Here is a 110166-nt window from a genome sequence, read left to right as displayed (position 1 = left end):
CCCCAGGCCAACGCGACCTACACCCCCGGCGACACCCTCGTCCTCTACACCGACGGCCTGATCGAACGCCGCGGTGAGGACATCGACGCCGGCCTTAACCGCCTGACCGACATGCTCGCCACCTGCACCGACTTCGGCGCGGAACACCTCGCCGACGCCCTCCTGGCTGGCCTGAACGTCACCAGCGGCGCGGGCGACGACATCGCCATGGTCGTTGTCCGCCTGGGCTCAACGACCCGACCGCCCTGACCGGGACGGTATTGAGACCGAACCAACGTGTGGCAGCTCCTGCTGCCGCCAGGGCGAGAAATCTGTGACCTCGGCGATCGCCTCCGGCGACGGCCTTGAAGCAGCGGCAGATCACGTCGCCGGGGGCGGATCGGTAGGCAAGTCGTCCGCGTGCTCGCCCGTGACCAGATAGACCACACCCCGGGCCACCGACACCGCATGGTCGGCGAACCGCTCGTAGTAGCGGCCGACCAGAGTGACGTCCACGGCCGTCTCCACCCCGTGGCTCCACCGCTCGTCCATCAGATGCTGGAAGATCATGCGGTGCTCGTCCATGCGGTCGTCGTCCTGCTCGAGCTGCAGCGCCGCCTCGACGTCCTGGGTGAGGATCACCTCGGCGGCCTGTGCCATCAGGCGCTGTGCGAGCTGCCCATCTCCAAGATGGTGCGGCGCAGATCGCGCGGCGCGGCCCGCTGCGGGTAGCGCGTACGGGTCAGCTCGGCCACATGCCGGGCCAGGTCACCCGAGCGTTCCAGGTCCGCGCTCATGCGCAGCGAGGTGACCACGATCCGCAGGTCGGTGGCGACCGGCTGCTGCCGAGCCAGCATCGCGACCGCCCGACTCTCCAGGCCGCGCTGGAGGTCATCCACCGTCGCGTCGGTGGAGATCACGCTTTCGGCGAGCTGCAGATCGCCGTCCAGCGCAGCAGTCGTGACCAGGCCGATCGCGGAGCCGACCAGGTTTCGCCATTTCCACCAGGCCGTCACTGATCGCATTCGAGGGCAGCGAGGAGATCGCTAAGGCTCGTGACCCGGCCCGATCGCTTCTCGCGGATGTGCACGCGACGCACGGGCTGCCGGTTACGCCTCCCGCTGCCCCGGTGCGGGCCGCGCTCTCGGTGGCCTGGCGGCTGCGACTGGTGCCCGCTTCGCTGGACCTGTTCGACGCCGTCCTGCGATTCCCGCTGATGGACTGTTCGCGCGCGTGGGCGAACTGGTGGCCGCGGCACACGGCCCCGGAAGCGGTCCAGGAGTTCCTGGCCAGCGTGAACATGCGTGTTGGACACGGCGCCTCTCGCCGCCAAAACCGGTGCGGTGCCCGTTGGAGGCCCGAGATGCCGCGCTGAAGATGTGCCCGCGCTGACGGTCAGGACGAAAGAAAAGGGGTGTCACCAGTAGTGCCGACGGCCACCCACGGCGTGACCGAGCAGGCCCAGAACCCACAGGATGAGGCCGATGGCCACAAGGATGATCCCGATGGTCCACAGGATGCCGATTCCGGTGAGCAGTCCGATGATCAGCAGGATGATCCCGAGGATGATCATTTCAACCTCCGAAGGAGGCACGCGCGCGGAACGCACGTGGGAGGCAGGCAGGTGAACGCGTCACCGGCCCAGGGACTTCTTGAGCTCTTGCTTGTTCATCGAGGAGCGGCCCTGGATGTTGCGGCGTTGCGCCTCAGCGTAGAGCTGGTCGTACGTCGGGCCCTCGGACCCGCTGTGGGATCGGCGACCGCCGCGCTCGGACGACGACATGTCCTGCACGGACGACTTGCTGGCCGTCTTGGACTCACCGGAGCGGGCGCGTTCCTTGTTCACCGTTCGCGACGCGATCTCCTTCGCGCGCTTGGTGCTTTCGCCACGCTCTTCGGCGCTTTCCTTGATGTGCTCGTACTGACGTTCTCGCTTCGGGCTCGAACCGCGAGGCATGACGACTCCCTTCTTCGGATCGTCCTTCGTGCTTGTCCTTTCGCACAGATCGTTCTCGGGCTGGGCGCCGGTCGAGGCCTGGACTGCTTTCGCCAATGGTCGTGAGGGGAGCATCGGCCTCGACCACCCAAGACGGGCTTGCTCTCGATCCGCGCGACGCCCCTCACATGTTCTTGCGAACTCGGCCCTTTATCTGCTGCCCTTTCCCCTTGATTTCCTCGGCCGTCCCGCGCACTGTCTGGCCTGCCTCACCGGCCGCCTGCCGGGTCTTTCCCGCGATGCGGTCTCCCACGCCTTTGCCGCGCAGTTCCTCATCACCGGTGGCGCGTCCGGCCGCTTCCTCGACCTTGCCTTTCGTTTCCTGAGCCTTGCCCCGGATCTTCTTTCCCTGGTCAGACATCTGGATCAACTCCTTGTCAGATCTCCCGGCATCCGATTACCTCAGCCGGTACGCCCCAAACCAACGGATGCCGACTTCCGGCACGTGCGAAGACACCGGTCACCCATCCCGCTCTATCGACTACTCACCGTCGGGGATTCAGCCGGAATTTTTTCTTCCTGGATTTCTGTGCACCCGGCGAACACGGGTACTCGGCACGCGATCGGGCCAGTGGCAGGTGCTGTGGCCGAGGCTGATGATGGAAGTAGAGGAAGAGGGTGAACGATCACGAGCGACCGTGAGCGGGAAGAGGCACCTCCCTCGTCGCGGAAGGCGAAGGCGACTCCGGAGCGGGCGTCGGCGACAGAGGCCATGCGGGGTGCGGCCCGGCAGCTGGCCGAGCTGCTGGGGCGGGTTCCCGAGTCCGTTTCCGCGCTGAAACCGACTGATGACGGTTGGGAGGCCGAGGTCGAGGTCGTGGAGCTGGAGCGCGTCCCCGACACGAGCAGCGTGATGGCCAGCTACAAGGTCGTCCTGGACCCCGCGGGCCAGCTAGTGGCGTATGAGCGAACAGGCCGCTACACCCGCGCGCAGGTCGACAGAAACAGACAGGGCCGCTGACGGCGGCTCACCGCCGCGTGAGGGGAAAGAGATCGTGAGTGTGGTGCCACAGGGTGAAGGTGGCGCTCTTGCCACGCCGGCCGGTGGCGGCACGGGCACCCTGTACGACGTGCTGGAACTCGTCCTCGACCGGGGCCTGGTCATCGACGTGTTCGCACGGGTGTCCCTCGTGGGCATCGAAATCCTGAAGGTCGACGCACGCGTCGTCGTTGCCAGCGTGGACTCGTATCTGCGCTTCGCCGAGGCCTGCAACCGGCTGGATCTGGAGTCGGGCCGCAAGGCCCCCGCCCAGCTGACGGACGTCGTCCAGAGCGTCGAGGAAGGAGGCGCTCATGGGAAGGCCAAGGGGGCGCTGACCGGCGCCGTCGATGCTTTCGCCGAATCGCTCCATAAGGGGCGTGGGGACGACAGCGACCGCAGGCGTGAGAAGGAGCACGAGCACGCCGAACGCGGCTCGAGCCGCCGTCCCTCAAAGGACCGGGAGGAGTGAGCGAGCCGATGTCCGCGTACGTGTATGCGATCACCAAGTCCGGGCATCCGCTGGACCTGGACGGTGTCAACGGCGTAGGCGAAACACCCGCCGAGCTGCACTCTGTGTGCAGTGACGAGCTGTGCGCTGTCGTCAGTGAGACCCCGGAGGACCTTTCGGTCACACGCCGGGACCTGGACGCGCATCTCGGGGTCCAGGAGCACCTGTGGGCCGCGGGCACCATCCTGCCGTTGAGTTTCGGGTTCGTCGCTCCGGACGAGGACGCCGTGAGGGCCGTGCTGGAGCAGCGGGCCCAAGAGCTCTCCCAGCGCCTCGATGAGCTCACGGGGCGGGCGGAGTTCAACGTCAAGGGCATCCAGAGCGAGGAGGCGGTCCTGCGCGCCATCCTCGAGGAGAACGAACAGGCCCGCGCACTCAACGAGGCGACCCGCGAGGGCAGCGGGACACAGGAGGACCGGCTGGCGCTCGGCCAACTCGTGGCACAGGAGGTGCAGAGCCGGCAGGAGGCACTCGCCGCCGAGGTCGTCGCCGCCCTGCGGCCTCTGGCAGTGGCCGAACGGCTGGCCGAGCCGTCCCAGCAGTACTTCGTGAACGTGTCCTTCCTGGTGGACGGCAAACAGTCGGAGGAGTTCACCCAGGCTGCGCGGGAGTTGGCAGAGCCCTACGGGGAGGACATCGAACTGCGGGTACGGGGACCGCTGCCGCCGTACAGCTTCACCTGAGCCCGTTTCGACTGACCGGTGCGGATGACAGCACGAGTCACAAGGAGGCGGAATGGCAGGACTGGTCACTGAGATTCTGGCACTTCCGTTGGCTCCCCTACGGGGTGTCGGCTGGGTGCTGGACAAGGTAGCTCGTGCGGCTGAGGAGGAGTTCTACGACCCTGCTCCCGTACAGGAAGAGCTCGTGAAGCTGGAGCGCGCGCGGACAGAAGGCCGTATCGACGACGAGGAGTTCGCACGGCGCGAGGAGGAACTGCTGCACCGCATGGAGGAAATCAGCGCCTACCAACTGCAGCGCAGCAGGCGAAGCGGGCTGTGAGCCGTGCATGGAAGAAGACGGAATTATGAACAACGCCAAGATCGGCGCGGCTGTCCTCGGCGGTTATGTGCTGGGCCGGACGAAGAAGGCAAAGCTCGCCCTGAGTCTGGGCGCGCTGCTGGCCGGATCGCGGATCAAGCCAGGACAGGTCGCCAAGGTCCTCCAGGAGTCCCCCTTCCTCAGCAACGTCAGCAAGCAAGTGCGCAGCGAGCTGGCAGGCGCCGGTAAGGAAGCCGCCACCACTGTGCTCTCGGCGAAGGCCGACAGCCTGGCCGACGCCCTGCACGAGCGCACCGCGGGACTGCACGAAAAGGCGCACCCGGACGGCGAGCGGGACCAAGACGAAGCGAACGAAGAAGAAGAGAACGCACAAGAGGCGCGCCAGGACAAGGGATCTCCGGACGAGGGGGCCCGGGACTCGGAGCATGAGGGCAAGGGGCGCGGGAGCCAGGGGCGTGAGAAGAGTGCGCAGCACCGCGGGTCGGATCAGAAAGACGAGCCGCGCAGGAAGAGGACGACAGCCGGCCGGAGCCGTTCGACGAGCGGCTCGGCATGATTGAGGAGGCCGGATGATGGCTGAAGGCAAGTCGGGAGGTGCCGGCACCCTGAGCAAGGTCCGCGAGCGGGCGCGGCAGGACCCTGGCGCGAATCGGCTGAAGGAAGAGCTGGAAAGCTATGTCGAGGCCCGCCTTCAGCTGATGCTCGAAGGCGTGGGCCACCGCCTGGGCGAAGGGGCACGCAAACTGAGTGAGACCCATCTCGGCCCCGGCCTGCTGACCAGCGCCGTCGCCAAGGGTGGCAAGAAGCTCCTCGCGGGCGCGCCGTCGGGTGAGGCGTTGACTGCAACGGCGTCCCACGCCAAGGACACGCTGTTGGACAAGGCCAAGGACGTCACCGGGAAGCGGCACGAGAAGCACCCCGACGGCGCCGGTAGGGGTCTGACCATCATCGAGGACATCGACGTGGGCGTGCCCGTACGCGAGGCCTACAACCAGTGGACGCAGTTTACGGAGTTCGAGCGATTCGCCAAGGGCGTCAAGCATGTGGAGCAGGAGGACGACATCACGACCCACTGGGAGGTGCAGATCGCCAAGGCGAGCCGCCGCTGGCGGGGCATCATTACGGAACAGGTGCCCGACGAGCGGATCGCCTGGACCACTGAAGGCGACAAGGCCACGACCAAGGGTGTCGTCACCTTCCACCCGCTCACGAGCGACCTCACCAAGGTGCTGCTGGTCCTGGAGTACTTCCCCAAGGGCGTGGTCGAGCGGGTCGGTGGCCTGATGCGGGCGCAGGGGCGGCGCACCCGGCTCGATCTGAAGCTCTACCGCACCTTCGTCATGATGCGCGGCGAGGCCACCGGCGCCTGGCGCGGGGAGATCCAGGAGGGGGAAGTGGTCCGCGGTGCGGAGGAGGCCGAGGAGGGCCGCGCGGACGAGGAAGAGGAGGCGGAGGCGGAAACCGAGGGTGAGGAGCCCGAGGTACGCGACGAGGAGTACGAAGAGGAAGAGGAACCCGAGGAGGGCAAGGACGAGTACGAGGAGGAAGACGAGGAGCCCGAGGAGGAAGAGGAGCCCGAGGACGAGTACGAGGAGGACGAGGAGGAAGAGCGAGCGGCCGACGCCCGCTACGACGAGGGGGAGGAAGAAGCCTCCAGGACGCGTCGGCGCCGCACATAGATCCGGGAAGCGAGGTTGAGTGTGCCGTGACCCAGTCCGAGCCCCCAGTCCCCAGGTCCTCGCGGGTCTTGTATCCGTACGGTCAAGAGAGCGGCGGCTCAAACCTGGCCGACATCCTTGAACGCGTCCTGGACAAGGGCATCGTGATTGTCGGTGACATCAAGATCAACCTGCTCGACATCGAGCTGCTCACCATCAAGCTCCGGCTGCTGGTGGCGTCCGTCGACAAGGCGAGGGAGATCGGCATCGACTGGTGGGAGCGCGATCCCGCCCTGTCGTCCCGTGCCGACGGCCGGCACAGTCTCCAAGAGCAGAACCAGCGACTGCGCGCCGAGGTGGAGGAGTTGCGCAGCCAGCTTGCCGAGTCCCCGCGGGAGCTGGCCGGAAGCCAGTCCAGCGGCCCGCGAGGTTCACGCGATGCCGAGCGGGTCCGGCGAGAACCACGGGAGTCGCACGCCGAACCAAGCCGTAAGCCCCGCAAGGTTCGAAACGTCGAGGAGGCCCGGGGCAACGAAGACCGGAGCTGAGGCCGGTGGACGAGCAGCTGTGCTACGTGTACGCGGTGTTGGGATCGCCATCCGCCGCACTGGAGCGGGCGGCGCTGGCCGACGTTCGTGGGGTGGCGCACGCGCCTGTCACCCTGGTTCATTCCGGCGCGGTGGCCGCCGGGGTCAGCGCGGTGCCTCGGGACGAGTTCTCGGAGGCGGCCCTGAAGGTGAACCTGGAGGACCTGCGGTGGCTGGAGGCGACGGCCCGGGCGCACAACCTGGTCATCGAAACCCTGACCGAGCACACCACAGTCCTGCCGTTGCGGCTGGCCACTGTGTATGTCGACGAGCACCGTGTGCGAGAGATGCTGAGGGAGCATGAGTCGGATTTCACCGCGCTCCTCGACCGGCTCACCGACCACATGGAGTGGGGCGTGAAGGTGTACGCCGAGGTGCCTCGGCAGCCCCCGCCCGTGCCCTCGGACGCCAGCGGCCCGGCGGATGAGACGGATCCCGGACGCGCATACCTGCGCAGCCGACGGCATCAGCGGCAGGCTCGTGAGGACGTGTGGCGGCTCGCCGAGGAGGCCGTGCAGCGGACGGAGTACCAAGCCCGCGGCCTGGCGGTGCAGCACACCCGGCACCGGCCGCAGCAGGGGGGCCTGGCGCAGGTGCCGGGCGAGAACGTGGCCAATGACGCCTACCTGGTGCCCCGCCGTCTGGCGGATGAGTTCCGCAGCCGGATGCTGCATGCCGCCGATGGTCTGCCGGGAGTCCGTGTGGAGGTCACGGGCCCCTGGGCACCGTATTCCTTCGCCGTTCCCCTCGCGACCGACGAACGCCAGAAGGGAGCCAGGCAGCGGTGAGCGAGTACGGCGCGTACGACGATCGCCCGGTCGTTCAGCCGCAAGTCGCGCTGATCGATCTGCTGGACCGGCTACTGAGCGGCGGTGTGGTCCTCACTGGCGATCTTGTACTGTCCATCGCCGACATCGACCTGGTGAGGATCTCGCTGCGTGCCGTGATCGTCTCCATCCGCGAGCAGCTGGACGACCAGTGGGCGACGATGTATCCGCCGAGGAGCGGGGGGCGGTCGGCGTGACAAGCCCGGATGAGGGCCCGCCCGCTGACCGGCTGCGGGAGGTGGCCGAGGCCGCGAGTAGAGCGTTCTCACTGCTGCCCGCCCGGCCTGACGACGTCTCCGCGCCGACATCCAGCCTGGGCCAGACCGCCGCACGGCGACTGCGCGCCGATCCGGACACGGTGGAGCGGGACCTGGTCAAACTGGTCCTGACCATCGTCGAGCTGCTGCGCCAGCTGATGGAGCGACAGGCCCTGCACCGGGTCGACGAGGGTGACCTCACCGAGGAACAGGAAGAACGGCTCGGTCTGACCCTGATGCTGCTCCACGACCGGATGTCCGAACTGTGCGACCACTACGGCCTCACCCTGGCCGACCTCAACATCGACCTGGGACCACTGGGGACACTGCTCCCCCCGTGAGGGCGCAGCCGACAGTGTGGGCGCCGATTCCTACTTTTGGTTCCGCTGACGGGTGGCGGACTGGCCTGGAGTCTGGTGGTGACCGCGACCCGCGACTGGTGGTGGGGCAGACCACTGCGCGGCCACAGTGTCGGCCTACTGCGGTTGGCCACCTGGCAGGCCGCCCGGTCGGAGATCTGCTCGCCCCGCGACCATCGGTGAAGGTCCCGCGAGATCTTGGACAGTATGGTCCCAGCCTGGGCCAGGGAGACCGACGAACACGCGTGAGGCTCATGCCCGTTCGTGGTGATACGTAACGGGATAACGGTGTGGCCCGGGGACCGTGGGTGACGTGGGGTGGGGAAGCGGATGGTGCGGCTGCAGATCGAGTGTGTCGGCGTCGACGGCGGTTCGACGACCCGGTCGCTGTTCCAGTGGTTGCGGGAGGACCCGGATGCGCGCCGCGTGCTGACCGTAGCGTTGCATGCGGACACGCGTCCCGAGAGCATGGGTGCTCTTGACGTCTGGTGATCCGCTCCCGGCGCATCGCCCGGCCGAGCAGCCCCGTGTCGGTCTGCGGCCGGTAGACCCCCGGCGGGATCCAGCACCGGAACCGGGGCCAGACGGTGAGGAGATCGACTGTCATTGTGGTGCCTCGGGTGAGTCTGATGCATCCACGCCCGGACACGACTCGGGCCGTACCACCCGAGTACCCCCGGGTAGCGGCGGTAACGGGCAGGTACACACTGTCGGGCGGGGACACCCTGTCGTCCATCATGTCGATGTCGTCCGTCATGCCAGAGGACTCCGCGACAGCGAGGCGAGCAGGTGGGCAGGGTCGTCGAAGACGGCGTCGGCGCCCGCCTCCGTCAGGTCCGCACGGGGGATGCCCTCGCAGAGCAGGGCCACGCACCGCACGCCCGCACGGCTGCCCGCCCGCATGTCCCACACAGTGTCGCCCACGAGCACGGCACGCTGCGCCGGTACGCCTGCCAGCTCCAGCGCCCGTTCGACGGGCTCGGCGGCCGGTTTGCCCTCGGCGACGTCGTCGGCGCTCGCGGTCGCCGTGATGGCGTCGTCCGCGTCGATCGCGCGTCTCAGCGCGGACAGTTCCTCGCCACTGGCCGATGTCGCCAGGACCACCGTCCAGCCGTCGTCGGCCAGCCGCCGCAGCAGACGTCCCGCGCCCGGCAGCGCGGACAGACGCTCGAAGTACTGGGCGTAGAGGACCTTGTGTGCGGTGCTGAGCTCCTCCGTCTCCTCAGGAGCCAACGTCTTTTCCGGGCCGAGCAGATGGGCGACGAGATCTTGGGATCCGAGGCCGATCGCCCGGTGGATCACGTGCGTCGGCACCAGGTGCCCCGCCCGGCGGAACGCCTCCCACCAGGTGACGACGTGGAGATGGTTGGTGTCGACGAGGGTTCCGTCCACGTCGAACACGGCTGCCCGGCTCGTCCCGGTGTGCGGCGGGCCCTTATTCGTGGACATGGCGGGACTCCTTCGTGTACCTGGGTGGTGCCTGGGTGGTCTATATGGCCCGGACAGTCCATGTGACCCGGGCCATCAGATGTCACGCCTATCCAGCGGCCGTACGGCGGGACCCTGGAGGATACGGCCGTCCGGGGCGAAGCGGGAGCCGTGGCACGGGCACTCCCACGCCTGCTCCGCGCGGTTGAAGGCGACGACGCAGCCGAGGTGGGTGCACACAGCCGAGACCGCCTGGAGCCGGCCGCCGTCGTCCCGATGAACGGCGCACTGGCGTCCGTCCAGGCGCACGACGGCACCGTCTCCCGGTGCGAGGTCGTCGGGCGAGGGCGCCGTGACGTGCGGCAGCCGGTCGCCGACGAAGTGCCGGGCCACATGCGCCTGATGTCTGAGAAACGACGCCCCTTCGCGGACCACGGAAGCCAGACGGCGCGGGTCGTACAGAACCGCCCAGTCGACCGGGCGGCCCTCGACGAGGTCGCTGATCAGCAGGCCTGCCATGATCCCGCCGCTCAGGCCCCAGCCGCCGAAACCGGTGGCCACATATGTGTGGCGGCTGCCGGGGCGGAGCGGCCCGATGAGGGGCACCGAGTCGGTGGAGTCGTTGTCCTGTGTGGCCCACCGGTGGGTGAACCTCAGCCCCTTGAAGCGGTTGTCGGCCCAGGCGGTCAGCCGGTCGAACCGTTCCTCGACGTCCGCGGTGCCGGGGGCGAAGTGCTCTCCGGTGACGATCAGCAGACGTCTGCCCTCGTCGTACGGTGCGCTGCGGACGGACCGCGTGGTCTGCTCGGGCGTGATGTACATGTCGCGCGGGGCCCAGGCCGCTTCGATGGTCGCCGCCACGACCAGTTCGCGGCGCGGGGAGAGCCGGGTGGAGAGCAGGGCCCGGTCGAAGACCGGGTAGTGCGTGGCGACCACGACCTCGCCGGCCCGTACCGACACACCCCTGTTGGTCGACAGCACGCAGGGTTCGCCTTCGGTCAGCCCGGTGACGCGCGTCCCCTCGTACACGGCGCCGCCACGACGGCCCAGGTCGTCCGCCAGGGCGAGCAGGTATTTGCAGGGATGGAACTGCGCCTGGCCGGTCACCGGGACCGCACCGGCGACCGGGTAGGGCAGTTCCGTCTCGGTGACGAACTGGGCCGGCAGACCCGCCTCGCGCGCCGCCTCGGCCTCGGCCCGCAACTGCGCGACGCCCTGAGGTTTCTCGGCGTAGGTGCAGGCTGCCGCCTCCTCCCACTCACAGTCGATGCCGAGGTCGGTGACAATTTCGGCGGCACGGCGGATGCCGGCCGACTGCGAGCGGGCGTACAACCGCGCGCCCTCGCGGCCGCGGGTGCGCCGGAGGTGGGGTCGTACACGAGCGTGTGCAGGACGGTCAGCATGGCGGTCGTGTGGCCGGTGACCCCGGCGGCGATCCGGTCGGCCTCGAGCACGGCCACCTCGCGACCGCGCCGAGCCAGCTCCCAGGCGGTACTGAGGCCGGCGATGCCACCGCCGACCACCGCGACATCCACGGTGATGTCCCCGGACGGCGGGGGAGCGGGTTCGCGGGCCGGTGCGGTCTGCAGCCAGTACGATCCCTGGACTGCTCGCTCAGCGTTCATGTGCGCCGAGTTCCCGCGATCCCGAGGTGATACGCGCGAGGGTACCGGCAGGCGGCAGCGTGCTGGATGCGGTCTTCGCACCGCCCTTACCGGGTACTCGGTGCCTCGCAGGAGGCCCCCGCGCCCTGCGCGATCGGCCTCGGCGACGAGCTGACGAGGAGGAACCCATGAGTACGGTCAAGGAAGCGGTCGAGGTCGAGGTTCCGCTCCGTGTCGCGTACGGCCAGTGGACGCAGTTCGAGGACTTCCCCAACTTCATGGAAGGCGTCGAGGAGGTCAGGCAGCTCGACGACCGGCACAACCACTGGATCACCAGTATCGGTGGGGTGCGGCGCGAGTTCGACACGGAGATCGTCGACCAACTGCCGGACGACCGGATCACCTGGCGGTCCATCGCCGGGGAGACCCAGCAGCGTGGATCGGTCCGGTTCCAGCGGCTGGACGACATGCACACGCGCGTGGAACTCACGATGGACGTCGAGCCGTCCGGCCCAGCCGAGAAGGGCGCGGACGCGCTGGGCATGATCGACCGGCGGGTCAAGGGTGACCTGCGCCGCTTCAAGGACTACGTCGAGAGAGGTGGCGGCGCCGGCGGTGGCTGGCGCGGCCGTATCCGGCCCGGGGACCCCGGCACAACCCTCTGACGAGACGCACCGGCCGGCCGGACCGGGGAGGCGAAAGGGCCCGGCGACCAGGCCAACGGCCACGGCGCCGGGCCGCCCGGGCCCGTGGCCCGCTTACTGCGTGATTGATCGGGCGGACGGTTCCGCTGACCGCCGGGGTGGGTATGGACACGGGCCTGGGGCTCGCCCTGTCGGGGCTGCCGGCGGGTCCCCTTTGCCGGCGCGCGGAGTCGGTGGTTGCGCGCTGTCCCGGGTGGGTTGCACGGCTGCGGCTGGGAACTCGTCGTCCTGAGCGAACTTCCGGCAGCGAAGGGGTGTCCCTGGATATCCAACCCTCAGCAACTCGAGCAGCGCCGCAGCCACAAAGACGGCGCCATACCACAAGGCGGCGGAGTGCCTCCGAGGCAGCGGGCCGATCACTTCTGAGGCCGATCAGTCTCAGCCGGAGGGACACTCTGCGGGCCTGCGCCGACCTGTGAGCAGGGCGTCGCAAGGACCAGCTGTACGAGGAGGCCAAGAAGCGCACCATGCACGGCTGCTCCTCGATGACCAAGGAGCAGCTCGAGAACGCCCTTGGCCGGTGACGGACGATGCCGGGGCGGACACCGCAGTGTCGGTCTCCGCGGCGCCCCGGCCAGGGAGTGCAATCCGCGGCATGCTCGGCAACCGAACGTCGGCGCACCGGTCTTGTGGGCGGAGGTGGCGGCCGCGAGTAGCCCCGGATGTGCTGAACCAACACCGATGTGCTGAACCAACACCATGGTCAAGGCGCTGTTCCGCAGCTGCTCACCAGCCTGTGAGACCTGAGACCTCGTCGGGGTGGGTCATTCGTCGGCGACCACCCGGATCGTGTCCAGTTGGCTGTCGGCCGTGTCGGGCAGATTCATCCCGGCCGCGACGCCGGTGGTCAGATAGCGCAGGACCGGTTCGGTCAGGCGTTCTCCGGGGAGCACGGCGGGGATGCCGGGTGGGTAGGGCGTGACCATCTCGCCGGCCATCCGCCCCGCGGCGCTGTCCGCGGGCACGTCCTCGTGCACGTCGAAGTAGGCGTCGCGGGGCAGACGGACCAGTTCCATGCGCAGTTCGGCCGGGGACGGCACGTAGACGCGTGGCGCGTCCCGCAACTCCTCGGCGTGCTCGGCGAGATCGCGCAGGCCGGTGAGGAGTCGGTCGACGGTCCGGTCGTCGTCGGCGTGGGTAAGCTGGGCGCTGATCCGCCGGTGGTCGAACAGATGCAGGTCGATGTGGTGATGCTCGCGCAGCCAGTCGGCGGCCCGGTAGCCCGTGGTCCCCAGCGCCTCGATGTCCATCACGACCAGCAGGGGATCGAAGTCGGCAGCGAGTCCCGGCCCGCAGAAGTCGTCCGCGTCGTTGACGTGGAAGCCGTCGATCCCCTCGATCGCACAACGGGTGCGCTCGGCCAGCCGCAGGGCGTGGTCGATGAGGTCGTGGCCGTGCTGGACCATCTGTCGGCGCCAGGCGTCGATCCCGGCGTAGAGCAGGACGCTGGGACTGGTCGTGCCCAACAGGTCGGCGCGGGAGGCGAGTTCGGCGGGGTCGATGAGGTCGCCCTGGAGATGGAAGACGGAGCCCTGTTCGAGTCCGCTGCCCATCTTGTGGATGCTGGTCACACAGACATCGGCGCCGGCGTCCATCGCCCAGGACGGCAACTCGTCGGGGAAGGGCAGGTGGGCTCCCCATGCCTCGTCGACGAGCACGGGTTTGTCCCGGCGGTGGCAGACCTCGGCGACGCCGCGCAGTTCGGCGGCCGTGCCGTACGGGGTCGGGCTGGTGACGAGCGCGCCATCGGCCTCGGGATGCTCGGTGAAGGCCTTCTCGTAGGCGGCGACGCACGGAGGGTGGGCGAGGTGACGTTCCGCGTCCCACTCCGGTTCGACCCACAGCGGCTCGACGCCGGACAGGATGAGCCCGGCGACCACCGACTTGTGCGCGTCCCTCCCGACGACCAGGCTGTGACCGGGCCTGGTTACCGTCAGCATGGCGGCCTACACGGACAGCGAGCTGCCGCAGGTGGAGAAGAACGTGTGCTCCGCGTGCACCGCGTCGGCCATCAGCTCCTCGGCCCGCTGCAGCACCCGGCCCCGTGACAGCCGGTCGTCCAGTCCCGCGCTGGCCAAGACGTCACCCAGGTACACGGCGTCACCGAGGACCGCCCGCGCCCGTGGATCCGCGCCGCGTGCCTGTTTGTGCCCGGGCGGGCTGAAACCCAGCTCGTCGGCGTCGTGGTAGCGGACCAAGGCGTCCAGGACGGGCGCCTCATCGTGGTTGAGAGCCATGCCTACCGAATTCCCACGTAGGCGGTGACCATGCGATCACGGCCTCCGGCTGCGCCCTCACCGGCGGGGTACCCGGCCGTCGTGCACCGGGGGCGAACGAAGGGACGAGGACAACACCCGTGGATCCGGCGCAGGACGAGAGCGGCAGCACGATCACATGCGCTCACAGATCGCCGCGGCGGCGGGCGTCCTCGAGGAAGGCGAGCGCGGTCTCGGTCACGGTCAGTGTGTGTCCGGCCTTGAGCCGTGCGGCGGTCGGATCGGACGCGGTCCTGGAGGACCGGCGCCCGCGCAACTCGGGCCACTCGGAGGCGAGTTGCACGCCGTACAGGGTGGGGAACCACACCCGGGTCCGTCCGGCCTGAGGCAGGGTGATGCGGTCGACCAGCCCCTCGGCACGCAGCCTGGCCAGCCGCCGGGCCTGCTCGATGCGCACCGAGGGAGCGATCACCTGGTGCATCGACTCGCGGGTGGTCATCCGGTACTGCGTCAGCACGCCCAGGGCCAGCCGGTCCCCGCTGCCCACGTCCACGCCGATCATCACGGATCTGCTCGCTTCCCGTCCGGTGCTGCGCCGTCCTGCACGGCACCGTGCGTACCGGTCACAGCAGCAGCCGGCCCCGACCAGAACACCGACCACGAAGGCCCGACCACGGTCACGAAGCGGCAACACCTCCGTGGACAAGGCCCAGTTCCCTGCCGACAAGCCCGGCCGACAACCGTCCGCCCCCAAGGCGCAGACCCTCAGCCTGGACGACGAGGACGCTGAACTTCTCCGGTACGCGGGTGCCCTGTGTCCGGTTCCCCGTGGCACAAAGAGATCAAGGAATGGAAGGAATGGGGTGTGGACACCGAGGTCCCGCTCGGGGACCGGAGGGCGGACTGCACACTACGCTGCCGTAAGCGGGCGGAAGTCCAGGCCCGGCAGCTCGCCCCTGCTGAAGTCGCCGGCAGGGAAGCCCACACGGACCTGTGGATTCTCGACCGCCGAGCCGCTCATGCAAGAGACCGCCTCCTGGTGTGGGACGACCCGGAGTTCGGCAGGCTGTTCCGCTGGAACCGCGCCTGGCAGGGCTTCGCGGTGGCCGAACGGCCTGTCTGAGCTGACGGACATGGCAGCCCCGTGGCAGGATCATCCGCACCACCCAGCCAATCGCACACACGACGAGCACCAGAGCGATCACAGTGGCCCGGGCAGCAGGCCGTGAGGCGCCAGTGGATTCTTCCCCGGCATGATCGCCGTCATGCTGGTGCTCGCCTCATCGTGGCGACGGCCCGTGAACTCGCCGAGCAGCAGGGCTGGGACGCGGTCACCACGCGCCGGCTCGCCGAGCGCATCGAATACAGCCAGCCCGTCCTCTACAGCCACTTCCGCGGCAAACGCGAGATCATCGGCGCCGTCGCCCTTCAGGGCGCCACCGAGATGGCCGCGGCGGCGCGGGCCGCGACCGCCGCCGCGGACGGCCCGCGCAAGCAGGTCGCCGCCCTCGCCCGCACCTACCTCGACTTCGCAGCACGCAACCCGGCGGTCTACGACGTCCTCTTCCAACTCGATGGCGGCCTGGCGTACGCACAAGAGGACGCCCCGGAACCTCTCAAGGACGGGCCTTGAAGAAAATTGCTGAGCCGCACGTCAGGGGCTTGTCGCAACGGGGCCCTGGAACGCCTCTCCTCAGTTTTGGGAACGCGTGGGGCGTCTTCGCAGGTCGGTCAGGATGCGCAGTGTGACTGCGGCCTGGTGGCTGTCGGCCCTGCGTCTCCGGGCACTGTCGAGAGAGGCACGGCCTGGCTCATCCGTTCGAGCTTCGCAGTAGGAATCGGCGGTCGGTGACGGCACCGTGCGGGCGCCTGCCCCGATGTGGTCGCGGGTCACAGCGATAGATGGCCAATGCAGGGCTACTCGGCCACTAGCGAACCCGAGCACCCCTCTGTGCCGAAGCACGGTTGTTGTCACCAGGGCGAGGTGTTATCACCACGATCGACGGTGCGACCGCTTGCAGAGGTCGCTCTGGAGCGATTTAGCAGCTCAGTGTGACTGTGCCCTTCATCTGGCGGGATTCGGCACCTGAGGCGCTCACCCTGCAGGGCTTTGACCTGCGGTAACGCGACAGCTCGGCTCCGATCGGGTCCGATGCGCGATGACTGGGACAGGGACGGGCCGGGATCGACGACGCCCCGGCGCCATGCCGCTGCCGTCCACGGGGGCGTAGCTTGTGAGACATGGGAGCCTGACGCTCACGGGTCTCCGTCCGGGACACCGAGAAGGAGCTGACCGTCATGGCAACGATCAGGGCGCCGGACCAGCCGATCCGTGTCGAGGTAACGCTCGACGAGCCGCTTTCCCGCTGGCTGTGGCTGGTGAAGTGGGCCGTCCTCTTCCCGCACCATCTCGTGCTCCTGGCCCTCTGGATCGCCTTCCTCCTGGCGAGCGCGATCGCATTCTTCGCGGCCCTGTTCACCGGCCGCTATCCGCGCGCTGTTTGCCTTCACCTCCGGCGTGGTCCGTTGGACGTGGCGAGTCGCCTACTACTCGTACGCAGCGCTTGCCACGGACCGCTATCCGCCCTTCACACTCGGCACCGCCCCCGGCTACCCGACCCGGCTGCACATCCCCTACCCGGAACGGCTGCCACGGGGCCCGGCGCTGGTGAAGCGGTGGCTGCGCGCGACCCCGCAATACTTCCTGATCGCGATCAGCCTCTTCAGCTTCCGGATCTGCTCGTGGCTCGGCGGGATCCCCGCCCTCCTGGCGGAGGTCGCCCTCGTGCTCCTGATACTCACCGGTCCCGCTGGTGTCCTGATGGTGACCGGTCGTTACCCGCAGCGGCAGTTCGACTGGATCATCAGGTTCGACCGCTGGGTGCTGCAGGTCTTCGCCTACGCGTTCCTGCTGACCACGGCGTACCCGCCCTTGTGGATGGAGAGAGCCCGCGCGGCGCCGTCGCCGAGGACCCGCCGCCGCGGGCCGGACGCTCTTCGCCGTGCGCACTGAGCGCCGGGGAGCGCGGACGTTCGCACACTCAGCCTGCGCGTCCGAACACTGCGGGTGTGCCCAGCTCTTGCCGATCTTGGTGATCGTGTCGTCCTTGGCGTACGGGCGGGTGCACGCTCAGGTCCCGGGGTATCACGCGGAGATCGTCCGCAGACCGCCCGAGAAGTAGGTCGATGACAGGCTTGCGAGCCTCGTCGAGATACCGGTCGACCTATGACACCTGGGGGCGGGGGTATCGCGGTGGCGAAGGAACGTCGCCGCTGCGGTATGGCCAATGCCTCATCGGAGGAACCGGATCTGCGGGTAGCGGGGTGAGGGGCGCTGGAGCAGGTGGTTGTCGAAGTGGCGGAGATGAAGGTCGAAGAATGCTCGTACGTAGTCGCGTTGGGCGTGGATGGCGTGGTGCGGGTCGAGGGTGCCGATTGCTTGCGTCACCTGGCTGGGCTTCAGCCCGAGGGCGGGCGCGGCCTGGGGTAGCAGTGTTTCCAGGTCGGTGAACGAGGTGTGGGTGGAGCCGATGAGGGCCAGTTCGCGTTTCCAGCCGTGGTGGCTGGCCCAGAACTGATCCCAGCTGGGATCTTCCGGGCCTGGGCCGGGGTCGCTGCCGAAGAGAAGGAAGGGCCGGTCGGTGCCGCCGGTGAGGGGTGGCAGGAGGCTGCCGTCCAGGTCGACGCCGGCCCGCGGGGCAGCCGGGCGACGAGGCCGGCCCGCGGTAGACCAGGGCTAGTACTGCAACGGTGTTTGCCGTGACTGATGGCTAGGTAGGTCGTTGGTGTGGTTGTGGGTGGGGACCTTGCTGATGTCAGGCTGTGGGCGCGTGAACTGGACGCAGTGCATGAGCGGTTCGTGCACCGTTTCAGCAGGTCGGAGCCGCGGGAGTCGTCACTTGCCTATATACGGGGCCTGATCGCACCCCTGCAGCGGAAGAACGGCTGGACCCTGGCCGAAGAAGCCGGCCATGCGGGCCCGGACCGCATCCACCGGATGCTGAACCGGATCGAGTGGGACGCCGATGAGGTGCTCGACGACGTGCGCTAGTACGTGATCGACAACCTCGGCGACCCCGAAGCCGTCCTGGTCGTGGACGACACGGGCTTTTTGAAGAAGGGGACGCGGTCGGCCGGGGTGCAGCGGCAGTACTCCGGCACCGCCGGGCGGACGGAGAACTGCCAGGTCGGCGTCTTCCTCGCCTATGCAACCGACCGTGGGCGGACACTGATCGACCGGCGTCTGTATCTGCCCACCTCCTGGACCGATGACTGCGAAAGGTGCCGCTGGGCCGGCATCGACGACGAGGTCGCCTTCGAGACCAAGGTGGCCATGGCCAAGGCGATGGTCCGCCGCGCCATCGCGGACAAGATCCCGTTTCGCCGGCTGACCGCGGATGCCGCCTACGGCTTCTCCAAGGGCTGGCGATCCGAGCTGGAACGGGCGGATGTCTTCCACGTCATGGCCACCACCCGCCACGACACCGTGGTCACCCGCTGGGCGATCGACCACCCCGTCCACGACCTGTTCAACGGCCTTGCCCGGCAGAAATGGAAGCGCCGTTCCTGCGGCAACGGGGCCCACGGCCTGCGCATCTACGACTGGGCCCGCGTCGAGGTGCGGCCTTGGCACCGCCCCGACCGCCGCCACTGGGTGATCGCCCGCCCTCAGGAGATCTCCTACTACATCGCCTACTGCCCCGCCGAGACCACGCTTGACGACCTGATCCGCATCGCGGGCAGCCGATGGGCCATCGAGGAATGCTTCCAGAGCGCGAAGCAGGAATGCGGCCTGGACGACTACCAGGTCCGCCGTTACCCCGGCTGGCACCGCCACATGACCCTGGCCATGGCCGCCCACGCCTGCCTGACCGTCTTGCGAGCCCGCGAGCCGGATGCCGGGAAAGCAGAAACGGATCCTCCCAGCTCGTCCACCTCAGCCTCGCCGAGATACGACGGCTGATCACCCGCCTCACCGACCGCCGACCCACACCCGTCGAGCACATCCTGCACTGGTCGACCTGGCGCCGACGACGACAACACCAGGCCAGCATCAGCCACTACAAGCGGCGCGGGCACAGCCCCTGACCTGGCCATCAGTCACGACAAGCACCGTTGCAGTACTAGGGTGCGGCGCCCGGCGGTGATCTCGGAAGGTGTGCCGGCGTGTGTCATGGCTGCGCCGCCGTCGGCAGTCGGCGTGTACGACCGGTGCGGGCCGCACGGTGGATCGACCCGTGGAGTCCTTCTGCCGGGAGCCCGCGCCAGCTCGTTCCCGGCGTCAGCCGCTCGCCCTTCATGACCAGGGACAGCGCCCCGAGCCGGACTCCGGCACCCACCACGGTGTCGTAGAGCACGATCGTCCGCGGGCCGATGCTCGCGCCGGGGCCGACTCTCACGCTCGACATCTTCATCACCCGGTCCTCGAAGAGGTGGGTCTGCAGTGAGACGTGCTGGCCGATTGCGGCGTCGTCGCCCACCTCGACCAGGTCGAACTCGGTGAGGTACATGGTGCCGAGCCAGGTGCGCCGTCCGATGCGGGCGCCGAAGCTGCGGAGCACCGGCGGCAGGAACGGCGTTCCCACCAGGGCACCGACGCCCGCCGGGACCGCGGCCGCCTCGAAGAGACCGGTGACGAACTCCGTGCGGCGCACGAACAGCTTCCACAGGGGCTCCACGCGCGGCCGGTACCTTCCGGCCACCACCCACTTGACCAGCACGCAGTATCCGATAACGGCCAGTTCCGCGCCCCCGGCCAGGAGCGGCGCCACCGGGAGCGTCACTGGCGGCCCTGCGCAGCGGGCGGTGCCGGTCAGGGCGAGCAGGTAGAAGAGGGCCGCGGTGGCGAGCACCGAGGCGGGCATGGTGGCGCGGAAGAACTCGATGGTCAGGCGGCCGAGCACGGCCTTGCGGGTCGGCCGGAACGTCAGTTCCTCGGGATAGTGGCCGCTGTCCTGGCGGACCGGCAGCCGCAGCGCGGGCGACCCGAGCCAGGTGCTGCCGGACGGCACCCGGTCGGCGGACGGTACGGTGCCGAAACCGATCAGGGAGCCCGGGCCGAGCCGTGTTCCGGCAGGAACGAGCGCCGCGTTGCCGACGAACGCGCGTGCGCCGACCTCGGTTCGCGCCAGCTCCATGCGGTCGGCGGCGAAGGTGGCGACGCCGACGCCGGCCATGTCGGCGACGAAGCTGCCGTCGCCGAGGGTGAGCAGGTCGGGGTCGATGTGTGCCGCGGTGGAGACCTCGGCGTTGCGCCCGACACGGGCGCCGAGCAGCCGCAGCCAGGGCACGGTGTAGAGCGTGGCATACAGCGAGTTGGTGAGCGTCAGGCTGTGCTGCAGCAGCTTGTCGGCGATCCACTTGCGTACGCCCAGTGCCGAGCGGGTCGGGTGGACCCCCAGCGGCGTCCTCGGCAAAACGGCTCGTCGGCCCATGAGGACGATCAGGCAGGCCGTGACGACGAAGACCGGGCCGGACAGGGCGGTGGCAGCCAGACCGGCGGCGAAGCCGCCGTGCAACCAGGCCCACCAGACCAGGGCGACGTCCGGCAGGCCCGCGGCGATGACCGCGGCCTCGAGCAGGACCAGGCCGCACAGGACGGCGGCCAGATGCCGCACCTGCCAGCGGTCGCTGCCGGTCCGGGTGCGCAGCGTCGTCTCGACGAACGGGGAGAGCGCCTCGACGGGGCGGGCCGGTGATCCAGCGCGGCGCGCTCCGGCAGGGACCGCATCGTCCGAGCCCACAACGGACTGCTCGCCGAGTGCCGACCCAGGGCCCAGGACCGCGCCCGGCTCGCAGACGGCGTTCGCGCCGACGTACGCCCTCTCGCCGATGGTGATCGGGGCGACCGTGACCCATCCGTCGGCGACCTGCCAGCAGCGCAGGGTGGCGCCGTAGCCGATGGTGGCGTCGGCATCGACGCGCAGCAGCATGGGCAGACCGACGACGCTGGTCGCGATGGTGGTGCGGGGGCCGATATGCGCGCCGAGGAGCCGCAGGTAGGGACCCATCAAGGGCGAACCGCTGAGGACCGGCAGGGGGCTGATGCCGAGCACCAGCACGTCCAGCGTCCACAGCCGCAGATAGGTAGCTCCCCACAGCGGATACCGGCCGGGCCGGATGCCAGCGGCCAGAGGCCGTGCGACGGCGAGAGGCACGAGCCAGCGGACGGCGATGTACCCGGCCAGCAAGGCGATCGTCGGCCCTATGGCGCCCGAGCCCGCCATCTGGCCGCGGTGCAGTGCGTAGCAGAGGGCCACCGGCCCGGTGAGCAGCAGGAGCAGCACGTAGAAGGCCGCCGCCTGGGCCAGCCCGGCGCGCGCGATCCGCGAGCGATTGTGCCGCAGGGGCGCCGGGCGCGGGTGCTCCGGCGAGCGGGGACGGTCCTTGGCGGCGCGCAGGCATGCTGCGAAGGCGCGCACCGTCGGGTTCTCGTACAGGTCACGCAGGGTGGGGCCGCTCCCGCCGTCCCCGCCGCGAAGCAGCGACACGGCACGGGCGGAGAGCAGGGAGTGACCGCCGAGGTCGGTGAAGAAGTCCGCCTCCGCCGACAGTTCCTCGGGGACGATGCCCAATGTCCGCGCCCAGGCATTGCGCACCCGCTCTTCCGGCTCACCGCGGACCGGCGCCACCCGGGAAGCGCCGGCCAAGCGGCGGCCGGTCGGTGCGGGCAGCCGCGTGCGGTCAACCTTGCCGCTCGGCATGACCGGCAGCCGGTCCAGGAAGTCCAGCGTCGTGGGCACCATATAGGCGGGCAGTGCGCGGCACAGGCGCTCGTGCAGCCGGGCGGCGAGAACGTCCTCGACCGTCGTGTCGTCATCGGCGCGCACGATGTAGGCGGCGAGCAGCCGGTCGTTGTCACCCCCGCCGCGCGGGGTCACCAGGGCGGTGGCGGCCTGGGCCACAGCTGGATCCTCCAGCAGCACGTCGTCGATCTCGTCAAGCGACACCCGGTAGCCGCGGATCTTCACCTCCGCGTCGGCCCGGCCGAGGTACTCGATCTCCCCCTCGTCGGTCACCCTGCCGAGATCGCCCGTTCGGTACAGGCGATCGCCGGGCGCCAGGGGGTGCTCAATGAAGCGCTCAGAGGTAAGGTCCGGCCGGCCCACGTAACCGCGGGCGAGGCCGGGCCCGCCCAGGCAGATCTCACCGACCGTGCCGGGGGGCACGGGACGGCGCCGCTCATCGAGGAGGACGGCCCAGTACGTCGGCAGCGGCCGGCCGATCGTCACCGGCCGGCCCGGCAGGAGTTCCTGGCAGGTCGCCGTGCGGCGGACGACCCGCAGGAAGTTGCAGATGCTCGCCTGGGCGATCTCCACCCCTTTTGGCCGGCCACTGAATCCCGATGTGTACATGACGTACGCAAGCGGGTCATCCGTGTCCCGGTCCGCGGCGGACGGCCGCGAGGACGGCACCCGGGCGAGGTCCGCGGCCCACGTGCCGGTCTCGATCACCCGGCACGCTCGGTGCGGCCCCGCCCAGGTCGCGCCCGCGGCCAGGCGCGAGGTGGTGAGCACCACGTCGGCGCCCGCGTCGCTCAGGATGAACGCGACCCGGTCGGGCGGCGCCCCGGGATCGATCGGGACGAACGCCGCGCCGGTCTTGCAGACACCGAGCAGAGACACATACATGTCCACGGACCTGGGCAGCAGCAGAGCCACGCGCCTGCCCGGCCCGATGCCGATACGGCGCAGGCAGTGAGCGACCCGGTTGGCTCGGGCGTCGAGGTCGGCGTAAGTCAGTCGTTGTGCTTTGCATTCGAGCGCCACGGCCGACGCAGAGCGGTCGCAGGCCTCTTCGAAGAAGCGGTTAAGTTGCCGGCGGTGCCCACGGTCCCCGGGGCGGCGCACTCCCGGGCCGGGACGACGGGCGCGGCGGCGGTGTGGGAGGCCATGGACTCCCCTTCGTCGGGTGGGAAAGGTGCTCGGTCTCGGTCGTCCCCGGTGACTCCTCCAGCCTGTGATGCGCGCCCTGAGAAGACGCTGAGAAGCCGACCCGTACGCGGCCGAGCCGGATGCCCCGGGCAACCCGACCACCGGCGCTGTCACGCGTTAGGCGCGCGATGACGGCCGGTCCACGCGATGGCTCGGGTCCCAGCGGACCGCCGCTGACACGAGGGCCCAACTGGTGTCCCGATCCAGCGCGGGCGAGGTGCGGTAGGCACGGCGTAAGTCTCCAGCAGGCCGGCGCTCGGCGACTCGGCACGGTAGACGTAGCGCGCGAGCCCGATGGCTGGCATGTACACCGGCCACGGTTCACCGGTCACGCGCAGGCGAGCAGGTCGCAGAGGACGCGGGTCTTCTGCTGTGACTTGGAGGCTCCGCCAGCCATCACACCTACCCGACAGGCGCGGCCGACAGTGTCGGTGAGGGCGACTTGGCGTGCCGGCCGTTGTCGGTGTGCAGGTACTCGTCGCGGGAGAACACCATCGCACGCTGCCCCGGGTCCCAGACCCAGGTGGTGCGGTACTCGTAGCCGGAGATGTTGGCCGGCGAGCGCACGATCAGCGACCGGCCGGCCAGCTCCACACCGATGATTGCGTCGTTGTCGGCCAGCACCTGCACCAGCTGGTGCTTCTCCACGGTGTAGACCCGTACTGCCGTCTGGTTGGTCGGGTAGAGCCGGAAGCCCAGCGTCATGTCATCCCGGCCGCCGCCCGTGAAGTCTCGGTAGTACGGCGTCAGCAGCGGGCAACGGACCCCCTCGCCGCCGGGCCGGCAGTCCTTCAGCCGGTCCACGGTCGCGTGATACGGCCCCTTCGACCCGTAGTCGTCCGGACGCGCCTTGACCTCGGCCTCCACCACGGCCACCGGGTCCACCTTGCGGATGTTGCCGCCGGGGACCGTGATCCCCTTGACGACCTCCCTGGTTGCCGGGGAGTAGGAATAGGCGGGGCTGGACGCCGGGCGCAGATCGGGCCAGAGCCTGGCCGGGCTGACGGCGGGCGCCGTCGCCCCGGCGCCCCGCAACCCACCGGCATCCCCGCACGCTACGGCTGTCGGCGACAGCAGGGCGACGGCGGCCGCGGCGAGGGTGCTGCGCACGGGACGGCGGACTGGCACGGTACTCCCGGGGCGTCGCAGTCGGTGGGGCCCGTACACCATATGCGTAGACGAAGAATTTTATGCGTACGTCCTTTTTGCGCCTCTCTTTGTGCTCACAGTCAGAGTGGTGATCACCGGCAGACGGCCCTCCTGAAGTCCCGTTCCGCATCAACGTGTGACTGCGGATCCGGCGTGTCGGCGAACCAGCGCGGGCGGCATTCGCGCCGGGCCGAGCGATGCGCAGCGGGAGGTCCGGTGACAGCGCGCTGGGTACCTGAACCGCAAGGCGTAGCCCGGCGCCAGGGCCTGACCTCTCAGCCGACAAATCCAGGTGCGAAACGAGCCGGGCGGCAGATAGCTTCTCCCGAATGACAGTCATGCTGAACGATTCCGTGCGGGCGCTGCTTGATGCGCCCGTTCCCGCCGTCCTGGCCACCGTCAACCCGGACGGAAGCCCGCAGACGTCGGTGGTCTGGGTCGGCCGCGACGAAGATGACCTGCTCGTCTCCACCGCTGCCGGCCGTCGCAAGGAGCGCAACCTGCGCCGCGACCCCCGCGCCAGCCTGACCGTCTACGATCCGGCCGACCCGCTGCGCTACGCCGAGATACGCGGCCTCGCCACAATCACCGAGGACACTGGCCGGTCTCTGGCGGTCGCCCTCGCCGAACAGTACGAAGGCCCCGGCGCCGGCCAGGAGTACCTCGACCTCCCGGCAGAGGTTCTCCGTGTTGTCGTCCGTATCAGCCCGACCAAGCTGGCCGGAACCGCGATCGCCTGACCGATCATCACCAGACCGCCGCTGCGATAGCTGAGACCTGGGTCTTCACGGGGACACGAAGACACACGGCACTGTCGGTGCCCCGCACAAGCGTGAGGACACCGACAGCGCCGACCGCCCCATGCAGGCCCGGCAGGGGCCCCGGACGCGGCCAGCAGATCCGTGGCAGGCGCCACGATCCGTTGTGGGAGGTCCGGCGGCAGCACGCCCGCGGGCACCCGAACCGCAAGGCGTAGTCTCGGCCCGCGTGACCTGCTTCTCGCGCGAGCTCAGAGCTGTCCACTCTCGTGAACATTTCGCCGTTCGACCCACGCTTCCAGGGCGGCCGACAGGCTCCCCAGCCGTCAGACAGCGTGGAGTGACCATGCCGCGGAGCATCCAAAGCCACGGGTGCGCGTTGAGCCGTTTCGGTCCGCACCGCCTCAACTCGCGATCACCCGCAGGTGGTTCTCTCGCGAGTATGCGTTGACCCAGCGCCGTACACGCCCGCACAACACTTATCGCGACCCGTACATGCCTGGCGCCCGCGTATACCTGTCAGACACGTGTTCCACGGGCGACTTATTGGACTTGCCTGACCACCAATTCGCACTCGGGGTAAGGCCTGCGGTGGTTCCCAGGCCGCGCTGCCGCGCGTCGTCGGCAGGTGCGCTGCCAGGCCGGGGGCGACCGTGGGGATCAGCGCACCGCTCACCCCGACCCGGTCAGGGACCGCCGTCTCTCTCCCCCGCAGTGCGAGGCTGGGGCGGGACACCTCACTGTGGCTCCCCGGCTTCCGTACCGCCCCTGTGCACGGGGACGAGAAGGGTGAAGGTGGCCGGTGCGCTGCTGGTCAAGGAGAGCCGCCCGCCGATCGAGGCGGCCAGGTCGCGGGCCAGGGCAAGGCCGATGCCGGTGCCTGTCCCGCTGCCGGTGTGTCCGCGCTCGAACAGCCCGGTCGTGTCGCCGCGTGTCTCGCCCTCGTCGGCGACGTCAAAGGCCAGGGCGTCGTCGAGGTCGCGCACCGTGACACGTACGGTGCCGTGTCCGTGGGTGCGGGCGTTGTCCAGCAGGACGTCGAGGATCTCGGTCACGGGGCCGCCGGGGACTGCGACGTCTCCCGGCACGTCACCGCTGACGTGCTCCAGGCGTCTGCCCTCGTCGGCGAAGACACCGTGCCAGCGTTCATCCGATGCCCTCAGCAGGTCTTCCATCGCCAGGTCGGCCGGAGCTGGCCGCAGCAGACTCCGGGAGCGGGACAGGCGCAGCACCGCTTCCACGGTGTCGTGGAGTCGGCGTGTGGTCATCAGCGCCTCCTCGACAACGGGGCGCAGCCGGGCGTCGTCGCGCTGTTCCAGGCCCGCCTCCAGGGTGAGCTGCAGCCCGGTCAGGGGTGTGCGCAACTGGTGGGAGGCGTTGGAGGTGAAGTCCCTCTCGTGACGCAGAAGCTCGGAGAGACTGTGCAGCATCTCGTTGTGGGTGCGGGCCACCTGGTCGATCTCGGGGATGCTGCTGGGGGCGGCCCGGGCATTCAGGTCGCCTTCGGTGACGGCGCGGCAGTGGCGCGAGAGGTCCTCCAGCGGTGTGGCCAGTACCCGGGCCTGGCGGCGGGCCACGAGGACGGCGAGGGTCACCGCGACGACGGTCACGCCCAGTAGGACGGCCCACGCGGTCAGCACCCGATCGCGTACGGCGTCGGCGGGCGAGGACGCCCGGACCACGCCGATCACCCGCTCGGCGTGGGAGACCGGTACGGCGGCGACCAGATCGCTGCCCGAGCGTCCCCGGATCACCTGCCCGGCCCCGGCACGGCGGACCGGTGCGTCCCCCGTGCCGGGGCCGTTGCCCGCCCGCAGCCGCTGCTGCGGGTCGTACAGGCCGATGCGTCCCCCGGCGGGCGCGTGGGGCAGTTCCACCGGGTCGCCGGCCGCGTAGTCCGGGCTCACCCGTACCGCGGCGGCCAGGGCCGCGCGTTCCAGGGTGTCGCGCTGTCCGGCGTACAGGGAGGACCTGATGGCCAGGGCCAGGGGGACGGCGAGCAGCACCACGGCGACCAACGCGGTGATCAGGGCGACTCGCACCACGCGCTGTCTCATGCCCTTCATGATGCGACTTGCCCCGCCCCTACAGAGACACGTGCTCCGTGTTCCGGTGGACGTCCGGTGACGGCACTCAGCGTCCTCTCCGCAGGCGGTTGTCAGGCTGGCGGTCCGAACGCTCCGAGCACCACTATCCGCACACTTCAGGGGAGCCCCTGACCTCTGAGAGGGCGACCAGGACCGTGGCCACGGCGCGCCCGTGGAGCCGGTGGCCGATCTCGTAGATGCCGTCTGCGGCCAGTGCCGCCGCGCACGTGGCGTTCAGGAGCGCCGCTGCCCCCGGACTTGAGCGCAGGATGCGGCTGAGCACCATGATGAGTACCGGGTACAGCGGAAGAACGCCCAGTCCGTCTGCAGCCGGCCCGTTGCGGACATGTGGATGTGGGTGCCGTAGCCGTGCTCGGCGATGCGCAGATACCAGACGTCAACCGTGGTCGTGAGGCTTTTGCCGTCGTCCAACCCTCGGCGAGCAGGGCGATAACCGGCCACTTCCTAGCGTGGGTGCCATGACCGTCCAGTCGGGCCTTGCAGACACTTGCTGAGCCTCAGGTCAGGGGACTGTCGCTATGGGTCCCGGAATGTCCCTATGCCAACTGACCGGCCAAAGGGTGCGACAGGAGAAGCGGTTCCTGGGAGCGGGGTGCTCGTGATGCCCTCCAGAACAGGATCGTGGCGCATGACGGCGGCAGCAGCCGCAGCCACGCTGGGCGCGTTCACAGCCGCGCCAGGCCTGCCATCACCGACCGCCGTTGCGCTGTCCTACGGGGCCGCTCGGTCCGGCGCCGGCGCAGCGGCTCCGGTCGTCGACTGCCGGGTCACCAAGTGCGTGGCGCTGACCTTTGACGACGGACCGACCCAGTACACGGCGGCCGTGCTCGACACACTCGAGCGTCAGCACAGCGTGGCCACGTTTTTCCTGATCGGACCGCATGCTCTTCAGTACCGGAGCGATGTACTGAGACAGCAGCGGGACGGCGACGCGATCGGCGACCACACGGTCACCCACCCGTACCTCACCCGCCTCCCGCCCGCCCGGATCGACTACGAGCTGACGACCGCGGCGGAGCAGATCGCCTCCGTCACGGGGCACCGGCCGACTCTGTTCAGGCCGCCCTTCGGAGCGTGGAACGCCAAGGTGCGTGCGGCAGCCGGTGCGGAAGGACTGTCGGTGGTGATGTGGAGCGTCAGCTCCACAGACTGGAAGTACCACAACGCCCACCTCATCGAGCAGCGCGTGCTGGCCCGTGTGCGCCCCGGCTCGATCATCGTCCTGCACGACCGGTACGCGACCACCCCACCAGCCGCCCCCCACATCATCCACGCGCTGAAGACCCGCGGCTACCTCCTGGTCACCGTCCCCGAGATGTTCGCCACGACCGGTGGCCTGCACCCGGGCGTGGTCTACCACCATGGACCGCAGCCGCGCCCTCCGTAGGGCGGCACTGCACTCGCTCTGCCGCGTTGCGGACACACCGGCCACAACGCCCCGGCCCTTACTGGTCGTTGAGCAGGCGCGGGCACGTGACCGGGAGTTGCCTCGTGCTGCGTGGGCTGGCACAGGGCGGTGATGCTCCAGGCCACACCGGGCGGGACCGCATCACCTGGTCGGTGCACGGATGTAGTCCTCCAGGCGTGCCACGGCGAATCCCTGTTCCTCGATCTGCCTGAGCAGACGGGCGAACATCTCTGTCATGGTGGCGCCTTGGAGCTGCTTGGGTCCGCGGAAATGGACGAGAATGATGTCGCCCGCGTGCAGCTTCTTGTCCGGGCGTTGGTACTGGAGGGTGGTGAGCCGTACGTTCTCCCGCCACCAGACGATCGCCCGGGGCCCGCACTCGCGCACCGCGATCTCGGTGTCCTTGTTGTACCTACCGTAGGGCGGACGGAACAGCAGCGGCGCAGTTCCGTAGTGCTCGATGAGGCTTTTCTGGGCCCCGCAGACCTCGTCCTTCTGGCGGGCCAGCGAGAGGTGACTCATCACCGGGTGATGCAGGGTGTGGTTCTGAATGTGGTCACCCAACGTCTGCAGCGGTTTGAAGTACGCGTAGTCCGACTTGATGTCGTCGTCCATCAAGAACATCGTGATGGGTGTCTTCAAGTCACGCATCATGCTGATGAACGCAGGGTCCTTTTCCATTCCGTCGTCGATGGTGATGAAAACGACCCGCTGCGACGTCGATACCTGTGCGAACACCGGGACCTCACCGGTGGCGGAGAGCGCGATGGGCTTGTCCGCCGGAGGTTTCGGCGCCGCGGGCATCGGGGTCAGCCCCCACCTGTGCCAGGCAGTGGCGCTCGGCGCGGTGCTGGAAGCGCCGCTGGGAGAGGGCTCAAGGAGGGTGCCGGTCGGCGGGGCGATCCCGTCGTGGCCTGCACAACCTCCGACTGCCAGGACTGCCATGACCGCGATGGCTGCTGTCAGCGGTCCGCAGAAGCTGCCGGGCCGACGATGCCGCTTCACCGCACTGTTCTCCGAATTGCCGTGCCATGGTTCGCTCTGCTGAGAACGGTACCTTCGGCAGGAGTGGAACCCGGTGGCACGGCGCGCTGCATATCCGCGGACCGAACCGGCTCGCCTCGGCCGTCCGGGCGTCGTGTCGCTGCTGCTGCTCGCCTCGCAGGTGTACCGCGCTCGACGGAGCACCAGCGCGAAGGACGCCCGCGGATGATGCTCGCCCACGACGGCTCGGCCTCCAGCGGAGGACCTCGGTGCGCACTCCACGCACGACATCCTCCGCTTGGGGCCGGCGTCGGTGACCTCGTTGCCGGATGCCCGGCGATGGTGCCGTGGCAGCGTCCGGAATGCCCGGCCCTGCGGTTGCGACCGCTGCTGTTCGCCGCATGAACGACCACCGGGACGCCGCCGGTCTGGGGGGGGGAGCGTGTCGGCCTCCGGGCGTGGACAGCGTTCGGTGCTGGCGGTGGTGGGCCTGACGAACACGGATGTCCACCGGCGAACCAGCCGGTCGCGTCCGGGAGGGCCGATCGCCTGCTCCGATTGACCGCCGAGGTCGGCAGCGTCCCGCTCACCGGCTTGGGCCAGCTAGTAGGTGGACGCCTGCACGCCCAGCGGATGGACCAGGTGGTGGCTCCTGACCCCGGCCAGGGCATCGACGGACGAGGAACCGACAGCACCCTGCGGTGATATCGCCGGCGCGGAAGAGGAACGCGTACGGCCTGTCGGCGACGGACAGTTCGCTGACGTAGCAGCGCAGCGGGCTGATGCCCGTGTGGAAGAAAGCTTCCAGCACGAACGAGCTGTAGGCGAGCGCGCCGATCATCCCGAACACGGTGCCGAGCCTGAAGGCGTAGATCCTGATGTGAGGTCCTGTTGTGGTTCCATGGCTCACCCGCCCACGTCCTGGGGTGGGGGTGCGAGCAGCGGCACGGGCACCGGGAGGTGGCCGGCGAGCCAGTCGAACGCGGCTGGGCACGCTCTGGACCACACGGTGAAGTTGTGTCCGCCCGCCGGGGACTCACCTGTGGTGACGGGAACGCGGCCCCGGGCAGCGGCCTGCAGATGCTCGATGGCGCGCTGCGCCTGGGGGTCGGCCCGTCCCGCCACGACGTACAGGGGCACGTCGATGTGCCGGTGTGCGGCCTGCCACTGCGGGTTGTTCCACTGCCGTACGCCGCGCCTGCCCCGGTACAGGTTCCCGGTGGAGGCGTCGGTGACCGGGGTGAAGTATCCGGACAGAGCAGCGGCGGCCGCGTACCGTGCCGGGTGGTGGAAGGCGACGTTGGCGGCACAGAACCCGCCGGTGGAGTACCCCATTGCCGCCCAGCTCCGGGGCGCGGTAGAGACCCGGTAGCGTGCGGCGAGCTGCGCTGGTACGTCCACCGCCAGATAGGTTTCGTTGCGTCGGCCGCCCACCGCGTCCACGCACTCGCCGTCGTGCCCCGGATCGCTGTCCGTCGGCATGACGACGATCACCGGCGGTATGCAGCGCGCGGCGATCTCCCGGTCCAGCACGGCGGTCAGGTCCAGATGATGCTGCCAGGTGCCGGGCCCGCCCGGGTACCCGTGGAACAGCTCGATCACCGGGAAGCGGCTGCGGGCCGCAGCTGGTGACGCGTAGACGGCAGGGAGGTAGACCAACGCGTCGCGCGAGATGCCGGAGACGGAACCGGCCAGCCGAACGTGCTCGATGCGTCCGTGCGCCGGCGCCGCGGGCGGCCCGCCGATGCCGGCGGAGCAAGGCGTCGCGGTGACGGGCGGCAGCCGGCCGAGGAGGTCGTCGAACGAGGTGTAGAAACCGAACTCGCGGTTGACGACATCCGCCGTCACCACGGCGCCCGCCACCATCAGCAGCAACAGGCACCCCAGCCGCAGCACCGGGGCCCAGCCCTTCGGCCAGCGGTTCCACATCATCATCGTCACGGTGATCAACGCGATCGAGAGCGCGCACAGCAGCGCCAGGAACGGCCAGCCGGTGAGCGCCATCAGCCCAGCCGTGCGGAACGGCCCAGCCCTGGTCATATGTCCGCCGCGGCCGGATGCCGGACCGCGTTCAGCCTCGGCGTGGCATCGGGACGGGCCCGTCCCGATGCCATGGTGGCCGGGCACCTGTCACTACGGTCGACGACGGGCCGGGGCTCATTCGTCTGCAGGCGGGTAGGGCCCGCTCCAGCGGCGCCCGCCGAGTCCAGGAACAGCTGGCTCCTCACGGGGGCGCCCCCTTTCCGACCGCAGGGCCTCGCGGGTGGAGCCCGTGCGCTTGTGGGCGCGAGCGGATGGCCTGGCCATCGATGATGGCCGGCTTCTCATCGGCGCGGACCGCTCGGACCGCCGCAACCTGTATCGATACTCCAGTGTGCCTCGGGCAGGGGCGGGAGACGTGCGGTCGTCCTCCAGCGTACGGAGCGCCTCCTTCACTGGCGCCGGCCTGTCTGCCCAGGTCAGCGGCGCAGAAGGCGACTGCCGAACCTGCTGTCGGCCAACCCGATCAAGGGCAGCCGCACCTCCTTCGACGTCCTGCGGATCGTCAAGCCCTGCTCGGCGTCCATCGTTGTCGGGCAAGCTGTGGCGACGCGTATCGCATGCGGGTGGGAACCCGCGTTCGGACAGGTCGTGGTGCATCCGACTCTGCTCTGGCGACACAAAATCCCCCGTCCCACCGGGCGCTTCCGGCCAACGGCTGCAGCATCGCTGTGAGATCCGCACTGGCAAATGCGTGGATGCCGTGCCGCGCTTCTGGTCTTGGCAGGGCCGCGACCTGGCTATCGCGCTGCGCGAGCACCGCCTCCTGCGGCACGCCGAGCTTCGGCGCGTAGGCGTGGTGGTCCACCGTCTCGTCGCGCGGGAGGCGGGCCAGCGGTCCGCCGGGCGCTTCCGTAGCTCGTGGTGCATCTGGTGGCAGTCGCAGGTCAGCGCCCTTGCATCAGCGGAAGATGCCCGTGTGTCCCAGCGAGTAGCGGCCCGGCTGCGGATAGACGGCGAGGCCGTGCGGGCCGCTGCCCACCCTGATGCGGGCGAGTTGTTCGCCGGTGGTGGTGTCGATGGCGTAGACCTCGGAGTTGTAGCGGCCGGACAGCCACAGGACCTTGCCGTCCGCGGAGACGCCGCCCATGTCGGGGCTGCCGCCGTGGGGCAGGCGCCACTTCTTGGTCAGTCGGTCCTGCTTGAAGTCGAAGACGGAGATGGTGCCCTCGCCCCGGTTGGAGATGTACATCTCGCGGGAGTCACGGCTGATGTAGAGGCCGTGCGCGCCCTTTCCGGTGGGCAGGAGGGACGGGGTGGAGAAGGTGCCGCCGTCCAGGACCCACAGGCCGTCGGCCACCATGTCGGCGATGTAGAACTTCCTGCCGTCCGGAGAGATCTTCACGTCCTGCGGCATGGCGCCGTGGAAGGGCAGTTTCTGCCGGCCGATCACCGCCATCTTCTCGGTGTCGACCTTGAGCAGTTCGCCGCTGAACTCGCAGGAGACGATGAAGTAGCGGCCGTCCATGGAGAAGTCGGCATGGTTGACGCCGTGGCAGCTGACCGGGACAGCCTTGACAGTCTTCATGGTGTGGGCGTCGCGGAAGACCAGTTGCCGGTCGTTGGAGGCCATGACGACCGCGTACTTGCTGTCCGGTGTGAAGTACAGGTTGTACGGGTCATGCACGGCGACCGGTTTGCCCGCCTCGCCGGTGGCTGGGTCGATGGGGGTGAGCGAGTTGCCCAGGTCGTTGTTGACCCACAGTGTCTTCAGGTCCCAGGACGGCACGACGTGCTGCGGCTGCCTGCCGACCCGGATGGTCTCGATGACCTTGTACGTCTTCGGGTCGATGACCGACACGGTGTCGGAGTTGGTGTTGGGGACGTACACGCGGGACGGGAAGTCCTTGACCGCCGGCGAGAGCTGGTTCGGGCGGTCGGCCGCGTAGAGGTCGTTCCGGTCGAGCACCGGCGGCATGCCCCGCAGGGCCCGGCTCTCCTGCTGCTGAGCGGGGTTGAGGGGGGCCTTGGAGGCGAGGGCCTCGTCCTTGTGGGGGATCGCGCTGCTGCAGCCGGCGAGCGCGGCGAGGGTGGCGCCGGTGATCAGCAGGCGGGCAATGGTCGTGGGATGCATCAGCTCGGCAGCTCTCTGATGGTCACCGGGCGCACACCGCGTCGGTCGCCATCAGCGTCTTGCTGTGCGTGGCGCTCTGCGTCGGCATCGGCGCGTTGCCGGCGGCGAAGGCTCCCGCAGATCCCGCCGATACCAGCGCGGCTGACCGGGCGCCTGCGGCGAGCGCACAGACACAGCGGCTGCGGAGAGTGGCACGCATCGATGGGCTCCCGTGGGTCGACGAATTTCCCCCTGCGGCGCGTACGCCCCACAAGGCCGATCGTGTCCCTCCAGATTTGCCCAGGATCGTGCGCGTCGCGACTCGGAAGTTGTCGGGAACCGGCACAGAGGGGGACAGGGCGGCGAGGGAGCACGAGGCCACCAGGATGGCGGTCAGGGCCACCCGCACCACACGCTGTTCGTGCCCTCATCACGCGGGCCGCCACCAGCCGGGACGGGACGAGGCACCGGGCTTTTGCCGTCGTCTAACCCTCGGCGAGCGTGACGTTAACCCGCCGCTTCCTAACGTGAGTGCCATGACCGCCCGGCCCGGGACTTTCTGGAGGGCAGTAGTGATGGCAGCACACGCACGGACGTCCGCGGCCGTCGGACTGGCGCTCGTCGCGGCGGTGACCGCGGGCTGTTCCGGCTCCGGCTCGCACTCCGGTTCCGGTTCGACGACGTCGACGCCGCCGGCTTCCTCCACGAGCGGCGGAAACCCGCAGAACAACGCAGCACCGACCGAGTCGAACCCGCCCGGTGACATCCCGGACAATCAGGCGTACGTCGCCTACCAGCCGACCGGCGGGTCCTTCACCGGCTTCACAGTGAAGGTGCCCGAGGGCTGGGCTCGCAGCGAGAAGGGCGGCGTCACCACGTTCACGGACAAGCTGAACACCGTGAGGATCACGGCGGTCCCCGCGTCCACCGCACCCACGGTCTCCTCGGTCACCAACACGGTCGTACCGCAGCTGCGTGCCGAGGTCCCGAAGTTCGCGGCACCGAAGGTGTCGGAGGTGTCCCGGCGCGCCGGCCGCGTCGTCCTGCTGACCTATCAGGGTGACTCGGCGAAGGACCCGGTCACGGGCAAGGTGGTGCGCGACGCGTTCGAGCGGTACGCCTTCTACAAGTCGGGCCACGAGGTGGATCTGACCCTGTCCGGCCCGGTCAACGCCGACAACGTCGACCCATGGCGCACCATCAGCGACTCCTTCACCTGGCGGTGAGCCCCATGGCGTCCGAGCCGGTGCTGGCCGCCCGTGAGCTGTACCGCTTCTACCGGGCCGGCGAGGAGGAGACACTCGCGCTGCGCGGGGTGTCGCTGCGGGTCGGGCGGGGCGAGACGGTGGCGGTCGTGGGACCGTCGGGATCCGGCAAGTCGACCCTGCTGGCCTGTCTGGCGGGGTTGGACGAGCCCTCCGGCGGCGAGGTCCGCGTGGACGGGGTACGCATCAGCCACCGGCCCGAGACCGAGCGGGCACGGCTGCGCGCCCGGCACATCGGCGTGCTGCTGCAGACCCGCAATCTCCTGCCCCATTTGAGCGTGCGGGACAACGTCCGCCTGCCGCAGCGCGCCGCCGGCCGTAAACCCGTCACCTCGGCCAGGGAGCTGCTGGCCCAGGTGGGCCTCGGCGAACGGGCGCATGCGCTGCCCCGGCAGCTGTCCGGTGGCGAGCTGGCCCGGGCGGGGCTGGCCGTGGCGCTGGCCAACGCGCCCGCCGTCCTGCTGGCCGACGAACCGACCGGCGAACTCGACGGAGAGACCGAGCGGGTGGTCCTCGCCATGCTGCGGGAGCGGGCCGCACAGGGGTGCGCGGTGCTGATCGTGACGCACAGCGCCGAAGTCGTCCGCAGCGCGGACCGGGTGATCGCACTCGAGGACGGCAGGGCCACCGACACGTCTGCTCCGGCGGGCTCTCCCGTGTCGTAGGAGGCGCCTGATGTCACTGGATGAGGTGCTTGTGGCCTGTGCCGAAGCGGCTATCACCTTCGGCAGGGGCACACAGGCGGTCGTGGCCGTACACGGTGCCAACCTCGAGATCGGGTCCGGCGACCGGCTCGCCGTCGTCGGCCCCTCCGGGTCGGGCAAGAGTTCGCTGCTGCACCTGCTGGCCGGGCTCGAACAGCCCACCAGCGGCACCGTGCGGCGGGCCGCCTCCCTGGGGCCGTACGACATCGGCCTGGTCTTCCAGGGCGACAGCCTGATCCCGGCCCTGAACGTAGTGGAGAACGCGGCCCTGCCGCTGATCCTCGCCGGCCGGCCGGAGCAAGAGGCCCGGCAGGCGGCTCTCGCGGCGCTCGCCCTGGTGGACGCTGCCGACCTGGCGGACCGGCTGCCCGAGGAGATCTCCGGCGGACAGGCCCAGCGCGCGGCAGCCGCCCGGGTCCTGGCCCAAGGCCCGCGGCTGATTCTCGCCGACGAGCCCACCGGGCGCCTCGACCACGCCAGCGGCACCCGCGTCCTGGACGCGCTGCTGGCGGCGGCCGACCGTACGGGCGCGGCCCTCGTGGTCACCACCCACGACCCGGCCGTCGCTGCCCGGCTCACCGTCCAGCGCAGCATGCGCGACGGCCGCCTGCTCGAACCCGAGGAGACGTCATGATCACCGCATGGGCGCGCGGACTGACCCAGCACCGGGCAGGGCGGCTGCTGGCCGCACTGACCGGGATCGCCCTCGCGGTCGCTCTCATCGCCGCCCTCGGCTCCTTCCTCACCGCGTCGAAAGCGACCATGACCCAGCGCGCCGTGCGCTCGGTCGCCGTGGACTGGCAGGTCCAACTCCAGCCGGGCGCCGATACGAACACGGTGCTGTCACTCATCCGCAAGACGCCCGCCACCCGCGCCGCCCTGCCGGTCGGCTTCGCCCACACCTCCGGCTTCACCGCCCAGGTCCAGGGCAGCACCCAGACCACCGGTCCCGGTATGGCGCTCGGCCTGCCCGACGGCTACCGCAGCCAATTCCCCGGCGAGATCCGCACCCTCTCCGGCTCCTCCGACGGCGTCCTGCTGGCCCAGCAGACCGCGTCCAACCTGCACGCCACCCCCGGCGACACGATCAGCGTCCGCCTCCCCGGCGCCGGCATACGCCAGTTGAAGATCGACGGTGTGATCGACCTGCCCCAGGCCGACTCGCTCTTCCAGACGGTCGGCGCCCCCGCCCAGTCCCAGCCGACCGCGCCCCCGGACAACGTCGTCCTTGTGCCCGCCGCGCAGTTCGCCTCCCTCACCCGGGGCGCCACCGGCGTCACCGCCCAGATCCACGTCGCCCGCGACGACAGCCGGCTGCCCTCCGACCCGGCCGCCGCGTTCACCACCATCACCCGCGCCGCGCACAACCTCGAAGCCCGCTCCTCCGGTGCCGCGCTCGTCGGCAACAACGTCGGCGCCGCCCTCGACTCCGCCCGCCAGGACGCCCTGTACGCCCAGATCCTCTTCCTCTTCCTCGGCGTCCCCGGCGCGGTCCTGGCCGCCGCCCTGACCGCAGCGGTCGCCTCCGCCGGCGGTGAACGGCGCCGGCAGGAGCAGGGCCTGCTGCGGCTGCGCGGCCTGCGCCCCCGCCAGATCACCGCCCTCGCCGGGCTGGAAGCGGCCCTGATCGCCGTCGCCGGCGGCCTGGCCGGCGTAGGCATCGCCGCGCTGACCGGCCGCCTCGCCTTCGGCGCCACCTCCTTCGGAGCGGGCGCGGGTACCTGGGCCCTCTGGTACGCCCTCGCCTTCGTCCTCGGCGCCGCCGTGGCCGCAGGAGCCGTCCTCGTCCCGGCCCTGCGTGACTTGCGTACGGTGACCGTCACCGAGACCCGCAAGGAGTCCGGCGCCCGCAGCACGAGGAACCCGTGGTGGATGCGGTACGGCCTGGACTTCGTCCTGCTGATCGGCTCCTGGCTGGTCTTCCGCGCCTCCTCCGGTAACCAGTACGCCCTCGTCCTCGCTCCCGAGGGTGTCCCCAGCATCTCGGTGTCGTACTGGGCCTTCCTCGGCCCGGCCCTGCTGTGGATCGGCGCCGCCCTGCTGCTGTGGCGCCTCACCCTCCTCGCCCTCACCCACGGCCGGCCCGTCCTGGCCCGGCTGGCCCGCCCCCTGACCGCCTCACTCGCCGGGACCACGGCCGCCGTCCTCTCCCGACGCCGACGTCCACTCGCCCGCTCGGTGGTCCTCCTCGCCCTCGCCGTGTCCTTCGCCACCTCGACCGCCGTGTTCAACTCCACCTACAAACAGCAGGCCGAGGTCGACGCCCGGCTGACCAACGGCGCCGACGTCACCGTCACCCAACCACCCGGCGCCCCCATCCCGCCCAGCGCCGCCAGCACCCTCAAGATCGGCGGCGTGCGGCACGTCGAGCCGCTCCAGCACCGCTTCGCCTACGTCGGCTCCGACCTGCAGGACCTCTACGGCGTCCGCCCCGACACCATCACGCAAGCCACCTCGCTGCAGGACGCCTACTTCTCCGGCGGCACCGCAGCCCAGCTGCTGCACCAGCTCGCCCAGCGACCCGACAACCTGCTGGTCAGCGCCGAGACGGTCAACGACTTCCAGCTCGCCCCCGGCGACACGGTCAACCTGCGCATCCAGGACGCCCGCACCAAGGCCCTGCGCACGGTCCCCTTCCACTACGCGGGCATCGTCAAGGAATTCCCCACCGCGCCCAAGGACAGCTTCTTCGTCGCCAACGCCTCCTACATCGCCAAGGCCACCGGCAGCGACGCCGTCGGCGCTTTCCTCCTCGACACCGGAGGGACCCATCAGAAGCAGATCGCCGCACAGCTGCGCCACCAGCTCGGCACCAGCGCCACCGTCACCGACCTCACCCATACCCGCGGCACCGTCGGCACCAGCCTCACCTCCGTCGACCTGGCCGGCCTGACCCGCATCGAACTCGCCTTCGCGGTCCTGCTGGCCGCCGGAGCCGGAGGACTGGTCCTCGCCCTCGGCCTCGCCGAACGCCGCCGCACCTTCGCCATCGCCACCGTCCTCGGCGCGAAGAACCATCAGCTGCGCGGCATGGTCCTCACCGAAGCCCTCCTGCTGATCACCGGCGGGCTGGCCGGGGGAGCACTCATCGGCTGGGCCCTGTCCGAAATGCTGGTCAAGGTACTGACCGGCGTCTTCGACCCACCCCCCGCGAGCCTCGCGGTCCCCGGCTCCTACCTGGCCCTCACCGCGGCCGCCGCGCTGGCAGCCGTCCTGGCCGCAGCCCTGAACGGCATCCGGCGCGCCAAACGCCCCGCGGTGGAGGAGCTACGAGACCTGTGACCGCCCCACGACCGCCGACCGAGCCGGCCACGACGCCTGCTCCTAGTCTGTCGGGCATGCGCCCACCCGCCGTGCCGGACCACGACCGCCCCCGAGTCCTCGTCGTCGAGGACGACGACACCATCGGCCGCCACCTGGAAACCGGCCTGCGCAGCAACGGCTACACATCCCACTGGACCCGCACCGGCGAGGGCGCCCTCGCCGAAACCGCCCGCACACCCTACGACGCACTGCTCCTGGACCTCGGGCTGCCCGACACGGACGGCATCGACATCGCCCGCACCCTGCGGGCCCGCCTCCCCGACCTGCTGATCATCATCCTCACCGCACGCACCGACGACATCGACGTCATCGCCGGCCTGGACGCCGGAGCCGACGACTACCTCGTCAAACCCTTCAGCCTGACCGTCCTGCTCGCCCGCCTCCGCGCCCACCTGCGCCGCCGCACCCCCACCACGCCCGCGGTCCCGCTCCGGCTCGGCGACCTCGTCGTGGACACCGCAGCCCGCCGCTGCACCCTGCACGGCATGGACATCCCCCTGCGCCCGAAAGAGTTCGAACTGCTCGCCCTCCTCGGCCGCCATACAGGACAAGCCGTCTCCCGTGAGACCTTGATGGCCGAGGTCTGGGACGAGAACTGGTTCGGATCCACCAAAACCCTCGACGTCACCATGGCCAGCCTGCGCCGCTGCCTCACCGAAGCCACCGAAACAGCCTCTCGTCCGGCCCGTCTGCCGCGTATCACCACGCTCAGGGGACACGGCTACCGACTGGAGTGCTGACATACCCAGCCCACGGCAGCCTCGGCGGCTCAACGACACGTGGGCACACCACATCGTTGCTCAACCGAACTCGCACGAATCTACCTTCGCCCTCATCGACAGTGCATAATCAGCCACACGAGCGGCCCGTCGCACCCCCGTCTGCGGGCCGCCTCGCTGAACCTCGCGATCAAGACCGTCGCCCACCCGAAGACACCTCCGGGTTCGTCCTGCACTCGGCCGCTGGCTCGTCGAACGCTCGCAAGCGGCGCCACCCGACTGCCTGGATCGTGAACGCCCGTCGGTACGCAAAAGACGATGCCGGCACGGCCCCGGGCCCTGCAGGCCGGCTGGCTGAAATCAATCGCGACCGGCTCCGGTTCACGCTCGCGACGGAAGCCCTCAACCCCGGCACCTGGCGCCCGCTGGTGCTCCTCGGTCAGCTGCGTGAGCTGAGCCCCATCACCGGACGAACTCCTGCGTGATCGTCTTTGAAGTCCCCGGCGGTGAGCTCGTTGACGAGCTGAACCGCCAGGCCGCCGAGGCCGGCATCACCAACGCCTCGATCGTCTCCCTGATCGAGGCCGCCGACTCCTTCACCGTCTCGGCCATGCCCGAGGACGATTGCTCCTCGCGCCCCGCTCCGGCTGCGTTCCGCCGCCTGCTGGGCGAAGACAGGGAGCATGCCACTCCTAGGCCACCCCGCCGTCCACGACGCCCGCTCCCCGCGGCGCGAATCCCCGTCCACTGTTCCTCGACCCCGTTCTCGTACGCTAGCGCACGAAGCGTCTCGGCCCGACCGGGCGGCCGTTGCTCAGTGCGATATGCGCGACCACCCGCTTACCCGGCTCGCGGTAAGCCTCGAAGCTCAGACAGACAGCCGTGACGATCGCCAGGTCGTGCTGCCCCAAACGCAGCAGGCATCTCTGGTTGACGTCGGCGTGTCCTGCCTGTCGTGGCGCCGTTGAAGATGCGACACGGCGCACGCGTGTCCGTGGCCCCTGATTGTGCACCGGAGTAGGTCAGGGGCCGCGCGAAGGTGGGAGCCGCTGGGCCTAGGTGAAGATGATCACTCAAGCGGTGTCACCCAACCTATGAGACCCGCAGTGCCCCTCCGCCAACTTGAAACCGCAGACCAAAGGGTTCCTGTGACCGGCTCTTGGGGTGCTCGCGCTGGTCGTGGGCAGCAGTCTGCGGAGAGATCGTCTGTCAGCGGTTGACTTCGAGGTTCGTCAGGACGTGCAAGGCGCGCAGGTGGGCCGAGACGTGTGGTTGGCGGGCGGCGTTGTGGGTCCGGCCGCGCCGGGCGGCGGCTATCCAGGATGTCCGGCTGGTCGTCGGCCAGCTGCTTCAGCGCGGCCTCGATCCGGTCGTCGGTGCGCTGGAGGGTGAGCCGGGACAGGTCCAGCGAGGAGACCCAGATCTCGACGTCCTCCTCGCGACGCCCGTGCTCGCCCACCCAGACGCGCAGCTGCTCGCGGACGCTGTCGTCGTCCGGCCGGGCGGGGATGTTGCGGGGCAGAGCACGGCAGGCCGTGGCGTGGCTGTTGGCGCTCTCCGCCGCAGCCTTGAGGCCGAGCCAGGGGTAGTAGCGCTCGCTGCTGGAGACGTTGGTGTAGTGGCAGCCCAGGCAGGCGACGGCATGGTGGTGGCGCAGGGAGGCGGTGTAGACGAGGACGACTGCTTGGGCCTGGTTGTAGTAGCGCTGGACGACGGTGACGCCCTCGGGCGTCCAGGTCTCGCCGGTCTCCGGCCACGGCGTCTGCGCCGGCTGCGGGGCCGGCGGTTCGACGGGTGCGGGACGGTTACGGAAGAGCAGCGTGAGAGCCATGGCGTTTCTCCTTCAGGATTTGGTTGTCAGGCAGTCAGTTCGTGGCCGGCCGGGACCGTGGACGGCGTGTAGGTGTCTGGGCTGGGCTCGTAGCCCTTGCCGCAGGGGTCGCAGCAGCCCTGGGTGCGCAGCGGTACTGGCTCACAGCACTGGTTCTGTGACTGCTGTATTCCGGTGGTGATGGCCAGGCGCTGTGATCCACCAGTGCTTTGCCGCTTTGGTGGCAACCGACGAGATGCTGCCGTCCGGGGTGACGAGCCAGGAGCGCGGGTCCGGTGCCAGTAGGAAGGGGGATATTCAGTTGAAGCGGCAGACCGGGGCGGGCCAGGATCCCATCACGTGCCGGACACCACACCCACCAGTCCCCGTCCCGTCGCTCTCGTCACCGGTGCTGGCGGACGCACCGTCAACATCGGCGCTGCCGTGACCCGTCGCCTGGCCGAGACCGGCTGGGACGTCGCGTTTACTTACTGGCGCCCCTACGACAACGACAAGCCGTGGGAGCCCGAGCCAGATGCGCCCACCGCGCTCGGTCGCGAGTTGGAGGGACTGGGCGCCCGGTACACCGCTGTGGAGGCAGACCTTGCGGATCCGGCCGTCCCAGCGACGGTCTTCGACGCCGTAGAGAACGACCTCGGGCCTGTCAGGGCCCTGGTTATGTGCCACTGCGAACAGCGCGACCTGGACCTCCTCACCACAACAGTGGAGAATTTCGACCGGCACTTCGCCGTGAACGCCCGGGCCCCGTGGCTGCTCATCCGCGAATTCGGGCAGCGCTTTCCGGGGACGGCCGACGACACTGTTCCCGGGCGCATCATCGCCTTCACCAGCGACCACGTCGTCGGCAACCTCCCCTACGGCGCCAGCAAGGGCGCCCTGGACCGCATCACCCTCGCCGCCGCCCACGAGTTCGCCGACCTTGGCGTCCGCGCCAACGTCATCAACCCCGGCCCCATCGACACCGGATGGATGACAGACGAGATCCGCGCTTCCGGCAGCAAGCAGACACCCGCCGGACGCCTCGCCGGCCCCGAGGAGCCCGCCAACCTCGTCGCCTTCCTCTGCTCCCCACAGGGCCAGTGGATCAACGGCCAGCACCTCTTCAGCAACGGCGGCTTCCGCACCGCGCTCTGAGACAGCGCTCGGTTCCTCCCCCTCAGGCGAAGTGCCCTCCGACGAGAACCCGCTGGGGTGTGGTGGCCCTACGCGGGGATGCCGCGCGGGTTCGTGTGGGACAAGATGGGGCCTCCGACCTGGAGGGGGCGTTGGGGTGGGTTACGACCTGCAAGCAGTGATCGCTGACGGGGAGAGGCTGCGTGCCGTGGCGCGGGGCTTGCCTGCTGCTCGGCTGGCGTCGATCGGACAGGGCCTCTCGCTAATGCCGATGACGGACGTCCTGTTCGCTTCCGTCGCGGACGGCAGCGGTGTAGGCGCGTTGGGGTTCTGGAGGTTGCCGGGTGCGTTCGAGAAGACTCTCGCTGCCTGGTCAGCCGGTGGGCCGGTGGCCTACGTGGAAGCTGAGTACTTCGGTGGCGTGGGCGAGCAGCGGGCTGCCGTGTGGGAGAGCAGCACCATCGTGCTGGGACCGCTCCACGAGGGGGAGGGCCAGCCCCTTCCGCCTGCTGGCAGCCCGATCTCTCAAGCGCTGCGGCGTCTGGGCGTAGTGGCAAACGCTGGCCAGGACGAGTTCTCGACTGTCGGGTTGGGCCGGCATCGAAGCGGCGAGGCATGGATTGCCTGACACGCGACTTCGGGATTCCCGCGCTCCCGGGCAGGTTCCCGGCCCCGCTCGTGGAATATGCCCGTAAGTGCGACAACCTCGCGCGCTCGCAGAACCGTCCGACGCAGGGCGCTGACCTGCGCACTTACTGCGGGGTGAACCGTCGTACGTCTCGGGGAACCCGCGTGAACTCCAGTTGGCAGGAGCGCGTTGCTGCGCGGCACCCGGTTCACCTCGCGGCGGCGCTTCTTCCTCGGGCGCGGCATCACCTGCTCCAGTCGCCGGGCAGCCGGTCGGGGCGGTGCGGGTAGCGGGGGCCGGGGCGCTGCGGGCGGGGCCGGCCGATCCGGCGGCGCGGGCGGGGGAGGTGGCTGCCGCGCAGGTAGCCGATCAGGAGCCCGGTGATGCCGAAGGCTTTGTGGCGATTGACCTTCCACCAGGTGGGGGCCGGGGGTGCGGTGAGGACGCCTATGACGGTCGGGGCTTTCGCCAAAACGGGATCTCCTTCTCACTCGTGTGGGGTGCGTTCGGCCGGGCAGCCTGTGAGGTCCTCGCCCATCCCGCAGGGCGGGGCGGGCGAGGGCCAGGCAGGGCGTCAGGTGGAGCGTGGGGTCAGCGCTGGAGCGGGTGGATGTTGTCGGGTTCGGTCGTCAAGGTCGTCACCGGCCGGGGTGGGAGCGGGGAGGGTGGCGTGGAGGTGGAGCGTGGGGTTGAACTGGGGCTGAAACTGCGGCGGGTAGTTGTGGACGATGGGCCGCAGGGTCAGGCCGCGCAGGGCGATGATGCTGGCCAGCGCCCACATGACGGCGGCCAGCCCGGTGGCGGCGGCGCGGCCTCCGGCGGGGGAGGCGGACCAGACCATGGCGAGGGTGGTACAGCCGAACAGCGCCCATGCGATGCGGGCACCGGCGTTGCCGAGGAAGCCGCCGATCAGTCCGAGCAGTCCGGCCGCCTGCCAGAAGGCATACAGGGCGGCGGGGGCAACGGAGAGGTGGGCGGCCTGGCCGGCGAGGAAGGCGCGGACCGGGTGGTCGACGGTTCCCCACAGGCCGCTGCCGTCACCGGCGTCCACGGCCGGGACATGGGACAGGCCCTTGAGGGCGGCGCCGGCGATGTCGCCCGCGGCGTTCACTATCATGATGACGACGCTGATCCCGGCGACCAGTGCGGCGGCTTTGATCCAGTTGGCGATCTCGTGCCAGCTGGCGTTGCGAACCTGGAAGATTTCCTCCCACCGCCGGTAGAGGAAGCCGCCCTGCTGCCAGGACTTCTTCCACGCGGCGCGCACTCGCGTGATCCGCGGCGTGTCCTTGTGGGTGGGCGGCAGTTCGGGCAGCGGGGCCTTGGCCGGGTTCGGTCGGTGCTGGCCGTTGATCGGCTTGTCGTTGGCGTGCATGGTTGTGGTTGCTCCTTCGCGGAAGTCGGATGAGGGGGTTGGTGGTCCAGCCGGGTGGCCTGCCCCGTACTCGACTCCCGGCCCATGCGGGCGGGGCGGGGTTCGAGTGCGAGGCGGGGTGTCCGGGTCAGCGGGAGATGTCGTTGCGGGTGCGGGCGAACATGCCGCGCGTGCTGGAGTCGTTGTGGAACTCGGTGTGCTGCGTGATCGAGCCCGTGTAGACGTTCTTCGTGCTGCCGGCCGTCGCCTTGGCGATGGCCGCGCCGCCCGCGGTGAGCACCATCGCCGCACCGGCGAACGGGGCGATCACGATGACCGCGAAGCGTTCGAGGCCGGGGACGCTGACGAGGGCCAGCCCCCTGAACATGAGCCAGGCCGCGCAGCCCAAGGCCGACGCCGTGGTCGGTGCCGAATCGCGCGGCTTCGACGGCGGTAAGAAGATCAACGGGCGCAAGCGCCACCTGGTGGTCGACTGTCTCAGGCTGTTGCTGGCCGTACTGGTGACCGCCGCCTCGACCACCGACCGCGACGCCGCGCACGCCATGCTGCCGCCGCTGCGCGCCCGGTACCTCCGCTTGAAGTTGATCTGGGCCGACAACTCCTACAGCGGGGCGCTGGTGGAATGGGCCGGTGCCGCACTACGGCTGGTGCTGCAGGTGGTCAAGCGCGCGGAGAACACGGTGGGCTTCGCGGTGCTACCGCGCCGCTGGGTGGTGGAGCGGACCAACGGATGGCTGCTGCGCACCCGTGGCCTGGCGCGCAACTACGAGCGCACCACCCCGGCCGCGGAAGCGATGATCTACTGGTCGATGACCGCGCTCATGCCCCGCCGCCTGGCCGCACGGCGCTGAACCGACCGTCCGGCTCCTTGACCAGCCAGCCCCGCTCGGCCACCCGCCGGGCCTTGGCTCGCACCCCCTCCACCCCGGCAGCCGATGTCTCCCAGCCCAAGTGGGCGGCGATCTGCCGGCAGTTCAGCGGCCCGGTCCCCTCCCGCACCGCCGCCTCCAGGGCCCCGATGATCCGCGGTAGTCCGGGGCGAGGACGGTCGGCTCAAGGCCCGGCCGCCAATCGGGGACGATCGTGCCGGGCGCCACGGCCGCGGTCCGACCCCTGCTGTCCGGCGGCGGACCGTCCACCTCGCGGGCCTCGGCCAGCGCCGCCGCGAACTCCTCCCGAGCGATCACCGCGCGCTCGCAGGCCCACTCGGCCTCGGCGAGCGCGGCCGCAGCACGCTCCGCCTCCTCGCGGCACTTCTCCAGACGCTGACGCGCGGACAGCTCCCGCTCCTCCAGCAGCCCCATGGGCGACGGCATCCAGCCCTCCGACGGTGCGATGACACGACACCGCCATCCCTGCCGCCCACCCGCCGAGAACATGCTTGACCTGCGAAAACAAAACCATCACGCTCGGATTGATAACGGCTTCTGAGAGCGGGGCCCTCGGCGCTCGGGTCAGAGCGTGACCAGACTCCGTTCGATCATGCTGCCGCCGGCAGCCGCGACGGCATCCTCACTGGGACGCGGGTGCCAGCGCAGGATTCGTCGTGCCTTGTCGGTCGAGAAGCGGCGTGCGTAGCCCAACTGGTCCTTGACCGAGCGCAAGCTGGGGTTGGTGGCGGCTCCAGCGCGCACGGCGTCGTCGGGGATGATATCGGTGGGCACCCGAGCCGCGTGCTGGCCGAACTGGGCCCTGAGGATGTCGGCGGTCTCGCCCATGCTCAGGGCGGGGTCGGCGGCCAGGAGGAACCGCTCGCCCGCCGCGCCGGGCGCGGTCATCGCGGTGACGTGCGCGGCGGCGATGTCGCGGACGTCGACGACGGGGAAGTAGATGTTGAGCAGGCCGGGCACTTGGCCGGTCAGCAGTCGTTGGACCAGTTGGTTGGCGCCGGTGACCTTCGGGCCCAGCACCGGCCCCATCACCGCGACGGGAAGCAGCGTGGTCAGCTCCAGGCCGCCGCCCTCGGTGGTGATGAAGTCCCACGCCGCCCGCTCCGCCAGCGTCTTGCTGCGTCCGTAGGCGTCGGTGCCCGGCCCGTCCAGGACCGTCCAGTCCTCTTCAGTGAACACATGGTCGCTGTGCGGGTGACCCCACGCAACCGCGTGGAACGCCGAGGTGAGCACCACCCTGGTCACACCGCTGTCGCGAGCCGCCCGCAGCACGCGCAGCGCACCCTCGCGGGCGGGGCCGATGACCTGCTGCTCGTCCTCGACGTGGCCCGGCATGACCGGGGAGGCGACGTGGATGACGTAGTCGACCTCCTTGAGTGCCTGGGGCCAGCCCTCGTCGCGGGTCAGATCGGCGGCGACGAACTCGAGGTCGTCACCGGCCGTCATTCCGGCCTGCGTCAGGGACGCGCGAACGGCGGCTTCCCGGTCCAGCGACCGGACGGTGGCTCGCACCAGGTGGCCCTGGGCGAGGAGCTCAAGGATCACGTGCCCGCCGATCAGACCCGAGCCCCCGGTCACCAGCACACGCTGCTTGGACATGATCATCTACTCCTGTCGTGGGGGTGTATGAAGCTGGGCACCGGCCGTCCCGACCGGGTGCTCGACACATCCCCAGCCTGCGGCCACAGAGCGAGACGAGGCAGCCCCCCCCGCTGACACTGGTAGCGCGGGGACCAGGCACCCGGCCCGCTTCCTGCTTAAGCTGGCGGGTATGAGCGAGGAGCCGAATCTTCTGGGTGAGTACCTCCGTGCCCGGCGCGAGCTGGTCACCCCCGAGCAGGTCGGCATCCCGGTCATCGGGCGGCGCCGCGTTCCGGGCCTGCGCCGCGAGGAAGTGGCGATGCTCTCGGGCATCAGTGCCGAGTACTACCTGCGCCTGGAGCAGGGCCGCGACCGCAATCCCTCGGTCCAGGTGCTTCAGTCCATCGCCCGGGTCCTGCAGCTCGATGACGACGCCTACCTGCTCACCCTCGCCGCCGACAAGCCAAAGCGCACTCGTCGGCGTCCGCAGCGTGAGATCGTCCCGCCCAGCGTCGCGCGGCTGGTGCACACCCTTGGCCTGCCGGCGTTCGTGGAGGGCCGCTACCTCGACGTGCTCGCCGCCAACCAGTGGACCACAGCGTTCTCACCACGCCTGGTACCGGGCCGCAACCGCCTCAAGGACGTCTTCCTGGATCAGGCCGAGGCGGCCATGTTCCCCGAGTGGGAGCGCACGACGGCCGGCCTGGTGGCGAGCTTCCGCAACTCGGTGGGGACCGATGCCGACGACCCGCGCGTGGTCGAGCTGGTCGGGGAGCTTTCGGTCGCCAGTCCGCGGTTCCGCCAGCTGTGGGCCCGACACGACGTGGCAACCCGGCGCACCGCAGTTTCCCTCACGTTCGAGCATCCCCAGGTAGGGCCGATCACCCTTGACCGCGAGAAGCTCCTCCTCAACGGGACCAACGCGATGATGCTCGTCATCTACCACCCGCAGCCCGGATCCGACAGCGCCGAAAAGCTCAGCCTGCTGGCTTCCGCATCGCTGCCACCGGCATCGGCCCCAGATCTACCCTCCTTCGATGCAGCCCGGGGGCGGCGGACGTAACGGCCGCGCACCCGGTCGGACGACTGCCCCACCAGCACCACCTCGGAAGACTCCGTTCGCGCGTGCCGACTCCGTCGTGTCACAACTCGCCGTCCTCCTCGTGGGCCAACGGCTGGCGCAGCGGCCGACGTCCGTCTTCGGCCGGGCCGAAGAACACCTAGCGGCCGAGCCCAGGAAGTTGATGCGGTCGAACTGCAGCGGTGAGAGCCTGCGCGTCGATCAGCACGCCCACCTCGACGCGCTGCTGCGCGACCTCGTCCTGCCGCTGCAGCCCATCCTCGCCACCGAAGTGCGCGACGTCGCCACCGGTTGGATCGACCAACTCGCCGACCCGGGCGTCGAAGGGAAAGCCGCCAAGCCGCTGGCCGGCCGCCCCCACCCTCGCGGCACCGGAAGCTGGTGACAGTTACCTCGTCCAAGTGACAACTATCGCGATCAATCACACTAACAGTGCGGGTCAGGGTGTGTGGCCAATGGTGATGCTCAGAGTGGCCAACTAGCGCGCTCAGTCACACGGGCGCATGCCACGGACGTCAGCCGGGCCGCTTTCCGGCCTGCGGGCCCTCGCTACCGGGGGCTGCCCGCTGGAGCTCCAGGACCTGCATCTCAAGATCGGTGACTCGTTTGTCGGCGAAGCGCAGGTTTGAACGGGCTCCTTCGAGTCGCTCCTGCAGCAGTCGGTGGTCCCGGGTGAGCTGCTGGACACGGTGCTTGAGGTTCGTGTTCTCGGTGACCAGGACGTCGACGGATTCACCGGGTGCGGTCTGACTGACCTCCGGCTGTGCCCACAAGTAGCCTGGTGGGCAATGGAGTTCGACCTGAGGGAGGACACATGCCGGATCCGGCTACGGATCTCGCCGTTTCCGCCGCGACAGTTCTCGTCACCAGCATGGCGACAGACGCGTGGGCGGCGTGCAAGAACCTGTTCGTGCGCTGGCTGCGACGCCATCAGGGGGACGAGGCCGAGGTGCTGGTGGCGCAGTTGGAGCGGGGTGCGAACCAGGTCGCCCGGGCGGCCGACCAGGACCGGGCACGGGCGCAGCTGGCCGGTTCCTGGCAGCTGGAGCTGGCCGACCTGCTCGACGCGCATCCGGAGCTGGAAGGCGAACTGCGGCAGATCCTCGCGGAGATCGGAACGCAGGAGCGGGCCGCGGCCTGGTACCAGACCAATGTCGCTCGCGACCAGGGGACGGTGTTCGCGGCGCAGGGGGGAAACGTGATTCACCACTCCGTCACTCATGTGCCCCCAGCGGCCGCGAACCCCGACGCCGAGCGTGGTACGCCGACGGACGGCCGCCCGTGACTGTGCCAGGGCCCGGATTCGAACCCGTACCCGGCCCCGTCCTCGGACCCGGTGCTCCCGCCTCGGCATGGCAGGAAGTGCGTGCGGAAAGCGGCTACGCCTATGGGGCGCTGGGCGCCGACATCCACGTGTTCGGCAACGGCACTCCGGTGTACCTGCTGTTCACGTATCAGGCGGTCACCAGCCTCGAGTCGCAGTGGCTTTGCGCTCAGCCCAGCCGCATGCTGGACGCCCGCGCGGAGATCGTCGCGTTCACCGGCCGGAAAGCGGAGCTGGCCGACCTGACGGCCTGGCGGGACCAGCCCTCCAGACTCGCCGTCCGCTGGCTGCACGGGCCGGGTGGTCAGGGCAAGACCCGCCTGGCCGCCAGGCTCGCGGCCGATTCCCAGGCCGCCGGCTGGAAGGTCGTCAAAGCCGTGCACGGCACGGACACCGCGCCGGGACCTGCGGGGAGCCAGGATCTGCGGCTGGACGGCCACCAGGGCCTGCTGGTGCTGGTCGACTACGCCGACCGGTGGCCCGCCTCCCATCTGAGCTGGCTGTTCCACAACAGGCTGCTGCACGGGAAGGTCCCGACCCGGGTCCTGCTGATCGGCAGGACTGTGCAGGGATGGCCCGCCCTTCGAGGACAGCTCGACCGCCTGCGCGTGAACGCCCACACCTCGGACCAGCTCCTGCCGTCCCTTCCGGCCTCCGGCGACGACAGGGCACACATGTTCACCACCGCCCTCGCCTGCTTCCGCGCGCACTACGAGGGAGTCGGCGACATCGCCTCTGCCGGTCCGCCGGATTCCCTCGACAGCGAGGACTTCGGGCTGACGCTGGCCGTGCAGATGGCCGCCCTCGTCACCGTCGACGCGGCGGCACACGGCCGCAGGGCCCCCACGGACATGACGGGACTGGTCGCCTACCTCCTCGACCGCGAGCACGAGAACTGGCGGCAGCTCCACGAGAACGCGGCTCACGGCCTGCCGCACCGTACCCCCGACCACGTCATGTCCCGGCTGGTGTTCACCGCCGTCCTGACCGGCGCCCTTCCCCGTGCAGCCGGCGAGACGCTGCTACGGAGGCTGTTCCCCGGGTCCGACACCGGCCGGTTGCTCGCCGACCACGCCCTGTGCTACCCGCCCACCGACCCCGCCGGTTCCCAGGTGCTCGAACCGCTCCTGCCGGACCGTCTTGCCGAGGACTTCCTCGGGCTGAGCCTGCCCGGCAGTCCTGTCACCGCCTACGGGATCGACGAATGGTGTGCCCGGAGTGTGGCGGCCCTGTTCTCACGCGGGGACGCCGAGTCCGCCCTCGGAAGAGAGGCCCCGCAGGTGCCCGGTTGGACGCCACGCGCGGTGACGTTCCTCGCGGAAGCCGCCGGCCGCTGGCCGCACGTGGGCCACCGGCACCTGTTCCCCGCCCTGCGCGCGGATCCCGATCTCGCGCTCGAGGCGGGCAGCGCGGCGCTGGCCTCGCTGGCCGCCGTCCCGGAGCTCGACTTCGAGCTGGTCGACCGCATTGACCGCCGTTTCCAGTCGGTCACAGGCAACACCCGCCACTACGAGATCGACTTCGGCTACGCCGAACTGCACGAGCGGGCCGCGCGGCACAAGCTGACGGCGACCCTCGACACCTCCGAGCAGGCCCGCACCTGGCACCGCCTTTCGATCCGTCTGGCCTTCGCCTCCCGGCACCACGACGCGCTGCAGGCGGCGTCCAAGGCGGTGCAACTCAGCGAGACCATCGTCGCCGGAGAGCCGGACGGCGACGACTGGCACAACCACTCGGCGAGCCTGATGCAACTGAGCAGGGCGCTCGTCAACGTCGGCAGCACCGAGGAGGCCGTGGAGCCCTCGGCGACCGCCGTGAAGATCCTCAGGACGCTGGTCCGCGGCGACGAGGACCGGTACAAGCCCGCCTTCGCCGCGGCTCTGTCGTGGCAGGCCACGATGTTCGAGCGGACTGGCGACAAGGAAGCGGCGCTGGATTACGCGGAAATGGCGGCGAGCTGCTACAACGACCTCGTCTCCGGGCGCCCGGCCAGGCAGGCGATACCGCACCTGCACAATTTCACCGACGCCTTGTGCCAGGTCGGGAACTACTACAGCGAAGACGACCGGCCCGACGAGGCGCTGAAGGTCCTCACCGTCGCGCTGGACCTGGCCAGGACCATGGCGGAGGCGACCCCGCAGGTCGACCTGCCGCTGGTTCCCCCCGTTCTGTCCGGGCTCTCGCACGCGCTCGCCAGGCTCGGCCGGCCCGACGAGGCACTGCCGTACGCCCGCGAGGCCGTCGCCCTCACCAAGCGCATGCACGAGTTCGATCCGTACGAGTTCGGCGGCGGACTGCTCGAGCGCCTGGAATGGCTCGGCAGCCTGCTCGCCGAGGCCGGACGCGTGGACGAGGCCGTGGACACGTGGAGAGAGGCGGTCGATCTCCACAGGGCGTTGTTCTCCCTGGGCCGGGCGGTCGACGTCGCGCATGTGGCAAGCGTCCTGGAGGACATGGCGCAGTCGCTCGCGGAGTCAGGACGCCATGAGGAAGCACTGGAGCCCGCGAAGGACGCCGTCCTGGACTACCGTCTGCTGACGGACGCCAACCCCTCGGCGTTCGGTGAGTACCTGTCGGCCGCCGTGCACAACCTGGCCCTCTACCACTCCCAGGCGGGGCAGGTGGAGGAGGCCGTTGTGCGCATGGAGGAAGCGGCCGGCTTCCACCGACTGGTGGCTGAGCGGACCGGCCGGAGCGCGGCCGTCGACCGGCTCGCCTCCGCCTTGCGTGTCCTGTCCGAGGACTACGAGAAACTCGGGCGCACCGACGACATGCTGCGCAGCGGGACGGAATGCCTGCGCGTCCTTGAGGCACTCGCCGCGGACGACCCGGAGGAGTACCTGCTGCGCCGCTGCTCGTTGCAGCTGTCCTTCGCCGCACAGTGCCTGCGCGCGGGCCGTGAACTGGGGGCCGCGCTCGCGGCCGCGAATGCCGCGGCGGAGACATACGAGACGCTGCTCAGGCACGACAGCGACTACGGGCCTGCCCTCAGCCGCGCCCTGACCGTCCTCGCCGACGTCCATGACGCCATGGGCAACCCGAAGGAGTCCCGCGCGTGCCGCCAGCGCCGGGACACCGCCGACCGGGGGAAGAAGCGCCGCTGGCGGCGATGAGTCATGTCGGTGGTGCCCCCTGCCGTGGCGGCATGGGTTACGACGTACACATCACCAGGCGTACGCGGTGGTGGGCCGATGAGGGCGAGCACATCACCACAGGTGACTGGGCGGCGGTGGTCGCGACCCCGACCTCGACATGGTCCAGGTGGCGCGCGCCTCCAGGACGCGGTGCTGAAGTACCGCCACCCCTGGCTCGCGCAGATGGTCACCCATCTGGAACGGGTCGCGCCGGGCGCCGCCAGCGACGGTCCCCTGACGGTCACCAGCACCGCCACCACCACCGGAACCAGGCTGACGCAGAGTGTGCAGCAGACCCGTTTCATTCCGCACCGCCTGCCGGGCGTTGGGGGTGTCGGAGTCGTGGTTTTACAAGTGGCGCGGCCGCCCGCCTACCGCGCGGGAGACGCGGCGGCAGCACCTGGCGGAGGACATCGAGGAGATCTTCCGCGGCTCCGGGGGCACTTACGGCTCGCCGAAGGTGTTCATCGAGCTGATCCGCCGGGGCTGGCGGGTGTCGGTGAACACCGTCGCGAAGCTGATGGCCGAGCTCGGGCCGGCCGGACGGAAGGTTCGCCGGCGACGGTCACTGACCAGGCCGGGCAGGCGGCCCGCGGCCCCGGACTTCGTACGCCGGGACTTCACCGCCGAGGAGCCCGACCTCGTCTGGGCAGGCGACATGACCGAGATCGACACCGGCGAGGGCAAGCTCTACCTCGCCACCGTGATCGACCTGTTCTCCCGACGGCTGCTCGGCTACTGCGATGGGCGCCCGGCACGACGCCGAGCTGGTGGTGGCCTCACTCAACATGGCCGCGGCCACCAGGGCGGCGATGTCCGCGGCGTGATCATGCACACCGACAGCGGCAGCGAATACTGCTCCCGGAAGTTCAAGCCGGCCTGCCGCAAGATGGGCATCGTGCAGTCGATGGGCAGAGTCGGATCTTGCTTCGATAACGCCGTGAGTGAGGCGTTCAACAGCGTCCTCAAGGTCGAGTACGTCCACAGGCACACCTTCCGCACCCGCACCGAGGCCCGCATCAAGATCGCCACCTGGATCACCGACTTCTACAACACCAGGCGGCTACACAGCGTATGCAGGTTCAAGAGCCCGATCGACTACGAACGCGAGTACCGAGCCACCCTCGCAGAGGGACTGGCCACATAGATCGTCTCCACGCTGCGAGGGGATTGACATGGCCGGAGGCCCCCGTGACCAGAATCATTTCTCTCTATTCCTTTCGTTCCAGGGCCCGATACCGGGAGTCCTGATACCGGCAGAAGGCCGTCATGCAGAGTGCGGCGAGCAAAAGCCCCAGCGGGATGAGGATCGCGGTGTGGTCGCGGCCGGTGATCAGCACGCCGGCCAGTACGGCGCTCGCACCGGCGATGAGACTGTTGACGGCGGCGATCATGCTCGCAGTCGTGAACAGGCCCACCAATGGGCTGCGTTTGAGCGCGAGCGAGGCGAGGGCCTCGCTGCTCTCGTCGCCATCGGTCTGTCCCCACTGGGTGAAGTAGCGGGCTGTGGCGGGGTCCAGCCCGCGGTAGTACTCGCGGATGCGGGCGATTCCCGCGAGGTACTGGAGGTTCTGGACACCGGTGTCGACGAGCCGGACCGTGGTGAAGACCCCCGTGATCAGCAGCGCTGGGAGCACGATCGCCATGAACGGCACGAAGATGTGCGGCGACTGCGCGGCGAACCCCATTGCCACCAGCGAGCTGGACAGCGCCGACAGGTAGAGCGAGGCCCGGCCGGTCGCCTCGCTGACCGTGGTGGACGCCGCCGACTGGAGCACGAAGTGCTCGGTCACGAGAGCCGACATGAAGTCCGCGTGCCTCGAGTCCACGGGCTTTGACTGCACGGGCTTCGACTCTGCGTGTCCGGGGTCGCCGCCGGTGCTCATCGGACCTCCTTGAGGCTGGCCGTCCCGGCCGCATCGATCGTCACTTCACCGGGCCGCGATGTGAGGTAGCGGGTCGCCCAGGTGGCGGGCAGCGCCGCAGCGCAGATCACCAGGGCGGTCACGACGGTGGCGGAGGCCCCGTGCCCCGCCTCCGCCCGGCCGCCGGCGAACGCGCCCACCGCGATCCCGGCATTCACCGCCGACGCTCCGAGCGTGGCGGCGAGGTCGGCGCCCGGCCCGGCGAGGCTTACGACGCGCAGCTGCAAGGAAGGCACGAGCCCGAACCCGACCAGACCCCAGACGGCCAGCGCCACGGCCGCGAGGACCGGTATCGAACCACCGAGATACAACACGCCCAGGGCGAGGATCAGCGTCACGTTCGCCACCAAAAGCACAGCATCGGGGCCCCGGTCGGCGAGCCTGCCGCCGCCGAAGGTACCTAGGGCGCTAGCGATGCCGTACGCCAGCAGGAACACGCTCACCATCGACCCGGAGATGCCAGTGACCTTCTCCAGGTAGGTGGCGAGATAGGTGAAGGCGGTGAACTGGCCGCCCAGCAGCAGCAGTCCGACACCGAGCATGGCCAGCACGCGCGGCGCGAAGGCCGAGCGGGCCTGGGTACTGAAGCCAGCCGCTCTTGCCTCCCCGACCGGCGGGACCAGAAACAGCGTCGCGACGAAGGCCACGACCCCGAGCGCGACGATGCCGACGAAAGCAGCCTGCCAGCCCAGTTCCCGGCCGATCACGGTGCCCAGCGGTACTCCCAGCACGGTGGAGACCGCGATACCGCCGAAGACCATCGACATCGCGCGCCCCCGGTGCTCGGGCGGAACCAGCCGCGCGGCCACCACGGACGCGACACCGATGAACAGGCCGTGCAGGGAGCCGGTCACGACCCGGGCGAGGACGAAGAGCCCGAAGCCCGTCGCCACGATCACCAGCGCGTTGCCCGCGACATAGGCCGCCAGGGCCAGCAGCAGCATCCGGCGCCGACTGAATCGCAGGGTCGCAATGGTGAGGAGGGGCCCGCCGAGCGAGATCCCCAGTGCGTACGCAGTGACCAGCAGGCCCGCGGTGCCGACCCCTACCCGCAGATCCGTGGCGACCAGGTCCAGGATCCCCACGATCACCAGTTCGGCCGTCCCGATCACGAACGCGCCCAGGGCCAAGGCCCCCAGCGCCAGGTGCTGTTTCGCTCTCACACTCACACGTCCCCGCTTCTGTCCTCGTTCCGTGCCCGGCATACCGCTGCGATGCCGTGCGGGTCGATGGCGGCGATCGGCACCCCGGCGAAGGGGGCGCGGACGATGTCACCCGACCGGAGTTGGGACCGCCACCCGGAGGTGTTGGACATGAAGCCGCTGGGCCGTAGAACTGTCCAGCCAAGCCCGGACCCGCCAACCGCTGCCTCGGAGTTCAGGTGCATCGCTACGACCGCATTGTCGGGACGGCCGGCGACCACCGACCTCGACGACAGCACAACGACATGACCCATGCCCGCGGCCTTCGCCTGGCTCAGCACCCCGGCCATGTCCTCGAATCCACCCAACAGGAACACGCCGTCGACATCAGCCAGGACTTCGGTGAGTGTCTCAGGCGAGTTGAGATCGCCTTCCACGACCTCGACCCCGTGCCGCGGCGCCGTCTTCCGCAGGTCGCGGACATGCGCCCGCACCGGCCGTCCCCGCTCGACGAATTGATCGACCAGCTCTCCGCCGACGTGGCCAGAGGCTCCCGTGACCAGAATCATTTCCTGCTGGTCCTTTCGCTCCATGGCGCGATGCCGGTGCAGCGTGACATTTCGTTACGACGCCCCCACCTACCAGGCCGACAACGAGATCAACACGTCCGCCGCTGTCATTGAGGTCGACTCAATTCAAGGGACTCAGCGGCGCTCCAGGAGGCTGGCGGTCCCGCACCCGCCGCCCCGCGATCACGCCCGTTACGAGCCCGCTCAGTTGGTGAAGGACGCGGTGACGCTAGCCGAGGAGGCGCCGCCGCTGGGGGGTGACCCAGGTGGTCCAAGCGCCGGTGGAGTATTCGCCGTCGCGTTCGATCAGCTGGTTGCTGCTGGTGACGGCGAAGAGGTGGTTGACGTGGTTTGCGGTGGCGCTGGCGGTGCGGGTGAGGTTGCCGCCGCCCATATTGGTTCAGTTGGTCCAGGTGCTGGCGTCGAAGTTCCCTTCGGCGTTGTACCAGTTGCCGTCGGTGCCGATGGCGCCGAGGTGCACGGTGTCGCCGTTCGCGGCTGCTGTGCCGTCGGTGCCGGTGAAGCCGCTGGCCGGGGTTGCCCAGGAGCTCCAGTTGCCGGTGCGGTAGTTGGCGTCGAGTTCCTGGAGCTGGTTGTTGCCGTCGAGCGCGAAGATATGGTTCACGTTGTCGGCCGTCGTGGCGCTGGCGAGCCGCTTCCAGGTGCCGCCACCGTGGTCGGTCCAGCCGTTCCAGTGACCGGCCGCGTAGTCGCCGTCGGAGTTGTACAGGTGTCCGTCGGTCCCGACGATGACCAGGTGCACGGTCTGGCCGCACCCGGAGGAGGCGGTGATCGTGGTGGCCGTCGGGCTGTTCTCGGGCTGGAACCAGCCGGACCACTGGCCCGTGGAGTAGTCGCCGTCCTTCTCGTAGACCCGGTTGTCGCTGCCGATCGCGAAGATGTGGTTCACCGAGCCGGTCGCAGCGCTGGTCACCTCCTTGATCCCGGTGGCCCCCAGGTCGCTCCACGTGCTCCACCGCTTGGCGGCGTAGTCGCCCTCAGCGTTGTGCAGCCCACCGTCAGGCGTGCGGTTCACCAGGCGCACCGTGTCCGGCGGCGTCGGCCAGCTCGTGGACGCAGGGCCGCCAGTGAACCAGTGATCGGTGTAGGCCTGGTCCAGTGCGGTGGAGAAGTTCTGCGCCATCAGCGCGTAACCGCTGTCGTTCGGGTGCAGCCCGTCGTTCATCTGCGCACTGGTCAGCGCGGGCCCCTCGACGAAGCTGAAGCGGTTGCCGGCTTGCTGTTCGCTCGCCTGCAACTGTCGGAGCTTGTTGTTGTACGTGGTGATCTCGCCCGACATATCGCTCTGCGCCGGCCAGCCGGGTGTGTTCGGGAGGAGGCCCTGCATGATGACGGTGACCCCCGGCCGGTCGGCGAAGATCCGGTTGACGAGCGCCGTCGCCCGGTCGCCGGCCCCGGCAGAGAGGTTGTCGTTGAGATCGTTGATGCCGATGTGCAGCAGCACGACGTCCGGAGGCCATGCAGCGTTTGAAGACATCACGTTCCATCTCCAGCTCGCGGATGCGCTTGTTCTTCTCGCTCATCTCCCGACGCAGCCGCTCCAGCTCAGCACGTTCACCATCGCGCAGCCGGCCGCCCGAGGCGGGCATCGCCGACCTTGTGGCCGGTCAGCGCCAGCGCAGGTCAGGGTGAGCTCCGGCGGCTGGGACACGTCAGCTGTGGGTGGGAAGCACCTCGTAGCAGTTGCCCAGGGGGACTCCGTACTTGGTGGTGATGTTGCCGTTCGTGGAGATCGCAACCTGCAGTGCTTGCCAGAGCTTGTCGCCGGTGTCCTGCCCAACCACGCCGTCCGGGTAAAGGCCGGAGTCATGCTGGAACTGCTTCACCTGCGCGAGAGTGTCGGGTCCGAACGAGCCGTCGACGTTGGATACGTAAGCGCTGCTCCAGCTGGCCCAGTTGATGCCAACCTGCACACAGTAGACCTGGAATCCGTTCTGCCACTCACTAATGTAGGAGGCGCCGGTGGCGGCATTCGCGGTACCGGTTGCGGCAGTAAGCGCGGCCCCGCACATGGCGGCGACGGCAAGAACAGCGGTGAGACGCTTGCGGACAATCATGATGACTCCCTCGTAGACCCCTTGGGCCGTGGCGGCCCCAGGGCGTCGGTTGAAATGGAATGGGGGAAGGGTGGCGCCGTGCGTGCAGCGTTGTCGGCGAGTACGAGAGCGGGTGATGCTCAGCGACGAGAGTGCCGGCTCTCACCTGGGATCGAGGTCATCACCACTGGCAGGAGCCGGAGATCGGCGTGGTGCCGACGTAGATCACGCCCTGCGAGTTGATGTCGACGCTCGATCCGCTGCCCCACTGGGTGTTGCTGGCCCACACGGGAGTTCCTGAGTCGGTGTAGACGACGAAGTTCCCGTCGTACTGGTAGTCGGCGTGAGTCCCGCCGGAGCCGTAGGTGCCGGACGCCCAGCACGCCTTCCAGGGACCGCTGTCTTGGCTGTCGGATGCGATGTACTCCACCAGGTTGCCGTCCCACTGCATCTTCAAGAACATCAGGTGGCCGCTGCTGTCGAGACGGTGGATGTCCAGTGGCCGGAGCAGGGAGTCCCCCCGGTTGAGGTAGGAGTCCCCTGCGGCGGCCGAGGCGCCGCTGTTGATTGCGAACATCAGCGCCGCGATGGCTGCGGCCACACCGGCGATCTTGGTTATGTTGGTTGGGCGCATGGGTGTCCCCCTGAAGGTGATGGGCGAATGTAGGCGTGCCGGACGACACGCCGAGACGTTCTGCTTCCCCGGAAGGGGGAGACCCTGGACGGCTACCGCGCAGCCGCCGTCCCGGGGGTTTCCCCATCCCTTTGGGGCTCCGCTGAGCAGCTTCACGGTGTCATTCAGGAGCACTGGTTGTTGATCGGCGTGGTGCCGACGTACACCACGCCCCACCCATTGATGTCGACGGTCGATCCGGCTTTCCACTGGGTGTTGCTCGCCCACACGGGGGTGTTGTCGGGGGTGTAGACGACGAAGTTCCCGTCCTGCTGGTAGATGGCGTGATCCGCCCCGGAGCCAGCCGTGCCGGACGCCCAGCACACCCGCCAGGGGCCGCCTCCCATGGCGTCAGACGAGAGGTACTCCACCAGGTTCCCGTCCGACTGCATTTCCAAGAAAACGTAGTTGCCGCTGTTGACGGTGACCGTACGCCCGATGTAACTGTCCGCGTAGAGGGTGTCCCCTTTACCGAGGGACTCGCCGTAGTCGGCACCCCCGCTGCCCGGCGGGCTGCTGCTCGCGTGCGCCGTGCCCGGCGGAAGTACCGCTGCGGCGGCCAGCGCGGCCACTCCGACGATCTTGGCTATACGCGTTGTGCGCATGAGTGTCCTTCCGAAGGTGGGTAGGCGTGCCGTCCGGCACGCCTAGGTGTTCCGCTTGCTTGGATTGGGAGGCCCCCGGACGGCTGCCGCTCAGCCGCCGTCCGGGGGCCTCCCCATCACATGTGGCTGAGCGGCTTCACGGTGTCGTTCAGACGCACACGTCGGTGAGGGGCGTGGTGCCGACGTACACCTTGCCGAACGGGTTGATGTTGACGGTCGATCCGGGCTTCCACTGGGTGTTGCTCGCCCACACGGGGGTGTTGTCGGGGGTGTAGACGACGAAGTTCCCGTCCTGCTGGTATGTGGCGTGATCCGCCCCGGAGCCGTAGGTGCCGGACGCCCAGCACACCCGCCAGGGGAGGGTGCCCGAGTCGTCGTCCGAGGCGTACTCCACGAGGTTCCCGTCGGACTGCATGACCAGCTTCATGTAGTGGCCGTTGTAGGCCTCTATTTGCCAGATGTAGCTGTCCGCGTAGAGGGTGTCCCCCTTGCTGAGGGAGTTGCCGTAGTCGGCACCCCCGCTGCCCGGCGGGTTGCTGACTGCGTCTGCTGAGGCCGACGGCAGTACCAGCGCGGCGGCCGCCAGACCGATGGTGACCCGTGCGGCACACCTGATTCGAGCGTTCAAGATTCCCCCAACTGCAGTTCGAGAATGATGACCTGACTGGACGTTCAGCCATATCGCCGATGGTTGGTGTCAAGGTGGTGCGCGGTGAGGTGACCCCACGCGGCTGGCCGGCCCCTGACGCATCGAGCTTCTCGGAGATCGGCAACCACGCAGTAACATGCGGGCAACGGCCCATTCCCATAGGGGCTCGGGCCGTTCACGCCTAAGCTTGTTTTTCATGGTTTGTGAGCTTTGAGTTGATTACGTTCAGCGATGCTTTCAGGGCGTCTGGTCGATTTGCCCACGTCGTAACGGGTGGCGGTTCGCTGGTTCTTCGAGCCAAGTGGGCGTCCTGGGCCGGGGGTTGAGGGTTTGGGTGCACGGGCCGGACTGTGCAGGTGAGGGCGGAGGTTCCTGAACCCCCGGCGGACGCCGGCCGGGGTGAGCCGGGCGGGCTCGGCCCGCTTCTCCCAGGGGCGGCGGAGATCGGCGGCGGCCTCGCGGGTGAGCCGGAGCTGGGTATGCGCCGCGATCACGAGCCACGTCCACCGGTCCGCGGCCTCGGGAGTACGGAGCCTGGGACGGGTCCAGCCGAGCGTCCGCTTTACGAAACGGAAAGTATGTTCAAGATCGAAGCGCCTCAAGAACGCTTGCCACCGCAGGTCGACGTCCTCGCTGGTCATGCCGGTGGCACGCGCGGCGATGAAGTCGCTGTGGCCGGCGAAAGCCACCGGCGGCCATGAGTTGTTTATGGGCATTGTGATCTCCTAGCGCTCAGGACTCGAGACCTGGGATTCCGCAGACGGCGCCAGGCCGCCGCCATCGCATGTCGGCCCTCGGCTGAAGGCGGCTGCCCCTCAGCTGAAGGCGGCTGCGTGGACTGTGGCCCATTCGGCGAAGCTGCGGGGCGGGCGGCCGGTGAGGTCTTCCACGGTTGGCAGGATCGGCGTGTCGTCGAACTCGCCCTCGACGAAGAACCGGAAGAAGGCGTCGACGAACTCCGATGGTGTGGTCCGACTCATCTCGGTTCTCGCTTCGTCGTCGGGCTGGGCCTCCAGACGCAACGGCCGGCGCAGGACCTGGGCCAGGATCGCCAACTGGTCGGCGGGGCGCAGAGCCACAGGGCCGCTGAGCGCATGGCTGAGACCGTAGTGTGCCTGCCGGCCCAGCACCGCTGCCGCGACGGCGGCGATGTCGCGCGGATCGATGGCGGCGATCGGAACATCGGCGAAAGGCACGCGCACGACGTCACCGGCCTGCAGTTGTGCCCGCCACTGCAGGGTATTGGACATGAAGCCGCTGGGCCGCAACACGGTCCAGCCCAGGCCGGATTCATGGACCGCCGCCTCGGACGTCCTGTGCATCCGGACAACGGCGTTGTCGGGCTTGCCGCCGACCACCGAGCGCGAGGACAGCAGGACGACGTGGGCCACCCCCGCTTTCCGGGCTTGGGCCAGCACGCCGGGCATGTCGGCGAATCCGCCCAGCAGGAACAGCGCTTCGACTCCGGCGAACACGCCGGCCAGCGTCTCCGGGCGGTTCAGATCGCCGCTCACGTATTCGACACCCCGGCTCGACCGGATCGTTTCGACATCGCGAATAAGTGCTCGCACCGGCCGTTTCCCATTGGCGAGCAGTTTTACCAACTCGCTTCCGACGTGTCCGGAAGCTCCTGTCACAAGGATCATCATGGTTCCCTAGAGATGTTCTGGAAGCGGCGGCGCCGGAGGGGCGCCGCCGGGGGGCCACGGAGCGCTGTCACAAAGTTTTGAGAAGATGCGCCGCGGCGGCTTTCACGGCGAACGTCACGTTCGGCTCCTGGTCGTAGATGTCGAACTGCGTGCCGGTCGTCCACACAAACTGCCGCGGGCCGGTCAGCCCGGCATGGAATCGACGCGCCCCGTCGGGGATGGCTGCGTCCTCGCTGTGCACCAGCAGCGTCGGAACCTCGATCTTCGGCGCGAGCGCGACGGAGTCGAAAGTCAACCAGCTGGGCCAGGCCATGAGCGCGAACCGGTTGCCCCACTCGGGGATGCCGCCTCGCTGGGGGTTGAGGTAGAAGTCGATGTCGAACGGCATCGCAGCCCGCGGGTCGGTGCTGCTGACCACAGGCACGTACTCGACTTGCCCGGTTCGTTCGTAGATCTCCCGCGCCTCACGCCCGATGGCCAGTTTCTCCTGGACGCCCGCCTCGCCGCCGTACACCTCGGCACAGATTGCCGCATCATGCAGCCACGGTGCGACGAGTGCGAGCGAACGGATCCGCGAGTCGGCGGCGGCGCTCGCGCTCATGTACATGGCGGCGGCGCAGATCCCGAGCGCTCCGATCCGCTCGCGGTCCACCGATCCATGGCCGACCAGGAAGGTCAGCGCACTGCGGATGTCGGCGATCTTCTTCTCGGGTATCTCGGTCTCGCGTGGCTCGCCTTCGGATTCCCCGTAGCCGGTGAAGTCGAAAGACAGGGCTGCGAGGCCGTGCTCGGCCAGCCGGCGAGCGTAGCGGTCGGCCATCTGCTCCTTGACGCTGGTCCAGGTGCCGGCCACCACGACGCCCGGCAGTGGCCCGGCGTCGCTGTCGGGCAGGAAGAGCTTGCCGCGCAGCCTCGCGCCCTCGCTGTCGAACTCAACGGTCTCGACGTGGACGTTCATCGGTACTCCTAGCGGGTTGTTCGTTACTGCGGAGCCGCCGCTGCCAGTGTCAGCAGGTCCTTGTTCCCGTCAGCCCAGACCGCGGTCATGACCACACCGGCGATCAGCCACGGTCCGTTGCGGCGTACCAGGTCGAAGCGGTAGGTCCCGCCGAGGGTCCACAACGGCGCGCCGAACGGGTTCGCCAGCAGATGCGTCGCCTGGAACGACGCCGTGCACACGGCGGCGTCCCCGTCCACCGTGACGAGATGGTTGGTGGTCAGATGCTGGGTCGCGTCCAGCGCCCCCAGCAGCTCCGACCAGCCGCCGACGATCTGGTCGGGGGTCAGCTCGACGGCCCCGCCACCGTTCAGGCTCGTGTAGTCGAGCCTCACTTTCTCCGCGAAGACCCCGCGGAGCTCCGTCCATTCGCGGCGATCGGTGTGCCACGCCATCCGCGTGCACACCTCGATGACCGCCAGCCGGTCTTCTGCCGGGCTTTGCTCGGGCTTGTTCAACGTTCTCGTCCTGTTCGACGTAAGAGGTCGTTCATTCAGGCTTGACGGGTTGGCAACACGATGATCTGGCGTAGGTTGACGTGCCTGGGCTGGGCGACGGCGAAGGCGACCACTTCCGCGATCTCCTCGGCGGTCAGCGGGCCGATGAGGTCGAACATCTGGTCGAGCTGGCCGGACAGTTCGGCGTTGTCGATGTGGCTGCCCAGTTCGGTGTCCGTCAGTCCGGGTTCGATGTTGGTCACCCGGACGTTCCTGGGCCCGAACTCGGTGCGCAGGTTCGCCGACAGCTGGGTGAGCGCGGCCTTGGTCGCGCCGTAGACGGCGTAGTTGGGGAAGGTCACGTGGGCGCCGATCGAGGAGATGTTCACCAGGTCCGCAGCCCGCCCCGCGTCCGCGGCGGCCAGCAGGTCAGGGGTGAATTCCTTGGTCAGGCGCAGGACACCGGTGACGTTGGTGTCGATCATGCGGGTCCATTCGTCCGCACGGCCGTCATCGATCGGGTTGGGCAACATCGTGCCGGCGGCGTTCACCACCAGGTCCACCGGGCCGAAATCGTCCCGGATCAGCGCCGCGGCCGCAGCGACCGACTCCGTGCTGGTCACATCGGTCGGCACAGCGAGTGCGACTCCACCGTCCTTCTCGATCTCATCGGCGAGGTCGACGAGGCGCTCGGCACGGCGGGCCAGCAGTGCGACCCGGGCGCCTCGGGCGGCCAGCAGCCGCGCAGTGGCGGCTCCCATTCCGCTGGCGGCGCCGGTGACGATCGCTGTGCGACCGGCGAGGGGAAGTGCGTCCGCAGTGTTCATTTCAAGCCTTGGGGTTCGTGAGCTCATCGGGTGGGCTCGATCTTGAGTCGGCTATGGACGACAGGCATGTCGGTCGACATTGAGCGTCGCCGTGTCATCAGGCGACGCTCTCGGCGATCTCCCTGCCAAGGTCGCACCGGGTGCTGGCAATTCCCTGACAAGAGTTGCCAGCGCCGTCCTCATGCGGTGATCGGTGCCTGGGGATCGAGCCCGAGACGTTGCGTGCATCCCGGATCAGCGTGTCACCGCCTCGATTTTCAGCAGCTCTTCGACGAGGGCTCGGAGGTCTGCGGCCTTGGCGGACGCAAATCGCAGTCAGCGCACCGGCCCAGGAGCGATTACCGCCCAGAGGACGCGGGCGGCTGGCGCAACACCCCCTCAGGGGACGGAAACGAGAGATCGTCGACGGGACACCAGGCGCGAGCAACTCGCAATCTGGTGACACCGTCACGAACCTTCCGGGCAGAAACGCCCGGAATGCTGAGAGTCGTTGAGACCCGAAGCAACGGGCATGGCGTCCGTCAAAGTGCCGAGGGTAGTCGTACTGCCTCGATCTCGGCGTCGTTCAGCAGCGCTTCTATGAGCGCTCGGGGCTCGGCGACTTTGGTGGCCCACAGGTCGTAGTCGGTGCACAGGCCCCAGGACCGGTCTTCGGCCCAGAGGTTGGACCGGCTGAAGCCGACCGTGGCGTTGTCGTACAGGATCTCGGCATCGGCGAGGTGACCCGCACGAACATGGAGGTTGTAGAAGTCGTTGGCCCCGAGGATCAGCGGGTTGTAGTAGGCCAGGCATGGAGTGTCCGAACCTGCGGAACTGGCTCGGCGAGGATGCCTATCAGTCGGTTCCAGGTCTCACGGTCCAGGCTTCCCTCAGCAGGCGGAGAGATGTCGAGTGGCCAGCTGCCGTCCTTCCCGGCCGACGGGAACCAGTGGAAGGAGGGCAGCAGCCCGTCGGGCACGACGGGGTCGCCGGTTCGCCGGGCGAGTTCCGCCCAGGGCAGCCGTGTGAACGATCACGTACGTGACAGTCGACAGGCAGCCGCCGCCAGCCGCGGCCAGGGTGCTCGGCGCGACCCACGCCGCCTCTCGTGGCGATGCTCCCGGCTTCGAAGTCGATCCCAGCAATATGGGACGGAATGCTGCTATCTGTCAGACGCGCCTGGTGATACTCGTGCCACGACATCCAGGTGGCCCCACGCTCGTGCTCATACATGGCATTGAGTACCCAGGCCGCGTGAGGTTCGCAGGCGGCATGAACCCCGTGACGCCGTCACCGCACAGCTCCAGCAGCCAGTTGGTCGTACCGGATGGTGCGAGCGGCCACCGGGCGGACAGCCGGTCCGATTCTTCGGGCATTCGGTCAGGACCCCGCCAGCGAGTTCTTGACCCGCGGGCCACCGAACGGGATCGGCGTGCCGTCGTCCTGCAACGCCGACACCGCTCCTCCACGGCCAACCCGTGGTCCCGTGGCGAGCGCAGCGACGAACTCGTCGGCGCTCATCGAGTGGCCGATCAGCGCGGCACGCTGGAACCCGGCTTCGCCCAGTGCAGCCCGCACCTCGTCGCTGACTCGGATCGTGTCGGGGCCGCCGCGACCGGGCGCGGAGTGCAGCGCGCCAACGGCGCCAAGGATCGTTGCCGCGTGCTCGGCGTCGCCGACGGCCAGGCTCAGCGCGGCGCGGGCGACGCCCGCGCTCATCAGCAATGGCAGGTTCCACACGTCGCGCAGCTGCTCCACGGTTATCGCCAACTGGGCCTCCGCCTCCGCCAGCCCTCCCACCTGGATCAGCGCGAAGGTGTAGGACAGCTGTCCCCAGGCCTCGCCGACGGACCTGACCACACGCGGACGCGTCGGCCGTGGCACGTTCGCGGGCCTGCGTACCATGCCGTGGGCGATCGCCGGGTAGATACCCGGGGCGGAGGGCTTGTCGTCGGCTTCTCCGGCCTCCGCACCGACCCGCAACGCTTCCTCATACAGCGGGATGCTGGAGACCGGGTCGCCCTGGAGCCGGACGACGTCGGCCTCAGCGATCTGCAGTCCGGCCAGCACCGCCGGCGGCAGGCCGGGTGATACATGCGACCGGGCGCGGGCGAGTGCCTCGGCGGCGCCATCGCTGTTGCCGCTCCAGTAGTGCAGGTGCGCGATCCAGGCGAAGATGGCGACGGCCTCATCCGCCCCGGCCCATGGGGGGATCGGCTCGGCGGCTTCGGCGATCAGCGGCGCTGCATCGGCCGTGCGGTCCGTCCGCACCAGCGCCGTTGCGAGGGCCAACAGGGCCCGGCTCAGACCGCGCTTGTCGCCGATGCGCCTGAATCTCGTGACCGCCGCCTCCAGGTCGGCCGCGCACTGGTCGTATCGGCCTTCGTTGAGCAACGCACCACCGCGCAGGAGGAAGGCATGGGCTTCCAGCCAGGGATCGGGGAACGAGAGACCGTGGCTGAACGGCTCGACGGCGCCCTGCTCGTACTCGCGCAACGCCGTGATCAATGTGAACAGGGGATGCGGCGGCCGTTCCTCGAGGAGCGCTTGTCGGTAGAGTCCTGTGAATGTGCCGGACCGGTCCATCACCTCGGCCCACTCCTGGGGGTCCAGGTACTCCTGGACGTCCGCAGCGTAAGCGCACGCCAGGTATGCCGATGTGAGACCGGGCGGCGGGCCGTCGGGCGCGGCTGCCAATACTCTGCGACGCCAGCTCGCAAGCTCCGCGTGGTGGCCTCGCTGGAGGAGATACCAGACCCAGCTGCCGAACAGCCGGAGTGCGCTTTCGGCGTCGCCGGACTCCAATGCCCAGGTCAGCGCGTGGGTGCAGTTGTCGTGCTCGGCGTCGAGCCGCAGGATCCACTCGGCTTGGGCGGCGGTGTGCAGCGCCGGCTCGGCTTGCTCGACCATCGCTGCGTAGTAGTCGAGGTGCCTGCGCCGGACCTCCGCGCCTTCACCGGCCGCCGTCAGTTCCTCGTCGGCGAACGCGCGGATCGTCTCCAGCATCCGGTAGCGGCCGTCGGCCATTTCGACCAGCGACTTCTCCACCAGGGACGCGAGCGTCGCCAACACGTCGCCGTCGCACACGTGCCTGACACCCTCGGCGGTGGCACCCCTGGCGAACACCGCGAACCGGCGTGCCATCTCGCGCTCGGCAGCGGTCAGCTGGTCCCAGCTCCAGGCGACCACCGCACGGAGGGTCTGGTGTCGCGGCAGAGCGGTTCTGCTACCGGAGGTGAGCAGTCGGAATCGGTCGTCGAGCCCCGCGGCCAGCACATCCGGCGACAGCGCTCGCATCCGAACGGCGGCCAGCTCCAGCGCCAGGGGCAACCCGTCCAGGCGGCGGCAGATCGAGCTGACCGCCGCGCAGTTGCCGGGTTCCAGCTCGAAGCCCGGGAGCACCGCCCTGACGCGATCGATGAAGAGCCGCACCGCCGGCGACGCCGATGCCTCGGCGACACCCGCTCCGGGCTCGGGCAGCGCCAGTCCGGGCACCGGGTACAGCACGTCGCCCGGCACACCGAGCGGCTCCCGGCTGGTGGCCAGGACGCGGATGCCCGGGCAGCGTTGCAGGATCTCGGCGACCAGCGGCGCGACGCCGGACAGCAGATGCTCGCAGTTGTCGATGATCAGGAGCATTGCGCGGCCGGTGAGCGCGTGGAGGAGGCGCGGTAGGCGATCGGCCTCGGTCCTGTTCGAGCGTGCATCATCCACGATGCCGAGGGCGGCCGATACCGCATAGCCGACGAGTTCGGGTTGCGCGACGGCGGCGAGTTCCACCAGGCGACATCCGTCGCGGAAGCGGTCGGCCGTCAGAGCGGCGGTCTCCATCGCCAGCCGTGACTTCCCAGATCCTCCCGGCCCCGTCAAGGTGACCAACCTGGCGGTGGTGAGCAGCGATCCCAGCCCGGCGAGTTCCGCCTCCCGGCCGACGAAGCTGGTCAGCCGGTGGGGCAAGCCGGTCGCTACGGCGGTCGCTACGGTCCGTTGCGGCGAATCCGCCGCCATCGGTTCCTGAAGGATCTCGGTGTACACCTGGAGCGTCCGGTCGCTCGGATCGATGCCCAGCTCCTCGGCGAGCCGGGCCCGGGTGTTCCGGAACAGGGCAAGTGCCTCGGGACGCCGCCCGGCCGCAGCCAGGGCGGTCATCGCCCGTGCCACCAGCGGCTCGCGCAGAGGATGCGCCGATACCTCGGCCAGCAGGTCCCGAACCAGCTCCGTCGCCCGCCCGAGTGCGGCATACGCGTCGGCACGGGCCTCGACGGCTGCCAGCCGCCCTTCCTCCCAGCGCACTGCGGCCGCCCGGAGCTCTGGCACGTCGGCCAGGCCGGCCACGGCGCGGCCGGCCCAGAGCCCGAGAGCCGCTTCGAGCCCGGCGGCGGCCGCGGACCAGTCCCCGGCTGAGGACGCGCGGTATGCCTCGTCGACCAGGCGGTCGAAACGGTGGGCGTCCACGCGATCCGGGTCGACGACCAGCACATAGCCCGACGGCCGCAGTTCGACCACCTTCTCCGGCGCCAAGGCGGCACGAAGGCGTTTCACCACGGTCTGAAGGGCGTTGGCCGCGTGGGCCGGCGGACGCTCAACCCAGATCCCGTCGATGAGCCGCTCCGCCGAGACGGCCCGGCCCGCCTCCAGGGCCAACAGCGCCAACAAGGTCCTGATCTGCGGGCCGCCGAGCGGGATGGGGGAGCCGTCATCCTTGGTGGCCGATACCGGGCCCAGTAGTACAACGCGCACGGATGCCCCCTGGTCAGAGAATCATCCTTCAGCCCGGCGGGTTGATCAGTCAAACGCGATCGGGCGTGATCACAGATAGTGCCAGCGGGAGGCAAGCCTGCCGACGAAGTGGAGAACCGGGCCTATCGCGAGCGTGAGGACCGTCACCTGCAGGAACACAAGTTCCAGACGCCCAGTCCTCGCCCACCGGACCAGCAAGAGCAACGCGGCGGTCACACCCGCCACCGGAACGACGCCACAGGCGAAGACGACCAGCACGACGCCGCCGAGATTCGTGTGCGTGTGTGGCCCGACAAGTGCCAGACCCAGCGAACCGAGGATTGCCAGCAGGGCGGCCGCACAGCCGACCGCTACCTCGATCACAGCGACCAGCAGCAGTGTCGCGATCCGGCGTTCTGCCGAATGCTGGGTCAGTGTATGCGGCTTCGTCACGGCAGCCAGCATCGCCAGGTCGGGCACTGTTGTCATGGGCATTCGTACTTAGCCAGGAACTGTGCCCGCATCGACGTCGTGCCGCAGACGGTTTGCTCCGCGAAGGTTGCCCCGGCCGGTGGGTGGGCCGCTCCCCTCCGAGCGGCCCGCCTCGGATCACGCTCAGGCGGTGTAGTCCTTGAGCTTGATGTGATTCGCGGCGCTCGTGGTCATCCGGTTCAGCAGTCGGCCCATGGGGCCGGTCGTCAGGAGCTTGTACGTGGTGCCGCGCCGCTTGAGCTTCTTCGCGGTGGCCGGGGCGAAGAATGGCCCGGCGCCGGCCGCGACCCGCTGGCACGCCTTGGCGTAGCCGCGGATCTGGGTCTGGTATGCGGCGTACGCGCCCCGGTAGTGGCCGTCGACTTCGGCCAGCTCGCCGACGAGCACGTAAGCGGCGACCATCGCCATGCCCGCGCCCATCCCGCCGGTGGTCGCCCCGTAGCCGGCGTCGCCGAGCAGCGCCACCCGGGCCTTGACGTACTCGGGCATCTGCACCATGCCGATGGCGTCGAAATAGAACTGGTCGGCGTCGGCAAGCCCCGGCATGAGCCCCGATGCCCTCCAGCCCATACCGGCGAACGCCTTTGCCACAAGTTCCTTCTGTGTGGCGATGTCATGCCGGTGATAGTCCAGGGCGTCGGACGCGAAGACGCACATGACGTTGAGCTGGCCTTCTGTCGTGCCGTAGACGAGCATGCCCCGTCGGGGTTCGCTGTACAGCACCGACTGCGCGCCGAGCCCGACGCGGTCGGCGGTCGCGAACAGCGACACGTAGTAGCCCGACTGCTTTACGAACTGCTCCTCCGCGCCCCAGACCAGCCGCCGCACATTGGAGTGCAGGCCGTCCGCCCCGAGAACCAAGTCGAAGGCCCCCGTCCGGCCGCTGTCGAGGGTCACCTCCACGCCGGAGTGCACCTGGTGGAGCGAGGCAATCGAGTCGCCGAAGACGTATTCGGCCTGATCGCGGGTCCGGTCGTACAACAGTTGCGACAGATCGCCGCGCGCGATCTCGATCTCGCCTCCGGTGAACGAGGCCGGCAGCCGCAGCTGCTCCTCCCCGTCGGATCCCAGCACGATCAGCGGTCTGGCATCGGTTCGCCGGCGCTCGACCTCCTCCAGGAGCCCCATCTTCCGGAGCATGGTCATGTGCGCAGCCCCGCGGAAGTCAACAGCCTGCCCGCCTTCACGCAACCGTTCAGCGCGCTCCACCACCGTGACCTCGAACCCATACCGGCTCAGCCAATAAGCGGCCGCCGGCCCGGCGATGCTCGCCCCCGACACCAGCACCCTCTTGCTCTTCACGTCTCCCCCTCGCCTCTGATGATCTTGCCGGCCGAAGGTAACGCCGCGCGCTGGCAATTCGCTGGCAATCGCGTGTCCAGACCCGTTGATCACGCTTCCACAGCCGACCTGCCCGATTTGCGTATCCGGCAGACCGGGACCCACTACCGGAGGTTGACGGGCCTTCGTCGCGCTACGGCCTCCGACGCGCTACCGCCGGGTGAGCAATTCGATGAACTCGATCGCGCTCAGCCTGCGGCGCTGCTTCACAGCCCGCACGTACCTTTGAGGGCCGAGCGCGGCCTGCACATCTGCGCGGAGGCGAGCTGCGTCCGGGCCTTCGTGTCCTTGTCTGCAGGGCAGCTCGGCGCTGCCCTCGACGATCGCCACAGCCCGTTCGGCATCGCCCTCGGCTACCGAGGCCGTCGCGAACCCGATCCCCACCGACGGCAGGAAAGGTAGATTCCCCGGCTTGCGCACTGATTCCAGGGCGATGTGGACGTTCGCGCCTCCTCGCGCAGCCGGGCCGCCTCCGCGCGGACCTTCTTCTCCCGGGCCTCCAGCAGGCCGAGCACCGACGGCATCAGCCACCTCCACGAACATGACGCGAGCCGACGAACGCCCGAACTCTCCCGCCACCAGCCGAAGATCATGCCCGACCAGCAGAAACCCACCGATCACATTCGGAATGCGGATGGCTTCTGATACCACGCCTGGGCGGTCAGGACAGGCGAGGGAGACCCGCTCCAGGAGCAGGGCGGCGTCGACCGCCTTCGTGTCGGCCGGTCGCAGGATGGCCGCGCAGATCGTGCGCGAGTCGATATCGACCGCAATGTCGGCCCTACACACTGGGTCGCGGTGCTCCCGTGGTCGGCTGGTGGCACGGTCGCTGCGGCTGCGAGGCGCTGAGGGTCGCGGGCCCGCTGCGGGCTCGTCCCCCTTGGGGGCGGCCGCTAAGTTTTCTCGCGGATTCCCGCCGAGGGTGTCGAAATCGCCGGGCGTGCTTCTACCTACCCGTGACAGCCCCTGCCCGGGGGCGGGCACGACGAACGAGGAGCAGAACCATGAAGTACATGCTGCTGATGCAGTTCAGCGAGAAGAGCGTCGACTTCCCCAAGCTCGACGAGTGGAGGCCCGAGGAGATCCAAGCCCACATCCAGTTCATGCGGGAGACCAATGCCGGCCTCGCCGCCGCTGGTGAGCTGGTCGACGCCCAAGGCCTGGCCATGCCGGAGACCGCCCGGATCGTGCGCTCCCACAGCGGCGGCGCGCCGGTCGTCACCGAGGGCCCGTTCCCGGAGTCCAAGGAGTGGGTGGCCGGCTGGTGGATCGTGGACTGTGACACCGAGCAGCGGGCGATCGAGATCGCCGCCGCCGTCTCCGCCGCTCCCGGCCCGGGCGGGCGGCCGCTCAACATGCCGATCGAGGTGCGCCAGGTCATGGCGGCCCCGCCCACCGAGCTGTGAGCATGCCCTGATGACGAGCTTCGAACCAGCCGTCGACGACCTGCTGCGCACCCTCGCGCCGCAGGTCGTCGGCGTGCTGACCCGCCGCTGGGGGGATTTCGCCTCGGCCGAGGACGCCGTCCAGGAGGCCCTGCTGGACGCCGCCGCCCAGTGGCCGGCCGAGGGTGTGCCGCGCAACCCGCGCGGCTGGCTGGTTCAGGTCGCCAGTCGTCGGATGACCGAGCAGGTCCGCAGTGACCAGGCCCGCCGTCGGCGCGAGGAGTTGCTGGCCAGGCAGGTCCCGGCCGACCGGCGGTCCATACCGGGAGCCGACGCTGGAGACGAAGGTGCGCACGACGGCACCCTCACGCTGCTGTTCCTGTGCTGCCACCCCGTGCTGTCGCCGGCCTCGGCGATCGCGCTCACCCTTCGCTCGGTCGGCGGGCTGACCACGGGCGAGATCGCCGCGGCGTTCCTCGTCCCCAAGGCGACCATGGGCCAGCGGATCAGCCGGGCCAAGCAGCGGATCAAGAACTCCGGGGTACCGTTCCGGATGCCGGACGACGCCGAGTGGCCGGACCGGCTGGGCGCGGTGCTGCACGTCCTCTACCTGATCTTCAACGAGGGCTACGCCAGCAGCACCGGCCCCGAGCTGCGGCGCGTCGAACTCTCCCGGGAGGCGATCCGCCTGGCCCGGGCCGTCCACGCGCTGCTGCCGGACAACGCCGAGGTGGCCGGCCTGCTCGCGCTGATGCTGCTCACCGAGGCGCGCGGGCCCGCCCGCACCGGCCCGGACGGTGAACTCGTCCCGCTCGCCGAGCAGGACCGCAGCCGCTGGGACACGGCCGCGATCGCCGAGGGCGTCGCGTTGATCACCGCCGCCCTGCCGCGCGGCCCGGTCGGCCCGTACCAGGTGCAAGCCGCGATCGCGGCCGTCCACGACGAGGCGCCGACCGCCGCCGAGACCGACTGGCCGCAGATCCTCGCCCTGTACGGGGTGCTTGCCCGCATCTCCGACAATCCGCTGATCACCCTGAACCGGGCGGTCGCCACCGCCATGGTGGACGGCCCCGCAGCCGGCCTCACCCTGCTCGCCGACCCACCGCCCACGCTCGCAGGCCACCACCGGCTGTACGCGGTCCGCGCCCATCTGCACGAGCTCGCCGGGGACCAGGACGCTGCCGTCGCCGACTACCGCACCGCCGCCCGCCGCACCGCCAGCCTCCCGGAGCGGCACCACCTCAGCCTGCGCGCCGCCCGACTGGCCGCGCGAGCGGGAATGTGAGCTACCGGTCAAAGCTCGGTGAGGCAGGACAGCTCCTGACGTCAGCGGGACCAGGTCACCTGAGATCGCAAGCGAATCGGACCAGGTCACTTGAGACAGGGACCAGATCTCTGGAGGCGGGACACCTTCGTCGGCGAGCTGGGCTGTGCGGCTGCTGTCCTGTCGCATTGAAGCTGTCGGATTCCCACTCGTTCTCATTCGTGCTGGCGCTTTCTCGTCGCATCGTGTGCTGAGCGGTGGCGTTTGCTTCGTTCACCCCCTATCGGCGCTTCTGCCTCAATCACGCCTCTGCGCCCGCGACAGGACAGCTGCTGAGCGAGTCGATCTCTGTTTGGCGACGGTGCGGATGCCGTTGCAGAGCGGGCGCATAGGATCGCCAGCATGGCACTGCGACCTGTCATGGTGAACGTAAAGGCTCTTGATCCCTCGGCAGTCGGCAGGTTCTGGGCGGAGGCGCTCGGCTGGAGTGCTTACAGCCCCGGCGTGACCACCTATGTCGGACCCGCCGGCGGCCTCGTCTGGCCGGACCCGGTCTTCGTCGGCATCGACGTCGTCCCCGTCCCGGAACCCAGGACATCGGCAAAGAACCGTGTACACCTCGATCTCGCCACCACCTCCGCGGCCCATCAGGCGGAACTGGTCGCGCGCCTGAAGTCTCTCGGCGCGACGCCCGCCGACGTGGGCCAGGGCGAGGTGCCGTGGACGGTCCTCGCCGACCCCGAGGGCAACGAGTTCTGCGTGCTGGAACCTCGCGAGATCTACCGGGACACCGGGCCGATCGCCGCGGTGGTGATCGACTGCACGGATCCGCGGGCCATGGCCCGGTTCTGGGACAAGGCGATGGACTGGACCCTGCACGAGGTGAGCGACGATCAGGCGGTGCTGCGCTCCGCCAAGGGTGCTGGCCCGTATCTGGAATTCCTCCGCACGCCCGACGTGAAGACCGCGCCGGACCGCTTCCATCTCGACCTGCTGCCGTACCCCGGTGACGACAAAGCAGCGGAGGTGGCCCGGCTGCGGGCCCTCGGCGCCACTGACCTCGACCTCGGCCAGGGCGACGTCCCGTGGACGTGCCTGGCCGACCCGGAGGGCCACGAGTTCTGCGTCCTCGCCCCGTCCTGACGCGGAGCCTTAGCGACACCCCGACGCGTGAGTCTTGTGTGCTCATGGGCCATGACCCCGGGTAGGTCGGGCTGCGGTGTATCGGTCCAATTGGTTCTGTTCACGAGATTCCGACAGCGGTTGTTCGCCGCGATGGGAGGCGCCCTGCATCCGGCGTGTTCGATGTTCGCGAGAAGCGACAGCGCCGGGACCAGCCGTCCGCACCGCGGGTGCCCGAGCTCCTGCGGCGCGCACGCTCGGGCTACTTGGCGTTGCCTTCGGCGAGGGTGTGGGCGACGAGTGCGTTGGCGTGGCCGTGGCCGAGTCCGTGCTCGGTCTTGAGCCAGTTGACGAGCTCCATGTGCTTGGTCAGGGGCGAGGTGCGGATGAGGTTCTTCCATTCCGCGATCGGGCGGCCGTACTTCTTCTCGATCGAGGGGAAGTAGCTGGCAGGGCCCTTCACCGGTGCGGTCATCTCGCAGTCTCCTGTCGGTCGGTGTGTTGTGGTTTTGGTGTGTCGCTGTGCGGGCGGCGAAGCGAGGACCGCTTCTGCCGCGTGGTGAGGGCCGGATGGGCCGAAGACCGATTCCGCCACCTGGCACATGTGTCGACAACCTGCCTGCTGCCGCAGAGGTAGGAGCCTTTCGGCGGCAAGTCACTGCCATGGTTCCGGCTACGCCTCGTCGGCGGGCCCGTAGACGACGTGCAGCACGCCGGTCTTGAAGACGTCAGAGGTGATCAGCTTCAACGGGATCGGGTCGGCCATGTCGTCGAACAGGCGCTGCCCGCGGCCGACCGCGATCGGGTGGACCAGCAGGTGAAGCTCGTCGATCAGACCTGCGGCCAGCAACTGGCGGACCACGGAGACCGAGCCGGACATCCCGATGGGGCCGCCCGGCTCCGCCTTCAGCTTGGTAACGGCCTCGACCAGGTCGCCCTGGAGCTGCTCGGAGTTGCGCCAGGTGAACTCCAGCGGGGAGTTGGAGACCACGATCTTGCGGGCGTCGCCGAGTGCCTTGGCCATCTCGGCGTCGTCCTCACCGGCAGCCTCTCGGGCCGGCCACGCGCCAGCGAAGGTGTCGTAGGTGACGCGGCCCAGCAGGACGGTGTCCGCCGCGCCGAGCTGGGCGGTCACGGCCGCGCCCATCTCGTCGTTGAAGTAAGGGAAGTGCCACTTCTCCGGGCTCTCCACGACGCCGTCAGCGGCGATGAACAGGCCGGCGCTGATCTTCCTCATGAGGTGCTCCCTGCAAGCTCGGGTATCGGTTGCTTCACTCGGTCAGACGGAGCACCCCAGCGGAACTCATCGCTGCCCGGTCGAGATTTCCAAGATTCTTTTCAGGCCGCCCGGACGCCCGGGCGTCGCACCGATGAGTCGAAGGCTCCCGGGCGGCCTGAGTCGATATGAAGACCGTGGTGTTCGACGTGGGCCAGCTTCGCCCCGGCGCCAAGCCGTTTCTCTGCGACCAGTTGACCGCGCACCTCTCCCGGTCAGTCGGTTCTCTTTGGCCGAGGCCGCTGCTGGATAACCAGCGATATCGATGGCACGTCAGGCGGGAGCGCCCATTCGGTGACGTGCAGGCCCGCCAGCTCGATCATACCGGCCCGCGCCGCTCTTGGAGGTGAGGGATCCCGTCGCGAGCAGGTGGTGCAGGCGGCTGACGCTGAGCACGCACCACTCTGCCGCATCAGGATCGCCCGCCTCCTCCGGGCTCTTGACCAGCGCCTCGTGAATCCCCGACCAGTAGCTCGACAGGTTTCCATGACTGAAGGCGCGCAGAGCGGCGTCATCGGTCCACACCTCGGACTCGCTGAGGACCGGGCCCCGGACCGTCATGCCGTGACGGACGAGCTCGTGCCAGGTGACCGGGTTGATGCCGAACCGCCCGGCCTCCTGGAAGTCCCCGGCCTGGGTGAAGGGCAGATCCGGGCACGGCTCCGGCGGCTTGGCCAGGTCGTCCCGCATCGCATGGAAGCCATCGAAGAACGGGCGGGGATGCTCCTGCCGAACGGTCTCATACGCTCCGGCGAGCGCCTCCAGCGCAGCGCGATCCGGTCGCTCGGTCAGCACGGCCACGAAGTCGATGTCACTGCGCTCGGGGAAGAACTCGCCGAAGCCAAGCGAGCCACACATACAAGCCCTCGACCAGCCCCGGCGCGGATGCGTCGATCGCGGCCAAGAACGCGGACGTTGTCTGGCGGACTTCCGGCGGCAGAGACAGGCCGACCAACCTAGCCAGCAGCATCGTTCACGAACAAGACCTAGATCACCTTCCCAGCTCCTGATGAGTCGCGGAACGTGATCGGCACCTTCGCCGAGCTGGTGCGCGGGACGGGGAACCCGCGGGCAGCCGACGTCGGGTGCGGGCCGGGACATCTGACGGCCATGCTGCACAACCTGGGGCTGGACGCCTTCGGGCTCGACCTCTCCCCGGGCATGGTCGACCACGCCCGGCGGGCCCATCCGGCGCTGCGGTTCGAGGAGGCGCGGATGGAGGCCCTGCCGGTCGAGGACGGGACTCTCGGCGGCGTGCTGGCCCACTACTCGATGATCCATACCCCGCCTGGGGAATTGCCCGCGCTGCTCGCCGAGCAGGTACGTGCCCTGGCACCAGGGGGCCTGCTCCTGGTCTCGTTCTTCGCGACCGAGGCACCGGAGCCGGTCCGTCGACCACAAGGTGACGCCCGCCTATAGCTGGCCGGTGGACCGGTTTGCCGAGTTGCTGGCCGGGGCCGGGCTCGTCACGTTCGCCCGGCTGTTCCACGACCCGGCCTCCGAACGGGGCTTCCTCGACGCCCACTTGCTGGCCCGCCTGCCCTAGTTGTGGTTGTGATCATGGTTCGCGCCTGCCCGTCGTTCCGGGCGATGCGGGGTTTGCCGGGATCCGCGTAGTCGTGCGCGGTGCACTTGACGGCTGCCACCTGGTCGGCGCCGGGGACCTCGCGGATGACCGCGCGGACGGCGGCGATGATCTGGGTGACGGTGTCCTGGGTGGCGACCGCGTCGTCCAAAACGGTGGAGTCCAGCGCTCGCCGGTGCTTGCCCTTGAGTACGCCGGTGGCCTTCACGACCTCCCGCACCGCCTCGAACACCCGGTTCGGCCGAGCGGAACGGGAAAGGCGGCGGCGGAAGTAGGCCAGCAACGACGGATCGAACGCCATGTCGTGCAGACCGAGCCCGCAGGCGGCCTTCCATCGCAGGTCACACCGCAGTTCCTGGACCGTCTCGAAGTCCGACAGCCCGTGCAGGGCCTGCAGCGTGACCGCCGAGGCCAGGATCTGCGGCGGCATGCTCGGGCGCCCGTTCGCCGACGGGTACATGTCCGCGAACATCTCCGCCGGGAACAGCGCACCACGGTGCTCGGCCAGGAACGCGAACACACTCCCGGCCGGGATCAACTCCCGGCAGGTTTCCCACACGTCCGGCCCGACCGTATCCCCGGCCCATTCCCCCATCACCACGAAACGAGTCTGGCCCCGCCGCTCACGCGGCGGGGCCAGAACCCCAAGATCTTCATGAGCCTTCTAGGTCGGCGGCCGGCGCGTTCATCTGCTTCTCAGCGCGCCGCGTCGCCGCCGGCCTTGAGGCACTGGAGCGAGCGGGTGAACGGCGTGGCGAGTTCGCCCAGCGGCTCGAAGAAGCGGCGGTCGCACTCCTCCACCACGCCGACCGTCCGGTTGGCCAGGTCGCGGCCCGCCGGGGTCACTTGGAGGGCGCGGGCGCGCTTGTCCGTCGGGTGGGGGAGGCGTTCGACCAGGCCTCCCGCTTCCAGGGTGCGCAGCACCTGCGAGGTCATCATCGGGTCGGTCGCAGTGTGGTCGGCCAACTGCTTCTGCGTGATCGGGCCGTCGCTGCCGAGCCAGGTGAGGGCGGCCAGCAGGACGAACTGGACGTGGGTGAGGCCGTGCGGCTTGAGGGCTGCCCGCTGGGCGGCCTGCCAGCGGTTGGTGATCTGCCAGAGCAGCAATCCCGGGCTCTCCTCGGCGTCGTCGAAGGATGTGGCCAGTTCACGTCCGGTCATACGCGAAGAGTCCTTCCTGGGGCACGGTGGACATCGTCGACCCGGTCGACATCGCCTTACCGCTCATGGCCGCTCGAATGAGGGTGAAGTCGCCCTCGCTCAGCTCGATCAGACCACGGCGCAGCTGGTAGCCCCAGTTCGGGTCGGCCGTGAGGTCCAGGGAATGGCGCAGGTCGGCAATTGGTGTGTCGGTGGTGGCGTGGTAATGCATGCGACGCCGCCAGGGCTTGAAGTCGCCCTCGTCGGCCTGCCAGATCGTCTCGTCGGCGACCTCGGCGAGTGCCGTGAATGCCCGGAGCGGGTCGCTGTCGCGCAGGCGGGTGCGCGGCGAGTAGTAGACCAGCCAGTCCCCGGTGCTGAGTCGCGCAAGTGGGGGCCTCTTGCCGTGTCCGAGCTGGGCGATGCCCAGCCGCCTGCCGCGTTCGACGTGCTCGCGGCAGACGACTCCGAGCCAGTACTTCACGCCGCGACCTCGGCCTTCGCCTCGGCGGCGGCCTTGAGTCCGTTGAGGTCGCGCGGGACGGTGGTGGCGATCCCCTTGCCGAGGATCTTGTTCCACATCCACGTCATCGGGCCGGTCAGACTCGCGGTCACCCGGACGACCGTCGCGCCGGTCTCGTCGACGTCCACCTGGTGGCGGAAGGTCAGCTTGGCGCCGGGCAGCTGCGACACGTCGGTGAACTCGCGCTCGGTCAGCACGGTGATGACGAACTTGGTCTTGGGGCCGCCCTTCGGCTTGAGCACTCCAGTGGTCCCCTGTGCGAACGGCCCGTCGAGGCGGACCCATTCAGTGTCGGCGCTCCACTCGGGCCAAGCGGCCGTGTCGGCCCAGTGGGCGAAGAAGGCGGCGGGGGCGACGGAGGAGGAGATCTGGGCGGTTCCGAGAGTCATCATGCAAGTAGTATGCGCGCTTAGTATTTACGGGTCAAGCCTCCCCTCGGGTTTGTCGCGAGCGCGGTCCGGAGCCGCTGGTGATCCGGCGCGAACAAGATCAACGCCCCTGGCGCTGCAGTGGGGAGCTATGGCGCAGGGTGATCGTGCTGGTGTGGGGCCGGCTGAACACCCACGTCTCCCATGCCATGCGTGCCGATCGCCGAGCGCGAGTGGCTGGCGGTGTTCCTGCTGTCCGCCTACTCACCCGACCTCAACCCGGTCGAGGGGGTATGGGTGCACGTCAAACGCAGCCTGGCCAACCTCGCCGTCGTCGCCCTCGACCGCCTGGAAACGCTCGTCCGTAACCGGCTCAAACGCCTCCAGTACCGGCCCGACACCCTCGACGGCTTCATCACCGGGACCGGACTCGCCCTCGACATCCCAACGTCACCCTGACGAGCCGAAGTCAGTAAACGGGCCACTCCACCCGCTCTCTGATCACCCGGCGGAGTCACGGGCGCGACCCCGAGATCGGTAGCGCCGGGCACGGAGTGGCCCCCTCGTCGGGCCGGTCGGCGAAACATGTGCGCCATGTGACGTCCACCACATGTTCGACGGTTCGACAAGCAGTTCATGGCATTTCCTGCAGCTTCTTGACGCTGCGCCCGAACGGTATCCGCGCTGATCGCACAGTGTGCCTGAACGGTAACTTACCGGCAGGTCTATTTCTGTGCGTACGCATGTGATCACTTAGGGTCAGATATTGATCGGGCTGCCGCTGTGCGTTTTTGGGGCCCTGATCCGAAATGCTGCGGCCGAGGACACACCGCGGTGTTCTCCAGCGCCATCAGCCCGGCCACCAGGGCGAGTTGACGCTGCGTTGGCAGGAAGGACAAGAGGTCCCCGTGTCGTGGACGCAGGTCCTGGACGCGGTCCGGCTGGGACCCGCCGACGACGCCGCGGCCGCCACCGCCGACCAGCTGCGGGCCGTGGTCGAGCGCCTGGTCACGGCGGGTCAGTGGCAGGACGGCGACCGGAACATCCTGGTCGTGATGGACGCGGGCTATGACGTGATGCGCCTGGCCTGGGTGCTGCGCGATCTGCCCGTCGAACTGGTCGGACGGCTGCGTTCCGACCGCGTCCTGCGGCAGCCGAAGCCGCCGCGCGTCTACGACCCCAAGGGCGGCCGGCCGCCGAAGCACGGGCCGGAGTTCCGCCTGGCGAAGCCGGAGACCTGGCCCGAACCGGCGGTGGTGACCCTCAACGACACGCCCCGCTACGGCAAGGCCGAGGCCCGCGCCTGGGACCGGGTCCATCCCCGGCTCACCCACCGCTCGGCCTGAATCGACCTGGACGGCGAACTCCCCCTGGTCGAGGGAACGTTGGTCCGCCTCAAGGTCGATCACCTGCCCGGTGACCGGGATCCGCCACCGGTCTGGCTGTGGTCCTCCGCGACCGACGCAGGCCCGGACGATGTCGACTTCGTCTGGTCCTGCTACCTGCGCAGATTCGACCTGGAACACACATTCCGCCTGTTCAAGCAGTCCCTGGGCTGGACCCGCCCCCGGCTACGCGACCCGCAGGCGGCCGACCGGTGGACCTGGCTTGTCATCGCAGCCCACACCCAGCTCCGCCTCGCGCTGCCGTTGGCAGCCGACCGGCGCAAGCCCTGGGAGAAGACCACCCGCCCCGGCAGCGCGCTTACCCCGACCCGGGTCCGGCGCGGGTTCAGGAACATCCGCCCTCACCTCGGCAGTCCGGCCCGTGCACCCAAACCCACCCGGCCGGGGCCAGGACGACCACCCGGCTCCAAGAACCGCAACCCCGCCACCCGCTACGACGTGGGCAAGATCGTCAAACGACCCGAGACACTCGTCGCTCTGCGTAATGGCCGACGATAAGGAACAAGGTGAGTGCCTGTTTTCGAACCTGTTGCGGCAGGTCCAGCCATGTGACGCGGCACAAGGCGCAGCACTCACGGTGCCGACTGGGGCCTGGTCGGCCCCAGCCAAGCGGCATCGATCAACCCAGTGATGCAGTTGCCGCGCGCAGGTCCTCCAGGGCTGCCAGTGCGTGTGGCGCGAGCCCTTCTGTGTCATCGCGATCGCTTTCGGACCACCGGGCGTAGCCCTGCTTGAACGCGAGGACTCCCAGCTCACCCGCGAGTTGTGCAGTCGGGTCGGGGACACCGCGGGCGATGAGCGCGGCTGTCATGGCGGCCGCGAGACCGACGCTCTTGAGGGCGTCGCGCTCCTGAAGTTCGGTGCTGGCTGCCACGGCTGCTTTGAGTCGGGGGTCGAGTTCGCGGTTCGTCGGCCCCATGGCGCTGGAGGCGCGTTCGAGACCGGCCGCCACCGCCTGAAGCGGGCTGGCGCTCGCAGGCGCCTCGGTGATGCCGTCGGCGAGCAGCCTGCTGAGCGTCTCCTGGCCGGCGACTAGCAGCTCGCGCTTGTCGGAAAAGTGCCGGAAGAAGGTGCTCTTCGTGACGCCGGCTCGTTCGGCGATCTGCGTCACCGTGGTGGCGTCGTACCCCTGCTCTGTGAACAGGTCGACGGCCGCAACGACGAGTCGCTGGGTCGCCCCCGGTTGCCATCTAGCCGTGAGACCAGGATAAGTGATGGGACCCCTGTCCCGTCACCGTGTATGGGCAGTGATGGGACAACAGTCCCATCACTTTCAGGGGGAGCTCATGCACGTCTTCATCACCGGCGGTACCGGCACCATCGGCTCCGCCGTCGTCGCCGAACTACTCGGCAACGGCCACACCGTTCTCGCACTGGCTCGCTCGGACGGCTCCGCGCAGGCCCTGGATAGCGCGGGCGCCAAAGTACTGCGAGGAGATCTGGCGGACCTCGACGTCCTGCGGTCCGGCGCTGCGCAGTGCGACGGAGTGATCAGTCTGGCGTTCGGACGCGACTACAGCAGTCCGGATGCGCTCGCGCAGGCCATCGCCGAGGAGAGCGCCGCTCTCGCCGCGCTGGGGCAGGAACTTATCGGGAGCGACCGCCCGATCGTCACGGTCTCAGGTACGCCCTGGGTGCCGGGACGCGCCTCCACCGAGGCCGATCCGCTGCCGACCAATGGACCGGTGGGCGGTCGAGGCCGTTCGGTCACAGCACTGCTGGATCTCGCCTCGCGTGGTCTGCGCAGCATGGCTGTCCGCATGCCGCGCACGGTCCACAACGAGGGGCGGGGCGGATTCGCCGGAGTGTTGGTCGATGCAGCGCGCCGTACTGGGGTGTGCGGCTACCCGGGCGACGGCACCCAGCGTTGGCCGGCGGTGCACGCGCTCGACGCAGCGGTCCTGTTCCGTCTGGTCCTTGAGTTGGCACCGGCGGGAACGTCCTGGCACGCCGTCGGCGACGAGGGCGATGCGGTGCGGGACATTGCGACAGTCATCGGCCAGCGCCTGGGCCTGCCGGTCGAGGAGGTTCCGCAGGAAAACTTCGGCCCGTTCGGCCCGATCTTCGCCGTGGACCAGCCGGCGTCCAGCGCCCACACCCGCGATGCCCTCGGGTGGCAGCCGACGCACTCCAGCCTCCTCAAGGACCTGGAAAACATTCAGCCCTGACGCACGCCCGTTGTCTTCTGTGTCCACTGGCTCGTGCGCGGGTTCTTGCGGGTCAGACGCCGGGTCATCACGGTGATGAGTGCCCAGTTCAGGTGGGCTTCGGAGTGCTGGGGAAGGCGTTCGTAGTCGCGTGCGTTGCAGCGGGCGTTCATGCACCAGGCGAACGTGCGCTCGACTTTCCAACAGCGGGGCAACACGGCGAAGCCCTTGACCCGGATTCGACACCTACATGATCATCGAAACCGTGCCTGCATCGGCATACGAGCCCGCACCAACGTGACATGACAGCCTATCGCCGGGCGGTCCCGCCCAACCCGCGACCTCGCAAAGTCCCTGGCCCTGGGTTAATGCGGCGCGACCGCGAGTGCCTCGGCCAGGGTCACGGGCCCGCGGCCGATCAGGCGGCGCAAGTCGCCGGAATCGGTGTACATCTCGCCGCGGCTCATGCCGAGGTCAGCGTCAGCGAGGACCTCCGCCAGCTCGGCGGGTAGGCCTGCGGCGGCCAGTACCTGGGCGAACTCGGTCACCGGGAGGTCAGCGTAGGCAACCTGTTTCCCGGCCGCAGCGGAGATCGCGGCGGCGAGCTCGGTCAGCGTGAAGGATTCGTCGCCGCCGAGCTCATACACGGCGCCGGTGTGGCCTTCGGCGGTGAGGACGACCGCTGCGGCCTCGGCGTAGTCGGCGCGGGACGCGGCGCTGATCCTCCCCTCGCCCGCGGCGCCGGCGACGGCGCCGTTCTGCAGGATCTGCGGCAGTTGGCTGGTGTAGTTCTCCAAGTACCAGCCGTTGCGCAGCAGCACGCTGGGGATTCCGCGGTCCCGCAGGTACTCCTCGGTCTCGCCGTGCGTGGCGCCGATGATGGTGGTGGCCGTGTCCGCGTGCGTCGTGCTCGTGTACGCCACCAGCGACACGCCCGCGGCCACCGCGGCGTCTATCACGCGGCGGTGGTTGGCGACCCGTTCGTCCACGGGGACCGAGGCCGAGATCAGCAGCAGTCTGTCCGCCCCCGCGAAGGCCTCGGCCAGGCTGTCGGTGTCCGCGAAGTCGGCGCGGCGTGCCGTGACGCCGCAGTCGGCCAGGTCCTTGATCCCGGCGATGTTCCGGCCGGTCGCGATGATGTCCGCGGCCGGGATCCCACGGCGCAGCAGCGCCTCGACGGTGAGCCTGCCCAGCTGGCCGGTGGCTCCGGTGACGACGATCGACATGATGGTCATTCCTTCCTTCCGCGCGTGCCTCGCGCGCCTGTCGCGGTCCCTCCGCGGCGGGATGGAATTCAGGTTGGGCCTGTACACTCTCTAATGGGAAGTAGCAACTTTTTGGTAGGGTACTTACCCCTGCGAAAGCATTGAGGTGAGACGTATGGCGGCTGTCGAGAACGTGACCGGGCCCATACCGTCATTCGATCCGTACGAGCGCGGCTGCCCGTCGCGGGACCTGCTCGACCAGATCGGCAGCAAGTGGGCGGTCCTCGTGCTGGGCGAGCTCGGCCGGAACGGGGCCTCCCGGTTCAGCCAGCTTCGGCAGGCGCTGGCGGGCGTGAGCGAGAAGATGCTCACCCAGACGCTGCGCACCCTCGAACGCGACGGGCTGGTCAGCCGGACCGTCTACCCGGAGGTGCCGCCGCACGTGGAGTATGAACTGACTGCCCTCGGCCAGACGCTGCGGGAACCGCTGAAGGCGCTCACGGAGTGGTCGGTGCGGCACATCGAGGAAGTCATCACCGCCCGCGGGGAGTACGACGACCGCGCTGAGCGCACCCGGTGAGAGGTTGCACATATAGGCAGGGAGGGCGCTCTGGCAGGAAGGCAGGCAACAGGTCCCGGCGATCACGGAGTTGTGGCACTCCGTGACTGCCAGGGAGACCTGTACCTGTCCTGCCGTCGCGGCTGGCCGAACCGTTCTGGGAGCTATTCGCAGCCCTGCCGTTCGAAGGTCCGGCCTGTGATCCGGATCACCCTGTGCTGTTCGGCGATTTGTCACTTCAGTTCAACGTAGAGAAGGCGCGCGGCCGCTGTTTGTCGGCCCCCTCTCCTGCCGGTGAACGTTTCATCGATGTCCTGGCGCTATGCCTGGCTGGCGGCGGTGATCTGGGTGGGGGTGGCGCCGAGCCACCAGGTGGGGTTGGCGGTGCCGTCGGTGGTGCGGCCGTCGCTGTGGACGTAGTGGCGCACGTCGCGGCCGGGCTCGGCGAACTCGCCGTTCAGGGCGCGTTCGACCCACTCGGCGCCGAAGCGGAAGACCTCGGCGGCGGTGCCGCCCAGCGGGTGGAACTCGTTCTCGTAGACGCGCATCTCCTTGGGTGCGCGCACGCGCTCGTAGTTGGCCAAGGCCTGCTCCAGCACGGTGAGTTCGTCGAACTCGCCGATGGCGTAGATGACCGGGCAGGTGATCTCCTGGACCAGGTCGCCCAGCGGCATGCGGGCGACCAGCTCGGTGTCGAAGGCGTCCTCGTCGGTGTAGCCGGCCATGAACATGTAGTTGTTCTTGAAGGTGGGCTGGGCGCGTTCGAAGATAGTGGTGAAGTCGCCGGTGACGGCCTCGAAGGCGGCCAGCGCGGCCAGGCGCGGGTCGGTGGCGGCGGCGCGCGAGCCCCAGTAGCCGCTCATGGAGATGCCGAACATGGCGATCCGGGCCGCGTCGACCTCCGGGAGCGAGGCCAGGTGGTCGATGTAGCGGCTGATGGCGCGCTCGTAGTTGGTGAGGTCGACGGTCAGCCCGTTGGCCCGGCTCTCGCCCTGGCCCGGGCCCTCGATGGACAGGGCCACGATGCCGCGCGAGGTGTAGTACCGCTCGGCCGCGTAGATGTAGTCCTCCTTGATCATGTCCATCCCGGGGCCGAGGATCGCCGCGGGGGCATTGCGGACCTCGCCGGCGGGCAGGTGGAGGAGGGCGAAGATCTGCTTGCCCTCGAAGTCGAGGACGACGCGGCGCACCCGGTTGTCGCGCAGTGCGCCCAGGCGCTCGACGCAGTGGTTGGCGTGCTCGCGGAAGGCGAGCTTGCGCGGGTCGGTGGCGTCGAAGATCGAGTACTGCGCGCGGCCCCACATCACCGAGGCGCGCACGTAGAGGTCGGCGGCGGTCTGGGCGAAGCCGCCGCGCTCGTGGTGGGCGGCGCGCTCCTCGGCCTGCCCGGCGATGGTGGCCCAGGCCTTGGGCAGCATCACGCCGCTCTGGACCAGGTCGAAGACCTTGTCGAAGTCGGTGTGGTCGTGGCCCAGCTGCTCCAGGGTGCCCTTGGCCTGGGGGTGCAGGGCGTCGAAGCCGCCCTGGGCGAGGGCGATGTCCAGGGCCCAGCTCTGGCCGGTCGAACGAACAGTCATGACAGGTGTCCTCAGGTGAAGGGGAGTGGTAGACGTCCCGCTCGGGCAACGCCTAAGTACTTATCTAGTAAGTACTTAGGCTAAGCTGATTGTCAACCCGCCCACCGATCAGCGACACGGAGACCCACCGATGCCCGACACCACCCGCGATGCGGCCCTCGATCAACTCGCCCGCGCCGCCTACAGCCTCAGCGCCGCCGACTCCCGCCTGCGCGGACGCGCCACCCGCACCCCCGGCGCACTCTCCCTCACCCACGCCCGCGCCCTGCGAGTGCTGGCCGAGGCGGGCCCGCTGCCGATCGGCCGGCTCGCCGCCGCCACCGAAACCACCGGCGCCGCCACCACCCAACTGGTCAACGGCCTCGCGGCCGCCGGCTACGTCACCCGCGAACGCCCCGCAGACGACAAGCGATCGGTACTGGTCGCTCTCACCGACGCAGGCCGAAGCCGCCACCACGAACGCCAGGCCGCCCTGACCCAGGCACTCGACGCCGCACTCGCACACCACGACACCACTGCCCTGGACACCGCGACCGGCGTCCTACGGCAGCTCGCCGCCATCTACGACCAGCTCTGAAGCCCGCCCGGAGCCAGCCGTCGATCCCGACCAGGCACCGGCCGACAAGCCCGCTCCCGCCAGATGGGTTGCAGGCCGCGCACGCGCAGGCGTGCGGTCATGGTCGGCGGTTGAGGCGTTCGTCCCATCGGTGGGTTGTCCAGGCGCGTCGGATCAGGCTGCGGACGGTGATGACCGTGTCGGCGAGGTCGAAAAAGGCATCGATCACTGTGGTGCGGCGTTCGTAGCAGCGGCCGAGTCGCTGGAAGGCATTCTGCCAGGTGTCAATCCCCTCGTAGCGTGGAGACGATCTATGCGGCCAGTCCCTCGACGAGGGCGGCTCGGTAGTCACGTTCGTAGTCGATCGGGCTCTTGAACCCGCACACGCTGTGTAGCCGCCTGGCGTTGTAGAAGTCGGTGATCCAGGTGGCGATCTTGATGCGGGCCTCGGTGCGGGTGCGGAAGGTGTGCCGGTGGACGTACTCGACCTTCAGCACGCTGTTGAACGCCTCGCTCACGGCATTGTCGAAACATGACCCAACTCGGCCCATGGACTGGATCACGCCGAGTTTGCGGCACACCCGCTTGAACCGCCGCGAGCAGTACTCGCTGCCCCTGTCCGTGTGCATGATCACGCCGCGTACCTCGCCGCCGCGGGTGGCCGCCGCCATGTTCAGGGACGCGACGACCAGGTCGGCGCCGTGCCGCTGGGCCATCGCGTAGCCGAGCAGGCGGCGGGAGAACAGGTCGATGACCGTCGCCAAGTACAACTTGCCCTCGCCCGTGTCGATCTCGGTGAGATCGCCGCACCAGACGAGGTCGGGCTCCTCGGCGGTGAAGTCCCGGCGCACGAAGTCCGCGGCGGCCAGCCGCTTGCCCGGCCTGGTCAGCGACCGGCGCCGCCGGATCTTCCGTCCGGCCAGCCCGAGCTCGGACATGACCTTGGCGACCCTGTTCACCGACACCCGCCAGCCACGGCGCAACAGCTCGATGAACACCTTCGGTGAGCCGTAGGTGCCCCCGGACCGCTGGAAGATCTCCTCGATCTCCTCCGCCAGGTGCTGACGGCGCACCTCCCGCGCGGTCGGTTCACGATCGCGCCACTTGTAGAACCAGGACTCGGACACGCCCAGTGCCCGGCAGCCGATGCGGTGCGGAATCTTCTGCTCGGCCTTGCAGCTGCTGATCACCCTGACCGCCACGGCCGGGTCCGCCTCAGCTACTTCACCCACAAGGCCACGAATCGCTTGCACACATCACGCTCCATCTCCAGCTCCCGGATGCGCTTGTCCTTCTCCCTGGCCTCGGCCCGCAGCCGCTCCAGCTCGGCCCGCTCGCCCTCCCGCAACCGGCCACCCGAGCCTGCCCCCGCCGACGACTGGACCGGCGTGTCCGACGACGGCGAGCCGTTGCGCTTGGCCCGCGATACCCAGCTGTGCAGCGTCTCCGGATGCACGCCGAGTTCCTCGGCCACCTCCGGGATCGGCTTCCCGGTCTCCGTCGCGATCCGTACCGCCCCCTCGCGGAACTCCGCGTTATAGATGCGCCTCCTGGATCCCACGACCATCAACTATCCCTCCGGTCACGGGTCTCCACGCTACGAGGGGATGTTCACGCAGGCATCGTCCTCGGCCTGGAAGTGAGCCGCCTGGCGCGCAACAACACCGACTGGCACAGGTTGCTCGAAATCTGCGCGATGTCCGGGACCCTGATCCTGGACGAGGGACGGCCTCTTCGATCCCTGCGATTTCAATGACCGCTTGCTGCTGGGTCTCAAAGGGAGTCTCTCGGAGGCGGAGTTGCACTGAGGTCCGACTCGCTGTGCGCTCTTCGGCCGGGTCGGCCGCCTGTCCGGGACGCGGATGGAGATCCTCGCGTGTGCACTGCTACTACCAGCAGTGTCTGGCGGACCGTCCCGTAGCCGGCTGACAGGTGTGACTCGATCTGCGGGCACGTCGGCTCGTGCGCGGCAACGATAGTTGTGGGCGTGGGACGTTGGCCGAGCAGATACCGGACCTGACGCGTCGACACGCACGCCGAACGAAGGCCCTCACCGCCCAGCTCACGGACATCGCCCTGTTTCTGGGCGGCCGTGCCGGAGCCAGTCTGTGCGGACGCCTGGCCGTCACCACCGGCAAGGACACGCTGCTCCGGCTCCTTCGCGCGCCGCCCGTCCCGGCGGCGGAGTCTGTCCCGTGTCTGGGCGTCGACGAGTTCGCCGTGCGCCGCGGTCGTACCTACGCGACGATCCTCGTCGACATGAACACCCATCGTCCCGCCGATGTCCTCACAGACCGCACTGCGCACACCTTCGCCGCCTGGCTGCGCGAACACCCCGAGGTGAGGGTTGCCCGCCGCGACCGTACCGCTTCCTTCCGGGACGGCGCCCACGCTGGTGCGCCACAGGCCCGGCAAGTTGCCGATGCCTGGCACCTGCTGCACAACCTCGCCGAGGCCGTCGAGCGAGAAAAGCCGCCCAACCCGGCGAAGCAGTGCGCCGACGCATCGGACCTGAGCATTGCAGGCGCGCCGTGGCCCGCCGTAGCTGCCGGCGCCCTCGGGGCAGGCGCGGCGCGGCAACGGAACGGCGGCCTTGGCCATGGCGATGCAGCGCGGATCCTTTGCGTAGGAAGCCATCCGCGCCTCGTAGACGCGAGCGCGGGTGCTCCGATCCGTCGTACTGCGGGGCACCGACTCGAAGTGGGCCGCTTTGGGCCGCGTCGCCACGTGGGTGCCTGCCGGTCAGGCGGGTTCGGGAAGGTCGACGACGCAGAGCGTGGTCTCGCCGTTGACGAGGTTGAGGGCGGCTTCGGCGCGGGCCGCGAGAGCGAGCGGTTCCAGCTCTCCGGGACCCCGCGCCGTGGCGGAAGCGGTGTCGGTCTCGACGTGCCGTGCGTACGGTCCTGCGGAACGTTCACATGGAGGGTGATCCCCTGAGTACCGGCCCAGCCACCTGCTACCACCCTGCTACCATGCGGGTGTGACTTCCACGAAGAGGCAGACGCAAGTCAGACTGGACAAGGACGTGCTGGAGGCCGGCAAGGCGGCCGCGCGCGCCCGCAGACTGGACTTCAACAAGTACGTGGAACGGCTCATCATCGAGGACACGACGGGCGCCCGCGCCGCTGGTATGACGGCCGCCCAGCGGCTCATCGATGAGCACGGCGCGTTCCTCGACGATCTGGAGCAGCAACTCGACGCACCCTACGACCAGCGGCAGCCGGGCGCCGCCGCGTGATCCTGCACGTCGACGAATCCTGGATCCTCGAAGTGGCGGAGCGGGCCGGACGCCGAGACCCGGCCGCCGACGACTACGGCGTGCCCATCGCCGCTGTCACCCGTCATCGCGGCGAACTCCTCGACACACCTGTCTACGACGGTGCCTACGCCCGCGCCGCCGCCCTGGTACACACGCTGGGCCGCTGCCGCTGGCTGGAGCGCTCCAATCTCACCGTCGCCTGTGCCGTCGCGGTCATGTACCTCGAGGCCAGCAACATCCCGGTCAACCCCACCCGCGAACAGCTCACCGCACTCGCCCACGAGCTGAACAATCCACGCTGCACCGCCGCCCGAATCGCCTCCTTCCTGCGCACCTGGAAACCCTGAGCAAAGGCTCCATCCGGTGGAGACCTTTCTGATCACCGCGGCGGCCACCCTGTGGGGCTGCGGCGCGGGCGCATTCATACCCCGTCCCGCGTACCGGCTCTCCGCGCCCGCCGACGCCCCCGGCGGTCAGCATGCCCAGCCGGCCATCCCCTCACCGGCACCTGCCGGGGATGGCTCGGACATGCCCGCTGTGCCGAGGGCGCGTTCGGCCCGAGCACCCTGCGCATCGCCGCAGTCACGGGCGTGGTCTGCGCTCTGCTGGCAGCCGCCACCGGACCCCGCCCCGATCTGATCGTCTGGCTGCTGCTCACCCCGCCTGCCGTGCTGCTCGCCACCGTCGACCACATGTGCACCGACTGCCCGACGTACTCACCCTGCCGGTCGCCGCAGCCGCCCTCGTCCTCCTCAGCGGTGCCGCGCTGTTGCCCGGTGCCGGCGGCAGCTGGACGTCCGCGTTGCTCGGCTTCCTCCTCCTGGCAGTCGGCTACTTCGCTCTCTTCCTGATCAGCACCGGTTTCGGCTTCGGCGACGTGAAGCTCGCCCTGCTCCTGGGTGCGGTCCTTGGCTGGTACGGCTGGCCCATCGTGCTGGTCGGCACGTTCGCCGGATACCTGCTCGGTGCGATGTACGGTGTCGGCCTCATCCTCGCGGGCCGGGCCGGCCAGGACACCCGGATCCCGTTCGGGCCAAGCTTGCTCGCCGGGGCGCTCGTCGGTGTGCTCCTCGGCTCCCGTCTCCGCTGAAACGAGACACCCGCACACCTGGTCAGCCGCCGCTGCGCACGAGCTTGACCAGCAGTTCGGCATCCCTCAGGTCCGGGAGGACCACCTCCGCTCCGGCGTCGCGGAGGGCGGCTTCATCGCTTCGGCCAGTGGCTACGGCGATCACGCGCACTTCGTTGACGTGCTGGACCGTATCGCCGCAGTGCTGGGAGTACCCCTGGCGGCTCTGCTGTCCGAGGATTCGATTGAGGAACCCGCGATCCCCGTCAGCGTGGCACCAGCTGTCGCTCGGGCCCTGCTGGGCCACACCCGGTCACGCCTGCCTGCGCCGACGGATCCGGCGCAGTTGCGCGAGAGTGTCGAGCGGGCATGGCGGTCCTGGCAGGCCTCGAATGACCGGTTCACGCAGGCGGCCTGCGTACTGCCGGACCTGATCACGGGCGTGGAGGAGCATCGAGATGCTGGCCGGCCAGGCAACCGAAGGACTGCGTGTGGCCGATCAGGTCGACATCAGCGGACTGCCCGGCCGGGAGCGGCAGTTCACCTTCGGACTTGAGGTGGCCCGCTGCTACGACTTGCGCCGCGACGACGCCGCCGTCCTGGTGCACCTGCTCAGCCTGGAGGAGCTCGCACCCGAGGACCTCTCCCGCAGTCCGCTGGCCCGAGACATGGTTCAGGACCTGCGGCAGCGGGTGCGCCCCACCTTCCGCCGCAAGGTCGACGTCCTGGCTGAGCGGTTCCAGTTCGTCTCAGCCGCCTCAGTCTGATCCATCGAGCCCGACTCGCCGCATGCGTGCGCTCCCCGCCACGTGACGTCGTGGTGGCGCCACGGACGCCTCGGGCGCACCGCGGTGTTGCAGTGTGCCGGCGTAGAGAACTCACGGTTCTGCGAACTCTCGGTTCACCCAACTCGCTTTGGCCGGCCGTACCTTCACCCGGACCGCGCGTGAAGGGGGAGGCCGTATGGGCGGTGACGGGACGGCTTTCGGGCAGGGCGCGCCTGTGAGCGACGAGGGGCGCGTCGACGTCATCAGGGTCTGCCAGTTCCTCGCGCTGCAGGCTCTGGAGAGGCTCACTGCCGGTGTTGACGGTCACGTAATTCGGCTCTGTCGGCGATCTTGTGACGGACCCCGTTCATGGGCTGTGAAAGATGCGTCTGCGGAGCAGGTCGAGTTTGGCCCGGCCGAACCCTATGCGTTTGAGGAGCTTGACTCTGCAGACATGGCCTTCAACCTGGCCAGAGCTCCATGGGTTGCTGAGGCCGGCAGTGACGGCGTCGAGGTCGCGGCGTAGGCCGTTGACCAGGGAGTGCAGGGCGGGAAGTTCGTCCTGCGTGACCCGGTCCATCCAGGCTGGGAGCTGATCACCACGGAGATCACGCATCATGTCGGCGAAGTCGCGGACGTGGTGCGACGGCGTCGAGGTGCGGGGAGGCGGTTCGGATCTCTCTGAGTTCTGCCGCGTCGGCGTCGGCGAGGTGTCCGGGGTCCGTCATGATCCAGCGCACCACTCGGCGGGGCTTCGGTGCCGGCCTCGGTTCGGGACGCGGCACCGAAGGGTGCTTTGGCCTGGGCTATGGGGCTTCTTGAAGGGGCGGAAGTAGCGGCGCACGCTCTGGACGTCGCCGGTGAAACCCTGCTCGAGCAGTTCGCGGTGGAGCTGGGTAATGTCGTGGCAGCCCTCGTTCCACCACTGGTGCAGGCAGGGCTTGTGCGGGTCCAGGATCGAGGTGCGGTTGACGGCCTTGACCAGGAGCTCGTCCAGGCTCTGGCACGGGCGAAGCGCCGCACTGTCGAGTGGGCCAGCCGCAATTCGCGGCGGATCGCGGCCAGCGACAGCCTTGCAGCCAGCCGTCGTTGTACCGCTTCGTACCGCTCCGTCGTGCGGACGACCAGCCGCCGCTGTTGCCCCGGGACATCGAGCGTGCCGTCGGGCGGGTCGAACGGCTCGGCTTCGACTGGCGGCGCCGTGGTGGCCAGGGGCTTCGCGGCCGACTCCTCGGCGGCCGGGGGCGTGGCGAACACGGCCCGGATGCATGGGTAGTGAGTACCGACGGTCTTCTCCACGGCCTCGGCGAGGTTCCGCCACTAATGCCAGACGTCCGCGACCTGCTGTGCCTGTGGAGCGCCGGAACGCGCGCCCTCGGCATAGGCGCCGGCCCTGTCGCGGCAGATGACCGCCACCTCTGGATGGCCGCGTAGCCAGTCGGCCAGCGGATCGGCGTCCCGGCCGGGAAGGACGTCGAGCGGACGGCGGGCCTCCAGGTCGACCAGGAGGGTGGCATAGGTATTGCCCTTGAGCAGGGCGAAGTCGTCGACACCCAGGACCCGCACGCCCTCGTCAGGTGGGTCGGGTATCGCGCGCAGAAGGTTGAGGAGCGTGTCCTTGGCGACCCGGATCTTCAACGCGGCGGCCAAGCTGGCCCCGGGGCGTCCGGGCAGGAAGAGCGCGATGGAGGTGAGCGCGTCGCGCAGCAGCGGGGTGTATCGGGCATGCGGTCTGGTCAACCCCGGAATCTGCTCGGTGAACGTTACTGACGCGCAAGCCGAGTTGAGACGCTTGAACCGGCGCACATTCAGCTTGATCACGACGGCCGCGCCGCCGAGCGGCGCGTCGGACAACCGGCGGACCGTGGCGGCCGTGCACCTTTCACGACGGCATCCGGCACCCCGTACATCTCGCTGGCAACGACGGGCAAGACGCACGTAACGTGACTGTCTCGGCCGTACGCCTGGCCGACTCCACCACCACATCAGCTAAATGCGGCAGCAACCGTCCCAAACCCCCTGAACCGCACGGTATATGCCCAGCTCGGCCGCGAGGCATCACAAGAATCGCCGACAGGGCCGAATTCCGTGACCGCCGACACCCGGGCGCTGTCACCGTGGACCCGTTTCCATCATCACCTGGCGACCGGCAGCTACCGAGATTCCGCGCATGATGTCGCCGGCAGGGAAGGGCCTGCGAGCTGGGGGCGTTCCCGGTCGCCCGGCGGCATCACGCGAAGATCATGCAAGAGTCCGCGCAGATAGGCGTGGTGGGGCACCCCAGGGACCAGCCGGGCACAGGCCCTGGTGATCACGGAGCCGTGGTGTTCTGTGATCACCAGGAGATCTGCGCTTGCGCAGGCATCATGAACCTGCCCCTGTCGCGCATAGACTGCCGACATGCCGACCACGGGTCCGATGGCTGATTCGCTGGAGCGCCGATGGCCGTCCACGTCGGCGGAGGACGAACTGCGCCTGCAGTGGGAGTTCCTCTTGTTCCTACGGACCACAGTCGTCAACAAGATCGCTGGCCTGGGCACCGTCCAGGCGGCCGCTACCCCGCTTCCGACATCCCCATTCATGAGCCTGGCTGGCGTGGTCAAGCACCTCACAGCGGTAGAGCGCTTTTGGCTCTCGATCGTCGGCGGCGGATCCGACCTGCCGCCGCTGTGGGAGGCACAAGACGTCAACGCGGAGTGGAAACTGCACGAGAGCGACACCCCGTCCGGCATCGTCGCCGCCTACAGGGCAGAGTGGTCCCGGTCGGAGCGGGCACTCGCCCACAAGTCCGCCGACGACCGCGCGGCGCGGAGCGTCGGCGGCGACGAGTACACCGTGCGATGGCTACTCAGCCACGTCATCCAGGAGACAGCCCGTCATGTCGGCCACATGGACCTGCTCCGCGAGATGGCTGACGGCACGCGCGGCGAATGAGTGAGGCTCATGGACGCCGGTGCGGGCGGTGGTTACAGCGATGGGCCGTCCAGGACCGCCGGATCAGACTGCGCACGATGATCACAGCGTCGGCGAGATCGAAGAAGCCGTCCACGACGGTGGCCCGTCGTTCATAACAGCGTGCGAGGCGGTGAAAGGCATTCTGCGAGGCGTGGGTGCGTTCGACATGCCATCGCCGGGTGGCCTGACCGGTGTCGTGCGGGCGATGCAGCCATGCAGCATCCGCCTCGCCGAGCAGGGCATGCGACGTGGCAGAGTCATAACCGGCGTCGTGTGCACAGTGATCTCGTCGGGCAGCCTCCCAAGTACAACCAAAGTACCATGAGTTGGAGCCAGAAACGGCGAGTCGTGGCAGTTGGCACCGGCCAGGACGCGACCAAGGGGGAGTCGTAGCCATCGGTCATGCCTGAACGTTTCATGCCCGGATTACCCAGGACGACGCCGACTTCATCGCTCATCGCTCGGGCAGGGGTCGCGGTAGGGGATGCCGGGGGCGTACTTGTGCCACTGCCCCTCGGGCATGGACTGCCCGGTGTAGGAGCAGACCCGGTCGGCGAGACCGGCAAGGTCGGTGCTGTAGAAGGCGACCCCGTGCCTGCGGGCGACGGCGAGTGTGCTGCCCGACGGAAGGAAGTCCACATCCTCGATGCTGCTGTCCTCTGGGGACGGGATGGTTGCCTTGAGGACCGGCCGGGTGGGGTCGTGGATGTCCCACAGCTGGATCCCGTCGTGCGAGTTCCAGTCGGCCATGAGGTGGTTGCGCGGGTCGAACACGATGCCCTGGGTCTTCTGGAGGGTGCGCACGGTGGTGCCGGTGCGCGGGTGCCGGGGGTCACTGATGTCCCAGAGACGCACAGTGCCGTCACCGTTGCCGGTGGCGGCTAGCAGTCGGCTGTCGTCGCTCATCTCCACCGCCGTGCCGATGACCCCCGGGAGGCTGGTCGACACGCGCACCCTGCCAGCGGTGACCTGGAACAGGCGGACGGTGTTGCCGCCGTAGGTCGCGGACTGCTGCGGGATCGAAACGGCCATCACGTTGCCCTGGGCGACCAGGCTCTCCTGGTTCGCGTCGGCGAGTTGTGTGGTGCCGCCGCGGACCGGATGCCTGGGGTCGCTGGTGTCCCACCACTCGATTCCCTTGGGTGTGGCGACAAAGGCTGTACGGCCGTCGTGCAGGATGCCGCTCCAGTCGTCGGAGGCGGGAAGGCGGAGGGAGCCGGCCTCGGCCGCGTGACGTGCGTCGGTGATGTGCCACAGGTGCACGCGGCCGTCGCTGCCGGGGACCGTGACCAGATCACCCGCCCTGTCCGCGAAGACGCCCGTACTGATGATCAGGCTCCCGCGGGTGGGGAAGTTCGCCGTGCCCAGGGATGCGCCCCGTACGGGGTGGTGCGGATCGTGCAGATCCCACAGCTGGACCCTGCCGTCCTGCGCGACGCTCAGCAGCGTGTTGTCCGGGCCGATGAAGTGTGCCTGCTCCACGGTGTCGGACAGCTTGATCGTGGCGACACGGTGCGGGGCGGAGGTGTCCCAGATGCCGATGGTCGAGGCGGGAGAGGAGAAAGAAGAAGAGGTGGAGACAGGCCCCGCCATGAGGTGTCCGCTGCGGCTGAAGTCCCATCCGGAGGGCAGATACGGAACATTGACGTCGTCGACCTGAGGCAGAGCGGCGCGCCACGACCGCACCACGCCGTCGGGGCCTCCGCTCAGGAGGGCGCCTCCGCGCAGGTAGGCCAGGGCCAGGGTGCCGAAACCGGTCGGGGTGCACGTGGGCGTCGCCGAGTCTGTGAGCCTTGCTGGGGAGAGGTTGAGCAGACACAGCTGCCCGTTGTTGTGGAAGCTGCCCAGGCCGCTGACCGCCAGCCTGGTCCCGTCCGGGCTGAAGGCCATGGCCATCAGGTTCGTCAGATCCGAGCCGCTGAAGGCGAATTCGTCGATCTTGACCGACCGGGGCTTGGACGGGTTGTCAGTTCTCCAGAGACCGAAGTCGCTGTCCCCGACCGCGGACAGCATTGTGCCTTCGGGGTTGAAGGCCACAGAGGCGTATCCCTTGGCGATCGTGGCCGTGGAGGCCGGGGCGGATGGGCGGGAGAGGTTCCACAGCCGGGTCTTGCCGCCCAGGATGGTGGTGGCGAGCAGATTGCCGCGCGGGGAGAAGGCCACTGCGGCCAGCGCGTCGGACTTTCGGCTGGTCGGGGTCGGCAGTTCGGCGACGAGACGGGGGTGCGCGGGTTCGGCGATCGACCAAACGAGTGTGGTGCCGAACGGAGATGCCGCGGCCAGCAGCGTCCCGTCCGGGTTGATGGCCATCGACATGATCTTGAGATGGCCGTGCGGGGCGTCGGCGGATCGGGGCAGGCGCCCGACGACGCTGGGCTTGCGGGGGTCGGCCAGGCTCCACAGACACAGGTCACGGGCGGTGGGGCAGACAGCCGCCAGCAGCCTGCCGCGCGGCGCGAGAGCTATCCCGGCCGCTCCAGCGGTGTGGAGCGTCGCCTTCAGGACAGGCACAGAGGGGGTGGCCAGGTCCCAGATGCGCACGGAGCCGTCGGTGCTGGACGCCGCGGCCAGGTCGCCGTCCCGTTGGGTCGCGATCCGCAGGACCTGGTGACCGGTGTCGCCGACGACGCTGTCCAATGGCGCGGCGAGCGCGGTGTAGAGCTGGGTGGTGGCGTCCTGGGTGGGTGCGGAGCGGTAGGCGGCGACGGCGAGTTGGGCGGCCAGGCCCGGATCGGTGGCACTGAGCGCGCTCGCGTCGGCGGCCAGGTCGGTGGAGCGGATCAGGGCAGCCTGGTGCGCGGCCTGCCGGTGCTCGCGCACGGAGATGAAGCTCACCACGGAGGCCAGCAGGGCCAGGACACAGACCGTGGCGGTCACCGTACGGCGGGTGCGCCGAGCGCGCCGCGCCGCGTGCTGCTGTCTGTCCCGGTGTTCCAGGCTGCGGTCCAGGAAGTCGTGTGTGACCGGGCCGAGGACGCCGCCCGTGCCGTCGTTCGCCTGCTGCCTGCTCGCCGCGTGGGCGGCCGTGTCCAGGCGAGGCCCACGGTACAGATCCGTCTCCTGCCGTCCGGCCTGGTCCCAGGCGCGGGCGGCGTCGGAGAGCTGCTGGAGGGTGAGCAGGGCGGCCCGGTCCTCCTCGATCCACGCGCGCAGCCGCGGCCAGGCGTACAGCAGCGCCTCGTGGGCGATTTCGATGCTGTCCGCGTCCACGGTGACCAGGCGGGCCTCACCCAGCACTCGTAGTACTCGCCGGGCCGTGTCGATGTGGTCTGGGGCGGCAAGGTCGCCCAGGAGCAGTCTGCGGCGGGTGTCCTCCATGCCCTCGCCGAGGCGCACCAACCGCAGTAGCAGGCCGCGCACATGGGGCCGGTCCCCGGGGGCCAGGGCTTTGTACGCCTCTTCCGCGGTGAGGGCGATCGCTTTATCGATTCCGCCGGTCGCCCGGTACCCGGACAGGGTGAGCAGGGTGCCCGACTTCTGCTGCCAGGTGACCAGCAGAGCGTGCGAGAGCAGCGGCAGTACGGCGGTGTGCTCACCGGCGCGGTGCACACGGGCGTCCTGGAGCAGCGTGTCGGCCAGCCCATCCTCCAGGAACAGCCCGGCGGCCTTGGCCGGCCGTTCGATCACCTCCCGCAACTGTTCAGGGTGCAGGGGGCCGACGACCACCTGACGGCCCTCCAGGGCCCTGACCAGTTTCGGGTAGCGCGTGCAGGCCTCGTAGAAGTCGGCTCGGATAGCGATGACGACGGTGGCCGAGCCGCCGGCGAGGGCCGCGAGGCCGGTGACGAACCGTGCCCGCTCATCCTCCGTCGCGTCCGCGGTGAAGAGTTCCTCGAACTGGTCGATCAGCAGCATGGCCCGGTCGTGGTCGGCGAGTGCGGCGGAGCACTGCGCGAGCTGGGTCGTCGGGGTGGCGGTGCCGGGCTTCATGGTGGCGACCGTCCACCCTTCGGCGCGCGCCTCCAGCGCCGGGATCACCCCGGCGCGCAGCAGAGAGGTCTTTCCGCTGCCGGACGCCCCCACCACAGCGATCAGACCGCCGCCGAGGACAAGGCGGGTGACGTCCGCGACCGCCTCGTCCCGTCCGAAGAAATACCGGGCGTCCTCGGCCCCGAAGGACCGCAGACCCCGGAAGGGGCACGGTGCAGCGGCCGCGTCGGCATCCGAGGCGGGAGGCTCCTCGGTAGGCGGCGCCGGGCGGCGGGGGCGATAGGCGGAGTTGCCGGCCAGGACCATCTCCCCGGCCTGGTCGCTGCTGTGCCGACGCGGCCTCGGGGCGTCTTCCTCGGGCAGCACCCGGTTGAGGTAGCGGTAGGCGTGATCCAGTGTCAGTTGCTCGGGCCCGGTGGGATCACCGTTGCGCAGCAGTCGGATCAGGGCACCGGTGAACGCTGTGTAGGTCTCGCCGGGGCGGGCCAGCCCGTGCTCCTCGCGCGCAGTGGAGGCCAGCAGGAAGCCGCCGCGCACGAGAGTCTGCTCGAAGACCGCGTCCAGCGCGGGCGGCCCCAGCAGTCCCTCGGCCCGGCCGGAGAAGCAGCAGTCCAGGATGACCGCGACGGTACGAGCTCTGCTGCGCTGGACCGCCTGACGCAGCGCCTGGTATGCCAGCGCCTTGTACGAGAGGCCGTCCACCAGGTCGTCGGTGGCGCATGTCGCCAGGTGCAGCGCGTTGTCGGACCCCACCAGACCATGGCCGACGAAGTGCACCAGCAAGGCGTCCGACGCCTCTGCCGCCGCCTGGTCGACCGCCTCCCCGAACTCCAGCGGGCTGGACGGATCCACCAGGACACGCAGGTTCTCGTCCGGCACGCCGCCCTGCTGCTGCAGAGCGGAGGCCAGCGCCGTCAGCGACCGCTCCACCGCGGGAACGGAGGGTAGCGGCGATCCGGGCGGGTGGGAGCCGGTCCCCACGAGCAGGACGCGAGATTCCGGCCGGGCCAGCGCGCCCAGGTCTGCCCCGACGGACGCGTCGTCGACGTCACTCACCGTCGGCACCCTCGCCCGGTTCCCGCCCGTCACCGTCGGGCCACGCTGCCGACACCAACTGGTCGACCTGGGCGCGCAGTTGGTCGGCGTCCATGTTCCGGACCTGGTCCGCGCGTACTTCGAGCTCGAACCCGTTACGCCCCGAGACGCGTACCGTTACGCTCCCGGTACGACGCCTCAGCCAGGCCACGATCACGCTGGCCACAGCTGTCGCGACTCCGCTGGAGGTCAGGCCCACGACCAGCTGCTGGAGTTCTCCGCCGAGGGCCCCGTCGGGGACGGGTCCGACCTCACGTCGCACTCGCCCGCGCAGGGCATCCTCTTCGTCCAGCCAGGCAGCCAGGTCGGCGGCCTCCGTCGCGCCGCCGCTGACGGATAACGTAACGGTGTCCAGCACCACGTCGCTTTCCTTCCCCCGTCCTCGGCCCTCGCCGGAGACCGAAGTGTCCACACGCTCTCCCGGCAGGCGGTGATTCTTCCAGCCCGTGTGCCCGCTGCGGGGAAGGATCACACAAACGCCACACAGCGCACGGGAGTTGGCCTTCTTCCAGTGTCAGCTCGCATCATCGAGATGTGGAAACCGGCACCATTGATGATCTTTGCGTGATGTCGCTTGGCGACCGGGAACGCCCCCAGCTTGCTGAGTCTCACTTTGATGTCGGACGGAGATCTCATCCCGATGTCCTGTGTTCCTTTTTTCGCTGCAGTCCCTTTCACCTGCCCATTTACTGCTCTTCGACAGAATCAAGAGCGGCAGTCGGCGAGAAGTTGACGTGATGTGAGGTGGGAAGCTGCAGGACATTTAGGTGAGAATCCCAATAGCGGGCCCCGCTTGACCTGCAGGTTTTCCAGTTGGAGGTGCGGTAGGCGGCGTGGGGTTCGGTGACCAGTGCTGAGCGCTGCGGGTCCTGCGAGGAAGGGGACCAGATGAAGAGAGTGTCGGCTCGTTGCTGGGTGGCTCCTGCTGCGGGCGGGCATTTGTAGGATGGCTTTAAGGGCTTGCAGATCATCAAGGTGTTGCTTCCCGTCCCAAGGCTCGTTGATGTGGTATGCGCATCCCGGACGAAATCAGTACGCAACTCGCTGTGAAGTTCATGGTGTTGTTCCCGCATCTGGATGAGCGGCAGCGAAGGCTGCTGATGGCCGCAGAGGCCCGTGTCCTGGGACACGGTGGTGTTCGGGCCGTCGCGCGGGCGGCCTCGGTGAGTGAGACCACGGTCCGCAAGGGCGTATTCGAGTTGGAGGCCGGTGAGGAGCCTCTGGGGCGGGTGCGGCGGCCGGGCGGGGGCCGCAAGAGGGTCGCAGATCTCGATCCGGGGCTGCGGCCGGCACTGCTGGCGCTGGTCGAGCCGGACGAGCGCGGTGATCCGATGTCGCCGCTTCGGTGGACGGTGAAGTCGACCCGCACGCTGGCGCGGGAGCTGGCTCGGACTGGGCACAAAGTCAGTGCGGACACCGTCGCGGACCTGCTGCGGGAGGAAGGCTTCAGTCTGCAGGCCAACGCCAAGACCATCGAGGGAAGCCAGCATCCGGACCGGGATGCGCAGTTCCGCTATCTCAACGAGCAGGCCCGCGATCACCGGGATGCCGGCCAACCGGTGATCAGCGTGGACACCAAGAAGAAGAAGGAGCTCGTCGGCGAGTTCAAGAACAACGGCCGCCAGTGGCGGCCTGCGGCTGATCCGGTGCCTGTGAACGTCCATGACTTCGCCGACCCGCAGCTGGGCAAGGCCGTCCCGTACGGGATCTACGATCTCGCGGCGGACACGGGCTGGGTCAACGTGGGCACCGATCACGACACCGCCGCGTTCGCAGTGGAATCGATCCGCCGCTGGTGGTCGGGCCAGGGCCGGGCCGCCTACCCGCAGGCGACACGGCTGCTCATCACCGCCGACGCGGGCGGCTCGAACGGCTACCGCACCCGGGCCTGGAAGCTCGAACTCGCCCGGTTCGCAGCCGAAACAGGACTGACGATCACCGTTTGCCACCTGCCGCCGGGCACATCGAAGTGGAACAAGATCGAGCACCGGCTCTTCTCGCACATCACCATGAACTGGCGCGGCCGCCCGCTGACCAGCCACGAAGTCATCGTCCAGTCCATCGCCGCGACCACCACCCGCACCGGACTGCGCGTCATGGCCGAGCTGGACACCAACATCTACCCAACCGGTGTCCAGATCGGCGACGCGGAGATGGCGGCCCTGCCACTGACCCGACACGCCTTCCACGGCGACTGGAACTATGCCGTGCATCCCCTGCCGTGCCCTGCCGTCCCAGCGCCCCGGGCTCCGCAGAAGCCAGCCCCTGAGTGGGACCATGCTCTACTGTCCGACCCCGCCCTGACCGGCATGTCCCGGCAGCAACTGAGCGATCTCACTGACATTTTGGCCGTCGATGGCGACGCCAGGCGCGGACGCCCGCCCCGACTCGCCTTCCCCGACCAGGTCCTGGCGACCGTCCTTCACCTGCGGGTCGCCCTGGCCGCGGAACCCCTCGCCGTGCTGTTCGACAGCAGTCGCACCGCCATGCACCGCACCCTGCTGAAGATCAGGACACTGCTCAAGGCACACAGCGTCGTCATCCCGCCGGCACCTACCCCGCCCTCCGCCCTCACAGCCCTCCAGGCCCGGGTGCGAGCCCTGAGCGGCGACCCAGGCAGCATGATCAAGACAACGTGTTAATGATCTGCAAGCCCTAACTGATCGTTTCAGAATGAGTTGAGCTACGGGCCTTGTGCTTGCTGATCTTGGTCGGCAGGCTGTCCGGAGTGCGTGCTGATCTTGTTCCCGACGATCTGTGGGAGCGGGTGGCCCCGCTCCTGCCACCTGCTCCCGAGCGGCGCCGTCGCTATCCAGGGCGACTGCGTGTTCCCGACCGGACGGCGCTGGCTGGCGTCATGTACGTGCTGCGCACCGGTGTTGCCTGGCGCGATGTCCCCGCGGAGACGGTGGGCTGCTCCGGAGTGACGGCCTGGCGTCGGCTGCGGGACTGGACCGAGGCCGGTGTATGGCCCCGCCTGCACGCCGCCTTGCTCAGCGGGTTGCGCCGCGCCGAGCTCTTGGACCTGGACGACAGCGCCGTGGACGGCTCGCACGTCCGGGCCTTGAAAGGGGGGATCACGTCGGTGCCTCGCCCGTCGACCGGGCCCGCCCCGGCTCCAAGCACCACCTGATCGTCGACCGGCACGGAACCCCGCTCGCCGTCACGCTCCCCGGCGGCAACCGGCACGACGTCACCCAGCCCCTGCCACTGCTGGACGCGGTCCCGCCGATACGAGGTGTGCGGGGCCGCCCCCGCCGCAGGCCCCGGCGGCTGTACGCCGACCGGGGCTACGACTTCGACAAGTACCGCCGCTTGCTGTGGAAGCGCGGCATCAAGCCCGTGATCGCCCGACGCGGCACAGCCCACGGCTCCGGACTGGGCAAGGTCCGCTGGGTGGTCGAGCGCGCCTTCGCCTGGCTCCATCAGTTCAAGCGACTCCGCATCCGCTACGAAAGACGCGCCGACATCCACCAGGGCCTGCTCGAACTGGCTTGCAGCCTCATATGCCTCCGCCGCCTACGAACCTCATTCTGAAACGATCAGTAAAGCCGCCTCACCGTGCGTGTCCGGGCGGAGCTCAAGTTCGGCCGAGTCGTCTTTGCGGGTTCAGGGTCATCCCTGCGTGTGCAGGGCGAGCCGTCCAGCAGCATGGCGGGCACCCGGGCGAGGGAGTCATCCCTGCGTATGCGGGACTGAGGCATGCATAAGGTCAACCAGTGGTACCCCAGTGAGTGCTGTGCATCGTGAAGTCGCAGGTCACGGGTCTGGTGTGAGTGACGATTCGGGTACTCGTGCCGGTCGGCGGCTGATGACTATGCCGTAGATCATCGGGCATGCGGTGAGAAGCGGCGCTCGGCGCGGCGGCACACCACAGACCGTGCTGCGGTGCGCCGCGGGAGGGGGCGTGCGGGTGCCGGCCGCTCACGCGGGCTCAGGAACCCGGCGCCGGGAAGCGACGACCATGAGGCCGCCGATGACGGCGAGGCTCATCAGGACGGTGGCGAAGACGGTCGCGCCGTTGGTCAGCCCGACGACGTCGCTGAGATAGCCGGCCGAGACCGGCAGGACGCCCGCCGGTACGTAACCGCCCACGTTGAGGGCCGCGTTGGCCTCGGCGAGCCGCTGTGCCGGGACGGCGGAGTTGAGCAGGGAGAGCCCGCCGAGCTGTCCCATGCCCTGGCCGGCGCCGGCCAGCAGCGCGGAGGCGATCAGGACCGGGACCGACGAGCTGCGCACGGCGGTGACGAGTGTGACCATGCTGAGCGTGGTGCTGGCCGCTCCGGCGGTAAGGATGGTGCGCCGGGGCAGCTTCTGGACCGCGAACTGCACGACGGTGGCGGCCAGGAACATCACGAACGCCATGACTCCGGCAACGATCCGGCTCGTGGTCCCGAGCAGTCCGGCCAGCAGCGACGGACCGAGCGAGAGCACGAACGACGTCGCGGTGATGCCGGGCGCAAACACGGCGATGCCGAGGGTGAGTTGCGCGCCGTTGCCGTGTGGTACGCCGGGCACGCGGATCCAGGCGCCCTTGGCGGGGGCGGCGGGGCGCCGTACGGGCATGCGCAGCACAGCGAGGAGCGCGGTGGCGAGCAGCGCCATCTCGACGATGAAGACGGTGACGGTCGGGGCAGGCAGGGTCTCGGACAGGATGCCCGCGAGGAGCGGGCCGAGGCCAGCCCCGAAGACCATGGCGCAGGAGGCGAGCAGGGCCGCGAGCCGCTTGCGGCGCGGTCCGGCCACGTCCGTCACGGCGGCCATGCCCGCGGAGACGACCGCGCCGACGGCGATGCCGGTGAACAGCCGGGCCACGATCAGCGCGGCCACGGTGGAGGCAGTCGCGAAGACGAGGCAGGCGGCCAGGGCGAGTGCCAGGGCAGGCAGCAGGACCGTTCTGCGGCCGAGCCGGTCGGACACGACGCCGGAGACGAGCAGCGACCCGAGCAGGCCGACGATGTAGAAGGCGAAGACCACGGTCAGGGTCCCCTTGGAGAACCCGATCTCGCGCTGCCACAGCACATACAGCGGAGTGGCCGCGTTGGACAGGATGAAGACCGCCGTCACCGGCCAGGCGGCCAGCCAGACCCACCAGGTGGGAGCGGGGGAGGTGCCCGCCTCCGACGGCTGGCCCACCCCGGAACCCCGCTCGTCCACCGCCTTCACGGGCACCGTTCGACTCTCCGACATGACAGATTCCTCCAGCGAGTACACAGTACGAGTTTTCTCGAACATAGCATGCAGTACGATCGGAGTCGTACATAGGATTCGGGTCATGAGGAGCTACCTATGCCTTCGACCGCGCGTGCGGTGTTTGTGCGGGTGCCGGATATCAAGGTGCTGCCGGAGCCCGCGGAGCTGCCCGAGCCGCTGCCCGAGCCCGCGGTGGAGGACCTGCGCCTTGAGACGGTGCTGGGGGCCCTGAGTGACCCGCTGCGCCTGCGCATCGTGCGCAAACTCCTCCTGGAGTCTGAGCAGTTCGACCACACATGCGGCTGGTTCGGCCTGAACCGCCCCAAGTCCTCCCTGACCCACCACTTCAAGGCCCTGCGCGAGGCGGGTATCACCCGGCAACGCCAGTACGGCCTGGAACGCCGCAGCCACGTCCGCGTCGACGACCTCAACGCCCGCTTCCCCGGCCTCCTGGACCTGATCGCGGCCTGGACGCCGGACGAGCCCTGACACGACGGTCTTCCGGCGGACTACCGGCCGTTCTCCCCGGGGCACCGCGCTGAGCGCGGTGCCTGATGAGAACTGCACGTCACGTGGCCTGGTGTGCGTAGGCGTCGGGGGGCTCCGGCAGGTCCGGGGGGCGCTCCACCGACAAGGTCGTCCGTCAGTGGGAGACTTCCCGGTTCGTTAGCACCAGCAGAGCCCGTACCAGCGCGGTCGCCCACCTTGTATCCGTGCGGATCTTGCTGAGGACGCGCCAGTTCTTCAGATGCGCGAAGCCGTGCTCGACCGGGGCCCGTACCGCGGCCAGAGCCTTGTTGGACAGCTTCTGGCCCCTGGTCAGGGGCCGGTTGCGGGAGGCCTTGTAGCCGGTGATCACCGCCGGGTCGGCGTCCGGACTGCTGTCGTCGAGTCCGACGAACCCCAGATCGGCGATGGTGCCGAGGCCAGCCGCCCGCAGGTGAGCGGTGAGTTTGTCGTGGCGGCACGCGGTGATCTCCGAGGTGCGCCCTGGCCGGACCGCGCTCACCCAGACCAGGCGGCCCTTGTCGTCAGTGAGCGCGATGACGAGCAGGCCGTGGCACTTGTTCAGCCGGAGTAGTTCTTCCGGTTCTCGGTCCCGGTGCGGCGGCGGGTGCGGATCAAGGAGCCGTCCAGCAGGACCACCCCGCCACCCGATCGGGCGATCTTCTTCAGCGCGCGGTCCAGGCGTGGGGCACGGGCGGCCAGCAGGCCGACGACTTCCCGCACCCACCGGGTGACCGTGGTGCGATGGATGCCGTTGCCACCGGCCAGGTCGCCGGGCTGCTGGTCACAGCGCAGCACCGCCAGCACAATGCCGGCGATCTTCCCGGCGGACAGGGCCCGCCACCGCGATCCGATCTTCTTCAGATGGCCGCGGATCGGGTCGGCGAGCCAGTTCAAGGTGGCGCTCGACAGCGGCAGGCGGGCGGTGTAGACAAGACCGTCGGGGCCCTCGGCCTAAGGGTTGTTTTTCTTCACACCAAACTCAACTGCTGCCGGGCCCTCCAGTTGCTACTCCAGCTGTAGATCGTGATCTTCATGTCCGGGATGCGGCTTGACGCCGGTTATGGCTGGTTCGGGATCGAAACAGCAACCTCGGCCGTAGGACCGTCCTGTTTGGCGCCTCCGATTTCAGGGACACGTTTTTCGCTAGGAAGCGTTGCGGTGCTGAGGCGGCGGCGATGTGCTCGCTGTCGGCAGGTCGCTCCGCAGTAGCGGGCCGGGCGGCCAGTGGACCGGGCCTCGATCCGGGTCCCGCATTCCCTTCGCCCCGACGCCGCGTCAGCAAGAACTGCTGGACCTGGCCGCGCAGACGGGCTGGAAGGCGGCCAAGACCCTGGCCGCCCGCTTCGACCGCGAGCAGGGCGCCCTGTGGTGGGCCGACCGCCAGTGGATCGCCCACCTCAAGACCGCCCAGGACGACTTCTTCCACACCCTGCTGGGCGAGGAGTTTCGCGACCGCGCCACCGGCCACACCGACGTGAACGCCAAAGCGCACATGTTCGTCAACCACTACTCCATGAGCACCGGCATGATCACCTCCGTCGTCGGCTTCGGCGCCAAGTTCGCGGGCGCCTACCGCGACCACGACGGCGACCTGCTCGCTGGCGAGCGCACCTACCGCATCGACCTGCCCGCGGACCCGCCGGCCCGGCTCTTCTGGTCCCTCACCGTCTACGACGCCGAGACCGCCGCCCAGGTCGATGCCCCGGGCCAGACCTACTCCTCCCTCAACGGCATGGACGACATCGCCCTGAACCCCGACGAGTCGATCACCCTCCACATCGGCCCCGAACGCCCGGCAGGCGCCGAGAACTGGATCCGCACCGTCCCCGGCCGCGGCTGGTTCGCCGTCATCCGCTGGTACGGACCCGAACAGGCGTTCTTCGACCGCCGATACAAGCCCGGCGACTTCATCAAAACCCGCCAGTAATGGCTGCCCGGCCTCGGATCAATGGAACCGTGGTTATCGGTGAGATGGATCATGGTGGGCGCCTCTACCGCGGGTGATGGTTCGGCTCACTGATCGGGCGTCAGCCCGGCTACCCTCCGGCCGTGCCGGTCGAGTTCTTAACTGATGAGCAGGCCGAGGCGTACGGACGGTTCGTTGAGGAGCCGACCCTCCCGGAACTGGAGCGGTTCTTCTACCTGGACGACGTTGACCGGGACCTGATCGCGCTGTGGCGCGCGCCCCACCAGCAGCTCGGGTTTGCGGTGCAGATGTGCACCGTCCGGTACGTGGGCCGGTTCCTGGTGGACGATCCGCTGGATGTGCCGTGGTCGGTGGTCGAGCACCTGGCCGTGCAGCTGGGGATCGAGGATCCCTCGGTGGCTTGCTTTCCGGGGCCGGATCATTGGCGCGCGGCACCGTGACCGCGGTGGGGTTTGGCGCGTTGGAGGAGCAGACACGCCGATCCCGTACTCGCGTGTGGTCCTTCCTCACCTCGAGTGCGGGACTGGGCCGCCGGCTGCGGTGACCGCTTTGTCATGGCAGGCGTTCCCCGGGTCTGGGAGAAGTCATGGAACAGCAGCCGTGCCACGAGTCCGCAGCCCGGCCGGCCGCCGGCGAGGTGGCTGTGGGGGCCGGGCTCCACATCCGCCGCACTGCGGGGACGTTGACGGCCGGTCCCCTCGGCCCCTGCCGGCCGGCGCGCGGTCGGCAGGGGAAGCGCCGCCAGGCTGTGGGCGATGTCTGGGGGCCCCGTACGGCAGCAACCGACCTGCTGACATGACCAAGCGCAAGGGCCACCGGCTGTGGCATCCGCCGCGTGTCCGGGGAGCAGCCGCAGCAACGTGTGGTCGGCCACCTGGAGCTCTTCTACGACCTAGTCGTCGTGTTGGTAGGACAGGCCGCCTACCATCTGGCCGGGCATCTCACGTGGTCCGGGGTGGGCGAGTTCGCCGCGGTGTTCGCTCTGGTGTGGATCGCCTGGCTCAACGGCACCGTCCACCACGAGCTGCACGGCCGCGAGGACGCGCGGGGCCGCGTCCTGTTCCTGGTGCAGATCTTCGTCCTGGTCCCGTTGGGGGCGTTCATCCCCAAGGTGGGCGGGGAGAACGGAGTCAAGTTCGCCGTCGACGCGGGGATCCTGTTCGCCGTACTGGCCGTCATCTGGATGCTGGCGGTACGCCGCAACCCCCCGGGGTGGCGCGTGCCCAGCCGGTTGTACGTGACCTTGACGGCCGGGTGCGCGGTCGTTCTCTTCGCGAGTGCCTTCCTTCCGGCCGGCGCCCGGCTGCTTGTCTGGGGGCTGCTGGCGGCCGCGTCCCTGGTCGAAATCGCGGTCGTGATCGCCCTGTTCCCGCAGGGTCAGACGGAGGTTCTGTGCTTCACCGACGCGCTCAGGGAACGGTTCGGGCTGCTCATCATTATCGTGCTCGGTGAGGTGCTCACGGGCGTGGTGACCGGGCTGTCCGACGAACCGATCAGCGCTCTGAACCTGTCGGTCGCGATAGTGGCCGTCCTGGTCGGATTCGGCGCGTGGTGGACGTATTTCGACTTCGCCGGGCACTATCGGCCCAGGCGTACCCGCGTGGTGACCCTCCAGTGGATGTTCACGCATCTGCCGCTCACGGGGACGGTGGCCGCCATGGGGGCTGCGATCGTCAGCCTGGTCGAGCACGCACACGACCGCCGTACCCCAGCCGCGACGGCCTGGGTGCTGTGCGCGGGCGTCGCGATCGTGCTGTCGCTCACGATGCTCCTCGTGACCGGCCTGGAGGTCTGGCACCGGGACCGCGAGCGGTACCAGCCGGCCGTCCGCACCTGCCTTGTCATGGCACTCGCCGCCCTGGCCCTCGGCCCGGCACGCCCGGCGCCGCTGGTTCTCGCCGTCGTACTCGTCGTCCTTCTCGCCATTCCCTGGGCCGTTGCCGTGACACGCCGTATGGTCTTGGACGACGAAACGACCACGCCATGACGTTCACGGTCAGTCGCGCCCAGTACCTGCGAACGGCGTCTGACCAGGGTCCGTTCGATTCCTCACCCCGGGCAAATGCTGCCCCGGGCCTTTCTTAAACACAGGTACTTACCGGGTCGGTCCCGGGCGGTCGTCCCGGCCGCCGGGGATGACCCGCAGGACCGGGTCGGCGGGGGCGAACTCGCCGAGGTCGAGAGCAGCCTTGCGCCAGTTGGTGATCGGCTTCAGCAGCCGGGCGGTGTCGTCGGGGAACGGCAGCGGCTCAGTGTCGGGGAGACGGGCTGGAGGATGGACACGGCGAGCCGGACGGAGTGCAGGGCGGTGGTCCCGCGCGGGTCGATCCCGCCGGCGTGCCCGACGTGCCGCAGGGCGTCGAGGCGCTTCTCCAGCTCCAACAGCATGTCGTAGGCCGGGGTGTACGCCGGGTTGTTCCACTCCTCGCTCACCGCGCCTCGCCCCGGTCCGCGGCGTTCGTGTCCCGTCGGGGCTGTCCGGCTCCGGATCGCCGGTCCGGGTACCGAAGGGGCCGGGCTGCCCGCGCTCCTCGGCGCCCCGGAGCGCAATCGTGGGTCTGGTCGTAGGTCACGAACGAGCAACGGTTCGCAGTTGCCCTGAGACACTAGCCAGCCTGGCTTGCAGTGGATCACCTGTGGGCCTCACCTAGTACTGCAACGGTGTTTGCCGTGACTGATGGCCAGGTAGGTCGTTGGTGTGGTTGTGGGTGGGGACCTTGCTGATGTCAGGCTGTGGGCGCGTGAACTGGACGCAGTGCATGAGCGGTTCGTGCACCG

General features: G+C 69.2%; 106 protein-coding genes and 17 pseudogenes. 56 read left to right on the top strand and 67 right to left on the bottom strand.

Features of this window, described 5'->3' with window-relative positions:
• A partial coding sequence (locus tag ACH47Z_RS36365) for a SpoIIE family protein phosphatase (RefSeq protein WP_399081493.1) occupies positions 1–249 on the top strand: 249 nt, incomplete at its 5' end.
• 111 nt (positions 250–360) lie between these two features.
• Here the strand turns inward: ACH47Z_RS36365 and phoU are convergent.
• The 4 genes and pseudogenes from phoU to ACH47Z_RS36345 all read right to left on the bottom strand — a co-directional run bounded on the left by phoU (position 361) and on the right by ACH47Z_RS36345 (position 2336).
• A pseudogene (phoU, locus tag ACH47Z_RS36360) lies at positions 361–978 on the bottom strand (phosphate signaling complex protein PhoU).
• A 418-nt stretch (positions 979–1396) separates the two neighbouring features.
• Positions 1397–1552, bottom strand: a complete 156-nt coding sequence (locus ACH47Z_RS36355) for a DUF6131 family protein (RefSeq protein ID WP_399081491.1) — start codon at positions 1550–1552, stop codon at positions 1397–1399.
• A 60-nt stretch (positions 1553–1612) separates the two neighbouring features.
• Positions 1613–1936 carry a plasmid stabilization protein gene (locus ACH47Z_RS36350; RefSeq protein WP_399081507.1) on the bottom strand — a complete coding sequence of 108 codons (324 nt, stop codon included), beginning with the start codon at positions 1934–1936 and terminating at the stop codon, positions 1613–1615.
• A gap of 163 nt (positions 1937–2099) precedes the next feature.
• Complete coding sequence (locus ACH47Z_RS36345) at positions 2100–2336, bottom strand: CsbD family protein (RefSeq protein WP_399081489.1); 237 nt, start codon at positions 2334–2336, stop codon at positions 2100–2102.
• Between the two features lie 264 nt (positions 2337–2600).
• On the opposite strand from ACH47Z_RS36345, the gene ACH47Z_RS36340 reads away from it, so the two are divergent.
• From ACH47Z_RS36340 to ACH47Z_RS36290, 11 genes are all read left to right on the top strand, one after another.
• Entirely contained in the window at positions 2601–2936 is a 336-nt protein-coding gene (locus ACH47Z_RS36340; RefSeq protein WP_399081505.1) for a gas vesicle protein, read from the top strand.
• A 40-nt stretch (positions 2937–2976) separates the two neighbouring features.
• Positions 2977–3426, top strand: coding sequence for a gas vesicle structural protein GvpA (locus tag ACH47Z_RS36335; RefSeq protein ID WP_399081504.1), 450 nt, complete (start codon positions 2977–2979; stop codon positions 3424–3426).
• A gap of 8 nt (positions 3427–3434) precedes the next feature.
• A complete protein-coding gene (locus ACH47Z_RS36330; protein ID WP_399081487.1) occupies positions 3435–4148 on the top strand; it encodes a GvpL/GvpF family gas vesicle protein in 714 nt (237 codons plus the stop codon).
• Positions 4149–4200: 52 nt separating this feature from the next.
• On the top strand, positions 4201–4467 hold the full coding sequence (locus tag ACH47Z_RS36325) for a gas vesicle protein GvpG (RefSeq protein ID WP_399081485.1): 267 nt from the start codon (positions 4201–4203) through the stop codon (positions 4465–4467).
• A 25-nt stretch (positions 4468–4492) separates the two neighbouring features.
• Positions 4493–5023 (top strand): ABC transporter substrate-binding protein, encoded by a 531-nt coding sequence (locus tag ACH47Z_RS36320; protein WP_399081483.1) that lies wholly within the window; start codon positions 4493–4495, stop codon positions 5021–5023.
• Positions 5024–5036: 13 nt separating this feature from the next.
• Positions 5037–6146, top strand: a complete 1110-nt coding sequence (locus ACH47Z_RS36315; RefSeq protein WP_399081481.1) for an SRPBCC family protein — start codon at positions 5037–5039, stop codon at positions 6144–6146.
• A gap of 26 nt (positions 6147–6172) precedes the next feature.
• The gene (locus ACH47Z_RS36310) at positions 6173–6673 is read left to right on the top strand and encodes a gas vesicle protein (RefSeq protein WP_399081479.1); all 501 of its coding nucleotides are present in this window, start codon (positions 6173–6175) and stop codon (positions 6671–6673) included.
• Between the two features lie 5 nt (positions 6674–6678).
• The gene (locus tag ACH47Z_RS36305) at positions 6679–7500 is read left to right on the top strand and encodes a GvpL/GvpF family gas vesicle protein (RefSeq protein ID WP_399081477.1); all 822 of its coding nucleotides are present in this window, start codon (positions 6679–6681) and stop codon (positions 7498–7500) included.
• Entirely contained in the window at positions 7497–7736 is a 240-nt protein-coding gene (locus ACH47Z_RS36300) for a gas vesicle protein (RefSeq protein ID WP_399081475.1), read from the top strand. Before ACH47Z_RS36305 ends, ACH47Z_RS36300 begins: the two co-directional genes overlap by 4 nt.
• Positions 7733–8137, top strand: a complete 405-nt coding sequence (locus ACH47Z_RS36295) for a gas vesicle protein K (RefSeq protein ID WP_399081473.1) — start codon at positions 7733–7735, stop codon at positions 8135–8137. Before ACH47Z_RS36300 ends, ACH47Z_RS36295 begins: the two co-directional genes overlap by 4 nt.
• 348 nt (positions 8138–8485) lie before the next feature.
• Positions 8486–8647, top strand: a complete 162-nt coding sequence (locus ACH47Z_RS36290; RefSeq protein WP_399081471.1) for a hypothetical protein — start codon at positions 8486–8488, stop codon at positions 8645–8647.
• Between the two features lie 261 nt (positions 8648–8908).
• On the opposite strand, the gene ACH47Z_RS36285 is transcribed toward ACH47Z_RS36290, so the two are convergent.
• Complete coding sequence (locus ACH47Z_RS36285; RefSeq protein ID WP_399081469.1) at positions 8909–9604, bottom strand: HAD family hydrolase; 696 nt, start codon at positions 9602–9604, stop codon at positions 8909–8911.
• Between the two features lie 75 nt (positions 9605–9679).
• Positions 9680–11208: pseudogene (locus ACH47Z_RS36280) on the bottom strand (FAD-dependent oxidoreductase).
• Between the two features lie 167 nt (positions 11209–11375).
• Here ACH47Z_RS36280 and ACH47Z_RS36275 point away from each other — a divergent pair.
• Both ACH47Z_RS36275 and ACH47Z_RS36270 read left to right on the top strand, forming a co-directional pair.
• A complete protein-coding gene (locus ACH47Z_RS36275) occupies positions 11376–11852 on the top strand; it encodes an SRPBCC family protein (RefSeq protein ID WP_399081467.1) in 477 nt (158 codons plus the stop codon).
• Positions 11853–12313: 461 nt separating this feature from the next.
• Positions 12314–12415 (top strand): annotated as a pseudogene (locus ACH47Z_RS36270) (plasmid stabilization protein); the annotation flags it as partial.
• 240 nt (positions 12416–12655) lie between these two features.
• Here ACH47Z_RS36270 and ACH47Z_RS36265 read toward each other — a convergent pair.
• Both ACH47Z_RS36265 and ACH47Z_RS36260 read right to left on the bottom strand, forming a co-directional pair.
• Positions 12656–14128: pseudogene (locus tag ACH47Z_RS36265) on the bottom strand (aminotransferase class I/II-fold pyridoxal phosphate-dependent enzyme).
• A gap of 163 nt (positions 14129–14291) precedes the next feature.
• A complete protein-coding gene (locus ACH47Z_RS36260; protein ID WP_399081465.1) occupies positions 14292–14669 on the bottom strand; it encodes a replication-relaxation family protein in 378 nt (125 codons plus the stop codon).
• Positions 14670–14972: 303 nt separating this feature from the next.
• Here ACH47Z_RS36260 and ACH47Z_RS36255 point away from each other — a divergent pair, with 303 nt between their 5' ends.
• From ACH47Z_RS36255 to ACH47Z_RS36245, 3 genes and pseudogenes are all read left to right on the top strand, one after another.
• Complete coding sequence (locus ACH47Z_RS36255) at positions 14973–15230, top strand: hypothetical protein (RefSeq protein ID WP_399081463.1); 258 nt, start codon at positions 14973–14975, stop codon at positions 15228–15230.
• A gap of 117 nt (positions 15231–15347) precedes the next feature.
• Positions 15348–15731: pseudogene (locus ACH47Z_RS36250) on the top strand (TetR/AcrR family transcriptional regulator); the annotation flags it as partial.
• An 894-nt stretch (positions 15732–16625) separates the two neighbouring features.
• Complete coding sequence (locus ACH47Z_RS36245) at positions 16626–17120, top strand: hypothetical protein (protein WP_399081461.1); 495 nt, start codon at positions 16626–16628, stop codon at positions 17118–17120.
• 279 nt (positions 17121–17399) lie between these two features.
• Here ACH47Z_RS36245 and ACH47Z_RS36240 read toward each other — a convergent pair whose 3' ends face one another.
• A complete protein-coding gene (locus ACH47Z_RS36240; RefSeq protein ID WP_399081459.1) occupies positions 17400–17555 on the bottom strand; it encodes a hypothetical protein in 156 nt (51 codons plus the stop codon).
• A 345-nt stretch (positions 17556–17900) separates the two neighbouring features.
• Here ACH47Z_RS36240 and ACH47Z_RS36235 point away from each other — a divergent pair.
• Positions 17901–19070, top strand: a pseudogene (locus tag ACH47Z_RS36235) (IS701 family transposase).
• Positions 19071–19278: 208 nt separating this feature from the next.
• Here the strand turns inward: ACH47Z_RS36235 and ACH47Z_RS36230 are convergent.
• The gene (locus tag ACH47Z_RS36230; protein ID WP_399081457.1) at positions 19279–22956 is read right to left on the bottom strand and encodes a Pls/PosA family non-ribosomal peptide synthetase; all 3678 of its coding nucleotides are present in this window, start codon (positions 22954–22956) and stop codon (positions 19279–19281) included.
• A gap of 486 nt (positions 22957–23442) precedes the next feature.
• Positions 23443–24168: a hypothetical protein gene (locus ACH47Z_RS36225; protein WP_399081455.1), complete on the bottom strand. Its 726-nt coding sequence runs from the start codon at positions 24166–24168 to the stop codon at positions 23443–23445.
• A 359-nt stretch (positions 24169–24527) separates the two neighbouring features.
• Between ACH47Z_RS36225 and ACH47Z_RS36220 the strand changes: the two genes are divergently transcribed.
• Positions 24528–24929 (top strand): PPOX class F420-dependent oxidoreductase, encoded by a 402-nt coding sequence (locus ACH47Z_RS36220; RefSeq protein WP_399081453.1) that lies wholly within the window; start codon positions 24528–24530, stop codon positions 24927–24929.
• A gap of 755 nt (positions 24930–25684) precedes the next feature.
• On the opposite strand, the gene ACH47Z_RS36215 is transcribed toward ACH47Z_RS36220, so the two are convergent.
• Both ACH47Z_RS36215 and ACH47Z_RS36210 read right to left on the bottom strand, forming a co-directional pair.
• Positions 25685–27004: a histidine kinase dimerization/phospho-acceptor domain-containing protein gene (locus tag ACH47Z_RS36215; RefSeq protein WP_399081451.1), complete on the bottom strand. Its 1320-nt coding sequence runs from the start codon at positions 27002–27004 to the stop codon at positions 25685–25687.
• 133 nt (positions 27005–27137) lie between these two features.
• Entirely contained in the window at positions 27138–27320 is a 183-nt protein-coding gene (locus tag ACH47Z_RS36210) for a hypothetical protein (protein ID WP_399081449.1), read from the bottom strand.
• Positions 27321–27683: 363 nt separating this feature from the next.
• Between ACH47Z_RS36210 and ACH47Z_RS36205 the strand changes: the two genes are divergently transcribed.
• Positions 27684–28442: a polysaccharide deacetylase family protein gene (locus ACH47Z_RS36205; RefSeq protein ID WP_399081447.1), complete on the top strand. Its 759-nt coding sequence runs from the start codon at positions 27684–27686 to the stop codon at positions 28440–28442.
• Between the two features lie 162 nt (positions 28443–28604).
• Here the strand turns inward: ACH47Z_RS36205 and ACH47Z_RS36200 are convergent, their stop codons facing one another.
• A complete protein-coding gene (locus tag ACH47Z_RS36200) occupies positions 28605–29144 on the bottom strand; it encodes a polysaccharide deacetylase family protein (RefSeq protein ID WP_399081502.1) in 540 nt (179 codons plus the stop codon).
• Between ACH47Z_RS36200 and ACH47Z_RS36195 the strand changes: the two genes are divergently transcribed.
• On the top strand, positions 29065–29511 hold the full coding sequence (locus tag ACH47Z_RS36195; RefSeq protein ID WP_399081509.1) for a hypothetical protein: 447 nt from the start codon (positions 29065–29067) through the stop codon (positions 29509–29511). The two genes, ACH47Z_RS36200 and ACH47Z_RS36195, sit on opposite strands and share 80 nt — an antisense overlap.
• A 522-nt stretch (positions 29512–30033) precedes the next feature.
• Here ACH47Z_RS36195 and ACH47Z_RS36190 read toward each other — a convergent pair.
• The 4 genes from ACH47Z_RS36190 to ACH47Z_RS36175 all read right to left on the bottom strand — a co-directional run bounded on the left by ACH47Z_RS36190 (position 30034) and on the right by ACH47Z_RS36175 (position 33760).
• Entirely contained in the window at positions 30034–30288 is a 255-nt protein-coding gene (locus ACH47Z_RS36190) for a DUF998 domain-containing protein (protein WP_399081500.1), read from the bottom strand.
• A gap of 65 nt (positions 30289–30353) precedes the next feature.
• Positions 30354–31487, bottom strand: coding sequence for an alpha/beta hydrolase (locus tag ACH47Z_RS36185; RefSeq protein ID WP_399081445.1), 1134 nt, complete (start codon positions 31485–31487; stop codon positions 30354–30356).
• Positions 31488–32388: 901 nt separating this feature from the next.
• The gene (locus ACH47Z_RS36180; RefSeq protein ID WP_399081443.1) at positions 32389–33561 is read right to left on the bottom strand and encodes a hypothetical protein; all 1173 of its coding nucleotides are present in this window, start codon (positions 33559–33561) and stop codon (positions 32389–32391) included.
• A 22-nt stretch (positions 33562–33583) separates the two neighbouring features.
• A complete protein-coding gene (locus ACH47Z_RS36175; protein WP_399081441.1) occupies positions 33584–33760 on the bottom strand; it encodes a hypothetical protein in 177 nt (58 codons plus the stop codon).
• A gap of 355 nt (positions 33761–34115) precedes the next feature.
• Here ACH47Z_RS36175 and ACH47Z_RS36170 point away from each other — a divergent pair, with 355 nt between their 5' ends.
• The 5 genes from ACH47Z_RS36170 to ACH47Z_RS36150 are packed head-to-tail and all read left to right on the top strand — an operon-like array spanning position 34116 to position 39573.
• Positions 34116–34766, top strand: coding sequence for a hypothetical protein (locus tag ACH47Z_RS36170; protein WP_399081439.1), 651 nt, complete (start codon positions 34116–34118; stop codon positions 34764–34766).
• Positions 34767–34771: 5 nt separating this feature from the next.
• Positions 34772–35470, top strand: coding sequence for an ABC transporter ATP-binding protein (locus ACH47Z_RS36165; RefSeq protein ID WP_399081438.1), 699 nt, complete (start codon positions 34772–34774; stop codon positions 35468–35470).
• A gap of 10 nt (positions 35471–35480) precedes the next feature.
• Positions 35481–36143 (top strand): ABC transporter ATP-binding protein, encoded by a 663-nt coding sequence (locus ACH47Z_RS36160; RefSeq protein ID WP_399081436.1) that lies wholly within the window; start codon positions 35481–35483, stop codon positions 36141–36143.
• The gene (locus ACH47Z_RS36155) at positions 36140–38791 is read left to right on the top strand and encodes an FtsX-like permease family protein (RefSeq protein ID WP_399081434.1); all 2652 of its coding nucleotides are present in this window, start codon (positions 36140–36142) and stop codon (positions 38789–38791) included. The genes ACH47Z_RS36160 and ACH47Z_RS36155 overlap by 4 nt, the downstream gene beginning before the upstream one ends.
• Positions 38792–38847: 56 nt before the next feature.
• Positions 38848–39573, top strand: coding sequence for a response regulator transcription factor (locus ACH47Z_RS36150; RefSeq protein ID WP_399081432.1), 726 nt, complete (start codon positions 38848–38850; stop codon positions 39571–39573).
• A gap of 441 nt (positions 39574–40014) precedes the next feature.
• On the opposite strand, the gene ACH47Z_RS36145 is transcribed toward ACH47Z_RS36150, so the two are convergent.
• A complete protein-coding gene (locus ACH47Z_RS36145) occupies positions 40015–40164 on the bottom strand; it encodes a hypothetical protein (protein WP_399081430.1) in 150 nt (49 codons plus the stop codon).
• Between the two features lie 457 nt (positions 40165–40621).
• Positions 40622–41383 (bottom strand): hypothetical protein, encoded by a 762-nt coding sequence (locus tag ACH47Z_RS36140; RefSeq protein WP_399081428.1) that lies wholly within the window; start codon positions 41381–41383, stop codon positions 40622–40624.
• A 339-nt stretch (positions 41384–41722) separates the two neighbouring features.
• Between ACH47Z_RS36140 and ACH47Z_RS36135 the strand changes: the two genes are divergently transcribed.
• Positions 41723–42517, top strand: coding sequence for an SDR family oxidoreductase (locus ACH47Z_RS36135; protein ID WP_399081426.1), 795 nt, complete (start codon positions 41723–41725; stop codon positions 42515–42517).
• 136 nt (positions 42518–42653) lie between these two features.
• Entirely contained in the window at positions 42654–43124 is a 471-nt protein-coding gene (locus tag ACH47Z_RS36130; RefSeq protein WP_399081425.1) for a hypothetical protein, read from the top strand.
• Between the two features lie 244 nt (positions 43125–43368).
• On the opposite strand, the gene ACH47Z_RS36125 is transcribed toward ACH47Z_RS36130, so the two are convergent.
• The 3 genes from ACH47Z_RS36125 to ACH47Z_RS36115 form a co-directional block, all read right to left on the bottom strand.
• On the bottom strand, positions 43369–43596 hold the full coding sequence (locus ACH47Z_RS36125) for a hypothetical protein (protein ID WP_399081423.1): 228 nt from the start codon (positions 43594–43596) through the stop codon (positions 43369–43371).
• A gap of 102 nt (positions 43597–43698) precedes the next feature.
• On the bottom strand, positions 43699–44499 hold the full coding sequence (locus ACH47Z_RS36120; protein WP_399081421.1) for a hypothetical protein: 801 nt from the start codon (positions 44497–44499) through the stop codon (positions 43699–43701).
• A 127-nt stretch (positions 44500–44626) separates the two neighbouring features.
• The gene (locus ACH47Z_RS36115) at positions 44627–44866 is read right to left on the bottom strand and encodes a hypothetical protein (protein ID WP_399081419.1); all 240 of its coding nucleotides are present in this window, start codon (positions 44864–44866) and stop codon (positions 44627–44629) included.
• Between ACH47Z_RS36115 and ACH47Z_RS36110 the strand changes: the two genes are divergently transcribed.
• Positions 44865–45350, top strand: coding sequence for a transposase (locus tag ACH47Z_RS36110; protein WP_399081417.1), 486 nt, complete (start codon positions 44865–44867; stop codon positions 45348–45350). The two genes, ACH47Z_RS36115 and ACH47Z_RS36110, sit on opposite strands and share 2 nt — an antisense overlap.
• 123 nt (positions 45351–45473) lie before the next feature.
• Here the strand turns inward: ACH47Z_RS36110 and ACH47Z_RS36105 are convergent, their stop codons facing one another.
• Positions 45474–45815 carry a hypothetical protein gene (locus ACH47Z_RS36105; protein WP_399081415.1) on the bottom strand — a complete coding sequence of 114 codons (342 nt, stop codon included), beginning with the start codon at positions 45813–45815 and terminating at the stop codon, positions 45474–45476.
• 138 nt (positions 45816–45953) lie between these two features.
• On the bottom strand, positions 45954–46988 hold the full coding sequence (locus tag ACH47Z_RS36100; RefSeq protein ID WP_399081414.1) for an SDR family oxidoreductase: 1035 nt from the start codon (positions 46986–46988) through the stop codon (positions 45954–45956).
• A gap of 172 nt (positions 46989–47160) precedes the next feature.
• On the opposite strand from ACH47Z_RS36100, the gene ACH47Z_RS36095 reads away from it, so the two are divergent.
• Positions 47161–48033, top strand: coding sequence for a helix-turn-helix domain-containing protein (locus ACH47Z_RS36095; RefSeq protein WP_399081412.1), 873 nt, complete (start codon positions 47161–47163; stop codon positions 48031–48033).
• A 181-nt stretch (positions 48034–48214) separates the two neighbouring features.
• Positions 48215–48436, top strand: coding sequence for a hypothetical protein (locus ACH47Z_RS36090; RefSeq protein WP_399081410.1), 222 nt, complete (start codon positions 48215–48217; stop codon positions 48434–48436).
• Positions 48437–48566: 130 nt separating this feature from the next.
• Here the strand turns inward: ACH47Z_RS36090 and ACH47Z_RS36085 are convergent, their stop codons facing one another.
• Positions 48567–48824 (bottom strand): hypothetical protein, encoded by a 258-nt coding sequence (locus ACH47Z_RS36085; RefSeq protein ID WP_399081408.1) that lies wholly within the window; start codon positions 48822–48824, stop codon positions 48567–48569.
• A gap of 98 nt (positions 48825–48922) precedes the next feature.
• On the opposite strand from ACH47Z_RS36085, the gene ACH47Z_RS36080 reads away from it, so the two are divergent.
• The 3 genes from ACH47Z_RS36080 (at position 48923) to ACH47Z_RS36070 (ending at position 53656) form a co-directional block, all read left to right on the top strand.
• Complete coding sequence (locus ACH47Z_RS36080) at positions 48923–49336, top strand: hypothetical protein (protein WP_399081406.1); 414 nt, start codon at positions 48923–48925, stop codon at positions 49334–49336.
• A 77-nt stretch (positions 49337–49413) separates the two neighbouring features.
• On the top strand, positions 49414–52488 hold the full coding sequence (locus tag ACH47Z_RS36075) for a tetratricopeptide repeat protein (RefSeq protein ID WP_399081405.1): 3075 nt from the start codon (positions 49414–49416) through the stop codon (positions 52486–52488).
• A 304-nt stretch (positions 52489–52792) separates the two neighbouring features.
• A complete protein-coding gene (locus ACH47Z_RS36070) occupies positions 52793–53656 on the top strand; it encodes an IS3 family transposase (protein ID WP_399081403.1) in 864 nt (287 codons plus the stop codon).
• A 64-nt stretch (positions 53657–53720) separates the two neighbouring features.
• Here the strand turns inward: ACH47Z_RS36070 and ACH47Z_RS36065 are convergent, their stop codons facing one another.
• The 18 genes and pseudogenes from ACH47Z_RS36065 to ACH47Z_RS35980 all read right to left on the bottom strand — a co-directional run bounded on the left by ACH47Z_RS36065 (position 53721) and on the right by ACH47Z_RS35980 (position 71359).
• The gene (locus ACH47Z_RS36065) at positions 53721–54395 is read right to left on the bottom strand and encodes a hypothetical protein (RefSeq protein WP_399081401.1); all 675 of its coding nucleotides are present in this window, start codon (positions 54393–54395) and stop codon (positions 53721–53723) included.
• On the bottom strand, positions 54392–55597 hold the full coding sequence (locus ACH47Z_RS36060; RefSeq protein ID WP_399081399.1) for an MFS transporter: 1206 nt from the start codon (positions 55595–55597) through the stop codon (positions 54392–54394). The genes ACH47Z_RS36065 and ACH47Z_RS36060 overlap by 4 nt, the downstream gene beginning before the upstream one ends.
• A gap of 2 nt (positions 55598–55599) precedes the next feature.
• Positions 55600–56145, bottom strand: a complete 546-nt coding sequence (locus ACH47Z_RS36055; protein ID WP_399081397.1) for an SDR family oxidoreductase — start codon at positions 56143–56145, stop codon at positions 55600–55602.
• A gap of 229 nt (positions 56146–56374) precedes the next feature.
• Complete coding sequence (locus ACH47Z_RS36050) at positions 56375–56539, bottom strand: hypothetical protein (RefSeq protein ID WP_399081395.1); 165 nt, start codon at positions 56537–56539, stop codon at positions 56375–56377.
• A gap of 6 nt (positions 56540–56545) precedes the next feature.
• Entirely contained in the window at positions 56546–57643 is a 1098-nt protein-coding gene (locus ACH47Z_RS36045) for a GDSL-type esterase/lipase family protein (protein ID WP_399081393.1), read from the bottom strand.
• Between the two features lie 175 nt (positions 57644–57818).
• Entirely contained in the window at positions 57819–58223 is a 405-nt protein-coding gene (locus ACH47Z_RS36040; RefSeq protein ID WP_399081391.1) for a peptidoglycan-binding protein, read from the bottom strand.
• A 160-nt stretch (positions 58224–58383) separates the two neighbouring features.
• Entirely contained in the window at positions 58384–58836 is a 453-nt protein-coding gene (locus ACH47Z_RS36035; RefSeq protein ID WP_399081389.1) for a hypothetical protein, read from the bottom strand.
• Positions 58837–59000: 164 nt separating this feature from the next.
• The gene (locus tag ACH47Z_RS36030; RefSeq protein WP_399081387.1) at positions 59001–59480 is read right to left on the bottom strand and encodes a hypothetical protein; all 480 of its coding nucleotides are present in this window, start codon (positions 59478–59480) and stop codon (positions 59001–59003) included.
• A 148-nt stretch (positions 59481–59628) separates the two neighbouring features.
• On the bottom strand, positions 59629–60108 hold the full coding sequence (locus tag ACH47Z_RS36025; RefSeq protein WP_399081385.1) for a hypothetical protein: 480 nt from the start codon (positions 60106–60108) through the stop codon (positions 59629–59631).
• Positions 60109–60323: 215 nt separating this feature from the next.
• Positions 60324–60776: pseudogene (locus tag ACH47Z_RS36020) on the bottom strand (transposase); the annotation flags it as partial.
• A gap of 168 nt (positions 60777–60944) precedes the next feature.
• Entirely contained in the window at positions 60945–61778 is an 834-nt protein-coding gene (locus ACH47Z_RS36015; protein WP_399081383.1) for an NAD(P)H-binding protein, read from the bottom strand.
• A gap of 67 nt (positions 61779–61845) precedes the next feature.
• Positions 61846–62736: an alpha/beta hydrolase gene (locus ACH47Z_RS36010; protein ID WP_399081381.1), complete on the bottom strand. Its 891-nt coding sequence runs from the start codon at positions 62734–62736 to the stop codon at positions 61846–61848.
• A gap of 23 nt (positions 62737–62759) precedes the next feature.
• Positions 62760–63233 (bottom strand): nuclear transport factor 2 family protein, encoded by a 474-nt coding sequence (locus tag ACH47Z_RS36005; protein ID WP_399081379.1) that lies wholly within the window; start codon positions 63231–63233, stop codon positions 62760–62762.
• A 35-nt stretch (positions 63234–63268) separates the two neighbouring features.
• Positions 63269–64039, bottom strand: a complete 771-nt coding sequence (locus ACH47Z_RS36000) for an SDR family oxidoreductase (RefSeq protein ID WP_399081378.1) — start codon at positions 64037–64039, stop codon at positions 63269–63271.
• Between the two features lie 1359 nt (positions 64040–65398).
• Positions 65399–68758 (bottom strand): BTAD domain-containing putative transcriptional regulator, encoded by a 3360-nt coding sequence (locus ACH47Z_RS35995; protein WP_399081376.1) that lies wholly within the window; start codon positions 68756–68758, stop codon positions 65399–65401.
• Positions 68759–68827: 69 nt separating this feature from the next.
• Positions 68828–69226, bottom strand: coding sequence for a hypothetical protein (locus ACH47Z_RS35990; protein ID WP_399081374.1), 399 nt, complete (start codon positions 69224–69226; stop codon positions 68828–68830).
• Positions 69227–69352: 126 nt separating this feature from the next.
• Positions 69353–70531 (bottom strand): FAD-dependent monooxygenase, encoded by a 1179-nt coding sequence (locus ACH47Z_RS35985; RefSeq protein ID WP_399081372.1) that lies wholly within the window; start codon positions 70529–70531, stop codon positions 69353–69355.
• A 189-nt stretch (positions 70532–70720) separates the two neighbouring features.
• Positions 70721–71359, bottom strand: a complete 639-nt coding sequence (locus ACH47Z_RS35980) for a hypothetical protein (RefSeq protein ID WP_399081370.1) — start codon at positions 71357–71359, stop codon at positions 70721–70723.
• Positions 71360–71574: 215 nt separating this feature from the next.
• Between ACH47Z_RS35980 and ACH47Z_RS35975 the strand changes: the two genes are divergently transcribed.
• The 3 genes from ACH47Z_RS35975 (at position 71575) to ACH47Z_RS35965 (ending at position 74362) form a co-directional block, all read left to right on the top strand.
• Entirely contained in the window at positions 71575–71976 is a 402-nt protein-coding gene (locus ACH47Z_RS35975; RefSeq protein ID WP_399081368.1) for a YciI family protein, read from the top strand.
• A gap of 10 nt (positions 71977–71986) precedes the next feature.
• The gene (locus tag ACH47Z_RS35970; protein ID WP_399081366.1) at positions 71987–73240 is read left to right on the top strand and encodes an RNA polymerase sigma factor; all 1254 of its coding nucleotides are present in this window, start codon (positions 71987–71989) and stop codon (positions 73238–73240) included.
• Positions 73241–73621: 381 nt separating this feature from the next.
• Positions 73622–74362 (top strand): VOC family protein, encoded by a 741-nt coding sequence (locus ACH47Z_RS35965; RefSeq protein ID WP_399081364.1) that lies wholly within the window; start codon positions 73622–73624, stop codon positions 74360–74362.
• 241 nt (positions 74363–74603) lie between these two features.
• On the opposite strand, the gene ACH47Z_RS35960 is transcribed toward ACH47Z_RS35965, so the two are convergent.
• From ACH47Z_RS35960 to ACH47Z_RS35950, 3 genes are all read right to left on the bottom strand, one after another.
• Positions 74604–74816: a DUF4287 domain-containing protein gene (locus ACH47Z_RS35960; protein WP_361197383.1), complete on the bottom strand. Its 213-nt coding sequence runs from the start codon at positions 74814–74816 to the stop codon at positions 74604–74606.
• Positions 74817–75014: 198 nt separating this feature from the next.
• The gene (locus ACH47Z_RS35955; protein WP_399081362.1) at positions 75015–75578 is read right to left on the bottom strand and encodes a dihydrofolate reductase family protein; all 564 of its coding nucleotides are present in this window, start codon (positions 75576–75578) and stop codon (positions 75015–75017) included.
• Positions 75579–75890: 312 nt separating this feature from the next.
• The gene (locus tag ACH47Z_RS35950; protein ID WP_399081361.1) at positions 75891–76418 is read right to left on the bottom strand and encodes a hypothetical protein; all 528 of its coding nucleotides are present in this window, start codon (positions 76416–76418) and stop codon (positions 75891–75893) included.
• Between the two features lie 213 nt (positions 76419–76631).
• Between ACH47Z_RS35950 and ACH47Z_RS35945 the strand changes: the two are divergent.
• Positions 76632–77163 (top strand): annotated as a pseudogene (locus ACH47Z_RS35945) (class I SAM-dependent methyltransferase); the annotation flags it as partial.
• A 19-nt stretch (positions 77164–77182) separates the two neighbouring features.
• On the opposite strand, the pseudogene ACH47Z_RS35940 reads toward ACH47Z_RS35945, so the two are convergent.
• The 4 genes and pseudogenes from ACH47Z_RS35940 to ACH47Z_RS35925 all read right to left on the bottom strand — a co-directional run.
• A pseudogene (locus ACH47Z_RS35940) lies at positions 77183–77797 on the bottom strand (transposase); the annotation flags it as partial.
• Positions 77798–77898: 101 nt separating this feature from the next.
• Positions 77899–78363: a MarR family winged helix-turn-helix transcriptional regulator gene (locus tag ACH47Z_RS35935; RefSeq protein WP_399081359.1), complete on the bottom strand. Its 465-nt coding sequence runs from the start codon at positions 78361–78363 to the stop codon at positions 77899–77901.
• On the bottom strand, positions 78350–78826 hold the full coding sequence (locus ACH47Z_RS35930) for an EVE domain-containing protein (RefSeq protein ID WP_399081357.1): 477 nt from the start codon (positions 78824–78826) through the stop codon (positions 78350–78352). The genes ACH47Z_RS35935 and ACH47Z_RS35930 overlap by 14 nt, the downstream gene beginning before the upstream one ends.
• Complete coding sequence (locus ACH47Z_RS35925; RefSeq protein ID WP_399081355.1) at positions 78823–79257, bottom strand: hypothetical protein; 435 nt, start codon at positions 79255–79257, stop codon at positions 78823–78825. The genes ACH47Z_RS35930 and ACH47Z_RS35925 overlap by 4 nt, the downstream gene beginning before the upstream one ends.
• A gap of 140 nt (positions 79258–79397) precedes the next feature.
• On the opposite strand from ACH47Z_RS35925, the pseudogene ACH47Z_RS35920 reads away from it, so the two are divergent.
• Both ACH47Z_RS35920 and ACH47Z_RS35915 read left to right on the top strand, forming a co-directional pair.
• Positions 79398–79692, top strand: a pseudogene (locus ACH47Z_RS35920) (transposase); the annotation flags it as partial.
• Between the two features lie 452 nt (positions 79693–80144).
• A pseudogene (locus ACH47Z_RS35915) lies at positions 80145–81137 on the top strand (transposase); the annotation flags it as partial.
• A gap of 121 nt (positions 81138–81258) precedes the next feature.
• On the opposite strand, the gene ACH47Z_RS35910 reads toward ACH47Z_RS35915, so the two are convergent.
• Positions 81259–81855 (bottom strand): TetR/AcrR family transcriptional regulator, encoded by a 597-nt coding sequence (locus ACH47Z_RS35910; RefSeq protein WP_399081498.1) that lies wholly within the window; start codon positions 81853–81855, stop codon positions 81259–81261.
• Between the two features lie 70 nt (positions 81856–81925).
• Between ACH47Z_RS35910 and ACH47Z_RS35905 the strand changes: the two genes are divergently transcribed.
• On the top strand, positions 81926–82807 hold the full coding sequence (locus ACH47Z_RS35905; RefSeq protein WP_399081354.1) for an SDR family oxidoreductase: 882 nt from the start codon (positions 81926–81928) through the stop codon (positions 82805–82807).
• Between the two features lie 14 nt (positions 82808–82821).
• Here the strand turns inward: ACH47Z_RS35905 and ACH47Z_RS35900 are convergent.
• Together ACH47Z_RS35900 and ACH47Z_RS35895 are read right to left on the bottom strand one after the other, a co-directional pair.
• Positions 82822–83013, bottom strand: a pseudogene (locus tag ACH47Z_RS35900) (IS5/IS1182 family transposase); the annotation flags it as partial.
• Between the two features lie 138 nt (positions 83014–83151).
• Entirely contained in the window at positions 83152–84021 is an 870-nt protein-coding gene (locus ACH47Z_RS35895; RefSeq protein WP_399081352.1) for an SDR family oxidoreductase, read from the bottom strand.
• Between the two features lie 145 nt (positions 84022–84166).
• Between ACH47Z_RS35895 and ACH47Z_RS35890 the strand changes: the two genes are divergently transcribed.
• Positions 84167–84571, top strand: a complete 405-nt coding sequence (locus ACH47Z_RS35890) for a winged helix-turn-helix transcriptional regulator (protein ID WP_399081350.1) — start codon at positions 84167–84169, stop codon at positions 84569–84571.
• A 299-nt stretch (positions 84572–84870) separates the two neighbouring features.
• Here the strand turns inward: ACH47Z_RS35890 and ACH47Z_RS35885 are convergent, their stop codons facing one another.
• Positions 84871–86127 carry an alpha/beta hydrolase gene (locus tag ACH47Z_RS35885; protein WP_399081348.1) on the bottom strand — a complete coding sequence of 419 codons (1257 nt, stop codon included), beginning with the start codon at positions 86125–86127 and terminating at the stop codon, positions 84871–84873.
• Positions 86128–86257: 130 nt separating this feature from the next.
• Between ACH47Z_RS35885 and ACH47Z_RS35880 the strand changes: the two genes are divergently transcribed.
• The gene (locus tag ACH47Z_RS35880; RefSeq protein ID WP_399081346.1) at positions 86258–86704 is read left to right on the top strand and encodes a MarR family winged helix-turn-helix transcriptional regulator; all 447 of its coding nucleotides are present in this window, start codon (positions 86258–86260) and stop codon (positions 86702–86704) included.
• Positions 86705–86801: 97 nt separating this feature from the next.
• Here the strand turns inward: ACH47Z_RS35880 and ACH47Z_RS35875 are convergent.
• The 3 genes and pseudogenes from ACH47Z_RS35875 to ACH47Z_RS35865 all read right to left on the bottom strand — a co-directional run.
• Positions 86802–86978 (bottom strand): annotated as a pseudogene (locus tag ACH47Z_RS35875) (IS5/IS1182 family transposase); the annotation flags it as partial.
• Positions 86979–86994: 16 nt separating this feature from the next.
• The gene (locus tag ACH47Z_RS35870; protein WP_399081344.1) at positions 86995–87915 is read right to left on the bottom strand and encodes an IS3 family transposase; all 921 of its coding nucleotides are present in this window, start codon (positions 87913–87915) and stop codon (positions 86995–86997) included.
• The gene (locus ACH47Z_RS35865) at positions 87903–88250 is read right to left on the bottom strand and encodes a transposase (RefSeq protein ID WP_399081342.1); all 348 of its coding nucleotides are present in this window, start codon (positions 88248–88250) and stop codon (positions 87903–87905) included. Before ACH47Z_RS35865 ends, ACH47Z_RS35870 begins: the two co-directional genes overlap by 13 nt.
• 428 nt (positions 88251–88678) lie before the next feature.
• On the opposite strand from ACH47Z_RS35865, the gene ACH47Z_RS35860 reads away from it, so the two are divergent.
• The 4 genes and pseudogenes from ACH47Z_RS35860 (at position 88679) to ACH47Z_RS35845 (ending at position 91032) form a co-directional block, all read left to right on the top strand.
• A complete protein-coding gene (locus ACH47Z_RS35860; RefSeq protein WP_399081340.1) occupies positions 88679–89620 on the top strand; it encodes a transposase in 942 nt (313 codons plus the stop codon).
• 43 nt (positions 89621–89663) lie between these two features.
• On the top strand, positions 89664–89921 hold the full coding sequence (locus tag ACH47Z_RS35855) for a hypothetical protein (protein WP_399081338.1): 258 nt from the start codon (positions 89664–89666) through the stop codon (positions 89919–89921).
• Positions 89918–90289 (top strand): fic family toxin-antitoxin system, toxin component, encoded by a 372-nt coding sequence (locus tag ACH47Z_RS35850; RefSeq protein ID WP_399081336.1) that lies wholly within the window; start codon positions 89918–89920, stop codon positions 90287–90289. Before ACH47Z_RS35855 ends, ACH47Z_RS35850 begins: the two co-directional genes overlap by 4 nt.
• A 16-nt stretch (positions 90290–90305) precedes the next feature.
• A pseudogene (locus ACH47Z_RS35845) lies at positions 90306–91032 on the top strand (prepilin peptidase).
• 22 nt (positions 91033–91054) lie between these two features.
• Here the strand turns inward: ACH47Z_RS35845 and ACH47Z_RS35840 are convergent.
• On the bottom strand, positions 91055–91318 hold the full coding sequence (locus ACH47Z_RS35840; protein WP_399081334.1) for a hypothetical protein: 264 nt from the start codon (positions 91316–91318) through the stop codon (positions 91055–91057).
• A 184-nt stretch (positions 91319–91502) separates the two neighbouring features.
• On the opposite strand from ACH47Z_RS35840, the gene ACH47Z_RS35835 reads away from it, so the two are divergent.
• Entirely contained in the window at positions 91503–91778 is a 276-nt protein-coding gene (locus tag ACH47Z_RS35835) for a hypothetical protein (protein WP_399081332.1), read from the top strand.
• Positions 91779–92145: 367 nt separating this feature from the next.
• Here ACH47Z_RS35835 and ACH47Z_RS35830 read toward each other — a convergent pair whose 3' ends face one another.
• The gene (locus ACH47Z_RS35830; protein ID WP_399081497.1) at positions 92146–92358 is read right to left on the bottom strand and encodes a transposase; all 213 of its coding nucleotides are present in this window, start codon (positions 92356–92358) and stop codon (positions 92146–92148) included.
• A 228-nt stretch (positions 92359–92586) separates the two neighbouring features.
• On the opposite strand from ACH47Z_RS35830, the gene ACH47Z_RS35825 reads away from it, so the two are divergent.
• Positions 92587–93054, top strand: coding sequence for a hypothetical protein (locus ACH47Z_RS35825; RefSeq protein ID WP_399081330.1), 468 nt, complete (start codon positions 92587–92589; stop codon positions 93052–93054).
• Between the two features lie 44 nt (positions 93055–93098).
• Here the strand turns inward: ACH47Z_RS35825 and ACH47Z_RS35820 are convergent, their stop codons facing one another.
• Positions 93099–93632: a transposase gene (locus ACH47Z_RS35820; protein ID WP_399081328.1), complete on the bottom strand. Its 534-nt coding sequence runs from the start codon at positions 93630–93632 to the stop codon at positions 93099–93101.
• A gap of 546 nt (positions 93633–94178) precedes the next feature.
• On the opposite strand from ACH47Z_RS35820, the gene ACH47Z_RS35815 reads away from it, so the two are divergent.
• Complete coding sequence (locus tag ACH47Z_RS35815; RefSeq protein ID WP_399081326.1) at positions 94179–94712, top strand: DinB family protein; 534 nt, start codon at positions 94179–94181, stop codon at positions 94710–94712.
• Positions 94713–94719: 7 nt separating this feature from the next.
• Here the strand turns inward: ACH47Z_RS35815 and ACH47Z_RS35810 are convergent.
• The 3 genes and pseudogenes from ACH47Z_RS35810 to ACH47Z_RS35800 all read right to left on the bottom strand — a co-directional run.
• A pseudogene (locus ACH47Z_RS35810) lies at positions 94720–95164 on the bottom strand (transposase); the annotation flags it as partial.
• A 16-nt stretch (positions 95165–95180) separates the two neighbouring features.
• On the bottom strand, positions 95181–99719 hold the full coding sequence (locus ACH47Z_RS35805) for a caspase family protein (RefSeq protein WP_399081325.1): 4539 nt from the start codon (positions 99717–99719) through the stop codon (positions 95181–95183).
• The gene (locus ACH47Z_RS35800; protein WP_399081323.1) at positions 99712–100116 is read right to left on the bottom strand and encodes a hypothetical protein; all 405 of its coding nucleotides are present in this window, start codon (positions 100114–100116) and stop codon (positions 99712–99714) included. Before ACH47Z_RS35800 ends, ACH47Z_RS35805 begins: the two co-directional genes overlap by 8 nt.
• Positions 100117–100768: 652 nt before the next feature.
• On the opposite strand from ACH47Z_RS35800, the gene ACH47Z_RS35795 reads away from it, so the two are divergent.
• Together ACH47Z_RS35795 and ACH47Z_RS35790 are read left to right on the top strand one after the other, a co-directional pair.
• A complete protein-coding gene (locus ACH47Z_RS35795) occupies positions 100769–102400 on the top strand; it encodes an ISAzo13 family transposase (protein ID WP_399081321.1) in 1632 nt (543 codons plus the stop codon).
• Positions 102401–102486: 86 nt separating this feature from the next.
• A protein-coding gene (locus ACH47Z_RS35790) for an IS5 family transposase (RefSeq protein ID WP_399081319.1) occupies positions 102487–103295 on the top strand; the annotation gives its coding sequence in 2 pieces (ribosomal slippage) (positions 102487–102826 and positions 102826–103295; 810 coding nt in all).
• A gap of 387 nt (positions 103296–103682) precedes the next feature.
• On the opposite strand, the gene ACH47Z_RS35785 is transcribed toward ACH47Z_RS35790, so the two are convergent.
• Positions 103683–104948, bottom strand: coding sequence for an MFS transporter (locus tag ACH47Z_RS35785; RefSeq protein ID WP_399081317.1), 1266 nt, complete (start codon positions 104946–104948; stop codon positions 103683–103685).
• A 99-nt stretch (positions 104949–105047) separates the two neighbouring features.
• On the opposite strand from ACH47Z_RS35785, the gene ACH47Z_RS35780 reads away from it, so the two are divergent.
• Positions 105048–105440 carry an ArsR/SmtB family transcription factor gene (locus ACH47Z_RS35780; protein WP_399081315.1) on the top strand — a complete coding sequence of 131 codons (393 nt, stop codon included), beginning with the start codon at positions 105048–105050 and terminating at the stop codon, positions 105438–105440.
• 154 nt (positions 105441–105594) lie between these two features.
• On the opposite strand, the pseudogene ACH47Z_RS35775 reads toward ACH47Z_RS35780, so the two are convergent.
• A pseudogene (locus ACH47Z_RS35775) lies at positions 105595–106376 on the bottom strand (transposase family protein).
• Positions 106377–106638: 262 nt separating this feature from the next.
• Here ACH47Z_RS35775 and ACH47Z_RS35770 point away from each other — a divergent pair.
• The 3 genes and pseudogenes from ACH47Z_RS35770 (at position 106639) to ACH47Z_RS35760 (ending at position 109375) form a co-directional block, all read left to right on the top strand.
• The gene (locus ACH47Z_RS35770) at positions 106639–107388 is read left to right on the top strand and encodes a DUF1214 domain-containing protein (RefSeq protein WP_399081313.1); all 750 of its coding nucleotides are present in this window, start codon (positions 106639–106641) and stop codon (positions 107386–107388) included.
• 122 nt (positions 107389–107510) lie between these two features.
• A pseudogene (locus ACH47Z_RS35765) lies at positions 107511–107783 on the top strand (DUF4158 domain-containing protein); the annotation flags it as partial.
• 440 nt (positions 107784–108223) lie between these two features.
• Entirely contained in the window at positions 108224–109375 is a 1152-nt protein-coding gene (locus tag ACH47Z_RS35760) for a low temperature requirement protein A (RefSeq protein WP_399081312.1), read from the top strand.
• A 224-nt stretch (positions 109376–109599) separates the two neighbouring features.
• Here the strand turns inward: ACH47Z_RS35760 and ACH47Z_RS35755 are convergent, their stop codons facing one another.
• Entirely contained in the window at positions 109600–109821 is a 222-nt protein-coding gene (locus ACH47Z_RS35755; protein WP_399081310.1) for a hypothetical protein, read from the bottom strand.
• Between the last annotated feature and the right edge of the window lie 345 nt (positions 109822–110166).

It is taken from the genome of Streptomyces sp. NPDC020192, assembly GCF_044388685.1.
GTDB lineage: Bacteria > Actinomycetota > Actinomycetes > Streptomycetales > Streptomycetaceae > Streptomyces.
The sequence above is the reverse complement of the archived record's forward strand: the minus strand, read 5'-3'. Positions and strand labels throughout refer to the sequence as shown.

What these genes read in the sequence shown, in the direction of transcription:
- ACH47Z_RS36315 (WP_399081481.1), top strand. Translation starts at nt 5,037, where the DNA reads ATGATGGCTGAAGGCAAGTCGGGAGGTGCCGGCACCCTGAGCAAGGTC.
- ACH47Z_RS36050 (WP_399081395.1), bottom strand. Translation starts at nt 56,539, where the DNA reads ATGGGCGGCGGCAACCTCACCCGCACCGCCAGCGCCACCGCAAACCAC.
- ACH47Z_RS36045 (WP_399081393.1), bottom strand. Translation starts at nt 57,643, where the DNA reads ATGTCTTCAAACGCTGCATGGCCTCCGGACGTCGTGCTGCTGCACATC.
- ACH47Z_RS35905 (WP_399081354.1), top strand. Translation starts at nt 81,926, where the DNA reads ATGCACGTCTTCATCACCGGCGGTACCGGCACCATCGGCTCCGCCGTC.
- ACH47Z_RS35880 (WP_399081346.1), top strand. Translation starts at nt 86,258, where the DNA reads ATGCCCGACACCACCCGCGATGCGGCCCTCGATCAACTCGCCCGCGCC.
- ACH47Z_RS36165 (WP_399081438.1), top strand. Translation starts at nt 34,772, where the DNA reads ATGGCGTCCGAGCCGGTGCTGGCCGCCCGTGAGCTGTACCGCTTCTAC.
- ACH47Z_RS36015 (WP_399081383.1), bottom strand. Translation starts at nt 61,778, where the DNA reads ATGATGATCCTTGTGACAGGAGCTTCCGGACACGTCGGAAGCGAGTTG.
- ACH47Z_RS36210 (WP_399081449.1), bottom strand. Translation starts at nt 27,320, where the DNA reads ATGGTGCTCAGCCGCATCCTGCGCTCAAGTCCGGGGGCAGCGGCGCTC.
- ACH47Z_RS36205 (WP_399081447.1), top strand. Translation starts at nt 27,684, where the DNA reads ATGACGGCGGCAGCAGCCGCAGCCACGCTGGGCGCGTTCACAGCCGCG.
- ACH47Z_RS36150 (WP_399081432.1), top strand. Translation starts at nt 38,848, where the DNA reads ATGCGCCCACCCGCCGTGCCGGACCACGACCGCCCCCGAGTCCTCGTC.
- ACH47Z_RS36190 (WP_399081500.1), bottom strand. Translation starts at nt 30,288, where the DNA reads ATGATCGGCGCGCTCGCCTACAGCTCGTTCGTGCTGGAAGCTTTCTTC.
- ACH47Z_RS36185 (WP_399081445.1), bottom strand. Translation starts at nt 31,487, where the DNA reads ATGACCAGGGCTGGGCCGTTCCGCACGGCTGGGCTGATGGCGCTCACC.
- ACH47Z_RS36275 (WP_399081467.1), top strand. Translation starts at nt 11,376, where the DNA reads ATGAGTACGGTCAAGGAAGCGGTCGAGGTCGAGGTTCCGCTCCGTGTC.
- ACH47Z_RS36320 (WP_399081483.1), top strand. Translation starts at nt 4,493, where the DNA reads ATGAACAACGCCAAGATCGGCGCGGCTGTCCTCGGCGGTTATGTGCTG.
- ACH47Z_RS36115 (WP_399081419.1), bottom strand. Translation starts at nt 44,866, where the DNA reads ATGTTCAGGGGGCTGGCCCTCGTCAGCGTCCCCGGCCTCGAACGCTTC.
- ACH47Z_RS35865 (WP_399081342.1), bottom strand. Translation starts at nt 88,250, where the DNA reads ATGGTCGTGGGATCCAGGAGGCGCATCTATAACGCGGAGTTCCGCGAG.
- ACH47Z_RS35815 (WP_399081326.1), top strand. Translation starts at nt 94,179, where the DNA reads ATGCCGACCACGGGTCCGATGGCTGATTCGCTGGAGCGCCGATGGCCG.
- ACH47Z_RS35960 (WP_361197383.1), bottom strand. Translation starts at nt 74,816, where the DNA reads ATGACCGCACCGGTGAAGGGCCCTGCCAGCTACTTCCCCTCGATCGAG.
- ACH47Z_RS35935 (WP_399081359.1), bottom strand. Translation starts at nt 78,363, where the DNA reads ATGACCGGACGTGAACTGGCCACATCCTTCGACGACGCCGAGGAGAGC.
- ACH47Z_RS36175 (WP_399081441.1), bottom strand. Translation starts at nt 33,760, where the DNA reads ATGCGTGCCACTCTCCGCAGCCGCTGTGTCTGTGCGCTCGCCGCAGGC.
- ACH47Z_RS36000 (WP_399081378.1), bottom strand. Translation starts at nt 64,039, where the DNA reads ATGAACACTGCGGACGCACTTCCCCTCGCCGGTCGCACAGCGATCGTC.
- ACH47Z_RS36095 (WP_399081412.1), top strand. Translation starts at nt 47,161, where the DNA reads ATGAGCGAGGAGCCGAATCTTCTGGGTGAGTACCTCCGTGCCCGGCGC.
- ACH47Z_RS36155 (WP_399081434.1), top strand. Translation starts at nt 36,140, where the DNA reads ATGATCACCGCATGGGCGCGCGGACTGACCCAGCACCGGGCAGGGCGG.
- ACH47Z_RS36345 (WP_399081489.1), bottom strand. Translation starts at nt 2,336, where the DNA reads ATGTCTGACCAGGGAAAGAAGATCCGGGGCAAGGCTCAGGAAACGAAA.
- ACH47Z_RS35895 (WP_399081352.1), bottom strand. Translation starts at nt 84,021, where the DNA reads ATGACCATCATGTCGATCGTCGTCACCGGAGCCACCGGCCAGCTGGGC.
- ACH47Z_RS36120 (WP_399081421.1), bottom strand. Translation starts at nt 44,499, where the DNA reads ATGCACGCCAACGACAAGCCGATCAACGGCCAGCACCGACCGAACCCG.
- ACH47Z_RS36055 (WP_399081397.1), bottom strand. Translation starts at nt 56,145, where the DNA reads ATGATTCTGGTCACGGGAGCCTCTGGCCACGTCGGCGGAGAGCTGGTC.
- ACH47Z_RS36010 (WP_399081381.1), bottom strand. Translation starts at nt 62,736, where the DNA reads ATGAACGTCCACGTCGAGACCGTTGAGTTCGACAGCGAGGGCGCGAGG.
- ACH47Z_RS36260 (WP_399081465.1), bottom strand. Translation starts at nt 14,669, where the DNA reads ATGATCGGCGTGGACGTGGGCAGCGGGGACCGGCTGGCCCTGGGCGTG.
- ACH47Z_RS36110 (WP_399081417.1), top strand. Translation starts at nt 44,865, where the DNA reads ATGAGCCAGGCCGCGCAGCCCAAGGCCGACGCCGTGGTCGGTGCCGAA.
- ACH47Z_RS36325 (WP_399081485.1), top strand. Translation starts at nt 4,201, where the DNA reads ATGGCAGGACTGGTCACTGAGATTCTGGCACTTCCGTTGGCTCCCCTA.
- ACH47Z_RS36140 (WP_399081428.1), bottom strand. Translation starts at nt 41,383, where the DNA reads ATGGCTCTCACGCTGCTCTTCCGTAACCGTCCCGCACCCGTCGAACCG.
- ACH47Z_RS36350 (WP_399081507.1), bottom strand. Translation starts at nt 1,936, where the DNA reads ATGCCTCGCGGTTCGAGCCCGAAGCGAGAACGTCAGTACGAGCACATC.
- ACH47Z_RS35785 (WP_399081317.1), bottom strand. Translation starts at nt 104,948, where the DNA reads ATGTCGGAGAGTCGAACGGTGCCCGTGAAGGCGGTGGACGAGCGGGGT.
- ACH47Z_RS35890 (WP_399081350.1), top strand. Translation starts at nt 84,167, where the DNA reads ATGGCGGCTGTCGAGAACGTGACCGGGCCCATACCGTCATTCGATCCG.
- ACH47Z_RS35925 (WP_399081355.1), bottom strand. Translation starts at nt 79,257, where the DNA reads ATGATGACTCTCGGAACCGCCCAGATCTCCTCCTCCGTCGCCCCCGCC.
- ACH47Z_RS36290 (WP_399081471.1), top strand. Translation starts at nt 8,486, where the DNA reads ATGGTGCGGCTGCAGATCGAGTGTGTCGGCGTCGACGGCGGTTCGACG.
- ACH47Z_RS35975 (WP_399081368.1), top strand. Translation starts at nt 71,575, where the DNA reads ATGAAGTACATGCTGCTGATGCAGTTCAGCGAGAAGAGCGTCGACTTC.
- ACH47Z_RS36035 (WP_399081389.1), bottom strand. Translation starts at nt 58,836, where the DNA reads ATGCGCCCAACCAACATAACCAAGATCGCCGGTGTGGCCGCAGCCATC.
- ACH47Z_RS36330 (WP_399081487.1), top strand. Translation starts at nt 3,435, where the DNA reads ATGTCCGCGTACGTGTATGCGATCACCAAGTCCGGGCATCCGCTGGAC.
- ACH47Z_RS36200 (WP_399081502.1), bottom strand. Translation starts at nt 29,144, where the DNA reads ATGGAAAAGGACCCTGCGTTCATCAGCATGATGCGTGACTTGAAGACA.
- ACH47Z_RS36090 (WP_399081410.1), top strand. Translation starts at nt 48,215, where the DNA reads ATGCGGTCGAACTGCAGCGGTGAGAGCCTGCGCGTCGATCAGCACGCC.
- ACH47Z_RS36065 (WP_399081401.1), bottom strand. Translation starts at nt 54,395, where the DNA reads ATGAGCACCGGCGGCGACCCCGGACACGCAGAGTCGAAGCCCGTGCAG.
- ACH47Z_RS36170 (WP_399081439.1), top strand. Translation starts at nt 34,116, where the DNA reads ATGGCAGCACACGCACGGACGTCCGCGGCCGTCGGACTGGCGCTCGTC.
- ACH47Z_RS36105 (WP_399081415.1), bottom strand. Translation starts at nt 45,815, where the DNA reads ATGCCGTCGCCCATGGGGCTGCTGGAGGAGCGGGAGCTGTCCGCGCGT.
- ACH47Z_RS36080 (WP_399081406.1), top strand. Translation starts at nt 48,923, where the DNA reads ATGGCGACAGACGCGTGGGCGGCGTGCAAGAACCTGTTCGTGCGCTGG.
- ACH47Z_RS35965 (WP_399081364.1), top strand. Translation starts at nt 73,622, where the DNA reads ATGGCACTGCGACCTGTCATGGTGAACGTAAAGGCTCTTGATCCCTCG.
- ACH47Z_RS35990 (WP_399081374.1), bottom strand. Translation starts at nt 69,226, where the DNA reads ATGACAACAGTGCCCGACCTGGCGATGCTGGCTGCCGTGACGAAGCCG.
- ACH47Z_RS36220 (WP_399081453.1), top strand. Translation starts at nt 24,528, where the DNA reads ATGCTGAACGATTCCGTGCGGGCGCTGCTTGATGCGCCCGTTCCCGCC.
- ACH47Z_RS36180 (WP_399081443.1), bottom strand. Translation starts at nt 33,561, where the DNA reads ATGCATCCCACGACCATTGCCCGCCTGCTGATCACCGGCGCCACCCTC.
- ACH47Z_RS35830 (WP_399081497.1), bottom strand. Translation starts at nt 92,358, where the DNA reads ATGGACCGGGTCACGCAGGACGAACTTCCCGCCCTGCACTCCCTGGTC.
- ACH47Z_RS36195 (WP_399081509.1), top strand. Translation starts at nt 29,065, where the DNA reads ATGTCGTCGTCCATCAAGAACATCGTGATGGGTGTCTTCAAGTCACGC.
- ACH47Z_RS36040 (WP_399081391.1), bottom strand. Translation starts at nt 58,223, where the DNA reads ATGATTGTCCGCAAGCGTCTCACCGCTGTTCTTGCCGTCGCCGCCATG.
- ACH47Z_RS36160 (WP_399081436.1), top strand. Translation starts at nt 35,481, where the DNA reads ATGTCACTGGATGAGGTGCTTGTGGCCTGTGCCGAAGCGGCTATCACC.
- ACH47Z_RS36355 (WP_399081491.1), bottom strand. Translation starts at nt 1,552, where the DNA reads ATGATCATCCTCGGGATCATCCTGCTGATCATCGGACTGCTCACCGGA.
- ACH47Z_RS35970 (WP_399081366.1), top strand. Translation starts at nt 71,987, where the DNA reads ATGACGAGCTTCGAACCAGCCGTCGACGACCTGCTGCGCACCCTCGCG.
- ACH47Z_RS35780 (WP_399081315.1), top strand. Translation starts at nt 105,048, where the DNA reads ATGCCTTCGACCGCGCGTGCGGTGTTTGTGCGGGTGCCGGATATCAAG.
- ACH47Z_RS36145 (WP_399081430.1), bottom strand. Translation starts at nt 40,164, where the DNA reads ATGGCCGAGACGGTGAAGGAGTCGGCGGCCTCGATCAGGGAGACGATC.
- ACH47Z_RS35955 (WP_399081362.1), bottom strand. Translation starts at nt 75,578, where the DNA reads ATGAGGAAGATCAGCGCCGGCCTGTTCATCGCCGCTGACGGCGTCGTG.
- ACH47Z_RS35825 (WP_399081330.1), top strand. Translation starts at nt 92,587, where the DNA reads ATGGGGCTTCTTGAAGGGGCGGAAGTAGCGGCGCACGCTCTGGACGTC.
- ACH47Z_RS35885 (WP_399081348.1), bottom strand. Translation starts at nt 86,127, where the DNA reads ATGACTGTTCGTTCGACCGGCCAGAGCTGGGCCCTGGACATCGCCCTC.
- ACH47Z_RS36285 (WP_399081469.1), bottom strand. Translation starts at nt 9,604, where the DNA reads ATGTCCACGAATAAGGGCCCGCCGCACACCGGGACGAGCCGGGCAGCC.
- ACH47Z_RS35795 (WP_399081321.1), top strand. Translation starts at nt 100,769, where the DNA reads ATGCGCATCCCGGACGAAATCAGTACGCAACTCGCTGTGAAGTTCATG.
- ACH47Z_RS36100 (WP_399081414.1), bottom strand. Translation starts at nt 46,988, where the DNA reads ATGTCCAAGCAGCGTGTGCTGGTGACCGGGGGCTCGGGTCTGATCGGC.
- ACH47Z_RS36215 (WP_399081451.1), bottom strand. Translation starts at nt 27,004, where the DNA reads ATGAGACAGCGCGTGGTGCGAGTCGCCCTGATCACCGCGTTGGTCGCC.
- ACH47Z_RS36030 (WP_399081387.1), bottom strand. Translation starts at nt 59,480, where the DNA reads ATGCGCACAACGCGTATAGCCAAGATCGTCGGAGTGGCCGCGCTGGCC.